This is a genomic window from Azospirillum sp. UENF 312511 (assembly GCF_058780635.1).
Window position 1 is genome coordinate 734,648 of record NZ_JBSNCG010000001.1, and the last position, 110,874, is coordinate 845,521.

Consider the following 110,874-nt stretch of genomic DNA (forward strand, 5'->3'; position numbering starts at 1 on the left):
CGTCCTTGGACGGCGAGGCGATGTCCACCGCCACCTGATCCAGCACCGCGCTTTCCATCTGGCTGGCCAGCGTGCGCTTCCAGATCAGCTCGTACAGACGCAGCTCGTCGCCTTCCAGGTAGGTCGCGACCTCCTCCGGGCGGCGGAACAGGTCGGTCGGGCGGATGGCCTCGTGCGCTTCCTGGGCGTTCTTGGCGGCGGTCTTGTAGACGCGCGGCTGGGCCGGGACGTAGCGCTCGCCCCAATGGGAGCCGATCAGGTTGCGGGCGCCCTCGATGGCCTCCTGCGACAGGCTGACGCCGTCGGTTCGCATGTAGGTGATCAGGCCGACCGTCTCGCCGCCGATGTCCACGCCCTCGTACAGCCGCTGCGCGGTCCGCATGGTGCGGGTGGCGCCGAAGCCCAGCTTGCGCGAGGCTTCCTGCTGCAGGGTCGAGGTGGTGAAGGGCGGGGAAGGGTTGCGGCGGCTCTGCTTGCGCTCCACCGTCGCGACCGAGAAGGCCTGCGGGCTGATGCGCGCCACCGCGGCTTCCGCCGCCTCGCGGGCGGGCAGGGCGAACTTGTCGAGCCGCTTGCCGTCGAGTTGGGTGAGCTGGGCCGTGAAGGAGGCGCCGCCCGGCGTGGCGAAGCCCACCTCGATGGTCCAGTATTCCTGAGGCTTGAAGACCTCGATCTCCGACTCGCGCTCGCAGATCAGGCGCAGCGCCACCGACTGCACGCGGCCCGCCGAGCGGGAGCCCGGCAGCTTGCGCCACAGCACCGGCGACAGGGTGAAGCCGACCAGATAATCGAGGGCGCGGCGGGCCAGATAGGCGTCCACCAGCTCCCGCGAGACGTCGCGCGGAGCCTCCAGCGCGGCCTGGACGGCGCTCTTGGTGATTTCGTTGAAGGTGATGCGCTGGACCTTGGAGTCGTCGATCAGCCGCTTTTCGCGCAGCAGCTCCGACAAATGCCAAGCGATGGCTTCCCCTTCGCGATCCGGGTCGGTTGCGAGATAGACGCGCTCGGCCCCTTTGACCGCCTTGGCGATCTCGTCGATGTGGCGCTTGGAGCGGTCGCCCAGCTCCCAGTCCATGGCGAAGTCCTCGTCCGGACGCACCGATCCGTCGCGCGCCGGAAGGTCGCGCACATGGCCGAAGCTGGCGACCACGGTGTAGTCCGAGCCAAGGTATTTGTTGATGGTTTTCGCCTTGGCCGGCGATTCGACGATGACGACGTTGCTGCCCGGCAAGAGTCCGCGCCCCTGAAAGTGCCTATCCCATACACCGGCGGTGCGGATCGGGATCAGATCAGGTTCACCTGATTCCCAGGCTGGCGCTGGACACGGCCCGCAAGCTCAAGTTCCAGCACCACGGTCAACACCACCGGAGCGGACAATTGGCACCCGCGGACGAGTTCGTCAATGGCAACCGGCGTATGGCCGAGGTTTTCCAGGATGACGGCGCGCGCCGATTCAAGGTCCGCCTCGGACGGAACGGCGGGGCGGGATTGGGCGAACAGGTCGCCCTGGCGCTCCCGCAGGGTCGGCGGCGACAGGTTGTCCAGCGCCCGCAGCACGTCGTCCACCCCCTCCACCAAGGCCGCCCCCTGACGCAGAAGATTGTTGGTGCCCTGGCAACGCGGGTCGAGCGGGGAGCCGGGCACCGCCATCACCTCCCGCCCCTGTTCCAGCGCCATGCGCGCGGTGATGAGGGAGCCGGAGCGCAGCGCCGCCTCCACCACCAGCACCCCCAGCGACAGACCGGAGATCAGCCGGTTGCGGCGCGGGAAATGGCGGGCCTGCGGCGTGGTGCCGACCGGGCTTTCCGCCACGATCACACCCTGCTGCACTATGTCGCGGTAGAGTTTCTCGTTCTCCGGCGGATAGACGACGTCGGCGCCGCCCGCCACCACCGCCGCGGTTCCGCTGCCGAGCGCCCCGGCGTGGGCCGCCGTGTCGATCCCGCGCGCCAGCCCGGAGACGACCAGCAGCCCGGCCTCGCCCAGCTCCCGCGCCAGCCGCTCGGCGAATTTCTTGCCGTTCATCGAGGCGTTGCGCGCTCCGACCAGGGCCACCGCGCGCCGTTGCAGCAGATGCGGATGGCCGAGGACCGACACCGCCGGGGGCGCGTCGTCCAGCGCCGCCATTGGTTCCGGATAGTCGGGCTCGCAGGAGCAGATCAGGCGGGCGCCGATGCGGTCGTTGGCGGCCAGTTCGCGGTCTATGTCCGCCTTCGGCGCGATGCGCAGCGGTTTGGTCCGCCCGCCGCGTTTGGCGAGGTCGGGCAGCGCTTCCAGCGCGGCGCCGGCGCTGCCGAACCGCTCCAGCAGGCGGTGGAAGGTGATCGGCCCGACATTCTCGGTTCGAATGAGTCGGAGCCAGTCGAACCGCTCGGCGGCGGACAGGGTGCGGCGCGGTTGAGTCATGCGCCTATTCATACAACCGCCATTGGGGCGCTATCAACACGCAAACGTGTGCGCCGGCGCTCTTCTCAGGGACTCGGCAGGGCGGTCATTTGCGCCAGAAGCCGAAGAGCCCCTTCTTCTTCGGCGGAGCCTCCGGTTCGGGCTCCGGCTCTGGCTCGTCGTCGAAGGAGAAAGGATCGTCCTCGGCGTCGGCCTTTGCGGTTCCGGCCGGCTCGGCTTCGGCTTTGGGCTCGTCCGGATTATCGTCGGTATCGAAGGAGAACGGGTCCTCGTCCGGTTCCGCATCCGTCTTGGCGGAGGCGTCCTCGGGCGTTTCCTCCGTTTCGTCATCGTCGAAGCTGAAGGGGTCGTCGCCGTCGTCGGCGCTGTCGGCCGAGTTCGGTCGCTTCGTCTTCGGTCTTCTCCTCGGCGTCGTCGGTATCGAAGCTGAAGGGATTGCCGCCGTCCTCGTCCTCGTCATCATCGAAGTTGAAGGCGTTGGCGTCACCGCCGCCCGCATCGTCGTCCTTGGCTTCGTCCTCATCGTCGTCGAAGCTGAAGGCGGAGAAATCCGAGGATTCTTCCTCATTCTCCTCGCCACCGCCGAGGGCCGTGGCGGCAACGGCGACCGCGCTCGCCGCGCCCTGGCCGCGGCGCATCTCCGCCTTGAAGCGTTCAAGCTCCTCGCGGAAGCGATCCTCGGCCTCGCTCCAGCGCTGGCGCTCCTGGTCGAGGGTGGCGAGCAGTTCCTCCTCCCGCACGCGGGCGGCGGCGCGTTCCGTGTCGAGCGCCTGGATCAACTCCTCCTGGCGCTGGAGAAGCAACTCGTGCCGCGTCTCCATCGCATCGATGACCTCGCGCACATACTGCTCGAAGGCGCGGAACTGGAGCGCCAGAACGTCCTCGTCGGCGCTGGCAGCCGCCGCGCTGGCGGCCGCCTTCTCGGCTTTGGTCGTCTTGGCCGTCCGCGTCCCGCCGGGTGCCGGTGGCAGCGGGGAGGGCGCGGCGGCAGCGGGCGGCGGGCGCGGACCGCCGGGGGTGGCGCCGTCACCCCCCAGCCAGCGCGACACCAGGATGTAGGAGACTTGCAGCTCCTCCGCGATGCGGCGGTAGCTCCAGCCCTGGGCGCGCAGCCGCTCGGCCATGCGCTGGCGGTCCGGCTCCTCGCTGGGCGTCGCCGGGCGCGTGGGCAGGGAGGATGTCGGGCCGATCCCCTCGGTGGGGGTCGCGACGACGATCACATCCTTCAGTTTCTGGTCGGCCATCGGGTCTCCGCCGTCCTGCGCGCAGGGCGTTCCTTACCGCGATGTTGGCCGCGTTCGGGGTGCGCTGTCGATCCGGGACGGGTCCCGGTTGAAGCAGTCTGGGCGGGAAACCCGCCGGACCGGGCCAATTCGCGCCGGTCCGGCCCGGTCAGGTCAGTTCCTGGATGTGCTCGACATAGCCGGACAGGGCGGCGATCCCCTGCTCGGTCAGTTCGATGAAGACGCGGCGGCCGTCCTTCTCGTCGGCGATCCGGCGCACCAGCCCGCGGTCGTGCAGTTCGGTGATCCGCCGCAGCGCCGTGGTCTGGGCAACGCCCGAGGCCATGCACAGCGACGACACGGAAATCCGCCGCCCGCGCAGATGGTTGGCCATCAGGTCCAGCAGCATGTCCCAGCAGGGGTCCTCGAACAGCCCCTTCGGAAAATACTTGTCGCGGGCGACGCGGGATTGCTGGAGCGTCCTCAACACCGCCAGCCGACGGTTCTCCCCCGCCGCGGCGGGGATCGGCGACGGGACGGCCTGTGCGGTGACCGGAGCCGGAGCGGCAGCCTCCGGCTGGTTTTGCCGCAGGGCCTTCACCGCTTCGATGAGGGCGAGGCCGTGGCGGTAGGCGTTCTCCAGCGCGCCCTGCAACTCGCCGTTGCCGGCGTGCGGGGGCGGGGCGGGCGGGGGCGGGGCGGGCGGGGCGGGCAGCGGGGCCGCCGCCTGATGGGCGGCCAACGCGCGGGCGAGGGCGCCGTGGAGCTGGCTGCCGTCCTGCGGGTCGCTGACGAAATCCGCCGCGCGCAGATGCATGGCGCGGACGACGTCCGCCGCCGTGGCGTCGGGTGCCACGACGATGACCTGGAGATGCCGCTGCACGCTTTTGCGCATCCGCTCGACCAGGGCCAGCCCGTCGAAATGGGGCAGGGCCAACTCCACCGCCACGATGCCGATGCTGCCGTCCGCCTCCAGCGTGTCGAGCGCCGCGATGGGGTCGTGGGTGACGTGGATGCGGTGGCCGTTGCGTTCGAAGGCGTCGTGCATGCCGATGCCCAGCGCGCGATCCGCGCAGGCGATCAGGATGGACGTCGCCGAAACATGAAGGCCGGCGCTGGTCTGGACCGGACGCACCGGCCACGCCAAGGGTCGCTCCAACTCGATCCGCATCGAAGCCCTTCCCCCGTTGGGTGCATGGAATGCTGTGCTTAAGGATTACCACGCAAAGCAAACCATCATGGATGCAATCATGGTCCAAAATAGAGCGATCGATAAATGTCTCAAAATTCCGCAAAAATTCGATGGATTAGGCGGAACGGCATAAAACCGCAGAAGCGCGCCGTCGACTATTCTTGATTTGATAAGTCAAATTCAACGGATTGCCCTTTCCGGTTGCGGTGCGGTGGGCAAAGGTGCGCGTCGGGAGGGGTCGGGCCGGAGCGGAGCCATGTCGCCGGGGTCCTCTCCAGACTGGACCCGTCTCGGAAACGGCGGTGCGGGCGATGCGCGTAAGGTGGCCGCACCCCTTGCCGGCACCGGACCCATGCGCCTCACCCTGACGACCAAGATCATTTTGCTGCTGCAGGTGGCGCTCTGCTTCGCGCTGCTCTCCACCGCGGCGCTCTCCTATCTGAAGATGGAGCGCATGGTGGAGGACACCGTGGCGTCCCGCTTCACCGTCGCCCTGCGCGGGCTGGCGGGGGAGGTCGAAGGCGCGGTCAGCCTCGGCGTGTCCATCACCGCCCTGCGCAATCTCGACGCGCTGATCCAGCGCGCAATGGCGCGGGACGACCGCATCACCGGCTTGGTCCTGTTCACCGACACCGGCGAGGTGCTGGCCGCGGCGGGCCGCGGCGGGCCGGTGGGCGCGATCCCCGCCGGCTGGAAGGCGGCCTTCGCCCGCGACGGCAAGTCCGACCGGGTGGCGGCCGTCGCCGATGGCGACAGCCAAGCGCTTCTGCTTGGCATCCGCAACGCCTTCGGCGGCGTGGCCGGCGGTGTCGCCCTGACCTATTCGCTGGGCGAGGTGCAGGCGGGCATCCGCGGCACCATTCCGGACCTGCTGCTGTCCGGCGGCATCAATCTGGTGACCGGGCTTCTCGTCACCATGGTCGCGGTCTGGCTGCTGCTGCGCCCGATCCAGCGCCGGCTGCGCGAGATGACCGCCAGCATCAACCAACTGGGCATGGGCGAGCCGCCCAACCTGACCCCGGAGCTGGTGGCCTTCGCCCCCGGCCTGAAGGATTTCGCCGACCGCATCCTGGAACAGCAGCAGCACGGCGCGGAGGAGGGGCATCCCCAGCCCGCCGGTCCGGCGGCGGAAGCCGCGCGTCCGGCGGGAGTCACGCCATGAAGCTGTCCTTCATCCGCCGCCTGAACTGGATGCTGACGGGCGTCGTGTCCGTCCTGATGCTGGTCAGCCTCGCCGTCCAGACCAACCACGTCAACACGCTGTTCCGCCCGCTGATCGAGCCGGAGCTGGCCCGCAAGGCCGAGGTCGTCGGGTCCTACGTGGTGGCGCAGATCGACCGCGCGGTGGCGCTCGGCTTCGAGCTGGACAAGCTGGTGGGGGTGGACGAGCTGCTGTCCGACGCGCTGGCCGCCAACCCGGACGTCAAGTATCTGGCGCTGGAGATCGGCGGGCGCCTCCACGCCTTCTCCGGGACCGAGGAAGCGCGGTCCGGCAACCGCCTGACCGTGGCCGACGCCCCGCCGGAGGGCGAGTCTCCGCAATTCCTCGACACCGTCCTGCCGCTGGAAGGCAACGAGGAGGCGCGGCTGCATGTCGGCGTCGACTCCGGCTATGTCCGCTCAGCCATGAACGAGGTGGTGTTCGACCTCGGCTCCGTGCTGATCGTCGCCATCCTGCTCAACATCGAGATTCTGCTGCTGGTTGTCGGCTCCTCCGTCGCGGCGCCGCTGCGCCGGGTGACGGCGGTGATGAAGCAGGCCGCCGACGGGCATCTCGGCGTGCGCGTCGCCCTGCGCAACCGCGACGAGGTGGGCGAGCTGTCGCGCGCCGTCGACTGGGCGCTGGACAGCGTGCAGCACAAGGCCGACATGACCGCCTCCGAGCAGGCCATGACCAAGATCGGCATGATGCAGCGGGTAGTGGAACTGCGCTTCGCCATCTTCATCTTCTCCCTGGCGGAGGAGCTGACCCGCACCTTCCTGTCCGTCTACATCAAGCAACTGTTCGAACCGGTGCCCGGCCTGTCGATGGAGATGGTCATCGGCGCTCCCATCGCGCTGTTCATGCTGCTCTGGGCGGTCAGCCAGCCGATCGCCGGCAGCGTGTCGGAACGGCGCGGGCGGCGGGCCGTGTTCCTCGGCGGAGCGCTGCTCTCCTTCGTCGGTCTGGTCGGCTCCGGCCTCGCCACCGACCTCATCCAGCTCATCGTCGCGCGCTGCCTGACCGCCGTCGGCTACGCCAGCGTCTTCATCGCCGCTCAGGGCTTCGTCATCGACGCCACCGACCCCAAGCAGCGCGCCCAGGCCATCGCCATGTACGCCGGCGGCATCCTCAGCGCCGGTGTCTGCGGCCCGGCCATCGGCGGCGTGATCGCCGGGCAGGTGGGCTTCCGCACGACCTTCCTGATCTCCGCCGGGCTGGCGCTGCTGGCCGCCTTCATGGCGTGGCAGGTGCTGCCGCGGGTGCGCGCGGCACAGGCGAAATCCAGCCGCGGCCTGCGTCTGGCCGACGCCGTGCTGTGCCTGCGCAACCCGCGCTTCGTCGGGCTGGCCGTCTTCAGCGCGGTCCCGGCCAAGCTGGGGCTGACGGCCCTTCTGTTCTTCCTGCTGCCGCTGGCGCTGGACGACCAGGGGGTCAGCCAATCCTGGATCGGGCGCGTGCTGCTGCTTTACTGGCTGCTGATGATCGTGGTGTCGCCGATGGCCGCGAAGCTGTCGGACCGCTCGGGCCAGCGCATCGGCTTCCTGGTGGCGGGCGGGCTGGTCGCCGCCGGGGCGGCCTGGGTGCTGTCGATGCCGGGGTCGCTCGGCACGGCGCTGGCCGGGGTCGCCCTGCTGGGGGTGGCGCACGCCATGCTCGGTGCGCCGCAGCTCGCCATGCTCGCCGACGTCTGCGTCAAGGAGCGGGCGGCGCTGGGCGAGACCACGGTGATCGGCATGTTCCGCCTGATCGAGCGGCTGGGCTCCGTCGTCGCCCCCTTCCTGGCCGGGTTGTTCCTGGCCCATTACGGCTACGCCGGGGCGCTGAAGGGCATCGGCGCGGTGCTGGCGGCCTGCGTCGCCGTGCAGCTTCTGCTGAGCGCCCTGTTCCGCCCGCGCCCGCCCGCCGACTTCCCGCAGAGGACCCCCGCATGAGCCTGTCCCGCCGCACCGTCCTGACGGGAGCCCTGAGCGCCGGAACTCTGCTGGCCGGGGCCGCACCATCCTTCGCGCAGCCATCCTTCGGTCCGGCGGCCAGGACCTTCACCGCCGCCAAGCCGGCGCACATCGTCGTGCTGACCCCGCGCAAGGATGTCGGCGACGTGCTGGGCCTGCGCGACTTCATCGCGTCGAGCGGCCTGTCCGCCACGGTGGAGGTGCGCGAGGTGCCGCAGGCTTCCGCCATGCCGGCGCTGCTGCCGGAGATCCGGGCGTCCAAGCCCGATCTGGTGGTGACGGTCTTCACGCCGCTGACGCTGGGAGCGGTCGGACGCTACGACGATCCGGACCCGTCGCGCTTCCTGACCGATGTGCCGGTGGTCTTCACCTCGGTTACCGACCCGGTGGCGTCGCGCGTCGTGCGCGCGCTCGACCGTCCGGGGCGCGCGGTCACCGGCACGCGGCACATCGCGCCAGCCGCGGTGCAGATGAAGACGATGCTGTCCTACCGGCGCTGGAAGAAGATCGCCGCGGTCTATAACCCGGCGGAGGACAACATGGTCGTCGCCGTGCGCGATCTGAAGGAGGAGGCCGCCCGCCAGGGAGTGGAGATCCACGACGCCGCGCTGCCGCGCGACGCCTCCGGCGCGCCGGTCGCCGCCGCCATCCCCGACCTGATCGCCGACGCGGCGCGCGCCGGGGCGGAGCTGGTCTACATCGGGCCCGACACGCTGGTTGCCTCCAACAACAACGCGGTCGTGGCGGAGCAGGCGCTGGCCCACCGGCTGGCCACCTTCTGCTCCACCGAGCTGCCGATCCGCCGGGCCAACCTGCTGATGGGGCTGGTCAGCCCGGCGGTCAACGTCGGGCGCTTCGCCGGGCTGAAGGCGGTGGAGATCCTGACCGGGGCCAAGCCCGCCGACGGCATTCCGGTGGAGACGCTGAACCGCTTCTCCCTGCTGCTGCGCATCGGGGCGGCCAAGCAACTGGACCTCTACCCGCCGATGCGCCTGCTCAACATCGCCGAAATCGTGCAGGACGCCTGACATGACGGTCCTCTTATCCCCCGAACAGACGGTCCACACGGGCATGCTGCGCGTCCGGCGCGGCGAGCCGGTCTGCGTTCCCTACCGCATCCGTTTCCTCGGCCCCGCCGACCTGCCGGCGCTGGAGGCGTTCCGCGGCTACATCTTCGGGCAGCTGCCGGACATCGACGCCTATTTCCCGGAGACGCCGGAGTTCGCCGGACTGCATCTGGGCGAGCGCGGCGTGACGCTGGGGCTGGAGGCCGAGGGGCGGCTGATCGGCTGCGCCATCCTGGGCCTGCCGCAGCCGGGCATGCCGGCCTTCGTGGACGATCTGCCGGGCACGCGCCCCGCCGTCACCGCCACCGCCCACATGGCGAGTTGCATGGTCCATCCGGACTTCCGCGGCAACGGGCTGCAACGGCTGCTGGTGACTCTGCGCACCCTCCACGCGCTGGGGGCCGGGCGCCCGCATCTGTTCTCGCGCGTCGCCCTGTCCAACCCGCGCAGCCTGTCGAATCTGCTGGCCGGCGGCTTCCTGGTGCGGCGGGTGCTGGTCATGCACGCCAGCGGCCGGCTGCGCTATCTGCTGCACCGCGACCTGGGCGCGGCGCCGCCCGCCTGGGTGCCGGGCAGCGAGCGCGTCTTCGCCGTGCCGGAGTTGGAGGAGCAGAGGGCGGTGATCGAGGCCGGCTGGATCGGGCGTTCGGTGGAACTGGACGGCCCCGTGCCGCTGGTCACCTACGCACGCCCGGTGGAGGCGGTGCCGGCTCCGTTTCAGGGCGTCGTGCCGCAGGATGCCGCGCTGGAGGTCACGCCGTGAGCGCTTCCCGCAAGACGGCGGTCGTCGTCGATCCCTATTCCACCGGCATCCTTCTGGCGCCACGCCTGCGCGCGCGGGGCTACGAGGTGATCGCGGTGCAGAGCCGCCCGGACCTCGCCCCGTCGTTGCTGCGCAGTTACCAGCCCGACGACTTCGCGGCGCACATCTTCCATGACGGCGATCTCGACGCTCTGGCCGAGCGGTTGCGCCCGCTGGCCCCGGCCTTCATCCTGCCGGGCAACGAGTCCGCGGTGGAGCTGACCGACGCGCTGGGCGCCGTCCTGGGCACGCCGGGCAACAGCCCGAAGCTGACCGCCGCGCGCCGCAACAAGTTCATGATGATCGAGCGGCTGGCCGCCGCCGGCCTGCTGACCGCCCGCCAGACCATGGCGACCGGCGCCGCGGAGGCGGTGGAGTGGGCGGCGCAGGCGGGCTGGCCGGTGGTGGCGAAGCCGATGGCCAGCGCCTCCACCGACCATGTCTATTTCTGCGACACCCCCGCGCAGCTGCGCGCCGCCGTGGACGCCATCCTGGGCAGCCGCGACTTCTGCGGGTCGGCCAACGAGCGGGTGCTGGTGCAGACCTACCTGGACGGTCTCGAATACGTCGTCAACACGGTCAGCCGCGGCGGGCGCCACTATGTCTGCGACGTGCTGCTGTCGGCCAAGCGGGCGTTGAACGGGTCGCCCTTCGTCTACGACTACTACCGGCTTCTGCCGCCGGAGGAGCCGGTGGCGCAGGCGCTGATGGCCTACATCCGCCGGGTCCTCGACGCGCTGGAGATCACCGACGGCGCCGGCCATGCCGAGGTGCGGATGACCGCGCGCGGACCGGCGCTGGTGGAGATCGCGGCGCGCGCCATGGGGCCGGCCGGCTCCACCACCGGCATCGCGGCGGGCACCGGGCACGATCAGGTGGATCTGCTGGTCGACGCCTTCGACGGGGCGGCGACGGTCGGGCCGCTGCTCGACGGCCATTACCGGTTCCAGGCCGACGCGATGGTCCTCTATCTGCCGGTGCTGGTGTCGGGCCGGGTGGAGGCGCTGCCGGATTTCTCCATTCTGGATGGGATGGCGAGTGTGCGCGGCTACGGCCTCGTGCCGCGGGTCGGGGACGAGGTGGTGCCGACGCTCGATCTGACGCAGGTGCTGGCGAAAATCTATCTTGCGCATCCGGACCGCGCCGTCTTCGAGCGCGATTGGGCCGCCATCCGCTCCCTGGAGGACCGCCTCCAGCCGACCGTCGCGTAGCGTCGGAGCGGGCGGGCGGCGATGGCGCATGTCCCTTACGAGCAGCGCTGGGCCGCGGCCCGCAAGCGCTTCGAGGCCGCAACGGCGAAGCATCGGCCGAAGGACGCCAAGGCGGTCGCCGCCGCGTTGAACGGCGATGCCGCGCTGGTCAAGGCGCTGAAGGCCGGCGACGCCGTCCACCGCGCCGGCACGGTCGGTGACGAGGCCGCGAAGGATCTTGCCGCCGCGGGGAAGGACGCCGTGAAGGCGCGCAAGGCCTATCTGGCCGCGCTCGACAAGGCCCTGGACGAAGATGCGGCAAGCCGTGGCGACAAGGCCGCGGCGGCGGCCTGCGAGCGGGCGATGAAGGCGCTCGCCAAGGACCTCGCCGAGTTGGAGGCGGACATCGGCGCGGACGCCGACCGCTTCAAGGCGCAAGCCGGCCAAGCCGAGAAGGACGCCGCCTCGTCGGAGCGCGCGCAGAAGCGGTGGGAGGCGAACATCAACGGCGCGCTGGCCCGCGCCGCCGCCGGGGTCGCCAAGGTGCGCGCCAAGCCGACGCCGGACACCTACAACGAGCTGTTCCCGGCGCTGGCCCGCGATCTCGCCACCCAGCTCGCCGCGGCGAAGGCGCTGGACGGGCTGCGCGCCGATCCGGACTTCTACCGCCGGAAGCTCGCCCCCTGGGCCGGGCAGGGCGGCGACGGGCCGCCGATGCGCGTGCCGCCCGACTACACCGCCCGTCAGATCACCGACCTCATCAAGGAGTTCGCCACCGTCTGCAAGGGCGTGGTGCAGCTGGTGGGCGGCCGCTGAAACGAGGCGGAGAGCGAAGCCGCCGTTTTGGACCCATTCGGTTCCGGTAGTGGTGGGAGAGGAGCAATCGCCGATTCCGAGGGGCGCGCCCGCCTCCTACCATGCAGACCGATAGGGTGAATGTTTGGTTAAGCGGAGGAGCTGAGACATGGGTGGTCCCCTGAAGCGCATCGACATCCCGGACATCCTGACCCAGAAGGACTGGGACAAGAAGAAGGGCGCCATCGCCAAGATCGCCGGCAAGACCGGCGTCGGCGATGCGATGAAGGCGGTGGACAAGGCGCACGGCGCCATCAATTGGAAGACGCTGAGCGTGTCGGTGAACGCCCCCAGCAACGCCACGCTGGACGACCTCGACTCGCTGCTGGACGAGGCGCGGGCGGAGTACAAGCGTTCGGTCGAGCCGCTGCGCACCCAGCTCCAGAAGCTCCGCGATCTGGCCGAGGCGACGGCGAAGAGGTTCAAGTCGAACAAGCTGATCCCGAAGGACTCCGCCGCCCACGCGGAGAAGGTGGCCAAGACCGCCGATCAGCTCTTCGTCGCCTTCAACCAGTCCTCGCTCGGCGACAAGATCGTCGATGACTACGAGGGCATGAAGGACGCCATCGAGAAGGCTGACAAGGTGCGCGCCAAGGGTCGGGAGATCCTGGAGAAGTACATGCTGTCGCTGGCGAAGAAGCTGAAGACGGCGAAGACGGTGAGCGATTACCAGGACCTGTGGAAGGAGGACATCCGCGGCGTCGGCACCCAGCTGCCGAAGATGCCGGAACTCAAGGCTTTCCTGAAGGATTGGCGCAACATCTCCTCCCAGGATGGCATCCCGGAGACCGACGAGGACGTGAAGAGCCGCTGCAAGGAGGTGATGGCCGTGCTCGCCCGCATGGACAAGCAGATGAAGGCGATGGCCTGACCGCGTTCAGCGCCACGGCCCATCGGGTGCCATCGGCTGCAAGGGTTGGAAGCGTCCGGAAATTCGCCTGTGATCGGGCGGTTCCGGGCGCTCTGCCTATTAGCGATCTCTGTTGAAATCGCCACGTTCGGTGGTCTGCGCCAAGTATGGGCTATATCCTTGATTGAGAGGTTAAAGCCACATTTTCTATAGGATTTACGATTGATGAAGCTTGTTGCGAATTTCTGAGTCGTTGTTGCGCCGATGGCCGATTATACTTCGCAGCGTGGCCGGTTTCGGTTTCATGGGGTTTCGGCTTTAAATGCCTGGGTGCATCGGTATTTCAGCAACGGCCGTTTTGCGATACCTCTCATGATGGGATTGGCTGGGCGCCATTCGACCTGCGGGTCGGGCCGCGGCCTGTACCATGCGCCTGTCGAAGGAACTGTGCCCCGGTGCCACTGCCGCCTGCCGTCATGCCGTCCGTAACCGCCATTTTTGCTTGTGCCGCCCGACGGCTGGGCGCGGTTTTGCTCCTCGCTTTTCTTTGCACCGCTCCGGGCAGCGTTCCGGCCCTGGCCACCGCCCTGCCGCAGGCGGAGCGCGGCGTGCTCGACCTGCGCGGCTGGTACGCCGACCTCGACGGGCCGGTGTCGCTGGACGGCGAATGGCTGGTGTCCTGGGACCGTCTGGCCGGCGAGGAAACCCTGAATCCCTTGCCGGAGCCGGATGGGGCGCTCTGGACCCCCTTCGCCCTGCCGGCGATCTGGAACGGCGCCGAGCGCCCGGACGGTCGGAAGATGGACGGGTTTGGCGCCGCCACCTTCCGCCTGAAGATCCTGTTGCCGCCGGGCATGCCGCCGCTGACGCTGAAGGTTCCGCCGGTCAACTCGGCCATGCGGGTGTGGGTGGACGGCCGCTCGGTCGCCGCCGCGGGGGTTCCGGCCCTGGCCGCGGCGCAGGAGCAGTCGTCCTCCGTTTCCCGTTTCGTCACGCTGCATGGCGGCGAGCGGGTGATCGAACTGGCGGTGGAGGTCTCCAACCACTTCCATTTCGAGGGCGGAATCGGGCGCACGATTTATCTCGACGCCAACGGCGGGCTGTCGCGGCTGTGGCAGCGGCAATTGATGACCAACGCCGGGGCGTTGATGTCCTTGTCCCTGATGGCGCTGTTCATCGGCGCCTTCCTGCGCCGGCGCCTGTCGGCGGCCCCGCTGTTCCTGGTCATGCTGCTGGCCGCCTGCGCCATGCGGCTGATCTGCACCAGCGAACTGCTGCGCGTCTTCTTCCCCGGCGTGTCGGAGGTGTGGGCCTACCGGCTGGAATATCTGCCGATCTACCTGTTCTACCCGATCTACTTCCACTTGCTGCGCGAGCTGTTTCCCGGATGCCTGCACCGTGGGGTGGGGCGCGCCATGATGGCGGTCGCCGTGCCCGGCATGTTCCTGGTGCTGGTGACCGAGCCGGCGCAATTCACCCGGTTGCGCGACGTGGCGAGCCTGCTGCTCGTGCTGTCGGCCCTGTATTTCGCGTGGCGCCTCGCCGTGGCCGCCCTGCGCCGCCATTCCGGCGCGCTCCTGCTGGGGGCGGGGGCGCTGGCCTTCCTGGGGTCGGTGGTGCACGACGCGCTGATGTACGCGCATCTCTTCGAGAGCATCGACCTCGTCCCCTACGGCGCGCTGCTGTTCCTGTTCAGCCACGCGCTGGTGCTGGGGCGGCGGGTGGAGACGGCCTTCCTCAACGAGCGCCGGCTGTCGCAGGAACTGGTCGCCCTCAACGAGGGGCTGGAGCGCCAGATCGCCGAGCGCACCCGCGCCCTGTCGGACAAGTCGGCGACGCTGGAACGCTTCCTCGCCAACCTCAGCCACGAGGTCCGGACCCCGCTGAACGCCATTCTCGGCATGGTGCGGGTGATCCGCCGCGAGGGACCGACCGTCCAGATGGACGAGCGGCTGCGCGTCGCGGACGGGGCGGGACGGCATCTCGTCTCGATGCTCGACACCATCCTCGATCTGTCGCGGCTGGAGGCGGGCCGGATGGAGCTTCATCCTCAGCCCACCGACGTGGTGGCGCTGGTCGAGGACGCCGTGGCGCTGATGCGGGCGGGCGCCGAGGAGAAGGGGCTCGCCCTGTCCCTGACGGTCAGCGGGCTGGGGGCGGCACGCTTTTGGATCGATCCATTGCGCCTGCGCCAGATCGTTCTGAACCTGCTGAGCAACGCCGTGAAATTCACCGAACGCGGCGGGGTGGAGGTGACGCTGACCGCCAGGCCGGCGCCGCCGGATGCGGCCAGCGGGACGGTCGTCCTGTGCCTGACCGTGGCGGACAGCGGCCCCGGCGTGCCGCGGGCGGCGCAGGCCATCATTTTCGAGCCCTTCCATCGTTTGGAGGGGAGCCGGCTGGAGGGCAACCGACGGGAGGGCGCCGGGCTGGGCCTCGCCATCGTCGACGGGCTCGTCCGGCTGATGGGCGGCACCGTCTGTCTGGAGGGGCGGCCGGGTGGCGGCTCCCTTTTCACGGTCTCGCTGCCGACCCGCCCGCTTCCAGTCGCCGATCCGTCACCGGACCGCGCCGCTCCCATGCCCATGCCGGGAAGCCTGGACATCCTGGTGGTGGAGGACGCGCCGGAGAACCAGGCCATCCTGCGCGAGTATCTGGCGCCGGGCGGCCATCGCGCCGTCTATGTGGAGAGCGGCGAGGCGGCCCTGGCGGTTCTGGCGACCAGGACCGTGGACGTCGTCCTGCTCGACATGCGGCTGCCGGGCATCGATGGCGTGGAGGTGACACGGCGCATCCGCGCGTTGCCGGATGCGGAGCGCGCGCTGGTGCCGGTGATCGCGGTGACCGCCAACAGCTCTCCGGAGGATCGGGCGGACTATCTGGAGGCCGGCGTGGACGAGGTGGTGGCGAAGCCGGTGGACCCCGACGCGCTTCAGGACGCGCTCGCCCGGCACGCGCCGTCCGGCTCCTGCGCGCCCGCTCCGTCCTCGGCGGTCCAGAGTGCGCCGCTCACGGTGGGGCCGGTCGCCGGCGGGCTGTCCAGCGCCGATCGGGCCCGGCTGATGGACCGCTTCGCCCAGGCCTGCCGGGAGGTTCTGGCGGTCCTCGACGACGCGGATTCGCCGGCCCGGCGCGTGGTCGATGCGGCCCACCGCATGAAGGGCAGCGGCGGCACCTATGGCTTTCCGGAGGTGAGCGCCGCGGCGCGGGCACTGGAGCGGACGGCGCAGGCCGTCGAAAGCGGGGGCGGGGGGACCGCTTCCATGCAAGGGGACGCGGCGGCGCTGCGGGACCGGCTTCACGCCGCCCTGCGCGCCATCGAAAAGGGGGAGGCGGGTCTGACATGATGGCGATAGGGGTTTTTGCAACGGAGGTTGTTGCGGCGGGAACGGCGGCGGGCAGGGCATCATGAGCGTCGGATCGGAACTGGTCGGGCGGACCGTGCTGGTGGTCGAGGACTCCCCGGAAACGCAGGATCTGATCGCGACCTATCTGGAGCATCAGGGGCTGCGGGTGCTGCGGGCCGCGAACGGTGCGGAACTGACCGCGCGCATTGCGCAGGACCGGCCCGATCTGGTGTTGCTGGACATCAATCTGCCGGATTGCGACGGGCTGGCCCTGGCCGAGCGGTTGCGGCTGGGGGAAACCGTTCCCCTGATCTTCGTGACCGGCCGCGACAGCCCGACCGACCGCATCGCCGGCCTGTCCCACGGCGGCGACTATGTGACCAAGCCGGTCGATTTGCTGGAATTGCTGATCCGCATCCGCAACCTGCTGCGCCGCTCCGGAGCGTCCGCTGCTCCTCCCGCATCGGCGGAGGGAGCGGCGGCGCCCGACGCGCCGCTGACCTTCCGGGGATGGCGTCTCGATCTGGTGCGCCGGGCGCTGTTCCGTCCCGATGGTTCCTACCTCGCTTTGACGACGGGGGAATTCAACATCCTGGCGGCGCTGGCGGCGATGCGGCCCAACCCGGTCAGCCGCGAGTATCTGCTGGACGTCATCAGCAACCGCGACCCGCGTTCCATCAGCGAGCACACGGTGGACACGCTGATCACCCGGCTGCGCCGCAAGATGCGGCTGGACGACGGCGCACCCTCGCCGATCATTACCGTCCGTGGGATCGGCTATGCATTGGAATCTGACAAATCTTGACGATAATGATTAATATGCAATAATAAACCGCATGTTACTCCGATCGAAAAGTATCAACGGCCGTTGATACGCGTTCGAACGAGGTAATGCTATACATCACCCAACGAATGATTGACGGTTCCAAGCGGGTACCTGGGGGTGGCGGAGCGTTCCGCCGCAACGGGTTGCCGCGCCGGGCCTGACACAGCCGCCGGTCAACCGGCGCGCGATCTGATGCGGGTGAGAGCGGCATGCAACGGTCCCTGGCTCCGCGTTCGGCGGAGCGTCTCACGCTGACTGGTCACATGGCGGCCGGTCAAACGGCGGCCAGCCAAACGGCGGTGGCGTACGCAGCGGCGGCGCCTTCCATTCTGATCATCGGCAACGACAGCGCGGCCATCGCCGGCATTCGCGATTGCGCCCTGCGGCTCGGCCACCGGGTGCAGGACACGCGCGACGTGATCTCGGCGCTGGGCCTGCTCGACGTGGACCGCAGCGTCGGTGTCGTGTTCGTGGATGGCGGGTCGCCCTGGTTCGACGGTCTGGCGCTGATGGAGCGGCTGCACCGCACCCACCGCGGCCTCGCCTGCATCCTCTTCGCCCGCAATCCGGAGGCGGACGACGTGGTGCGCGCCCTGCGCCTGGAGGCCGCCGACGTGGTGACCGATCCGGAGGACGAAGCCCAGGTCGAACGCGCGCTGGCCCGTGTCCTCAACGGCGGGCAGGGGATCGCGTCACCGGCCCCAAATGGTTCGCCGGCGTTGAAGGACGGCCACGGCGACGCGCTGGAGCAGGCCTATCTCCACGGTCTGGCGCTCGTCGAGACGGTGCGCGCCTTGCGCGGCGTGGCCGAGGCGGCCCGCGTGATGCCTTTCGTCGCGGCCAATCGCATGGCAACCGGGGGTATGGCGGCGGTGCCCGTGGCCTCCCCGGCGGCCATCGCCACTGCGCCTCAGTCCGCTTGCGAGGCGGTGGCCGAGGGCGGTGCGTCGGACAGCCTGGGAATCCTGACGGCGATCCGGCGCAAGCGCGCCGCGCGTGAGAAGTTCTTTCCCAAGGGCCTGTTCGAGGACCCCTGCTGGGACATGCTGCTCGACCTGATGATCAATCATCTCCAGGGGCGGCGGATCTCCGTGTCGTCGCTGTGCATCGCGTCGGGCGTGGCGCAGACCACGGCGTTGCGCCGCATCACCGACCTGCACGACCGCGGGCTGGTCCGGCGCATCGCCGACGACAAGGATGGCCGCCGCGTCTTCATCGAACTGACCGAAGAGGGCGTCGCCGCCATGGAGCGTTACGTGGAGACGGTCGGTCCGCTGGGCTGATCGCCTTCCGCTCCCGCCTCCGCTTGGCGGGAACAGTCCGGCCAGGGGCAGGCGCAGGAGGGAAAGCGGCACTCGTCGCCGTTCACGTCGCTGGCCTGCACGGCGATCTTGTAGCGCAGGCCGTGGGCCGACGGCGTGTCGATCAGGCCGCAGGCCTCGTAGACCTCGACATTGACGCGCGCCGATTGCAGGGCAACCCGCGCGATCTGTTTGGGATCCTTCATCATCGGCGTCTCGGCCTCGCTTCCGCTGCGTCGTCGGTCCTTTCAACGCATGTTCGGCGCCGTTGTGCCAGGGCGTATCGGAAGGACTTCCTTTGGCTCGCCCGCGGCCCCCTTACGGTTCGCGCCACATCGACCAATAGGCTTCCTCCAGCGACCGGGCGAAGGCCGGCGCGTCGCACAAAGATGATTGGCGCACGCGCTCCCGCAGCCCGGCGCGCAGGGCGGCCAGCGCCCCAAGGTCGCCGACCAGCGTGGCGGTCTTGGCGATGTAATCCTCCGGGCTGTCCGCCACCAACCGGTCGGCGAGGCCCAGCGTTTCCAGGAAGCTGACCCCGATCCGCCCTGCCCAGCGGTCGCCGCGCAGGGTCACCACCGGCACGCCCATCCACAGGCTCTCGGCCGTCGTCGTGCCGCCGCCGAAAGGGGTGGGAGACAGCGCGAGGTCGATGCGGTTGTGGCTGTTGAGATAGTCCGCCCGCGGCGTCCTCCCTTCCATGCGCAGGCGGTTCGGCGCGATGCCGTGCGCGGCGAACTGGTCGCGCAACGCCTGCCGCACGCCGTAATCGCCGAACTCCCGCGATTTCAGGAGCAGGCGGGCCTGCGGCAGCGCGGTCAGGACCTGCGCCCACAGCGCGACGGTCGGCCGGGTGATCTTGGCCCGGTTGTGGAAGGCGCCGAGCGTGACCGGCCCGCCGCCGAGCATGGGAAGCGGCCCGACCGGCACTTCCTCCGCCGGCGGGGTGAAGCACAGATAGCTGTCGGGCAGGCGCCAGACCTTCTCGGTGAAGAAGCGCTCCTCGCCCGGCGGCAGGACATGGCGGTCGGCGATGATCCAGTCCATGGCCGGCAGGCCGGTCGTCCCGAAGTAACCGAGCCAGCTCGCCTGGACGGGCGCGGGCCGCCGGGCGAACAGGGGCAGACGGTTGTTTCCCGTATGGCCGGAGAGATCGACGAGGATGTCGATGCCGTCCCGGCGGATCAGCTCGGCCACCGCTGCGTCGTCCATGCCGACGATCGGACGCCATCCGTCGGCGGCGGCGCGAAGGCTCTCCGTCACGTCGTCGGTCCGGCCGTTGTTGGCGTAGCCGAAGGCGGTGACCGCCTTGCGGTCGTGCGCCCTCAACACGCTTTCCAGGAAATAGCCGACCGGATGGCTGTTGAAATCGCTGGAGACGTAGCCGATGCGCAGCGGGCGGGGACCGTCGTCCCGCACCACCGGAGCGGCCACCGGGAGCCCGCCGTCGTTTCGTCCGGCCCAGTCGCGGGCGGCGGCGAGGAAGTCGGCGTTTCCGCACTCCGGCAGGTAATGCTGGGCCATCAGGATGTTGCTGTGCGCCATCGGGAAACCCGGGCGGTGCGTCAGCGCCGAGCGGTAGGCGGCCATGGCCTGGTCCAGATGCCCCTGTCCTTTCAGGACGTTGCCGAGGTTGGACCAGCCCAGGGCGAATTCGGGCCGGAAGGTCAGGGCGACGCGGTGGGCCGCCGCCGCCTCGCCCAGCCGGTCCTGCAGGTCCAGCGCGTAACCGAGGTTGCCGTGGGACTCGGCGTTGGCCGGCGCCGCCTGGATGGCGTCGGTGAAGGCGGCAATGGCGGCGTCGGTCTGCCCGACCTCCAGGAACAGGGAGCCGAGGTTGTTCAACGCCTCCACGAAGCCGGGCTGGAGCGCGATGGCCTGGCGGTAGGCGGCGACGCTCTCGTTGGGCCGCCGCTGAACGCGAAACAGGTTGCCCAGCCGGAAATGGATGTCCGCCCGGTCCGGGCCGAGGCGCAGCGCCGCCATCAGGGCGTCCAGGGCCTCGTCCACGCGGCCCGCATCGAGCAGGACGGAGCCGAGATTCAGGTGGTACTCCAGCGCCTCCCGGATGGACAGGGCGGTGCGGATGCTGGCGATTCCGCCGTCGTGATCGCCCCGCTCGGACTGCAGCACGCCCAGCAGGTGCCAAGCGTCGGGGTTCCGCGGCTCGCGCTTCAGGATCTGGCGGTACGCCCGCTCCGCCTCGTCGCCACGGCCATCGTTGTGCAGGGTCAGGGCATCGGTGAGCGAGGACCGGGTGCGGCGGCTGTCCGTCATGAAGCGTCCATCGTGAGGAGCGGGCATCGCGGGGGAGGGCGGTGCAACTCCGGGGAGAGTAGACCGCCCGGCCATGTCACGTCCATGAGGGAAGGCGATGGTCTCAGCGGAACAGGCCGGGGACGATCCGGACCATGACTCCCGAGCGGGACGCCACCAGAACGGCGTCCGACCCGGCGCGGACCCAGTGATGGCCGCGCGGCGGCCGGTGCAGGTGATAAGCGGCGGGCGTGGCGATGACGTAGCGCCGCGACGCGTAGGCGGTGGGCAGGCGGTCGCCGGGTTTCCAGTATCGTGCCGTGCGGTGGACCGGCGGAGGCGGGCGATGGGCTTCCGGGCGGTGCGCATTGGGGCCGCGGTGGTCCCGCTCCATCCGCGGCGGTTCGCGATGATCCGGTCCCCAGCCGGCGGCGGAGGCGTCCTGGGTGCCCAGGCCGACCAGCAGGGTGGCGGCGGTCAAGGCGGTGGTCATGGCGGCGATCAGGGTGCGCGACATGGGGGTGTCCCTCTTCTCGTCAGGCCGGGATCGTGATCCCGATGCCCCGATGCTGCGCGCGCCTTGTTGCCGGCGTGTGTCCGGCGGCCCCCTGTTTGGTAACGGACTGTTACGGTAACGCTTGCCCGTCTTCAGCCCAGTTCGAAGGTCGTCACGCCAAACAGGCGCGCCGTGTCGATGGTTGGGGCGGGGCCCAGATACATGCGGGCGGTTTCGAACTGCGGGGTCAGGCCCAGCTCCTCCGCCAGCAGCACGGCGTCGCGGTTGACCTCTGGAACGTCGAGGAAAATCGGGCCGTCCCCCGCCGTGGCGGCGAGCGCCAGCGCCAGATCGCGCGCCGTGCCGCGGTCGGCGGCGTAGAGCGGGCCGATCTTGCTGCCGCTGTGGCAGGGACGGATCACCCCGAAGCCGCGCAACGCCCCGTCGACCACGGCGGCCAGCGCGGAGGCGCCGGGCAGCGTGATCCAGTTGGACAGGAAGCCGGCGCGCGGCGCCGGGAACAGCGCGCGGTCCCACGCCAGCAGCCGGTCGAAGGGCACCGTCCGGGCGTCCACCAGCGCCGCGGCGGAGGAGGTTCCGGCGGGCGGCGCGCCGCCGTAGCGGATGTTGCGGTAGGCCAGCGCGAAGCCGGACTTGCGGTAATTGTCCTGCTGCGCCACCACCCCGTCCAGCCCGACGGTGCAGCCCTCCAGATGCCTCAGCCCGGCTTGCCAGAGGTCCCAGCCGAGGCCGCGCCCGCGCATTTCGGGCCGCACAATGTAGAAGCCGAGGAAGCCGAAGTTGTCGGGATAGCGGACGACGGAGAGGCAGGCCGCCGGCTCGCCGTCCAGTTCCCCGATCAGAAAGCCTTCGGGGTCCACGGCGTGGAAGGCCCCGGCGTCGTGCAGGCCGGGGTTCCAGCCCTCCGCCCGCGCCCAATCCACGGCCAGATCCAGCTCGGCCCGGCTCATCACGCGCACGCGGTAGCCTTCCATGGCGTCCCTCCGGGTCAGGGCTGCGGGGCGGGGGCGAAGCGTGCCATGTCCCCGGCGTAGGGTTTGGGCAGGGGGAAAGCGTAACCGCCGGTCTTGCCGGTGCGCAAGCCCAGCACGGCCAGCCCCTCCACCAGCTTCACCGCCGCCGTCACGCCGTCCACCACCGGCACGCCCATCTCCGCGGTCAGGGCGCGCGCCAGATCGGCCATGCCGGCGCAGCCCAGAACGACGCTCTCCGCCCCGTCCTCCGCGATGGCGTGGCGGATGGTGTCGCGCACCCGCTCCACGGCGCCCGACGTCGGGTCCTCCAGCGCCAGCACCGGCACGTCGGCGGCGCGCACCCGGCAGCGCCCGGCCACGCCGTAACGCTCCGCCAGATGCTCCAGCGCCGGGACGGAGCGCGGCATGGTGGTGACCACGCTGAACCGCCCGCCGAGCAGGGTGGCGGTCTTCATCGCCGCCTCGCAGATGCCAATTACCGGGACGGTGGACAGGCAGCGCGCGGCGTCCAGCCCGACGTCGTCGAAGCAGGCGATCACCACGCCGTCGATGCCCGGTGCGGCGCGCCCGTGGGCGGCGATCACCTCCAGCAGGCCGGGAACGGCGAGCGCCTCGTCGTAATAACCCTCGATGCTGGCGGGGCCCATCGCCGGGTTGGCGGCGACGATCTCCGTTCCCGGCGCCGCGACGGCGCGGGCAGCGGTCCCGGCCTTCTCGGTCATCGAGGCGGTGGTGTTCGGGTTGACGACCAGGATGCGCATGGTTGGTCCTTGTTTCCTCAAGCGGCGCCGGTCCGCCGCAGCCGGCGGCGGCGCAGGATCATCACCCCGGCGAGGAACAGGCCGATGACTGTGAAGGAGAACAGCGTCGTCAGCGTGCCCAGCGCGTAGAGCACCGGCGTCGTGACGTTGGTGGTCATGCCGTAGATCTCCAGCGGCAGGGTGTTGAAGGACCCCGCGGTCATCAGCGTGCGCGCGAACTCGTCATAGGACAGGGTGAAGCCGAACAGCCCGACGCCGATCAGGCTGGGCAGCAGGATGGGCAGCACCACATGCCGCACCGTCTGCCAGGGCGTGGCGCCGAGGTCGCGCGCCGCCTCCTCGTAAGCCGGGTTGAAGCGGTTGAAGATGGCGAAGACGATCAGCAGGCCGAAGGGCAGCGTCCAGGTCAGGTGCGCACCGAGCGCCGAGCCGTACCAGGTCGGCTCGATCCCCAGGATGTTGAACAGCAGGCCGATGCCCAGGCTGACCAGGATCGACGGCACGATCAGGCTCGCCACCGCCAGATAGAACAGCGCCCCGCTGCCCAGGAAACGGCGGCGGAAGGCGAAGCCGGCGAGCAGCGAGAACAGCACCGTCAGCACCATCACCGTCAGCCCCAGCGCGATGGAGCGGCGGAAGGAGCCGCCGAAATCGCCGACCGCCTGCTGCTCGAACAGGTTCTTGAACCAGTGGATGGAGACGCCGTTCATCGGGAAGGTCAACCCGCCCTCCGGTCCCTGGAAGGACAGGATGGTGATGGTGGCGATCGGCCCGTAGAGGAACAGGACGAACAGCCCGAAGAAGGCGGCGAGCAGGTAGAAGGACAGGCCGCGCCCCTTGTTCCGCATGACACTGCCGGTCATCGCTTACAGCTCCTTGCGGATGTCGACGATGCGCAGCATCGCCACGACCATGATGAGGACGACGGCCAGCAGCACGACCGCGTTTGCGGCGGCGGCGGGGTACTGGAGCAGCGAAATCTCGTTGGCGATCATCAGCCCGATGGAGGCGCTCTGCCCGCCGCTCATCAGGCGCACGGTGATGAAGTCGCCCATCACCAGCGTGACCACGAAGATGGAGCCGATGGCGATGCCCGGCTTGGCCAGCGGCAGGATGACGTTCCAGACCACCTGCGCCGCGCTGGCGCCGCCGTCGCGCGCCGCCTCGACCAGGGCGCGGTCGATGCGCATCATCGAATTGAAGATCGGCACCACCATGAACAGCGCGTAGAGGTGCACGAAGGCCAGCACCACCGCGAAATCCGAGAACAGCAGGAACTCCAGCGGCTGTTCGATCAGCCCGGCGGAGATCAGCCCGGAATTCAGCAGCCCGTTGCGCCCGAGGAAGGGAATCCACGAGATCATGCGGATGATGTTGGAGGTCCAGAAGGGGATCGTGCAGACCAGGAACAGCACCATCTGCCAAGTCGTGGACTGGACGTGGAAGGCCAGGAAATAGGCCACCGTGAAGCCGATCAGCAGCGTGATGACCCAGGTCAGCGCCGCGAACTTCACGGTGTTCAGGTAGGTCTTCCAGGTTACCGGCGAGGTCAGCAGCTCCTCGTAATTGGTCAGCACGAAGTCCGGGTAGATGCGGATGCTGTCGTAGTCCCAGAAGCTGACCGTGACGATGGTCAGGATGGGGATCAGCAGGAAGACCAGCAGCGTCAGCGCCAGCGGCCCAGCCTGGAGGTAGGGGGCGACCCGGCGCAGCACGGAACGGCGCACCCCGCCGCCCCGCGGTGCCGCGGACGCGCTGGACGCTTCGGATGGGGCGGCGGAGACGGTCATGGCGGAGGGGTCCGGTGCCGTGGGGGAGTGTTGGTGTGGGAGAGTCTTGCCCCCACCCTGCCCCTCCCCCGCTGGGCGGGGGAGGGAATTTGATGCTCCCTCCCCTGCGGGAGCGGGGGAGGGAAGGGGCCCATGCGCAGCATGGGAAGGGTGGGGGCAATTGCGCCTTACGCCGCGACGAACTCGTTCCACTTGCGGACCATGTAGCGGTCCTCGTCCATCACCGCGTTCCAGCAGGCGACACGTCCCATGCGGTCCTGGAACGACCCGCCGTCGCGCACCGCGCCGGCCTTCTCCATCACCTTGCCATCGGGGTTGAGGATGTCGGTCTTGGCCGGCTGGCCCTCCATCCAGAAGGCCCACTCGTCCGGCGACATGTGCTCCTTCGCGGTGTCGAGCACGGCGGAGTAATAGCCCTGGCGGTTCAGATAGGCGCCGACCCAGCCCGACAGGTACCAGTTGATGTACTCGTAGGCCGCCTCAAGCTCCAGCCCGCTCAGATGCTTGGCAATGCCGAGGCCGCCGCCCCAGGCGCGGTAGCCTTCCTTCAGCGGCTGGTAGACGCACTGGATGCCCTTGGCGCGCACGGCGGCCACGGCCGGCGACCACATCGACTGGATGATGACCTCGCCCGAGGACATCAGGTTGACGCTCTCGTCGAAGGTCTTCCAGAAGGCGCGGAACTGCCCGGCCTTCTTGGCGTCGGTCATGATCTTGAGGGTCTTGTCGATCTCCTCCTTGGTCATGTTGCCCTTGTCGCCGTACTTCACCTCGCCCATGGCCTCGCAGACCATGGCGGCGTCCATGATGCCGATGGAGGGGATGTTCAGGATCGACGCCTTGCCCTTGAAGGCCGGGTCCAGCAAGTCCTTCCAGCTGCTGATCGGGCGGCCGACCAGATCGGGGCGGATGCCCAGCGTGTCGGCGTTGTAGATGGTCGGGATCAGCGTCATCCACTGGGTGGCCGATTTGGCGAACTTGATGCTGTCCTTGCCTTCGACGAAGCCGACGGTGTGCGGCGCGGTGCCCTGGGCGACGGCGCTCTCCGGCGTCAGCTTGCCGTTGACGAAGATCGGGACGATCTTGTCGAAGTTCTTGATCTTGGAGACGTCCATCGGCTGCATCACGCCGGCCGGGAAGACCTTCTTGCAGATCCAGTATTCGATGTCGGCGATGTCGTAGGACTTCGGCTGGGTCACCGCGCGCTGGGCCACCGCGTCACTGTCGAGCGCGGTCATCTGCAGTGTGAAGCCCAGGTCCTCCTTCACCTTGTCGGCGACGGCGTTCAGGTTCGACACGCCGGTGCCGAACTGGCGCAGCGTGACGTTCTTGATGTTCTGCGCCCAGATGGTGGGGAAGCCGGTGATCGCCCCCGACCCGATGGCGACGCCCGCGGCGGCGGCGGTGCCCTTCAGCAGCGTGCGGCGGCTGACGCCCGTGGTGGTCCCGGCGGAAAGGGGCGAGCCGGTGCGCGTCTCGGTCATGCTCTGTGCCTCCAGTATGGTCGGTCGGTTCTTGGGGGTTGGATCGGAAAGTCAGGCAACCAGGGGGTGGACGTCGCGCGCCTTCCAGCCCGCGGTCACGCGGTCGCCGATGGCAAGCGGGGCGTCGTAGAAACGGGATTCGTCCAGCACCACGGCGAAGTCCTCGGCACCCGGCACGTCGAGCGTCAGGTGGACCGAGGCGCCGTGATACTCCAGCGCGCGGACGGTGCCTTCGAGCTGGTGGTCGGTGCCGTGATCGGCACTGGCCGGCTGGCCGAGCAGGATGCGGTCGGCCCGCACGGCCCGGCGGCCGGCGGCGTCCTCCACCACGTTGTGGCCGCCGATGAAGCGGGCGACGAAGGCGGTGCGCGGCTGGTTGAAGACCTCGCGCGGCGGGCCGGCCTGCTCGATCCGGCCCTGGTTCATCACCACCACGAGGTCGGCCAGCGCCATCGCCTCGGTCTGGCTGTGGGTGACATGGACGAAAGTGATGCCAAGCTCGGTGTGCAGACGCTTCAGCTCCTCCCGCATGCGGATGCGCAGGAAGGGGTCGAGCGCCGACAGCGGCTCGTCGAGCAGGAGCACGCCCGGCCGGGTGATCAGTGCGCGGGCCAGCGCGACGCGCTGCTGCTGCCCGCCGGAGAGCTGGGCGGGCAGCCGGTCCGCGTATTGGGACATGTGGACGAGGTCCAGCATCTCCCGCGCGCGGCGGCGGCGCTCCTCCTTCGCGACACCCTTCATCTTCAGGCTGAAGGCGACGTTGTCGGTGCAGTCGAGGTGCGGGAACAGGGCGTAGCTCTGGAACATCATGGCGGTGCCGCGGCGGGCCGGCGGCTCTCCGTTGACCACCGTGTCGCCGATCAGCAGGTCGCCGTCGGAGATGTCCTCATGCCCGGCGATCATGCGCAGCGTGGAGGTCTTGCCGCAGCCGCTGGGGCCGAGCAGGCAGCAATAGGCGCCGGCGGCGATGCGCAGGTCGATGCCGTCCACCGCGACGGTGGAGCCGTAGAACTTGCGCAGCTTCACCAGCTCGACGGTTGATCCGGTGGCGGGCGAACCGGCTGCGGTCGTTCTGTCGGTCATGGCCCTCTCCGATTTTGTGCACAATCCGCAGGTCCCGCTGCGGCTGTCGAATATGTCTGCAAGTTCCATGCCAGCGTGTGAATGGCGGATTTCCGCGGCTTTCCGGCGGCAAAAATCAGCGATTGGTCAGGATTTCAGCGCTGTGGCGCGAAATTGTGCATGGGTGGGCTGTGCCCGATGCATGGGCAGGGCGCGGGAGCTGCGTTTGCCCGCTGGTCCGGTTTGTGCACAATCTGCGGCAACACATTGAACAGCGCCCGTGCCATCATGAAAACTGTCCTGAGCGCCCCCCGCCGCGCCGTCCGCGGGCGGGGGGAGGGGGCGGAGGCCCGCATCGTCCGCAGCATCGGCGAGGCCATCGCCGACCGCCGGCTGCCGCCCGGCACCAAGCTGGCCGAGGAGAGCTTGGCCGAGGTGTTCGGCGTCAGCCGCGAGCGGGTGCGCAAGGTGCTGCTGCTGCTGGCGCAACGGCGCGTGGTGACGCTGATCCCCAACCGCGGCGCCTTCGTCGCCAAGCCCACCGCGCGGGAGGCGCGCGAGGTGTTCGAGGCCCGGCGGGTGATCGAGCGTGCCGTGGTCGAGGCGCTGGAGCGCACCCCCCGCCCCCTGCCGGACGAGACGTCGGCGAAGCTGCGCGCCCATCTGGCGCGGGAGGAGGAGGCCGACCGGGCCGGCGACCGCATGGCGCTGATCCGCCTGTCGGGTCAGTTCCACCAACTGCTGGCCGACTTCGCCGGGAACGCCACGCTGGCCGGCATCCTGGCGGACCTGATCGACCGCTCCAGCCTCGCCATCGCGGCGTTCGAGCGGCGGTCCTCCCATTCCTGCTCCGCCACTGAGCACCGGCGCTTCGTCGAGGCGCTGGAGTCCGGCCCGCCGGGCGCGGCGCTGCGGCTGATGATGGAGCATCTCGACGAGGTGGAGCGGCAGCTCGACCTCGATGCGCGGTCGGACGGCGCGGTCGATCTGAAATCCGTTTTCGCCGAACGCACGTAAGAGCCTGTCCGAACGGCCGGAGGATAGCCCGGCCCTATCGACCGCATAGGGACAAAGGGCTGCTTCCGATGGGTTCGGCTCGCTATTATGCTGCCCGCCGCGACATCGAGGTGACCGACATTATGCAGCCCATTTCCAAGCCCGCCGACCATCCGCCGGTTCCCGCGCGCCGCGTCGGTGTGCTTCTGATGAATCTCGGAACGCCGGAGGCGACCGACTACTGGTCGATGCGCCGCTATCTGAAGGAGTTCCTGTCGGACCCCCGCGTGATCGAGGTGCCGAAGGCGGTGTGGTGGCCGGTGCTGAACGGCATCATCCTGACCGTGCGTCCGGGCAAGAGCGGCCATGCCTACAAAAGCATCTGGAACGAGGAGCGCAACGAAAGCCCGCTGAAGACCGTCACCCGCGCCCAGGCGGAGGGCGTCGCGGCGGCGCTGGCGGCGCGGCACGGCGACAGCGTGGTGGTGGACTGGGCCATGCGCTACGGCCAGCCGGCGGTCGGCCCGGCGATCCAGCGGCTGAAGGACCAGGGCTGCGACCGCATCCTGCTGTTCCCGCTCTACCCGCAATATTCGGCGACCACGACGGCCACGGCCAACGATCAGGCCTTCCGCCAGCTGATGACCATGCGCTGGCAGCCGGCGGTGCGCACCGTCCCCGCCTATCATGACGAGCCGGGCTACATCGAGGCGCTGGCCCGCTCGGTGGTGCGGCACATCGCGGCGCTGGACCACACGCCGGACGTCCTGCTGGCGAGCTTCCACGGCCTGCCGAAGGTCTATCTCGACCGCGGCGATCCCTACCACTGCTTCTGCGTGAAGACCGCGCGCCTGCTGGCCGAGCGGCTGGGCTGGGAGCCGGGACGCGTGCAGTACAGCTTCCAGTCGCGCTTCGGAAAGGCGGAATGGCTGAAGCCCTACACCGACAAGACCGTCGAGGAGCTGGCCCGCGCCGGCAAGACCAAGATCGCGGTGATCGCACCGGGCTTCTCCGCCGACTGCGTGGAGACGCTGGAAGAGATCCAGTTCCAGGTGAAGGACGCCTTCATGGCGGCGGGCGGGGAGCGCTTCACCTACATTCCTTGCCTGAACGACCATCCCGACCATGTCATCTTCCTGTCCGACCTCGTCGAGCGCGAGTTGGGGGGCTGGGTGGAGGGCCCCGGGGTGCGGACGGCGCGCGATGCGGAGGACCACGTCACGGCGTGACCCCCTTCTCCAAAATGGAGGGCCGTACAGGCGGAAAGGGTGGGTTGCCGCGGCGGCCCGGCTTCCCCATGCTGGCGGACGGACAGATTGGACGATGGTTGGGAGGATGCGGGGGATGCGGCGTGTGGTTCGGGCGGTGGCCGCCCTGGCGCTGGGAGCGCTGCTGACGGCCGGAAGCGCCGCGGCGGCGGACAAGGTCCGTGTCGGATCGAAGCTGGACGCCGAGAGCGGCCTGCTCGGCACCATGATCCTGCAGGTGCTGGAGGCCAACGGGATTCCGGTGGAGAACAAGATCCAGCTCGGCCCCACCCGGATCGTGCGCGGCGCCCTGCTGGCTGGCGAGATCGACGTCTATCCGGAATACACCGGCAACGGCGCCTTCTTCTTCAACATCGACAGCGATCCAGCCTGGAAGAACGCCGCCGCCGGCTACGAGACGGTGAAGCAGCTCGACCGGGACAAGAACAACATCGTCTGGCTGACCCCGGCGCCGGCGAACAACACCTGGGCCATCGCGTTGCGCCGTGACGTGGCGGCGCCCAACAACCTCGCCACCATGGAGGATTTCGCACGCTGGGTCGGTGCCGGCGGCACGGCGAAGCTCGCCGCCTCGGCGGAGTTCGTGGAAAGCCCGGCGGCGCTGCCCTCCTTCCAGAAATCCTACGGCTTCACACTGAAACCGGAACAGGTTCTCGTGCTGGCCGGCGGCGACACGGCGGCGACCATCCGCGCGGCGGCGGAGGGCACGTCCGGCGTGAACACCGCCATGGTCTACGGCACGGACGGCGCCATCGCTGCGCTGGACCTCGTGGTGATGAAGGACACCAAGAGCGCGCAGATGGTCTACGCCCCGGCCCCGACCATCCGAGACGGCGTGCTGGACGCCCATCCCAAGATCCGCGACCTGCTGGACCCGGTCTTCAAGTCCTTGGACACCGAAACCCTGCGCGGGCTGAACGCCAAGATTTCCGTGGAGGGACAGGACCCGCGGACGGTCGCCACGACCTACCTGAAATCCAAGGGATTTCTGAACTGACGGGATGACCGGCGTCCGTCCGATCCACAACCGTGTCGCCCTGCTGCTTGCCGCCATGACCGTGGCGGCGGCTCTGGCTCTGCCGTTCCTTGGCTTCGCGCCCAACCGGCTGCTGTCGGGAAAGGCCATCGCGCTGAGCGCGGTGGCGGGCGCCGGGTGGAGCGGGGCGGCACTGCTGCCGGTCGCCCTGCTGCTGGCCGTGCCGTTCCTGCGGCAGGGCCGGGCGGTGAATGCCCTCTATGTCGGAGCGGGCGTGCTGACGGCGGCGGGGCTGGTCTGGCTGGCCGGGCAGCACGCCGCCTTGCTCGCCGCGACGGCCAGTCCGGCGGCGCGGACCTCCCTCGGGGCGGGCTTCTGGGTGATGGAGGCGGCGGCGCTTCTCGCCGTGCTCGACGGGGTGCGGCGGCTGGGGCTGGGTGTCGCCGGACGGGTCGCCGTGGGCGCTCTGGCGGCGGCGCTGATCGGCGGGCAGTTCGCCGCCGGGCACCTCGACCAGCTGTCGATCATGAAGGAATACGCCAACCAGCGGGACGTCTTCGCCGGGGCCGTGCTGCGCCACGCCGCGCTGGTCGCGGCGGCCCTGGTGCCGACCCTGCTGATCGGCGTGCCGCTGGGCATCGCGGCGCAGCGTTCCGCCGCCGTGGGGCGGCTGGTCTTCCCGGTGCTGAACGTCGTGCAGACGATCCCGTCCATCGCCCTGTTCGGGCTGCTGCTGGCCCCGCTGTCGGCGCTGGCCGCCGCCTTTCCGGGGCTGGGAATCGGCGGGGTGGGGCCGGTGCCGGCGGTGATCGCCCTGACGCTCTATTCGCTGCTGCCTATCGCGCGGAACACCGCCGCCGGGCTGGCCGGCGTGCCGGAGCCGGTGCGGGAGTCGGCGCGCGGCATCGGCATGACACCGCGCCAGATCTTCTGGCGGGTCGAGGCGCCGCTGGCCCTGCCGGTGTTCCTGGCCGGGCTGCGGATCACCCTGGTCCAGGCGGTCGGACTGGCCGCGGTGGCGGCGTTGATCGGCGCCGGCGGGCTGGGGGCGATCATGTTCCAGGGGCTGTTCGCCAACGCGCTGGACCTCGTGCTGCTGGGGGCGGTGCCGGTGATCCTGCTGGCCGTCGCCGCCGACGCGGCGCTGAAGCTGGCCTCGGCGCTGGCGCTGTCGAGACTCGGGAGGACGGCGGCGTGATCGCCTTTGAAGGAGTGACCAAGCGGTTCGGCGCCTGGAACGCTGTGGACGACCTGTCCCTGACCGTGGCGGCCGGGGAGTTCCGCGTGCTGATCGGGCCGTCCGGCTCCGGCAAATCCACGGTGCTGCGGATGATGAACCGGCTGATCGCGCCGGACTCCGGAACGATCCGGGTGGAGGGCGAGGACATCGCCTGCCTGAAGCCGGAAACGCTGCGCCGCCGCATGGGTTACGTGATCCAGAGCATCGGGCTGTTCCCGCACTGGACGGTGGAGCGCAACATCGCCGCCGTGCCGGACCTGCTCGGCTGGCCCAGGGCGCGGGTGCGCGACCGGGTGACGGAACTGCTCGCCCTGCTGAATCTCGACCCGGAGCGCTACCGCGGCGCCTATCCGCACGAGCTGTCCGGCGGACAGCAGCAGCGCGTCGGCGTCGCCCGCGCGCTGGCGGCGGAGCCGCACATCCTGCTGATGGACGAGCCGTTCAGCGCGCTCGACCCGATCACCCGCGGCGCCTTGCAGGTGGAGATGGCGGCGATCCACAAGGCGACCGGGACCACCATCGTCTTCGTCACCCACGACATGGACGAGGCGCTGGCGCTGGCCAGCCGGATCGCCGTGCTGGACCGCGGGCGGCTGGTGCAGACCGGCACGCCGCTCGACATCCTGACCGATCCCGCCGACGACCGCGTGCGCGATCTGGTGGGGCGCGAGGATTGGGGGCTGAAGCGGCTGGCCGTGGAGACGGTGGCGGAGCGGATGCGCCCCGGCGAAACGGCGCCGGGCGATCCCCTGGCGGCGGGGGCGTCGCTGCGTCAGGCGCTGGCCGCGATGGTGGCGCGCGGGACCGACCGGCTTCCCGTGGCGGACGGGCAGGGACGCTTGGCGGGCACGCTCCATCTCGCCGACCTGCTGCGCGGGCCGGACCGGCCGTGAGCCGCCTGCGGAGTCTGCTGACCGACCGGCTGGCGCTCGGGCTGCTTGTCCTGGCGGCGCTGGTTTTGGGGATGCCGGCGCTGAAGCCGCTGTTCGCCGCGGCCTTCCCGGCGCTCGACCGGCCCTTGTACGAGGCGGACGGCTTCCTGGCCCTGACGCTGGACCATCTCGCCCTGGCCGGCGGGGCGAGCCTGCTCGCGGTTCTGCTGGGCGGGGCGGCGGGCATCGCGGTGACCCGGCCCTTCGGCCGGGAGTTCCGCGGCATCCTCGACGCGGTGGCGGCGATGGGCCAGACCTTCCCGCCGGTGGCGGTGCTGGCCGTCTCCGTCCCCGTCCTCGGCTTCGGTCCGGCCCCGGCGCTGATCGCCCTGACGCTCTACGGGCTGCTGCCCATCGTGGAGAACACCGTGGCCGGCCTGGAATCGGTGCCGGAACCGGTGCGCGAGGCGGCGCGCGGCATGGGCATGGGGCCGGGCGCGCTGCTGTGGCGGGTGGAGCTGCCGCTGGCCGCCCCGGTGATCCTGGCCGGGGTGCGGACGGCGGCGGTCGTCAATCTCGGCACGGCGGCCATCGCCTCCACGGTCGGGGCGAAGACGCTGGGCCTGCCGATCATCGTCGGGCTGAACGGCTCCAACCCCGCCTACGTCATCCAGGGCGCGGTGATCGTGGCCGCCCTGGCGGTGGTGCTGGACGCCGGCTTCGACCGGCTGGCGACGCACCTGACCCGCTGGCGGCCCAATGCTGTTTGAGGGTCACTTGTAACCGAGCTTGCGCAGGGCGGGTTCGCCGAGTTCCTGGGCGCGCTTCAGGGTGTCCCGGCTGACGACCAGCTCGACATGCTCCCGAATGTCCTTCAGGGCCGCCACATAGGTGCCCGTGCCGATCCCGTTGGAGAAATCGTTGCGTTGCTGGGCCGTGATGTTCAGGCTCTTCGCGCCGTTCGGGTCGATGAACAGGTTGTAGAGCTTTAGCGCCCCCCGCTGGTCGACGCCCTTGCGCGTGATCGACAGAAATTCGATGTTCTCGCCGTTGTGTTCCTTCTCGGCGCAGGCATGCAGCAGCAGCGTCAGTTTGCTGCTCTTCAGGATGTCCGCGAGGCTCTTGCCCTGGAAGGGGTTCACGAACTGGCCGCCGTTGTTTTGCTGCGCCGCCTTTTCGGCCGCCTTGCGCTGCTTTTCATGGGCCGCCTCATCCTTCGCCAAGCGGGCCTTGATGTCCTTGCGGTCCTTGTCGATGGCATCCTCAAGGACCTTCACCAGCTTGGCTGTGACGCCCGGCACCGCCTTGGTGGCGGCAAGGGCCTTCTTCGCCACCGCGTCCTTCGGATTCGCCTTCGCCAGGGCGCCGAGATCCTTGGAGGCTGCGGCGGCCAGCGTGTTGAGCATCTTCATCTTGCGGAACACGCGGGCGATGGCGTTGTCCACCTCGCTCTCGTAGACGTGGATGGTGTCCTCGTCCAACGGCTCCGGCTTGGTGAGGGCGAGCAGCATCACCTTGTGCCACGTGATCGAGCCGAACGCCTTCTCCGCGTCGGCCATCCCAGCCAGCAGATCCGCGCATTCCTGCCGGGTCCGGTACGTCCCCAGGCTGGCCGATGCCACCCGCGGAATGAGGTCGTCCGGGTATCCGATGATCTTCATGGCCTGCTCCTCCCTGCCGGTTCGTGGCGGGGAGCCTGCCGGAGCGGCTTGGGCGGAGCAATTCGAGATCGGTCGGAATGACGGGAGAGTCCGGCGCGATCTGCACCTTTGCGGACCGATTCCGCGGCGGGAGCCTCTCGCCGCGGAATGGCGTGCCCTTACTGCGGCGGGATGCGCAGAACCTGACCGGGATAGATCTTGTTCGGGTCCTTCAGCATCGGCTTGTTCGCCTCGAAGATGGCGTTGTAGCGGTTGGGGTCGCCATAGACCTTCTTGGCGATGGCGGACAGGGTGTCGCCCTTCTCCACCGTGTGGAACTGCGTCTGGCTGGCCGGCTGCTCGGTCGGCGGCACGGTCGGCTGGTCCGGGCCGCCGGCGCTCTGGTCCTTGGCGATGACGGCGGTCTGGTCGTCCACCCGCGACACGCCCTTCACGTTGCCGAGCGCCACCGCGATCTTCTCCTTCTCCTCCTGCGAGGCGGCGCTGCCGCGCACGGTCACCGTGTCGTCGGCGACCTGGATGTCCAGCCCGTTGGTCGGCAGGCCGACCTGCGTCAGGTGGGATTTCAGTTCGTCGGCGGTCGGGTTGTCCGCGGCACCGACCTTTTCGCCGTGATCGCGGCGGAAGAAATCGAACAGGCCCATCATGTCCTCCCTCGGTTGGTCGCCATGGTGAAGCGATCCCGAACAACATCGCTGCGGCTCGCTGGTTTCACGCGCGGAGGAGGGGGGTAGGAACGCCGGGCTTAGCAGGCGCGTTCGACTTCCCAAATAAGGCCACGGAGCCCAAATAACGTCATAGAGAATCACGCCGAAAGGGGAGAGGATCACACCGTCCCCTGCGCAAAGGAGCCGCCGATGAACCCGTCCGACGACTGGCGGATTCCGCCGCAATACCAGCCCGACCCGGATGATCTGGCCTATGATCTGGACCGGGCGCTGTCCGCCGTGGTCGGGCTGCGGGCCAGCGTTCCTGAAGACGCCTACACCGCCGGCGTTCTGGGCACGGAGCGCGCCGGGCAGGGCGCCGTCATCCGCGAGGACGGGCTGGTCCTGACCATCGGCTATCTGATCGCGGAGGCCGAGGAAGTCTGGCTGACCACCAACGACGGGCGGGCGGTGCAGGCCCATGTCGTCGCCTACGACCACACCAGCGGATTCGGGCTGGTGCAGGCGCTGTCGCCGCTGGGCGTGCCGGCGCTGATGCTCGGCTCGTCGCGCCATGTGCAGTTGGGCGACCCGGTGGTGGTGGCCGGGGCCGGGGGGCGCGAGCGGTCCATCACCGCGCGGGTGGTCGCCCGCCAGGAGTTCGCCGGCTACTGGGAGTACATGATCGACGACGCCCTGTTCACCCTGCCGGCCCATCCCAACTGGGGCGGCACGGCGATGCTGGGGGCGGGGGGCGAGTTGCTGGGCATCGGCTCGCTCCAGCTCCAGTACCGGGCGCCGGAGGAGCGTGTCCTGCCGCTGAACATGAACGTGCCGATCGACCTGCTGAAGCCGATCCTCGACGATCTGATGACCCGCGGGAAGGTCAGCGACCCGCCGCGCCCCTGGCTCGGCCTCTACGCCACGCAGGACGAGCGGGAGCGGGTGGTGCTGGTCGGTCTGGCCGGCGACGGGCCGGCGCAGCGGGCGGAACTGCGGGCCGGCGACGTGGTGCGCGCGGTGGCCGGGCAGCCGGTGGGCTCGCTGGCCGACTTCTACCGCGCCCTGTGGAATCTCGGCCCGGCTGGGGTCGACGTGCCGCTGACCATGGAGCGGGAGGGCGACGTCTTCGACATGCGCGTCGGCTCCAGCGACCGCGAGCGCTTTTTGAAGGCGGCGCGGCGGCACTGACACGCCCATCTGTGCGACGATTCTGTGCGACACTGGCGCCTCAGAACCAAGAAGACGGGTTGGAGAGCGCTTTTATGGACGACTTGATGAAGGGGGAACCGGCCTCCGGCTTTCAGACCCTGCTCGGCTACACGCTGGTGCGCTGGGAGGAAGGCGTGGCGGAGGTGGAACTGACCATCACTCCGCAGCACCGCAACCGGGGTGGTGTCCTGCACGGCGGCGCGCTGATGACCCTGCTCGACACCGTCATGGGATTCGCGGCGACCCATTGCACGGTGCCCGGCCATTCCCGCCGGGTGGTCACGCTGTCGCTGTCCTCCAGCTTCCTGGGCGCGGTGGCGGAGGGCACGGTGGTGGCGCGCGGCACGCTGCTGGGCGGCGGGCGCAAGATCGTCGGCTGCCGGGGCGAGGTGCGGCGCAAGGACGACGGCGCGCTGCTGGCGTCCGCCGAGGGAATGTTCAAATATTCTCCGGGAAGTGAAAATCCGGAGGGAACGCCCCGATGACCGATACGAACGATAAGAAGACCGGCTTGGACATCGCGCAGGACGGCCGTGTCCTGCGCCTGACCATCAACGATCCGGCCACCCGCAACTCGATCGGCCCGGCGCTGATGGAGGCGGCCCGCGCCGCCTTCGACGCGGCGGCGGCGGATGCGAGCGTCGGAGCGGTGGTGCTGACCGGCGCCGAGGGGGCCTTCTGCTCCGGCGGCAATCTGAAATGGCTGAAGGAGGCGCGCGGCGGCGACCGCGAGTCGGTGCGGGCGGGGGTGGAGAGCTTCCACGCCATGATCCGCAGCCTGCGCGCCTGCCCCAAGCCGGTGATCGCCGCGGTCGAGGGGCCAGCGGGCGGGGCGGGCTTCCCGCTGGCGCTGGCCTGCGACCTGATCGTCGCGGCGGAGGACGCGGTCTTCACCCTGTCCTACATCAAGGTCGCGCTGACCTCCGACGGCGGCGGCACGGCGTCACTGGCCCGCGCGCTGCCGCCGCAGCTCGCCGCGGAGATCCTGTTCGAGGGCGGGCGCGTCGGGGCGCCGCGTCTGGCGCAGCTTGGCATGATCAACCGGCTGACCGCCCCGGGCGGTGCGCTGGCCGAGGCGACCGCCTGGGCGGAGCGGCTGGCCGCCGGCCCGACCGCCGCGCTGGGCCGCGCCAAGGGGCTGCTGGAAGTCGCCTATGGCGGGCTGGCCGACCAACTCGACCGCGAGCGCGACGCCTTCGTGGAATCGCTGTTCAACGACGAGGCCGGGGAGGGCGTGACCGCCTTCTTCGAGAAGCGGGCGCCGGTGTTTCCGAAGGGGTGAGTGGGCGAGTCGGGCCCCCACCCCAGCCCTCCCCCGCTATCGCAGGGGAGGGAGCTTAATTCCCTCCCCCGCTCAGCGGGGGAGGGTTAGGGTGGGGGCCCGTGCGGGGTGTCACCCCACCTTCCACTCCGTGTGCACCATGCCCGGACGGTCGGTGCGCTCATAGCCGTGGGCGCCGAAATAGTCGCGCTGGGCCTGGATCATGTTGGCCCACAGCCGGCCGCTGCGGTAGCCGTCCCAGTAGGACAGGGCCGAAGCCATCGCCGGCACCGGCACCGCGGCCAGCGTCGCGGCGGCCACCACACGGCGGAAGCCGGCGTCGCCGCGGGTCATCAGGCCGGCGATGTCGGGGTCCAGCATCAGGTTCGGCAGTTCCGGCGCGCGGTTCAGCGCGGTCAGGATGCGGTCGAGCAGGCGGGCGCGGATGATGCAGCCGCCGCGCCAGATGCGCGCCACCGCCGCCAGATCGACGTCCCAGCCGAATTGCCGGCTGCCCGCCGCGATCACCGCGAAGCCCTGGGCATAGACCGCGATCCGCCCGCTGAGCAGCGCGTCGCCGACGGACGCGACCAGATCCTCCGTGGAGGGGGCGTGCGGGATGGCCAGCGCCTCGGCGGCGCGCACGCGCTCGTCCTTCAGGGCGGACAGGCAGCGGGCGTGCACGGCCTCGGCGATGGTCGGGGCGGGCATGCCCAGTTCCAGCGCCGTGGTCGCCGCCCAATGGCCGGTGCCCTTCTGGCCGGCGGCGTCGCGGATGACCTCAAGGATCGGAGCACCGGTCTCGCCGTCCTTGGTGCGCAGGATGTCGGTGGTGATCTCCATCAGGTAGGAGGCCAGCTCGCCACCGTTCCACTCCGCGAAGATGTCCGCCAGACGCTCGTAGGAGCAGCCGCCGATCTCGCGCAGAAGATGATACGCCTCGGCGATCAGCTGCATGTCGGCGTATTCGATGCCGTTGTGGATCATCTTCACGAAATGGCCAGCCCCTTCCGGCCCGACGCGGGCGAAGCAGGACTCGCCGTCCGGGGCACGGGCGGCGATGGCGGCCAGCAGCGGGGCGACGGGGGCCAGCGCCTCGGCGTCGCCGCCGGCCATCAGGGCGGGACCGCGCCGTGCCCCCTCCTCGCCGCCCGACACGCCCAGCCCGACGAAGCGCACGCCCGCCACGGCGGCGAGCGCCGCGCGGCAGTTGGTGTCGCGGAAGTGGGAGTTGCCGCCATCGATCAGCACGTCGCCCGGCGACAGGCGGGGCAGCAGGGCGGCCGTCAGCTCGTCCACCGGGGCGCCGGCGGGCACCATCATCAGGATCGTGCGCGGCGCCTTGAGCGCGCCCAGCAGTTCCTCCACCGACGCGCAGGGGACGGCGTTGCCCACCTGGGCGGCGAAGGCGCCGCGGCGCCCCTCGTCCAGGTCGTAGCCCGCCACCACGGCCCCGTGGTCGGCCAGATTGGCGGCGAGGTTGCGCCCCATCACACCCAGGCCGAGGACGGCGATGTCGGCCGAGCCGACGGCGGTGGTTTCCGCCCCGGTCCTGGTCGAGTTGCCCTGCACCATCACAACGAACTCCCGTACATTCTCTTTAATGACAACCCCGCGGCGCGGGGGTCGGTTGCGGTCTCTCAAGTGGTCTCGCGGACCATCAGGCGAAAGCCCAGATCCACGCGGCGCGGATTTTCCCGGCTTTTCGGCGTCCGGTCCGCCATGCCCGCGATCAGCAGGCGGGCCGCCTCCACGCCGATGGCGCGGCGGGGGGTGGCGACGGTGGTCAGCGGCGGGACGGTCCAGGCCGCCCCGGCCAGATCGTTGAAGCCGGCGACGGCCAGCCGCTCTGGCACCGGAATGCCGAGCCGCGCGCATTGGAACAGCGCGCCCTGCGCCAGATCGTCGTTGCACAGGAACAGCGCGTCGGTGTCCGGGTGGGTGGCCAGCGTGCGTTCCAGCAGCTCCGCGCCCAGCGCGACGGAGGTGGCGTCCGGCACCATCAGTTCCAAGGCGGGGTCGTGCCGCCCGGCGTCGCGCACCGCTTGCCGCCAGCCGTCGCAGCGCTGGCGCGTCCGCGGGTCGAGCTGCCCTGCGATCAACCCGATCCGCCGCCGCCCCCGCGCTGCCAGATGCGCGCCGACGGCGTAGCCGGCGTCGAACTGCGAGAAGCCGACCGTCTGCACCGGACAATCGTCGTGCTCGCCTTCGGCGATCAGATCCATGGTGTGGACGACCGGGATCGTGAGGCTGCGCAGCAGGTCCCAGGTGCCCGGCGTGTGGTCGAGCCCGCTCAGGATCACCCCGTCCGGATCGTGGGCGAGCTGCGTGCGCAGGACGCGCTCCTCCGCCTCCGCGCCGTAGCCGGTGATGCCGACCAGCGGCTGGTATCCTTGCGGGCTCAGCGTTTCCTGCACGCCGGCCAGCAGGTCGATGAAGACGGCGTTGGTCAGGGAGGGGATCAGCACCGCCACCGTCATCGTTCGCGCCGAGGCCAGCGCCGAGGCCACGCGACTGGGCACGAAGCCCAGGCGGCGGCTCGCCTCCTCGACGCGGGCGCGCACCTCCTCGCTGACCGTGTCGGGCCGGCGCAGGGCGCGGGACACGGTCATGGCGCTGACCCCGGCGGCGGCGGCGACGTCGGCCATGGTAGCGCGTCCGCTGCGCGAGGATCGGGGTTTGCGGGGCGTGGCGGCCATCAGCGTTCCAATTGTGCGGCGGCCATTATCCCGCGCCGGATTGGGCTTTACAAGCCTCATTTGTTAGCGGTAACATGCGCATCTCTCCCCAGCCATTTTGATTCGAGGACCGACCAGCATGAGCGCTCTTCCGTCTCCTGATGTTACCGCTAACATAAGCGGGGCCGTGGACGCGATCGTGGTCATGGGCGTGGCGGGCTGCGGCAAGACCTCGGTGGGGGAGGAGCTGGCCCGGCGGCTCGGCTGGCAGTTCCTGGAGGGCGACGGCTTCCACCCGCCGGAAAACATCGCGAAGATGTCCGCGGGCATCCCGCTCCAGGACGAGGACCGCTGGGGCTGGCTGGACACCATCGCCGCCCACATCGTCCTGGCGAAGGAGGCGAAGGCGCCGGTCGTCGTGTCCTGCTCCGCGCTTAAGCGGCGCTACCGCGAGCGGCTGAGCGCTGGCGGGACGCGCGTCCTGTTCGTCCATCTCGACGGCAGCCGGGACACCATCCACGCCCGCATGGCCCTGCGCGCCGGCCATTTCATGCCGACCACCCTGCTCGACAGCCAGTTCGCCGCTCTGGAGCCGCTGGAGGCCGGAGAATTCGGCATCGTCTGCGACATCGACGCCAGCCCGGCGGAGATCGCCGCCCGCGTGTCCTCCCGGATCGCTTCCGCCGCCTGAACAATCCGCCGTCTGGAAGGACCGCGCCATGATGAGTCTTCATCCCGTCCTCGACGCCGTCACCCGCCGCATCCGCGAGCGCAGCCGCGCCACCCGCGCGTCCTATCTGGAGCGTCTGCGGGCCGCGGCGGCGCAGGGGCCGCGCCGTCTGGCGCTGGGCTGCGCCAACCGGGCGCACGGCTTCGCCGGCTGCACCGCGGCGGAGGACAAGGCGGCGCTGCGCGGCGGCTCGACCCCGGCCATCGGCATCGTCACCTCCTACAACGACATGCTGTCCGCCCATCAGCCTTACGGCGATTACCCGGAGCGGCTCAAGGCAGCGGTGCGCGCGGCGGGCGGCGTGGCGCAGGTGGCGGGCGGCGTGCCGGCCATGTGCGACGGCGTCACCCAGGGCGAGCCGGGGATGGAACTGTCGCTGTTCTCCCGCGAGGTGATCGCCATGGGGACGGCGGTCGCCCTGTCGCACGGCACCTTCGACGGGGTGCTGTGCCTCGGCGTCTGCGACAAGATCGTTCCGGGGCTGCTGATCGGCGCGCTGTCTTTCGGCCATCTGCCCACCGTTTTCGTGCCCGCCGGCCCGATGCCTTCCGGCCTGCCCAACAAGGAGAAGGGGCGCATCCGCCAGCTCTACGCGGAGGGCAAGCTGGACAAGGACGCCCTGCTGGAGGCCGAGGCGGCGTCCTACCACGCGCCGGGCACCTGCACCTTCTACGGCACCGCCAACTCGAACCAGATGCTGGTCGAGATGATGGGGCTGCATCTGCCGGGGGCGAGCTTCGCGAACCCCGGCACGGCGCTGCGCGACGCGCTGACCGACGCGGCGGCGCGGCGGGTGGTCGCTCTGCGCACGCCCATCGGCGAGATCGTCGACGAGCGCGCCATCGTCAACGCGGTGGTCGGGCTGCTGGCGACGGGCGGCTCGACCAACCACACGCTGCATCTGCCGGCCATCGCGGCGGCGGCGGGGATCGCCTTGACCTGGGAGGATTTCGCCGAGCTGTCGGCGGTGGTGCCGCTGCTCGCCCGCGTTTACCCGAACGGCAGCGCCGACGTGAACCATTTCGAGGCGGCGGGCGGCATGGCCTTCCTGATCGGGGAACTGGCCGACGCTGGGCTTCTGCACGGCGACGCCGCCACCGTTTGGGAGAATGACACCATCGCCGCCTATTGCCGTCCGCTGCGGCTGGAGGGGGGCGAACTGGTGCGCGGCGCGGCGGTTCGGGAGAGCGCCGACCCCGCCGTGCTGGCGGCGGTCGCGTCGCCCATGGCGGCGGAGGGCGGGCTGCGCGTGCTGAGTGGGCTGCTGGGCCGCGCGGTGGTGAAGGTCTCCGCCGTGAAGCCGGACCATCGCGTGATCGAGGCGCCGGCCCGTGTCTTCACCGACCAGGAGTCGGTGCAGGCGGCGTTCCGCCGCGGCGAACTGCACCGCGACGTGGTGGTGGTGGTGCGCTTCCAGGGCCCGAAGGCCAACGGCATGCCGGAACTGCACAAGCTGACGCCGCCGCTGGGCGTGCTTCAGGATCTCGGCTACCGCGTGGCGCTGGTCACGGACGGGCGGATGTCGGGGGCGTCGGGCAAGGTGCCGGCGGCGATCCATGTCACGCCGGAGGCCGCGGCGGGCGGTCCGCTGGGCCGGGTGCGGGATGGCGACATGCTGCGGTTGGACACCGAGCGCGGCACGCTTGAGGTTCTGGTCGACGACGCGGAATGGACCGCCCGCCCGCTGGCGGACGCGCCGGCCGATGCCGGTGTCGGCTTCGGGCGGGAGCTGTTCGGCGTGTTCCGCCGGGCGGTCGGCAGCGCCGAGGCCGGGGCGTCGGTGTTCGGGTGAGGGGCGATCCTATTGCAGGTTCCTCTCCCCTCCGGGGAGAGGGTCAGGGTGAGGGGGTTGTGCGTGTGCCGGACGTACCGCCATGCGTAACCCCCTCACCGGCCCTCCGGGCCACCCTCTCCCCAGGGGGAGAGGGCTATAAAGGCCAGAGGCGACTACCCTTGTGTGGCCAAGGGGAACTCGATCACTTCACCGTCAGTTCGTAGGTGCCCATCGTCCCGTACACGGCGACCGACGTGCTGCCCGCCGGGACCATGACGGTGCCGACGTGCGAGCCGGTGGTCACCACGTCGCCGGCCTTGAGGCCGCCCAGGCTGACCGCGCCGGTGTTGGCCATCCACACCAGAAGCCGCACCGGCTCGCCCGCGGAATTGCCAGCGACCGTGTCGGCCTTCGTCTCGCCATCGACGACCAGGGCGACCCGCTCCTTCAGCGGCTCCAGCGAGCGCCAGTCGGCGATGGCCGGGCCGACGACCAGGGCGCCGTGGTTGAACTGGTCGGCCATGTGGCTGAACCACTCCTGCGAACCGAAACCGGCGAAGCGCGTGTCGACGATCTCGAAGGCGGGATGGACCAACTCGACGGCGTCGAGGACCTCCTCGCGGCTGTAGGGCTCGGCGCGGGGCGGCAGGTCCTTGGCGAATTTGTAGGCGATCTCTGCCTCCATGCCGATGACCTGATAGTCCGCCGCGGGAAGCACCGTGGTGTCGAAGAACAGCGTGTCGGCGTGGATGGGCGCGCGGAACGGCTCGGACTCCGGCGTGCGGGCGCCGACCTTCCAGGCGACGACCGGACCGAGGCGGCGGGCCACGGCGTCCTGAATGGCGTAGGCTTCGGCCTCGCTGGTCGGGCGGGTGGGCAGGGCGGACAGCCAGTCGCGGCTTTTCCGCGCCTGGATCAGGGCGTCGACGGAATCGCTGAATGCGGCGTTGTTCATCTCATCGGGCATCGTCTTCGGGCCTTCGCTTTTCTTCGGTTATTGGTGCTTGTCGGGTTGGACTCTCATGGCGCCGCAGGACTCGCGGACGACCAGCCGGGCGGGCAGGATCACGCGCTCCGGTGCGCCCTGCGGGTCGGCGATGCGGCGCAGCAGCAGGCGGGCGGCCTCCTGCCCGATCTGGCGGGCGGAGGTTGCGACGGTGGTGAGGGCGGGACGGCTCATCGCCGCTTCGGCCATATCGTCGAACCCCGTCACGGCGACGTCGCGCCCGGCCCTGAGACCGCGGGCCTCCAGCCCCAGCATCACGCCGAACGCGACCAGATCGTTGTAACAAAGCATCGCGGTGGGCGGGTCGGCAAGGTCCATCAGCGGCCCCACCGCGTCCAGCCCGCCGCGGCGGGTGGCCGGGCAGCGCACGACGAGGTCCGGGGTCAGGCCGTGGCGGCGCAGCGCCGCGGTGAAGCCGACGCGGCGTCCGGCGAAGGCGGAGTGGGACAGGTTGCCGCCGACGAAGGCGATGCGGCGATGGCCGATCCGCAGCAGATGCTCGGTCACCATCTCCATGCCGAACTCGTAATCCACCCCGGCGTAATCGCCTTCGCGGGCGGAGAGGAAGCGCAGCGCCTGGACGACGGGAAGCTGCCACTGGCGCAGCCGGTCGAGCAGCGCTGGCGACGTGCCGGCGGCGGGGCAGATGATCACCCCGTCCACATTCTGCTCGCGCATGCGCTGGAGGTAGCGGTCCTGCCGCTCCCCCAACTCCGCGGTGTTGGCGAGGAAGGCGACGACCCCCTGTTCACCCAGGACGTCATCCACCCCGGCGGTCAGCTCGCCATAGAAGGAGTTGTTGATCTCGCAGACGAGCAGCCCGACCGTGTCGGTGCGGGCGGCGCGCAGGGTCGCGGCGCCGCGGTTGTAGACATAGCCCAAGGCTTCGATGGCGGCCTGCACGCGCTCCCGCGTCTCGGCGGCGACCAGCGGGCTGCCGCGCAGGACGAGCGAGACGGTGGACCGCGACACCCCGGCGTGGTGCGCCACCTCCGTCAGGGTGATGCGGGCCGGTCCGCCGCGCTCGTCGAGGATGGTCATTCACGCCGCCATTCAGACAACGGCGGTCGGCAGCGGCTGGCCGGCGAAGAAGGCGGACAGGTTCGCCAGCACCAGATTGCCCATGGCCATGCGCGTCTCCACCGTGGCGCTCGCCTGATGCGGCTGAAGCACGACATTGTCCAGGCCGAACAGGGCCTCCGGCGCGTGCGGCTCGTTGGCGAAGACGTCCAGCGCGGCCCCGCCGAGACGCCCCTCGGCCAGGGCGGCGACCAGTTCCGGCTCGTCCACCACGGCGCCGCGGGCGACGTTGACCAGCAGCCCGTCCGGCCCCAGCGCTTCGATCACCGCGCGGTTGACCATGTTGCGGGCGTCCGGCCCGGCCGAGGCGGCGACGATCAGGATGTCGCTCTCCCGCGCCAGATCGACCGGTGAGGCGACGAAGCGGTAGGACACGTCGGCGCGCGGCTTGCGGTTGGTGTAGGCGATGTCCATGCCGAAGCCGGCGGCGCGCTGGGCGATGGCCATCCCGATGCGGCCCAGCCCCAGGATGCCCAGCCGCTTGCCGGTCACCTTGCGGGCCAGCGGCAGGCCGCCGCCCGGCCAGCGCCCGGCGCGCACGAAGCGGTCGCCGACCATCATGCGGCGCGACCCGGCGATCATCAGCCCGATGGCGAGATCGGCCACGTCGTCGGTCAGCACGTCGGGCGTGTTGGTGACGCGGACGCCGCGGCTGGCCGCGTGCTTCAGGTCTACCGCGTCGGTGCCGACGCCGTTGATCGCGACGATCCCCAGGTTGGCGCAGGCGTCCATGACCGCGTTGCTGACGCCCGTGCCGCCGCCGGTGACGACGGCGCGGACTCGCGGCCCCACCTCGGCGACCAGCCGGTCGCGGTCGGGCGCCCCGGCGAGGCGGTGGACGGTGTAGCCCGCGTCCAGCGCCGCCTCGATGTCCGGCATCATGGATTCGACGAGGAGGATCTCCGGCTTCATCAAAAGCGTCCTTCGTGGGGTGGGCTCAGTGGGTGAGGATCTGGCCGAGGAAGTTGCGGGTCCGCTCGGACTTCGGGTTCGTGAAGAACTCGGCGGGGGTGGCCTGCTCGACGATCTCGCCGCGGTCCATGAAGATGACGCGGTCGGCGACCGACTTGGCGAAGCCCATCTCGTGGGTGACGCACAGCATGGTCATGCCGTCCTCGGCCAGCCCGATCATGGTGTCGAGAACCTCCTTGACCATCTCAGGGTCGAGCGCGGAGGTCGGCTCGTCGAACAGCATGACCTTGGGGTTCATGCACAGCGACCGCGCGATGGCGACGCGCTGCTGCTGCCCGCCGGAGAGCTGGCCGGGATACTTGTCCGCCTGCTCCGGGATGCGTACGCGGGCCAGATACTTCATGGCGATGTCGCGCGCCTCCTGCTTGGAAGTGCCGCGCACCCGCATAGGCGCCAGCATGCAGTTCTCGACCACGGTCAGGTGCGGGAACAGGTTGAACTGCTGGAACACCATCCCGACGTCGCGCCGCACCTGATCGAGGTGGCGGTGGTGGGCGTCGATCGTGACGCCGTTGACGGTGATCGTGCCCTTCTGATGCTTCTCAAGCTGGTTGATGCAGCGGATCAGCGTGGACTTGCCGGAGCCCGAGGGGCCGCAGATGACGATCCGCTCGCCCTTGTGGACCTCCAGCTCGATGTCCTTCAGCACATGGAAGCTGTCGTACCATTTCTGGACGCCGGCCATCCGGATGACGACCTCGCCGCTGACCGGCCGCGGCGCGGGAACGTCCGTGCTATCGTAAGCCGAGGCCATGGGGGACTCCTCCTGCTCTGTGTAAACCCTCTCCCCTCTGGGGAGAGGGAAGGGTGAGGGGGATGTGCGTGTCGGAGCGTCCGGCAAAAGCTCATCTCCCTCACCCGCCCGCTTTGCGGGCACCCTCTCCCCAGAGGGGAGAGGGGATGTGGGACGTTACGACTTGGTCAGCGGGGGCAGGTCGGTGCCGAGCCACTTCTTGTGGACCTCGTTCAGCTCACCGTTCGCCTTCGCGGTCTCGATGAACTCGTTGACCCACTTCAGCAGGGCGTCCTGGCCCTTGCGCATGGCGATGCCCTGGACCTGACGGTTCAGCACGAATTTCATCTCGTAGTTGGCCTGCGGGGCCAGCTTCTTGATCTCCTTGGTGACCACGTTGCTGAGGCCCAGCGCGTCCACCTGACCGGACAGCATGGCCTGCACGGCGCTGGCGTCGTCGTCGAAGCGCATGATGCGCGCGTCCTTCGGGGCGACAGCGGTCAGGGCGTTGTCCTGGGTGCTGGCGCGGGCGACGCCGATGCGCTTGCCCGACAGCTCCGCGGCCTCCTTGATCTTGGTGTTGGCCGGGGCGACCAGACCGATCTCGATGGCGGCGTAGGGCTCGGAGAACTGCACCTGCTCGGCGCGGGCCGGGGTGATGCCCAGCGAGGCGACCAGCAGGTCGACCTTGTTGGTCAGCAGGTAGGGGATGCGGTTCGGGCCGGTGACCGGAACGATCTCCACCGGGACGCCCATGTGCTTGCCCAGCAGATTGGCGACGTCGGCGTCGTAGCCGTCCGGCTTGCCGTCGGCGGTGGTGATGCCGAAGGGCGGGAAGTCCACCAGCATGCCGATGGTCAGCTTGCCCTTCGACTTGATCTCGTCGACGGTCTGGGCGGCCGCCGGAGTGGCCAGGGCGACGGCAGCCGCCATCATGGCGCCGGCGACGGCGAGGCGGCGGGTGATCGACAGGGTCATTGGGGTTTCCTCACGGTTCTTATGAAAACAGGATCAGCGGGTGGCTAGGGCGTAGCGCCGCTCCAGACGGGCGCTGAGCAGCGACAGCGGCCAGCACATCAGGAAGTAGAGCACCGCCACGATCCCGAACACCAGGAAGGGCTGGAAGGTGGCGTTGTTGACGATCTGCCCGGCGCGGGTCAGTTCGGTGAAGCCGATGATGGCAGCCAGCGACGTGCTCTTGATGAGTTGCACCAGGAAGCCCACGGTCGGCGGCACGGCGACCTTCACCGCCTGCGGCAGGATCACGTAGCGCATCAGCCCCGGATAGCGCAGGCCGAGCGCCGAGGCGGCCTCCCACTGGCCGCGCGGCACCGCCTGGATGCAGCCCCGCCAGATCTCGCCGAGGAAGGCGCTGGCGTTCAGCGTCAGGCCCAGAGCGGCGGCGGTCCAAGGGTTGAGGTCGAGCCCCATCACCGTGGCGCCGAAGAACACCAGGAAGAGCTGCATCAGCAACGGCGTGCCCTGAAAGAGCTGGATGTAGCCGGTGGCGGCCAGCCGCACCGCCTTGATGTCCGAGGTGCGGGCCAGCGCGATGACCAGCCCGACCGTGGCCCCGCCGATGAAGGCGATGGCCGAGAGTGCCAACGTCCATTGCACGGCGCTGAGGAGGAAGAGGAATTCGTTGTAACTGAAGGCGCGGATCATGGCTTGGCCCTCCCTCAGCGCCGGTCGGTGTCGTAGGCGAAGGCCAGCTTGTAGATGCCGGCGAACAGCGCGGAGAACATCATCGCCAGCGCCAGATAGATGCCGGTGACCACGATGTAGATTTCGAAGCTGCGGAAGGTCTGCGACTGGATGTTGTTGGCGACCGAGGTCAGTTCGTCCGCCGAGATCGCCGAGACCACGCTGGAACTGAGCATCAGCAGGATGAACTGGCTGGTCAGCGCGGGGTAGACGGTGCGCAGCGCCGGCTTGATGACGATGTAGCGGAAGACCTGCAACGGCTTCAGCCCCAGCGCCAGCCCGGCTTCGATCTGGCCCTTTTGGATCGATTCGATACCGGCCCGGATGATCTCCGTCGCGTAGGCGCCGACATTGACCACCATGGCGATCAGCGCGGCGAGATCGGGCGACAGGCGGATGCCCATGGTCGGCAGGCCGAAGAAGATCAGGAAGATCTGCACCAGGAAGGGCGTGTTGCGCACGACCTCGATGTAGGCGTTGATGATCCAGCGGACCGGCTTCGGCCCGGACGTCTTGCCGAGCGCGCAGAGGATGGCGACGATCAGGCCGAGAACCATGGCGCCGATCGACAATTGCACGGTCAACCAAGCGCCCTGGAGCAGATAGTCCCAGGAGTCGGTGACCGCCTTGAAATCGAAGGTGTAGTTCACGGGCTTTCCCTCCGCATCCGGGCCGGCCGCATCCGAACCGCTGTGCGCGTTCGGTGAACGGTCCCTTGTGCGGGATTCTCGTTGTCGGCCTCTCATCGTCCGGCGGACCGTGGCGATGCCTCCGGCGCCGGATGTTTGGAGAGCCTATTTGGATCGATCCAAATGCGCAAGACGGAAAACGCAGCGCTGCGAAAATTAATACGTGCGGCCAACAATCATCCCGCGAATTCCCCGTGGTGATGTTAAACCGCAATGGAGCGTAGACGAACGGACGCTTGCGCCGCGCCGCGTCTTGACGATGATCAAGGCCGAACACGGCCGCCCACCGGACTATCCGGGGTGATACGACGTGGTGCCGCCCCCCTTGAGGGTGGCCCAATGGAGAAGGATTGTCGCATGGACTGCTTCGCCGCTCCCGCCCCCTCCGCCCCCTTGCCGCTGGACGAGGCGCTGGACCGCGTGCAGCGTGCCTACGGCGCGGTGACGGAGCCGGAGGAGGTGCCGCTGCGCGCCGCGCTCGGCCGCATCCTGGCGGAACCGGTGACGGCGACGGTCAACGTGCCGCCGGTCGCTGTCTCGGCGATGGACGGCTGGGGATACGGCAAGGCGGACTCCGCGGGTGCGGATGGCGATGTCCTGCGGCTGGCCGTGGTGGGGCGCGTGCCCGCCGGGTCCGTCTTCCCCGGAACGGTCGGGCCGGGTGAGGCGGTGCGCATCTTCACCGGCGCGCCGATCCCGGCGGGTGTGGACACCGTCGCCATGCAGGAGGACTGCCGAGCCGAAGGTGGTGCGGTGCTGGTGCCCGCCGGCCTGAAGCGCGGCGCCAACATCCGAGACGCCGGGGAGGACATGACGGCCGGGTCGGTCGTGCTGACTCCCGGCCTGCGGCTGCGCGCCCAGGAGGTCGGTCTGGCCGCCGCGGTCGGGCGGTCGAGCCTGTCGGTGCGCAAGCGCCTGCGCGTCGTCCTGTTCTCCACCGGCGACGAACTGCGCGAGCCGGGGACGGAGAAGCCGGAGGGCGCGATCTACGACGCCAACCGCTACACGCTGGCCGCCCAGCTCGACGCGCTGGGGGCGGATGTGCGCGACCTCGGCATCCTGCCGGACAAGCCGGACGTGACCCGCGCCGCCCTGGCCGACGCCGCGGCGACCGCCGACCTCGTCGTCACCTCCGGCGGCGCCTCGGTGGGGGAGGAGGACCATGTCAAGCGGGTGGTCGGGGAACTGGGCTCCGTCAACCTTTGGAAGCTCGCTCTGAAGCCGGGCAAGCCGCTGGCGCTCGGGCGCATCGGCACCACGCCGTTCCTCGGCCTGCCGGGCAACCCGGTCTCGGCCATGGTGACCTTCATGCTGGTGGGCCGCCCGCTGGTGCTGCGCCTGTCGGGGGCGGAGAGCGCGCCGGCCCCGCGCTGCCTCGTCGTTGCCGGTTTCGAGTTCAAGAAGAAGCCGGGGCGCCGCGAGTTCCTGCGCGCCCGTCTGGCGCTCGGACCGGATGGCCGCCCGGTCGCCCACAAGTTTCCCAGCGACAGTTCCGGCGTCCTGACCTCGATGGTCGAGGCCGACGGGCTGGTGGACATGCCGGCAGACGCCACGACGATCCGCGACGGGGACATGGTGGAGTTCCTGCCCTTCACCGGCCTGTTCGCCTGAGCGCCGGACGATCCCTCTCCCGGGGACGGGAGAGGGGAGAGGGCCCTTACTTCTTCGGCATGTGGCCGCTGATCTCGGCGTGCAGAGGCTTGGTGTCCTCGAAGGTCTTCTGCTGCTCCGGGGTGGCTTCCTTCTGGTGCTTCGCCTTCCATTCCGAATAGGGCATGCCGTAGACGGCGATGCGGGCCTCCTCGTCGGTCAGCGGCACGTTCCGCTCCTTGGCGGCGGCGGCGTACCATTTGGACAGGCAGTTGCGGCAGAAGCCGGCCAGATTCATCAGGTCGATGTTCTGCACGTCGGTGCGCTTCTGGAGATGCGCGACCAGACCGCGGAACGCGGCGGCTTCCAGCTCGGTGCGGGTCTTCTCGTCCATTCCAATCCCTCTCAATTCTGTTCGTTGTGCAGCGTGACGAAGCGGCCATGGCGGTGGAAGCTCTGGGACGAGCCCCCGGCCAGGATCGCCTCGGCCACGGCGTCGCGGTCCTCCACCACGAAGCCGGCCAGCGCGGCGATGCCGTAGCGGAACAGCCGCGGGGTCAGCGGCGTCCCCGGCCCGACCAGGGCGACGCGGGTTCCCTCCGCCACCGACAGCAGGCGGGGCAGGGTGCGGTTGGTCAGGGTGGAGGAAGTGATCGCCGCCCCCTCCGCCCCCGGCAGCAGCCATTCCCCGGCGACCTCCGGATACTCCCCGTCGCTGGGGTTCATTTCGACCACATGGGCGTTGGGCAGGCGCCGGGCAATCTGCGGGAAGGCCCCGAAGACGACCACGCGCCCCTCCATCCCGGTGAACAGGTCGAGCCCGTTGGCCGTGGAGCCGGTCAGGTCGGGACGGTTGTAGTGGGCGTTCAGCGCGGCCATGCCGACCGCGGTCTCCTGCGGGTCCCAGGAGCGCGCGGCGTGGGCGGCCAGCCCGGCGAGGCCGACGCCGGCCCAGCGCGCCGGATCGGGCGGCGGCGCCGACTGCGGGCGGGCGGCCAGACCGATGCCGGGTCCCCCGGCGCCGTCCGCCTCCACCATGATCCATTTGGCGCCGATGGTGATGGCGCGGACATCGGCGTCCTCCACGCCGTGCAGCAGGTCGTCGTAAAGCCGGTGCGCCCCCCACCAGCGCCACAGCGCGTCCTCGTGCGGCGAGATCAGGGAGGTGAAGCCGCCGGTGAAGCTCTGCCATTCGTTGAGGAAGCGGCTGCCGACGCTGGTCAGCACCGGAATGCCCTCGGCGATGCCGGCCAGCAGCTCGTCCGCCAGCCCCTCGCCATGCGCCTCCAGCCCGGCGAACTTGTTGACCACCAGCAGGTCGGCGCGCTCCGCGATGGCGCGGCGCAGCGCCTGGCTGGCCTCGGCCACCCCCTGGGGATCGACGCGGCAGGACTGCGATTCGCGGCCGAGATGCTGGGAGATGTCGTAGGCCTGGCCGGTGGCGACGTCCACCAGCTCCATCAGGTCGGTGCAGTCGCCGGGCGCGCCGGTGTTGCGCTGGATCACGCCGCCGACGCGGAAGCCGCGCCGCCTCAGCTCCATCACGAAGCGGTCGATCATCGCGTCGACGGCGATGGAGCCGGGGCCATGGACCACCGCACCAGGACGCAGCGGGGGCGGGACCGCGGGGCGCAGGGTCGGCATGGGGCGGACTCCTTCAGGAATGGAGAGGAACGTCAGGCGGCAGCGGCGCCGCGGCGGATGTGGTACACGAACACCTCCCCGCGCGTCTCGTGCGCCAGCAGCACGTTGTCGGTCGTGTTGCAGAAATGCTTGAAGTCGATGATCGACGCCGGGTCGGTGGCATAGACGATCACCTCCTCCCCCTCGGCCATTTTGTCCAGCAGGGCGCGCGTCCGCAGGATGGGCAGCGGGCAGTGCAGACCCTTCACGTCGAGTTCCTTGGCCGCCACGGACGTAACCTCTTCTTCTGCATCGTCACCGGACGCCGCGACTGTAGCGGGTTCCCGCCGCCGTCTCCACCGTTCCCATAGATTTGGCGTTCCGGACAGTTTGGCGGTCCGGAGGCCCAGGGCACCTTTGCCGGGCTGGGATGTTAGCCAGGGAAACGGATTCGAACGAACAATGCGGGAGCAACGCTTATGGCCGGTCGGCATTTCGACAAGGTGGTGGTCATCACCGGGGCGTCCAGCGGGATCGGCCGGGCGACCGCCCTGGAATTCGCACGCCACGGCGCCGCGGTGGTCCTGGCGGCGCGGCGCCACGCCGCCCTGCACGAGGTCGCGGAGGACTGCATCGAGGCCGGGGGGCGGGCGATGGTCGTGCCCACCGACGTGCGCGACCAGGAGCAAATGAACCGGCTGGCCGAGCGCGCCATCGAGGTGTTCGGCGGGATCGACGTCTGGGTGAACAACGCGGGCGTCATCGCCTTCGGGCGCTTCGAGGAGACTCCGCAGGATGTGTTCGAGGAGGTGATGCGCACCAATTTCTTCGGCACCGCCAACGGCTGCCGGGCCGTTCTGCCGCACTTCCTGGAGCGGGGGGAGGGCACCGTCATCAACGTCGCCTCGCTGGCCTCCCTCGTCGGGCAGCGCTACGCTGCCGCCTACGCCGCCAGCAAGTTCGCGGTGCGCGGCTTCTCCGAGACGCTGCGGCAGGAGCTGGTGGAGGACCCCGGCATCCAGGTCTGCACCGTGCTGCCCGGTCCCATCGACACGCCGCTGTGGCAGCATGGGGCGAACTACACCGGCCGCGCCGTCAAGGCGATGAACCCACTGCGCCCGCCGGAGGAGGTCGCCGAGGCCATCCTGCGTCTGGCCGAAAGCCCCAAGCCGGAGTTGTTCGTCGGCGCCGCGGGTCGCTCCGCCGCCCTGCCGCATGTGGTGGCACCGGCGCTGGCCGACCGTATGCTGGCCCACCGGATGGACCGCGACATGTTCGACAACCGCCCGGCCCACGACACCTCCGGCGGCGTTCTGGAGGCTATGCCGGACTATCGCGAGGCGAGCGGCGGCTGGATGGAGCGCGCGGCTGCGCAGGCACCCCAAAGCCGGGTGGAAGGACGCCGCGCCTTGTGCTGGACCAACGTCGCTCTGTTTTTGCTGCCCATCGGCCTGATGAGTCGTCTGCCCGCCCATGTCTGGGAGCGGCGGGCGTGGGAGGGGTCGAGGGTCAGGCCGTGAGCATCTTGAGGCCGGACAAAGCGAGGATCGCCGCCAAAAGATAGCGCAGCGCCGCGGTCGGCAGATGGCGGCTGCCCAGCCAGGCGCCGACCGCCCCGCCGACCCCGGCGGCGGCCAGCCACCAGGACAGGGCCGCCGGCAGGGTCGTCGCGGTCGTCCAGGTGCCGGCCAGCGCCGCCGCCGAGTTCAGCAGGTTGTAGGCGGCCGAGACGGCGGCGGCGCGTCGCGTCGCGACCCAGCCCATGAGCAGGATCAGCGGCGCGAGGAAGATGCCGCCGCCGGTGCCGGTCATCCCGGACAGGAAGCCCACGGCGGCCCCGGCGGCGAGCGCCGGCAGGAAGGGCGGGGTGGTTGCGTCCGCCCGTTCGGGCGTTCCGCGGGTCGCCCAGGTGGAACGCGCCAGTTCCAGCGCCGCCAGCAGGAGGATCGCTCCGACCAGCGGGTAGTAGAGACGGGGCGGCAGGTGCATCGTGCCGCCGAGGAACGAGAAGGGCATCCCCAGCACGCCGAACGGGTAGAAAGCCCGCCACGTGAACAGCCCGGCGCGGGCGAAGCGCACGGTGCCGATGGCCGCCACCAGGAGGTTGAGGGCGAGCGCCGTCGGCTTCATCGTCGCCGGGTCGAGCCCGACGATGCCCATGACGGCGAGGTAGCCGGAGGCTCCTGCCTGTCCGACCGCGGCGTACAGCGTGGCGACGGCCAGGATCAGCGCCGTCAGACCGACCGTCTCGTTGAACACCCGCGTTTCCCTTCAAGCCGTGCCGGTCGCTTGTAAACCGGCGCGCGCGGGCGGGGCCAGGGAAAGGGCGGAGATTTTCCGAACCATGGCGGCGTGGCGCTGTTGGCGGAAGGAGGGCGCCGACGCCCATACCCCCACCTCTGTCCCTCGGAGTTTGCCCATGCACGCCCGCGCGATGATCAGCACGCACCCCCAGGTCCGCGGCAACACCAACGACGCGCTCATCCGCTGCATCGAGGCCTGCTACGATTGTGCCCAGACCTGCACCACCTGCGCCGACGCCTGCCTGGGCGAGGATCAGGTGGCCGAGCTGGTCCAGTGCATCCGCCTGAACATGGATTGCGCCGACGTCTGCACGGCGACCGGCTCCGTCGCCACCCGGCGCAGCGGCTCCAACGAGGCGGTGATCCGCGCCATGCTCGACGCCTGCGCCACCGCCTGCCGCCTGTGCGCCGAGGAGTGCGAGCGCCACGCTGGCATGCACCAGCATTGCCGCATCTGCGCCGAAGCCTGCCGGACCTGCGAGGACGCCTGCCGCAAGGCCCGGCAGTCCCTGAGCCATTGACGGAGGCGGCGGTTTATCCAGCGTTGCCGAGGATCACCCGGTCCAGATAATCGGCGAGCAGGGGGGCATCGCCCAGCCCGAGCAGCAGCTTGGACGAGACATTGCCGTTCTCCGTCCGCAGGCCCGGAACCGCGGCGTGGCGGGCCAGGAAGCCGTCCAGCCCGGCGTTCCAGGTGGGATCGGCGTTGCGGCAGAAGATCTTCGACAGCGAGAAATGCGGCACCTTGCGGAAGGGACTGGCGAGGCGCTTCCCCTGGAAGATGGCCGGCGGGTTGCCGAGCGCGCGATAGCGGGTTTCCAGCGTCTTGCGGAAACTCTGGAAGGTCGTTCCGCCGCTCTCCATGCCGATGGTGACGACCGGAACGCCGAGCAGGGCCACCGAGTCGGCGATCAGGAGGGCGTTCTCCTCCTGGTCGCGCCGGATGGCCTCGGCGAGCGCCGGATCGCCGCGCATCGCCTCGGTCAGCCCCACCGTGCGCGGCGTGTGGAAGGAGCTTTTGTTCAGCACCATCACCTTGCTGCGGAAGGACGCGGCGCCGAAGATGCCGTCGAAGAAGCTGTGCGCCATGGCCCCGGCGCGCCCCTGGACACAGAGATAGACGGACTGCTCGAACTCTCGCCGCCCTGGATTGTCGCCGACCAGGATGAGTTCCGGCAGCGGTCCACCGTCGGCGCTGTAAGCGGTCAGATCGCCGTTCACGACGAACAGCGGCGATACGGAGTCTCGAAGAGCGCGGACCCGTTCGCCATGCTCGGCGACGCGGGTCCGAAATAGCGAAACCGCATCGGGCCGGGCGTCCACGGGCGGGACATCGCCCAGGATGACGGACAGGTGGCGCAATTCGGCATCATTGTCGGTTGCCGACGCGTCGATCGAGGATACCGCCATTCCCACACCCCTTTTGCAAAGCGGCCCCATCGAAGGGACTGGTGCCATCTAAGGGACTGGTGATTGTGTTGTCGAGAGGCGTCGATCCGGCTATAGAGTGCGCCAGGGACGCGACCGGAGCCGCGCCGATTGCGGGTTCGCCAGGAGGTTCGGAAGGAATGAAGCTGTCAGACGTCGATATTCGCCGATACCTCGCCGAAGGACGCATCGAGATCGACCCGTTGCCGGCCGAGAGCCAGATCGGCGCCATGTCGGTCGACCTCCAGCTCGGGAGCGCCTTCCAGGTCTTCCCGCCGGGCAAGGCGGCCTTCGTCGACCTCGCCCCGCCGGAGGGTCATCCCAGCCAGGTTCCCGACAAGCTGATGGACCGCGTCGAGGTTCCCGTCGGCGAGCCGTTCTTCCTGCATCCGGGGGAGCTGGTGCTCGGCATCACCGTGCAGCGCATCGGCCTGCCCAACGACATCGCCGGCCGCCTGGACGGCCGCAGCAGCCTCGCCCGTCTCGGGCTAATGGTGCACGCCACCGCGCACACCATCGATCCGGGCTGGAACGGCCGCATCACGCTGGAATTCTTCAACTGCGGACGGCTGCCGCTGGCGCTGCGCCCGGGCATGCGAATCTGCGCCCTCAGTTTCGAGACGCTGATGTCGCCGACTTCCAAGCCCTACGCCGCGCGCCCCGATGCCAAGTACCGCGACCAGCTCGACCCGCTGCCGAGCCGGATCAACCTGGAACAGCCCTGAGGGCTGATTTCCGAAGGCCGATGTTGGAAAGGCACCCCGTTTTCGGGGCGCCTTTTTTCTGTGCCGCTGTGTGGCTGGTCATCCGCCCGGATGTCTCATCCGGGTTCCCACCCGTCCGGCGCCATCTCGAAACCGGCGAATTCGAAGGCGGGGGACACGGTGCAGCCCACCAGAACCCAGCCCGCCAGCGGCCGTGCCGCCTGCCACGCGTGCGCCGGAACGACCCCCTGCGGGCGCTGGCCGCCCGCAAGATCCATCCCCAGCACCGCCCGCTCCACCGACCGTCCATCGGTGGAGATGGCCAGCTCCAGCGGTCCGCCGGCGTGCCAGTGCCACATCTCGACCGCGTCCACCCGGTGCCAATGGGAACGCTCGCCCGCCTGAAGCAGGTAGTGGATGCCGGTCTTGACCCCACGCCCGCCGCCCGGCGGGGCGTCCCGGTAGGTCTCCACATAGTGGCCGCCTTCCGGATGGGGCTGCATGCCCAGCGTCGCGATGATGCGCTCGGGCGTCAGGGCCTCCATGGCGTCGTCCTTTCCCATCCCCGCCCTCACGCCGGCGGCGGCGCGGTGCGGCGGAAACTGTCGAGGTCGGAGGCGGAGGCGAACCACGCCGCCAGTTCCGGACGGCCCATCCGCCAGTCCTCGTGCCCGAAGCGGAAGTCGAGGTAGCCGAGCGCCACCAGGATGGACAGCGTGCCGATGGTCAGCGTGCCGTCGAGGGCCGGCGCCTCCGCCTCCAGCACGTCGAGCGCGCGGGCAACGGCGCGGCGCTGGCGGTCCGACCAGGAGTTGGAGCGCTCGCCGTCCGGACGCTGAAGCTCCAGGCGGCGCAGGATGGCGGCGTCGCAGATGCCGTCGGCCAGCGCCTGCTGGCGCAGCGCCGTCCAGCGCGCCGGGCCGGCGGCCGGGAACAGGCGCGGGCCGTCGTGCAGCGAGTCCAGATACTCGGCGATCACCGGACTGTCGTAGAGCGCCGAGCCGTCGTCCAGGATCAGGGCCGGCACCTTGCCCAGCGGGTTGTCCGTCGGCAGGTCGGTGTCCGGTGCCCAGGCGTTGGTCACCTGCTTCTCGACCGCCGAGTCCAGCCCGCATTCGATGAGGACCATCGCGACCTTGCGGACGTAGGGCGAGGTCGGGCTCCAGCGCAGCTTCATCAAAATCTCTCCTCCCGGTCTGTGGGCGTCAGCGTAGCGCGAGGACGCGCCGTCTTAAAAGCGGTCCTTGCGGCCGCGGATTTCGGCGAAGACCGCCACCGGGTCGGCCCCGGCCATGCCGAGGGCGGACTGGACCTCCGGCACATCGGCGCGCAGGAAGGGGTTGGTGGCCTTCTCGACGCCCAGCGTGGAGGGGATGGTCGGCTCCCCGCGCTCGCGTTGCGCGGCTATGTCCGCCACGCGGGCCTTCAGGGCGGCGTTGTCCGGCTCCACCGTCACGGCGAAGCGGGCGTTGGACAGGGTGTATTCATGGCCGCAATAGACGCGGGTGTCGTCCGGCAGGCCGCGCAGCTTGACCAGAGAGGCCCACATCTGGGCGGGCGTGCCCTCGAACAGCCGTCCGCAGCCGAGCGCGAACAGCGTGTCGCCGCTGAACAGCACTTTGGCCTCCGGAAACCAGAAGGCGATGTGACCGGAGGTGTGGCCGGGGACAAAAAACACGTGTGCGGTGAGCGATCCGAACGAAATGGTCTCGCCTTCGCCCAGGCACGTCTCCATATCGGGAATGCGGGCGACGTCGGCGCGCGGGCCGATCACGTCGGCGCCATAGCGCGCCTTCAGCGCGTGGTTGCCGCCGATGTGGTCGTTGTGATGGTGGGTGTTGAAGATGTGCGTCAGCGTCCAGTTGCGCCGCTCCAGTTCCGCCAGCACAGGCTGCGCGTCGCCGGGGTCGACGACACCCACGGCGCCGCTGGCCGGGTCGCGCAGGAGGTAGATGTAGTTGTCGGCGAACGCCGGAATCAGGTGGATGTCCATGGCCTTGGGCCCCTCCCGCATGAATGGACGTTTGATCGAAACGTGATAGCCTGGGATGACCATGTACACCGATATCGTTGATCTTCGTGAATTCTACGAGTCCGGGCTTGGTCAGGCGGCGCGGCGGATGATCCGTCGGCGCATCCGCACCATCTGGCCCGACCTGCGCGGGCAGATCGTGCTGGGGGTCGGCTACACGACGCCGTACCTGCAACCCTTCCGCGACGAGGCGGAGCGGGTGTTCTCCATCATGCCGGCGACCCAGGGCGTGACCTTCTGGCCGCCGGGCGGGCCGGGTCTGGTCGCGCTGGGCGACGAGGCGGACCTGCCGCTCGCCGACATGTCGGTGGACCGCGTGCTGCTCGTCCACGGGCTGGAGGGGACGGAGCAGCTCCGCCCGATGATGAGGGAGATTTGGCGCGTGCTGGCCGGCGGCGGGCGCGTGCTGGTGGTGGTGCCGAACCGCCGCGGCCTGTGGGCGCGGGCCGACTGGACGCCCTTCGGCCATGGCTTTCCCTATTCGGCCTCGCAACTGAAGCAGGTGCTGCGCGACACCATGTTCGTGCCGGAGCGCACCGGCCACGCCCTGTTCCTGCCGCCGCTGCGCTCCCGCTTCCTGATGAAGACCGCCCCGGCCTGGGAGGAGGTCGGCGGACGCTGGTTCAAGGCCTTCGCCGGGGTCACGATGATCGAGGCGTCCAAGCAGATCTTCGCCGGGGTGTCGCGCAAGACCCAGCAGCCGGCCAAGCGCCGTTTGATCGTTCCGCTTCCCGGCGGGGCGGCTCCGGCCCGCCGCCCGGCGGGGTCCGGCGCGTGGCGGGTGTCGGAGGAACCGTAAGCCTTGCTCCGGGGCCGTTGCGGTTTGTAACCTTCCTGGTCACCGCAGCGGATCGGACCCCATGACGAAGGCGAGCGTTCTCATCGTCCCCGGACTCGGCAATTCCGGCCCGGACCACTGGCAGAGCTGGTTGCAGCAGCGCCACCCGTCCTTCACGCGGGTCGAGCAGGCCGACTGGGACGCGCCGGCCCTGGAGGACTGGGTGTGGTCGCTGGAACAGGCCGTGGCCGCCGCGGCCGCCCCGGTGGTGCTGGTCGCCCACAGCCTGGGCTGCATGACGGTCGCCCATTGGGCCCTGCGGAGCGGATCGTCGGTCAGCAAAGTCGCCGCCGCCCTGCTGGTCGCTCCGCCCGACGTCGAATCGGCGGAGCACACGCCGCCGGAGGTCCACGGCTTCGCCCCGGTGCCCACCGATCCGCTGCCCTTCCGCGCGCTGGTGCTGGCCAGCCGCAACGACCCTTACGCCGCGATCGAGCGTTCCTGCGCCTTCGCGGTGGGGTGGGGTGCCGACTTCATCGATGCGGGCGATCTCGGCCACATCAACACCGCCGCCGGCTACGGTCCCTGGCCGGACGGCGAGCGGCTTGTTCTCGATCTGCTGCGTGCGGTGGACAGCGGCGTTTGAGCCGTCACTGCGGCTGGCCGCTCACCGTCTTCACGCCCTCGCCGTAGGTGAATTCCGGCGCCCGCGCGAGTTCGGCCGCCGGCAGGTCCAAAGTCGGCGGCGTGGAGCCGTCGCTGCTGGCGGCCGCACCCGCGATGTCGGTGCGCAGCATGCTGACCGGCAGGGACCGCAGCTTCCCGTCCGCCCCGCTGCCCTCGGCGGGGGCCAGCACGATCCGCTCGATCGCGGCGGCGCTGCCGTCCAGCGTGAAATCCTTGATGGAGCCGCCGGGCTGACCGTCGCGGGTCCGCACCTCCTTGCCGATCAGGGTCCGCGCCTCCTCCGGGGTCAGCAGATGGGGGATCGCGGCGACGGAGGGGGCCGCGCGCTGCATCTCGTCGGAGGGCGCGTCGCCGCCGAGTCCCTCCGGCGAGGCGGCGGGCGGGGTGGCCGGCGTGTCATCCGGGCGCGGCGCCGTCATCAGCGGGGGCCGCGCGGCGTCCGGTGACGTCTGCGGTGTCTGGGCCGATGCGGCGCCGGACAGCAGCAGGGCGGCGGCCGAGGCGGCCAGGACGGAGGAGGGGACGAGGCGCATGGTGCGAAGCTCCCGCTGACGGTTGTTGAACGGACTTTGCCTGTTCAACAGCGCCAGCGGGGCAGGGGTTGCATCGCCGCCGTCTGGCGGGGGCCGCTCAATCCCGGCGCAGCAGGAAGACGCCCTGCTCGCCCAGCAGGTTGGCGAGCCCGGAATGGGCGTGGCCGGTGACCCGGCCGGCACGGTCCACGATCATGCAGCGTTCGATGCGGATGCCCATCTCGTCCGCCAGGACGACGAAGTCCTTGATCGTGCAGAAATGGATGTTGGGCGTTTCCCACCACTGGTAGCCCAGCTTCTCCGTCACCGGCATGCGCCCGGTCAGCAGGAGCTGCACGCGGATGCGCCAGTAGCCGAAGTTGGGCACCGACACGATGGCCCGCCGCCCGATGCGGGTCATCGTCTCCAGCACCGTCCGCGGCTCCCGCATCGCCTGGAGGGTCTGGCTGAGGATCACGTAATCGAAGGCGCCCGGCGGGTAGTCCTTCAGGTCGGTCTCGGCGTCGCCCTGGATGACCGACAGGCCCTGGGCCACGCACTGGTGCACGCCGTCCATCGACAGCTCGATCCCGCGCGCGTCCACCCCCTTCTGGCGGGACAGGAAGGCGAGCAGGGCGCCGTCGCCGCAGCCGACGTCGAGCACGCGGCTGCCCGGCTCCACCATCTCCGCGATCAGCTTCAGGTCGGTGCGGATGCCGTTGCCGGAAGCGTTGCGGGCGGAGGCTTGCTTGTCGTCGAGGGGGCTCATGGCCGGGACGCCCGAGTCAGACCCCGGTGTTCGGCGCAGCCGTCCAGGAAGCCGCGGATCACCTGATGGAATTCCGGCTCGTCGAGCAGGAAGGAGTCGTGGCCCTTGTCGGTGCGGATCTCCACGAAGCTGACGTTGGCCGCCACCGCGTTCAGCGCGTGCACGATGGCCCGCGATTCGGAGGTCGGGAACAGCCAGTCGCTGGAGAAGCTGGCGAGGCAGAAGCGCACCGGCGTGCCCTTGCCGTCCTTGCGGAAGGCGTTGGACAGGGTGCCGCCCCCGTAATCCGCGGCGAGGTCGAAATAGTCCATCGCCCGTGTGATGTAGAGGTAGGAGTTGGCGTCGAACCGCTCCACGAAGGTGATGCCCTGGTGGCGCAGATAGCTCTCCACCTGGAAATCGGCGTCGAAGCCGTAGGTGACGGTCTGGCGGTTTTGCAGGTTGCGCCCGAACTTGCGGTGCAGCGCCGGTTCCGACAGGTAGGTGATGTGCGCGGCCATGCGCGCCACCGCCAGCCCGCGGTGGGGGCGGGTGCCCTCCAGAAGGTAGTTGCCGCCGGCCCAGTCCGGGTCCGCCATGATCGCCTGCCGGCCGACCTCGTGGAAGGCGATGTTCTGCGCCGAGTGGCGGGCCGCCGTGGCGATCGGCACCGCGGCGAACACCGACTCCGGATAGGCGACGGCCCATTGCAGAACCTGCATGCCGCCCATGGAGCCGCCGATCACGCAGAACAACTGGTCGATCCCGAGATGCTCCACCAGCAGCTTCTGCGCGCGGACCATGTCGCCGATGGTGATGACGGGGAAGCCGAGGCCGTAGGGCTTGCCGGTCGCCGGGTCGGTCTCCTTCGGGCCGGTGGAGCCCATGCAGCCGCCGATGACGTTGGAGCAGATGACGAAGTAGCGGTCGGTGTCGACCGGCTTGCCCGGACCGACCAGCATCTCCCACCAGCCGGGCTTGCCGGTCACCGGATGCTGGTCGAGCACGTAATGGTCGCCGGTCAGGGCGTGGCAGATCAGGATGGCGTTCGACCGGTCCGCGTTCAGCGTGCCGTAGGTCTGGTAGGCGACCTCGAAGGGACCCAGCTCCGCACCGCTGTCCAGCCGCATGGGCCGGTCCACCCCGAGCGTGACCCGGTGGCCGGGCATCGTCGCGGGCTCGGCAGGCACGGCGGCAGGCACGGCGGCGGCGGGGTTCGGCGCGGACATGACGGGTCGGTGGCCTCCGGAAAACGGGACGGTATAGCTACGGATCGTCGGTTGGGAGTGTCAACGTTTTCTTTGATTTCGCGTCGCTTGCGGACTACTACTATCCGGCTTTGGATTCGCCCTGGATTTGACGGTTTCCCGCCCCATGCCTCCGCCCAAGTCCCCGCTCGACGATCTGCGCCGCGAGATCGATCACATCGACGATACGATCCACGACCTGCTGATGCGCCGCGCCGCGGTGGTGGAGCGCGTCGGTGTCGTGAAAAGCCAGATCGAGGCCGCGGAAGGTCAGGTCAGCGGGAATCCCCAGACCCCGATCTACCTCCGCCCGGCGCGCGAGGCGGTCATCCTGCGCCGCCTGATGGCGCGCCACGCCGGCTCCTTCCCGGCGATGGCCGTCACCCGCATGTGGCGGGAGATGATCACCGCCTTCACCCGGCTCCAGGGCCCCTTCGCCGTCGCGGTCTACGCGCCGGAGGACCGTCGTGGATTTTGGGACGTGGCCCGCGACCATTTCGGCAGCGTCGTTCCGATGACCGCCGTCAACTCTCCCGCCGCGGCGATCCGCGCGGTGTCGGAGGGCACGGCCACCGTCGGCGTCGTTCCCTACCCGGCGGAGGACGACGCGGACCCCTGGTGGCGCTTCCTGGTGTCGTCCGACGCGCGCACGCCGCGGGTGGTGGCGCGGCTGCCCTTCGCCGGGCGCGGCAACGCCCGCGGCGAGGACCGCGACGCGCTGGCCATCGCGCTGGTCCCGCACGAGCCGACCGGTGACGACCGCACCCTCCTGGGGATCGAGCTGGGGCATGACCTCAGCCGTGGCCGGCTCAAGGACCATCTGGAGACGAGCGGCCTCGCCCCGACCTATTTCTGCACCTGGCACGCCCGCGACCCGTCCGGCCCGTCGATCCATCTGGTCGAGGTCGCCGACTTCGTCGACCACACCGACCCGCGCCTGGCTGCCTTCGCCGGCCGGCTGGGCGAGATCCCGGTGCGGATCAACATCGTGGGCGGCTACGCCGTCCCGCTTCATTTCTCCCACGACGCCCGCAAGGTCTGAGACCTGACATGACCCAGCCGAACAACGGCCCGGCGCCCCGCCCGGGGATTCTCGACATCGCCCCCTACGTCGGTGGCGAGCATGCGGGGCACATCCGCCTCGCCTCCAACGAAGGCGCGCTCGGCCCGAGCCCGCGCGCCGTGGAGGCCTACAAGGCCGCCGCGGGCGAGCTGCACCGCTACCCGGACGGCGGCTCCGCCAAGCTGCGCAAGGCCATCGCGGAGCGCTTCGGCCTGGACGCCGACCGCGTGGTCTGCGGCGCCGGCTCCGACGAGCTGATCGCCCTGCTGATCCGGGCCTATGCCGGGCCGGGGGATGAGGTGCTGTACTCGCAGCATGGCTTCCTGATGTACCCGATCGGCGCCAAGTCGGTCGGCGCCACGCCGGTCCAGGCGCCGGAGACGAACCTGACCACCGATGTGGATTCGCTGCTGGCCCACGTCACGCCGCGCACCCGGCTGGTCTTCGTCGCCAACCCGAACAACCCGACCGGCACCTACATCACCGCCGATGAGATGGCCCGCCTGCACGCCGGCCTGCCGGAGAACGCCATCCTGGTCATCGACGCGGCCTATGCCGAGTACATGAACCACAACGACTATTCGGCGGGGCAGGAGCTGGTTGACCGCTTCCCCAACGTGGTGATGACCCGCACCTTCTCGAAGATCTTCGCGCTGGGCTCGGTCCGGCTCGGCTGGGCCTACTGCCCGGCGGGGATCGCCGACGTGCTGAACCGCGTGCGCGGCCCCTTCAACGTCTCCTCCGCGGCGCAGATCGCCGGGGTGGCGGCGCTGGAGGACACCGCGTTCCTGGAGCGCTCGCGCAGCCACAACATCGAATGGCGGGAGTGGTTCGTCCAGCAGGTCCATGGCCTTGGCCTGAAGACCCATCCCAGCGTGACGAACTTCGTTCTGGTCGATTTCGCCGGCCAGACCGCTGGCAAGGACGACGCCGAGGCGGCGCGCCTGTTCCTGAAGGGCCGCGGCATCCTGGTCCGCCAGATGCCCGCCTACGGCCTGCCGAGCTGCCTGCGCGTCACCATCGGCACGGAGGCCGAAATGCGCGAGGTGGTGCAGGCGCTGAAGGACTTCCTGGCGGCGTAAGGCCGGAGTGGTTTTCCCTCTCCCGCCCCGGGAGAGGGAGGGGCCCGCCGCGAAGCGGTGGGAGGGCGAGGGTATAGACAAGAATCAGCGCCTTGATCCTTGCGCGACCCTCACCCGGCCCTTCGGGCCACCCTCTCCCGGGACGGGAGAGGGGAACGCGCCGTTGCGCGCGTTTCCTCAGGAGGCGGCCGGGCAAACTTTCCCTTGGTCACAGGGCGCCTTGGTGCTTTATAGCGGGGCGTTCTGCAACCCATCCGCAGCCGGTGCCTTGAGATCATGAGCGAGACCGCAGCCCCCTTGGCCGCCCCCCTGTTCGACCGCGTCGCCATCGTCGGCGTGGGTCTGATCGGTTCGTCCCTGGCGCGGGCGCTCACGCATTACGGGGTGGCTCGTCAGGTCGTCTGCGCGGACCGCAGCCCGGAGCATTGCGCCAAGGCGATGGAACTGGGCATCGTCGAGCGCGCCACCACCGATTTGGCGGAAGCGCTGGAGGGTGCCGACGTGGTGGTCCTGGCGACTCCCGTCGGCGCCTTCGCCGAGGTGGGGGAGCAGCTCGGGCCGCTGCTGCGCCCCGGCATGATCGTAACGGACGTCGGCTCGGTGAAGCAGGCGGTGCTGCGCGACGTCGGACCACACATTCCGGACGGCGTGCATCTGATCCCCGGCCACCCGGTGGCGGGCACCGAGCATTCGGGGCCGGAGGCCGGCTTCGCCACCCTGTTCCAGGGCCGCTGGTGCATCGTCACCCCGCCGCCCGGCGCCAACGAGGGCGCGGTGGACAAGGTGGTGACGATGTGGCGCCGCATCGGTTCCACAGTGGAACTGATGGACGCCAACCATCATGACCGCGTGCTGGCCATCACCTCGCACCTGCCGCACCTGATCGCCTACACCATCGTCGGCACGGCGTCCGACCTGGAGGACGACACCAAGTCCGAGGTCATCAAGTTCTCGGCCGGCGGTTTCCGCGACTTCACCCGCATCGCCGCCAGCGATCCGGTGATGTGGCGCGACGTGTTCCTGAACAACCGGGAAGCGGTCCTGGAAATCCTCCAGCGCTTCACCGAGGACCTGACCGCCCTCCAGCGCGCCATCCGCTGGGGCGAGGGGGAGCAGTTGCAGGACCATTTCACCAAGACCCGCGCCATCCGCCGCGGCATCATCGACGCCAAGCAGGCCTGACCGGTCCGGTTGCGCCGTTCGGCTGGCAGCGCCTTTCGATCCCCTATTTTCACATATAAATTTTGATAAATGTGAATTGAGCATATGTGAATTACACACAAGTCCGCAAAAGACGACTTGCCTGATAGGGATCGTCCGTGTTCAATAATCCCCGGCACCGCGCCATCGACCGTCAGCCTGGGGAACACCGTTCATGCCGTCGCGCTTCAGCCAGAGCCTCATCGCCGTCGGGCTGGTGACCTTGGCCGCCCTGGCGACCGCCAGCGCCGCGAGCCGCAGTACGATCTTGAACGTCTCTTACGACCCGACGCGGGAGCTGTATGAGGAGTTCAATCCGGCCTTTGCCCGCACCTGGGCGGACGCGTCGGGGGAGACGGTGGTCATCCACCAGTCGCACGGCGGATCGGGCGCGCAGGCGCGCTCGGTCATTGATGGGCTGGACGCCGACGTGGTGACGCTGGCTCTGGGCTACGACGTGGATGCGATTGCCGACGCCGGGCTGATCGCGAAGGATTGGCGGACGCGCCTGCCGAACAACAGCTCCCCCTACACCTCGACGATCGTCTTCCTGGTCCGCAAGGGCAACCCGAAGCAGATCAAGGACTGGGACGATCTGGTGAAGCCGGACGTTGAGGTGGTCACGCCGAACCCGAAGACCTCGGGCGGGGCGCGCTGGAACTACCTTGCCGCCTGGGCCTATGCGCTGAAGACCAACGGCAACGACGAGGCGAAAGCCAGGCAATTCGTCGCCGACCTTTACAAACACGTCCCGGTGCTGGACAGCGGCGCCCGCGGGGCCGCCCTCACCTTCACCCGCAAGGGCGTCGGCGACGTGCTGCTGGCCTGGGAGAACGAGGCATTCCTGTCGCTCCAGGAGTTCGGGGCCGACCAGTTCGAGATCGTCGTGCCGTCCCTGTCCATCCTGACCGAGCCGCCGGTGTCCGTGGTGGACAGCGTGGTCGACCGCAAGGGCACCCGCAAGGTGGCCGAAGCTTATGTGCAGTATCTCTACACCCGCGAGGGGCAGGAGATCGCCGCGCGGAATTTCTACCGGCCCCGCCATCCCGAGCTGGCGCGGCAATATGCCGGGCGCTTCTCCCCGGTGGCGCTGGTGACCGTGGACGACGTCTTCGGCGGCTGGCGCAAGGCCCAGGCGACCCATTTCGCGGAGGGTGCCCTGTTCGACCAGATCCAGTCGGCGCCCCGCTGAATCCCAGGATATGAGCACGCAGTGACGGAGCGGGAGGGCCAAACACCATGAGCACGACATCGACCCCCCGGAGCACGGACCCCCGGAGCACGGATGGCGACGCCAACCCGCTGACCGGCGTGATCGCCGAGAACATCCGCAGCTTCCGGCTCCGCCAGGGGCTGTCCGTCGACGCGCTCGCCAAGCTGTCGGGCAACAGCCGGGCCGAGCTGACGGCGATCGAAGCCGGGCGGGGACCGTCCAGCATTGACTTCCTATGGACCATCGCCCGCGCGCTCGACGTGCCCTTTTCCAGCCTGCTCAGCAGTGGAGGCAGCGGCGGGACCACGGTGATCCGGCGGGCGGACAGCCGGCCGTTGGCCTCGCGCGACGGACGCTTCAGCTCGCGGGCGCTGTTCCCCTTCCACGGCGAGCGGCAGGTGGAGTTCTACGAGCTGCGCCTCGCTCCCGGCACCGATGAGCGGGCCGACGCCCACACCATCGGCACCGTGGAGAACATCCTGGTCGGGCGCGGCGTGGTCGAGATCGAGACCGGCGACGGCACCCACCGGCTGGAGGAGGGCGACACGATCCAGTTCGACGCCGACGCCCCCCACGCCTACCGCAACGCGGGTGACGGCGAGGCGCTGCTGTATCTCGTGATGACCTACGTCTTCTGATTCCGGCGTTCTCTGGCCCTGGATCAGGCGGCGGTCCGCACGCTGGCGTCGCCGTTGGCGGGGGCCTGCGGCCCGCTGTCGCGGGACATCTCCGTCTTCAGGGCGGCGGCGAGCTGCCGGAAGGTCTCCTTGCGGCCGGAGGTGCGGCGCCAGACCAGCCCGATCCGGCGGAACGGCCGCTCCCCGCCCAGCGGGCGGACCACCACATCCAAACCGCGCAGAATCCCCGAGTTCGAGCGCCATCTGGGGCAGCAGCGTCACCCCCAGCCCGTTGGCGACCATCTGGACCAGGGTGTGCAGGCTGGTGCCCTGGAACGTGGCGCTTTGCCGCGCCCCCTCCATCGAGCAGGCGGCCAGCGCGTGGTCGCGCAGGCAGTGCCCGTCCTCCAGCAACAGCAGATCGTCCAGCGCGACGTCGGACGGGCGGGGCGTCGTGACGTCGCTCAGCCGGTGCTCGGGCGTGCAGACCACGGAAAAGCGGTCTTCGGCGATGTCGATCGATTCCACGTCGCCGGAGGGGTAGGGCAGGGCGAGGATGGCCGCGTCCAACTCCCCCGATTCCAGCCGGTCGAGCAGCCGGGCGGTCTGGTCCTCGCGCAGGAACAGCTTCAGCTTGGGGAAGCTGTCGCGCAGCGCCGGCATCACGCGAGGGATCAGGAAGGGGCCGATGGTCGGGATCACGCCGAGATGGAGCGGTCCGGACATCGGGTCCTCCACCGAGCGGGCCATGTCCACCAGCTCCTCCGCCCCCTTCAGGACGGTGCGGGCGCGGTCGGCGATCTCGCGGCCCAACGGGGTCGGCAGGACGGTGCGCCGCGTGCGCTCGAGCAGCGGGGCGCCCAGCAGATTCTCCAATTCCTGGATGCCGGCGCTGAGCGTCGACTGGCTGACGAGGCACGCCTCCGCCGCCTTGCCGAAATGGCAGCGATCGACGACGGCGACGAGGTAGTGGAGCTGACGCAAGGTGGGGAGGGGCTTCATGCACTGCACAATAATCGGTTTTATCGATCAAAGCGATTGGTATTTTTCGCTTCCATCGCTGACCCATTGCCCCTAACTTCCCTGGTGTCAAGCGACCAACGAGGGGGGAGCAGACTTCCGGCAGGGATGCCGCGGCACCGGTAGCCCATTTGGGAAACGGCGCCAGGCTGGCAGGACACCGGAGTGACGCTTGCTCCAATCATTCAGACTGATGGAGAAATCATGTCCTTGATCAACACCGAGATTAAGCCGTTCAAGGCGACCGCTTTCAAGGGCGGCAAGTTCATCGACGTCAGCGACGCCGACCTGAAGGGCAAGTGGTCGGTCGTCTTCTTCTACCCGGCGGACTTCACCTTCGTGTGCCCGACCGAGCTGGAAGACCTGGCCGATAACTACAGCGAGTTCCAGAAGCTCGGCGTTGAGATCTACAGCGTTTCGACCGACACCCACTTCTGCCACAAGGCTTGGCACGACACCTCGCCGGCCATCGGCAAGATCGGCTACACCATGGTCGGCGACCCGACCGCCACGATCTGCCGCAACTTCGAGATCCTGATCGAGGAGAAGGGCCTCGCCGACCGCGGCACCTTTGTCGTCGACCCGGACGGCAAGATTCAGATCGTCGAGATCACCGCCGGCGGCATCGGCCGCGACGCCCGCGAGCTGCTCCGCAAGGTGAAGGCCGCCCAGTACGTCGCCTCGCACCCGGGCGAGGTCTGCCCGGCCAAGTGGGAAGAGGGTGAGAAGACGCTCGCCCCGTCGCTCGACCTCGTCGGCAAGATCTAAGCCTCTCCGGCTTGATCCTCTGGGAACCGCCGGCCGCAACCGTGGCCGGATGGTTCGGCCGCAGCCACGCCGGCCGCGGCGCCACGGCTTCGGGCCCGGATCGATTCCGGGCCCGGATCACGAGTGGCCTTCATCCGTTCACCAAGATCTGCCGTTCACCAAGATCTGCCGTTCGACAAGAAACGCTTCAACGAACTTCTGCTGCCCGGACCCGCCCTGGCGCCACCGGGCTCGCTTCGAAAAACCACTTTCGGGAGCCCTCGCCGTGTTGGATAGCAACGTCAAAGGCCAGCTCAAGGCCTATTTCGACAAGATCACGCAGCCCATCGAACTGGCCGCCTCCCTGGACGACGGTGCCAAGTCGCAGGACATGCAGGCTCTGCTGCAGGACATCGCGTCCCTGTCGGACAAGATCACCTTCGTCCGCACCGACGACGACGCGCGCAAGCCCTCCTTCGCGATCAAGCGCACCGGCACCGATGTCGGCGTCCGTTTCGCCGGCCTGCCGATGGGCCACGAATTCAATTCCCTCATCCTCGCCCTGCTGCAGGTCGGCGGCCACCCCTCCAAGGAGTCGGCGGAGGTTATCGAGCAGGTGAAGGCGCTGGAGGGTGAGTACAGCTTCGAGACCTACTTCTCGCTGTCCTGCCAGAACTGCCCTGACGTGGTGCAGGCCCTGAACCTGATGAGCGTTCTGAACCCGCGGATCAAGCATGTCGCCATCGACGGCGCGCTGTTCCAGCAGGAGGTCGAATCGCGCAAGATCATGGCCGTCCCGTCCATCTTCCTGAATGGCGAGCCGTTCGGCCAGGGCCGCATGGGGCTGGAGCAGATCCTCGCCAAGATCGACACCGGCGCCTCGCAGCGCGACGCGGAGAAGATCAAGGCCAAGGACGCCTTCGACGTGCTGGTGATCGGCGGCGGCCCGGCCGGCGCCGCGGCGGCGATCTACGCGGCGCGCAAGGGCATCCGTACCGGCGTCGCGGCGGAGCGCTTCGGCGGTCAGGTGCTCGACACCATGGCCATCGAGAACTTCATCTCCGTCTCCCACACCGAGGGGCCGAAGCTGGCCACCGCGCTGGAGCAGCACGTCAAGGAGTATGAGGTCGACGTGATGAACCTGCAGCGGGCGGAGAAGCTGATCCCCGCTTCGGGTCCGGGCGGCCTGATCGAGGTCCAGCTCGCCAACGGCGCCTCGCTGAAGTCGAAGACGGTGATCCTGTCCACCGGCGCCCGCTGGCGCCAGATGGGCGTCCCCGGCGAGGACGAGTACCGCAACAAGGGCGTGGCCTATTGCCCGCACTGCGACGGCCCGCTGTTCAAGGGCAAGCGCGTGTCGGTCATCGGCGGCGGCAACTCCGGTGTGGAAGCGGCCATCGATCTGGCCGGCATCGTCGCCGAGGTGACGCTGATCGAGTTCGACAGCCAGCTCCGCGCCGACGAGGTGCTCCAGCGCAAGCTGCGCAGCCTGCCGAACGTGCGCGTCATCACCTCGGGCCTGACGACCGAGGTGCATGGCGACGGCACCAAGGTGACCGGCCTCAGCTACAAAAACCGCAACACCGGCGAGGTGCATCGGATCGATCTGGAAGGCATCTTCGTGCAGATCGGCCTCGTGCCCAACACCGAGTGGCTGAAGGGCTCTGTGGCGCTGAGCCCGCGCGGCGAGATCGAGGTGGACGCCCGCGGCCAGACCTCCATCCCCGGCGTCTTCGCAGCGGGCGACGCGACGACGGTGCCCTACAAGCAGATCATCATCGCCATGGGCGAGGGCTCGAAGGCCGCCCTGTCGGCCTTCGACTACCTGATCCGCATGGCGCCGGTCGAGGCCGTCGCGGCGGCGTAAGGGGGACGTGGTCGCGTAGGGCCCCCCTCCCGACCTCCCCCCGCTTTCGCAGGGGGAGGAGAAAAGCCCTCCCCTGCGTCAGCGGGGGAGGGTTGGGTGGGGGCTGGTCGCGTACCCCCGCCCACGTCAGCGCAGCCCTGCCAGCACCTTGTCCAGCGTGATCGGGAACTCGCGCACGCGCACGCCGGTCGCGTGATGGATGGCGTTGGCGATGGCGGCGGGAACGCCGACGATGCCGATCTCGCCGACCCCCTTGGCGCCCAGCGCGTTGACCATGTCGTCATGCTCCTCGACGAACAGCACGTCGATCTCCGGCACGTCGGCGTTCACCGGGACATGGTACTCCGCGTAGTCGTGGTTCATCACGCGGCCCAGCCGGTGGTCGGTGAAGGCCTCCTCCTCCAGACCCATGCCGATGCCCCAGACCACGGCGCCCTGAATCTGGCTGCGCGCCGTTTTGGGGTTGATGATGCGGCCGGCGGCGATGGCGCTGACCACGCGGGCCACCCGGATGGTGCCGAGATCCTCATCCACCCGCACCTCCACGAAGACGGCGGAATGGGTGGCGAAGGTGTGCCGTGCCCGCGCCAGCAGATAGGGCAGGGCGCGCGCCTCCTCCTCGATGCTGAGGGTGCCGGAGCCGCGCATCACGTCGGTGATTGACAGCCGCCGCGACCGGTCGTCCCGGACGATCAGATGGCCATCGGCAAAGAGCACATCCGCCTCCGCCACGCCCTTCAGCGGGTTGTCCTCAAGCTTGCCGGCCAACGTGACCAGCTGTGAGCGCACCCGGTCGCACACCGCCTTCACCGCCGACCCGACGGTGGAGACGGTCCAGGACCCGCCCTCGATGGGGGCGGTGGGAAGCGAGGAATCGCCCAGGCAGAAGGTCACCTCCTCGATCGGCAGGCCCAGCACGTCGGCGGCGATCTGCGTCATGACGGTGTAGGTGCCGGTGCCAATGTCGGCGGTGGCGCTGGACACCACCAGCTTTCCGTCGACGCCCAGCACCGCCTTGGCGGCGGCCTGCCCCTGCATGGCGTCCCACACACCCGCCGCCATCCCCCAGCCGATCAGTTCCCGCCCGTCGCGCATGGAGCGCGGCGCGGGGCTGCGCTTGGCCCAGCCGAACCGTTCCGCCCCGTGCTGGAAGCAGGCGCGCAGTTCCTTGCTGGAGAAGGGGTTGCCGGTGTTGGGGTCGGTCTCCGCGTAGTTCTTCAGGCGAAGCTCCACCGGGTCCATGCCGAGCTTGCAGGCCAGCTCGTCCATGGCGATCTCCAGCGCCGGGACGCCGGTCGCGGCACCGGGCGCACGCTGGTCCAGCGGCGTGTGCACGTCCAGCCGCGTCAGCTTATAGTCCAGCCGGACGTTGTCGCAGGCGTACTGCTGGCCCGACCAGTTGACGACGACCTCCACATAGTTCTCGTTTTGGGAGCTTTCCTGAACCGCCTCATGGATCAGCGCCCGCAGCGTGCCGTCGCGGTCGGCGCCCAGCGCCACCCGCTGGATGGTTTCGGGCCGGTGGCCGAAGCTGAACATCTGCGGGCGCGACAGCTCCACCCGGACGGAGCGTTTCAACTGCGTCGCCGCCAGCATGGCCATGAAGAGCTGATGCTGCGGCCGCAAGCCGGAGCCGAAGGCGCCGCCGACGAAGGGCGACATCACCCGCACGGCGGATTTGGACAGGCCGAAGACGTTGCAGACGTAGGTGTGGCAGTTCTGCGCGCCCTGGGTCTTGTCGTGGACGGTCAGCGTGCCGTCGTCGTGGTGCAGGACGGTGGTGGCGTGCATCTCCATCGGGTTGTGGTATTCCGCCGCCTGGGTGAACTCCGCGTCCACTTGGACGGGCGAGTCCAGGAAGGCTTGCTCCGGGTTGCCGCGGGGCTTCGGCGGGGGCTCGAAACCGCCCTTGTCCTTGCCGGGGGTGAAGCTGTTCGCGCGGTTGGCGCGCAGGTCGGTCTGGTGGGCCGCCGCCTCATACTCGATGTGGACGAGGCGGGCGGCGTAGCGGGCCAGCTCGAAGCTCTCGGCGATCACCAGAGCCACCGGCTGGAGCGCGTGGTGGATTTCCGCGTCGTAGAGCGGGCGGAAGGGCGCTCCCTTGGGCGCGTCGTCGTCCTTCCATTTGCGGTCGAACCAGGCGAGGCTCGGCCGGTTCTCGTGGGTGAAGATGTGGATGACGCCGGGCAGGGCCAGCGCCGCCGCCGTGTCGATGCAGGCGATCCGCCCGCGCGCGATGGCGCTGGAGACGATGTAGCCGTGAGCGAGGTCCGGCAAGGTGAACTCGGCGGCGTAATGGGCGTTGCCGGTCACCTTCTTGCGCCCGTCCACCCGGTTGACGGGCTTGCCGATGGGGCCGTTGGGCTCCGTCAGGAAGCCGGGAATGCTGGGAATGGCGATCATGGACGGGGCGCTCCCTTGCGCTCGGCGGCTTCGGTCAGGGCACGGACGATGGCGCGCTCGGCGAGTTCAATCTTGAAGCTGTTGTGCTCGTGCCCCTTGGCGTCGCGCAGCAGCACGCGCGCTGCGGCGCGGAACTGGTCGGGCGTGGCGGGCTTCCCGACGAGGGCCGCTTCCGCCTCCGGATCGCGCCAAGGCTTATGCGCAACCCCGCCCAGCGCCAGACGGGCCTCGCGGATGGTGCCCCCATCCATCTCCAGCCCCGCAGCCACCGACACCAGCGCGAAGGCGTAGGAGGCGCGGTCGCGGATTTTCAGATAGGTGGAATGCTCGGCGAAGCCCCTGGCCGGCAGGTCGATGGCCGTGACGAGGTCGCCCGGCTGCAAGGTGGTGTCGATCTCCGGACGGTCGCCGGGCAGGCGGTGGAACTCGGCGAAGGGGATGCTGCGCTCACCCTCCGGCCCGGTCACCTGGACCACCGCGTCGAGCGCCGCCAGAGCGACGCAGAGGTCGGAGGGGTGGACGGCGATGCACTGATCGCTGGCGCCCAGGATGGCGTGGATGCGGTTGACCCCGCCGATCGCGCCGCAGCCCGACCCCGGCTCCCGTTTGTTGCAGGGGGTGGCCGTGTCGTAGAAGTAGTAGCAGCGGGTCCGCTGCAGCAGGTTGCCGCCGTTGGTCGCCATGTTGCGGAGCTGCGCCGAAGCCCCCGCGAGAATCGCCTTGGACAGCATGGGGTAGCGGGTCTGCACACGCTCGTCGTAGGCGGTGTCGGCGTTGCGGGCCAGCGCGCCCAGCCGCAGGCCGCCCTCCGCCGTCTCCTCGATCCGGTCCAGCGGCAGACGGGAGATATCGACCAGCTCGTCCGGACGAAGCACGTCGGCCTTCATCAGGTCCAGCAGATTGGTCCCCCCGGCGACGAAGGCCGTCCCGGAGGCGCCGGCCCGCCCGATCGCGTCCGCCGCGCTGTCGGCGCGGGCGTAGGTGAAGGATCTCATGGCGCGCCCTCCGCCTTCGGGCCGGTGATGGTCATGGCCTGCCGGATCGCCGCGACGATGTTGGGATAGGCCCCGCAGCGGCACAGGTTGCCGCTCATCAGCTCGCGGATCTCGTCGTCGGTGGTGGCCTTGCCCTCGGCGATCAGCCCGGCGGCCGAACAGATCTGGCCCGGCGTGCAGTAGCCGCACTGGAAGGCGTCATGCTCGATGAAGGCGTCCTGGAGCGGGTGGAGCGCGTCGCCGGTGGTCAGTCCCTCGATGGTGGTGACCTTGCGGCCGTCCTGCATCGCCGCCAGCGTCAGGCAGGAGTTGATGCGCCGCCCGTCCACAAGCACGGTGCAGGCCCCGCACTGGCCGTGGTCGCAGCCTTTCTTGGTGCCGGTCAGGTCGAGGTGCAGGCGCAGCGCGTCCAGCAGCGTCGTCCATGGCGCGAGATGAAGCGCCCGCTCCACCCCGTTGACGTTCAGCGTGACGGGAATCGGTTCGGGCGGCGGGGCGGGGGCCGGGCGCAGGCTGGCGTTGAGCTGTGCCATGGAGACTCCGGATCTGCGGGGGAGCGCCGGACGCCGCCACGATCAAGGGCTGCGCCGACTTCACATGTCCGGACAACAGGAGGTTGGCACCGCCGTTCCGCTGTCGAAATGAACGAGCCGGGAAGGCGGAATGCGCATCCCGGCCACAGGCTGGAAAGTTGGGGTTCTTGCGGCTCGCCGTTACTTTTTTGCGGTGCCGGCGATGCCGGACTTCTCCGCGGCGTCCAGCAGGGTGACGACTTCCGGGGCGACCCACCAGCGACAGCGCTTGCGCTCATCGCTGGACACGGCGATGACGCGGTCGATCAGGCGGGTTTCGGCAGCGCCGAACGTCTTCTGCTGACGCAACGCCGCCTCGATCACCCCGGCCAGCGCGATGTCGAGCGCGGTGATCTCGATGGGGTAGCTCAGCATGTCCGCCAGATCGGCAAGCTGGCCGAGCGTCCGCAGCCCTTCCGCGGCGCCAGTGGAGGACAGGCGGCGGAAGACCGTGGCGACGTGGTTGCCGTCCTCGGCACGCCACGGCTTGCCCGACGACACGATGCCGCGCCGCGCCAGCTGTGCCTGGAACTCGTTGACGAAGCGCACGCGCTCCATCAGCGGGTCGAGCACGCTGTGCATGGTCAGCGCCTCGATCCGCCGGGCGAGGACGGGGGCGAGGTCCTCGTGCACGGCGTTGCTCAGCTCGCGGAACGCCTGATGGACCATGTTGCGTTCGCGGTCGGTGGTGTCCAGCTCCAGCGCGTGGACGGCGTCGTACCAAGCCAGGAAATGCTGGAGCTGGGCGGAGGGATGGTCGCGGTCGTCCACCGCGTCCGCCACCAGCAGGCCCGGCTTGCTGAGGAAGCTGCCGGTCAGCGTGGCCTTCAGCGCTTCCGCGGCGACCAGAAGGCGGCCGATGATGGCGTCCTTCGCCACGGCGACGGGGAAGGCTTCGAACAGGCGGGTCGCCAGGGCGGCGTCGTCGCGCCGGTGCAGGCCGGCCACCGCGAACATGGCCGCCCCCTCGCGCGTGCAGTCGCCGCGGCGCACCATCTCCCGCGCCAGACGCACCGGGTCGCCGTGCAGCATCGACGGCAGGGGCTGGTCCGCCCAGGCGGGGGCCGCCAGAAGGATGGTTTCCATCCGCTCCAGCTCCGCACGGGCGACGCCTTCGCGCTGGCGCACGCCGTGGCGTTTCAACATCTGCGCGCGGAAGCCCGACACCTCGGCCAGGAAGGCGGTCGCCTCCGCCGGCGTGGCGCGCAGGCGGGCCAGAACGGCGAGGCTGCGCTGGCGCAGCTCGTCGGCCCAAGTCTGCGCCTCGGCGGAGGCGAAGATTTCGTTCAGCGGCTGGTCCTTGGCGAGCCGGGCCACCGTCTCCTGGACGCGGCCGACCAGCGGTTCCATGCGCGGGACCAGGGCGAACCACCAGGCGCTGACGTCCGCCAGATGCAGGGCGCCGGCCAGCCGGACCCCGCTGGTCAGCAGGGAATCGTCGCGCAGGATCAGCGCGTCGAACAGGCCGGTCCAGACGCGGCGCGCGTGCTCCGACCGGCGGCCGTTCAGCATGGTGACCAGCATCTGGGCGACCGGTTCGGCCATGTCCTCCAGATACCCGTCGCGGATCATCTTGTAGAGCTGGAGCTTCTGACCATGGTCCAGCGGGGCCAGCACGTCGGACACACGCTTCAGGCTCTTGTCCTGTCCACCGGGCAGATCGGGCAGGGCGAGGTGGAGCGGAATCGCCGTCGCCGCATCGGGCGGCACACCGTTGTCCGCCTGCGTCTCTTTCGACATCCGGAGCTTTGCCATGGTCGGATCCGTCCGCATCGAAGCGTGTGGAAATTCAATCTAAGATCGATTGGATATGGTCGTTAGAATGTGCCTAAAAAGCCTAACGAATCGCTAAGCGGTGACAAAGACAGATTTTCACGGTCTCTATGACGAAATGCAACAAGGTTGGCGAAACAGAAAGCCAAGATGAGTCGTTGACCGTTACATTTAAAACACAATCCAGGCGCTCATGACTCAGCCTTTCAACGGGCGGGTCTTCGCCGGCTCGGCGGGCTTGCGCGCGGGGATGGGTGGCGCACTGCGTTCCCGCCCTTCCTCCCCAAGGAATCCTTGCGCCGCGACGACGGCGGAGCGCCACGGGCGGTCCATCGCCATCCAGTTCTCGAAGGGCAGGCGGTCGAGGGGCAGGCCCGGCCAGGACGCGGAAAACAGGCCGGAGATCATCCAGCCGGCCAGCAGCGTGACCGCCAGCTGCTCCGAGAATCCGCCGGTCTTCAGGATGGGCAGCGCGAAGTTGCGCCGCCGTTTGATCGGCCACAGCAGCGGCAGTCCCGCCGGGGTCAGCAGGTCGCCCGCCAGATGGGTCAGATAGCCGATCAGGAAAGGCAGGATCAGGTGCGAGTAGTCCGCGTACTCGTGCAGAACCCACAGGCACCCCACGATGGCCAGCGTGGAATGGGTGACGCCGCGATGCCCGAAGACGGCCGAGATCATGTTCGACAGCGGCCGCATCAACTGGCCGAGCGTCGATTTGGGATGGTCGATGTCCGGCGCCAGCGACCCGATCACCGCCGCCCCGAACGCCACCACGTCGAAGGGCAGGCCGAAGCGTGCCGAGGCGTAGAACCACGCCGCCCCGCCGACGATCATGTGGGAAGAGGCCATCATGACCGGTCACCGCAGGGCGAGCGATGAGGCACAGGGCGTCAGAACGCGCGAAGGCTGTGCCTGGGTGACGGCCACTCTGTCGGATGCTCCCGGATTCCTGGTTCCTAACACTAGGACAGAAGTCGCGCCCACACAATAACGGCCTGATCAAGAGGGATTCCGAAATGACATGGCGCCTATGCGTTCACGCCCGCTTCGGCGGGGCAGGGGTGCCGTCAGCCCGCCGGGCCGCGGCTGCAGGTGGCGCCGATGGCACGCAGGGCGTTGCGCACCCGCCCGACGCTCTCGCGGTCCGGCAGGCTGTACCACGTGATGGTCAGGGCGACCGGCGCGGCGCGGCGCAGGCCGTGGACGTCGCCGGGCGCGGCCTCGACGACGCGGCCCTGGCTGCCGACGAACCAGCGCCAGCGCTGGCCTTCCCCGTCGGCGAGCGACTGCCAGACCTCGCGGGAGTCCCGGTAATAGGCGCCGCCCCCGGCGTCCGCCGCGTCGGCGTAGAGGTAGAGCGGATTCTCGGGCGATAGCGAGAGCAGCAAATGCTGGACGGACCGCGGTCCGCCGGAACGGATGACGGCGTCGGGGAGCGGCTCGTCGCCGTCCTGGCCATAGTCGAACATGGTGGAGCCGCGGTGCATCGGTCAGTCGGATCGGGCCTGGGGGATCAGATTTGGGGGGTCAGCCGGGCTGGAGGAATTCGACCTCGACGAAAACGATGTCGCTGGCGCCGTCGTTGATGACGTTGTGGCTGACGCCGGCCTTGCGGAAATAGGAGCGGCCCGGCTCCAGCGGGAATTGGCGGGCGTTGCCGTCCGGATCGACGATGGTGAAGGCGCCGGTCGTCACCGGAACGATCACATAGTCGTAGCCGTGCACATGGGCGCCGGTCTCCGCCCCCGGCACCAGACGCCATTCGGTGACGCGGGTGCGCTCGTTCTCGACATGCTGGGTGGAAACCGCCTGCGGACGGGTGCTCATCTCCTGGTGCCCTCCTTGCTCTTCTCGTTGGGGACTTTTCAAAAGAACAATTCGTGTACCACGAAGCCCGAGCCGCGCCCAGACCGAAGCGCATCCGGCGCCTTTCCTTGGGACTCCTTTGGCGAGCGCCCCCCTCCTTTGGGGGATGTCTACCTACGATTGAATCCGTGACCCGATGACTCCCCGCAGCTTAGCCTTGCCGGTCCGTACCGCGGAAACCGTCAGGGAGGGGCGTCAGGCCGGCATGCCAGCGTTGAGGAGCCACCAGACCATGGTCGCCGGCATCGCCGCGGCCATCGCGCAGCGGCAGACGGACGTGCGGGACGTGCTGGCCGCGGTGACGCCGGGTGGAGGCAAGTCGCTGCTGCCGGTGATCATGGGGGCGGCGCTGATGCGCGCCGGGCTGATCGACCGCATCTGCTGGATCGTGCCGCGCGACAGCCTGCGCCGGCAGGCGGAAGAGGCCTTCGCCGATCCGCGCTGGCGCGAGGCGTTGGGGCACGGGATCGCGCTGCGGGCGGCGGAGAACGGGCGCGATCCCTGCCGCGGCCTCCAGGGCTACGTCACCACCTATCAGGCGGTCGCTGCGGCGCCGGACCTGCACCTTCAGGAGTTCCGCCGCCACCGGTATCTGCTGGCCGTGGACGAACTGCACCACCTGCCCGCCGTCGCCGACACCGGAACGGCGACCACGGCGGAGGACGAGACCGCCTGGAGCCGCTCCATCCTGCCGCTTCTGGAAAGCGCCGCCGCCCGGCTGCTGATGAGCGGCACGCTGGAACGGGCGGACGGGCGCCCCATCCTCTGGCTGCCCTACCGCACGCCCCAGGGGGTGCGGCGGGTGCGTGAGATCGACTTCAAGGCGCCGGGCTGGGCCATCGTCGGCTATTCGCGACGGCAGGCGCTGGCTGAGAAGGCCATCCTGCCGGTGACCTTCGGCGCGATGGACGGCACCGCGACGTGGCTGGACGCGGAGCGGACGACGCGCAGCGTCGATGCGCTGTCCCGCGCCGGGGAGAACACCCGCGACGCCCTCTTCACCGCGCTGCGCACCGGCTTCGCCCAGGCCATGCTGCGCGAAGCCTACCGCTCCTGCCGCGAGCACCGGGCGAAGCGGCGCGCGGCGGCGACCGGTCCAAATGGGGCGGAGCATGAGGGCGCGGGGCTGGGCAAGCTGCTGGTGATCGCGCCGGACCAGGAGACCGCCCGCAACTACCTCGACACGCTGCGCGGCTGGATGCCCGGCGCTCAAGCGGCGCGGATGGCGCAGATCGCCATTTCCGAACGGCGCGACGCGCAGGAGGTGGTGGCCGCCTTCCGCCTGCGCCCCGAACCCGCCGTTCTGGTCTCCGTCGCCATGGCCTATGAGGGGCTGGACGCGCCGGCCATCTCGCACGTCGCCTGCCTGACCCACATCCGTTCCCGCCCCTGGCTGGAGCAGGCCATCGCGCGGGCCACCCGCGTCGACCCGCACGCCGGCGCCTACGAGCAGCAGCGGGCGGTGATCTACCACCCCTCCGACATGATGTTCGAGCGGTTCCGCCAGATGGTGGAAACCCAGCAGGGCACGCGGGCCATGGTCAAGACCCGGCGCCAGCACGAACTGCCCTTCGAGCGCACGGTGGAGGCGGAGCCGGAGATCATTCCGCTGGAATCCAACGCGACGGCCCTGCGCTTCGCCGTGGTGGCGCCCGGCCCCGATTTCGGCAACCCGCCGCCGGGGCGCGATTCCGCCGACCGCCCCTCGGCCGAGCGCCCGTCCAAGGACGGGGTGCAGGTGCCCAGCGCCGTGGAGCATCATCTGCGCCAGCGCATCGGCCAGATCGTGGCGGCCCAGGTGATCGAGGACCAGGACAACAACCTCGTCGCCGAGGGGCCGGTCAGCTACCACACCTACAACGCCGTGCTGAAGCGCTGCATGAACAAGGCGCGGTCGGAGATGACGCTGTCGGAGCTGGAGGCCGCCCTCGGCTGGCTGGAGCGCAACCGCATCTCCGATCACCTGCACCTGATCGCCGATGACCCGCAATACCGCTGGTCGAGCCGCCGCAAGGGCCGAGGGGCGGGGGCGGTCACGGCCTTCTCGAAACCATCCCGCCGGACGCCACACCATGGTACGGTGAAGCCGGCGTCCTAAATAACGCCCCCGGCCACACTTTTTTGCAGCGGCGAAGCCATCGGCCTTCGTGGAGAGTGTCGGCCCGTTCGCCACCCGTGGAGGTTACCGGTGCGTTTCGCGAGGCCGCTCAAGATTCTTCTCGTTGAGGATGACTCGCTCACCGCCATGGCAATGGCCCGCATGCTGGAGATGGCCCATTGCACGGTCACCACCGTGACGGATGGGGAAGCCGGTTTGAACGCGCTGGCCGTTGGCTCCTTCGATGCGCTGATCACCGATCTGGTGATGCCCCGGCTGGGCGGCGAGGCGATGATCCGCCGGCTGCGCCTCGACTGGCCCGACCTGCCCATCGTCGTCCTGTCGGCCTCTCCGCCCGAGGACGGAATCCCCGGCCTGCAGGACGGGGAGGGCGGACCGCTGGTGATCCTGAGGAAGCCCGTCCTGGCGGGGGAGCTGCTGACGGCGATGGAACGGGTGTTCCTGAAGACCTGACCGGGGGGCGATCAGGCCTTCTTCTTGCCGAAGCTGATCTTCGGTTCCTCGCCCTTCAGCAGGCGCGTGATGTTCGCGGAATGGCGGATGGCGACCAGCACGGCGATGAACAGGCAGAGCCCCGCCACCAGCGGCCCGCCGAAGATCCAGCCGAAGATCGGGCTGAGGCCGAGGGCGGTCAGGGCCGACAGCGACGAGATTTTGAACAGGAAGGCCATCGCCAGCCACGTCGCGCAGGCGATGACGCCGACCGGCCAGGACACCGCCAGCAGCACGCCGAGCGCGGTCGCCACGCCCTTGCCGCCCTGGAAGCCGAGCCAGACCGGGAAGCTGTGGCCCAGCATGGCGCCGCCCGCCGCGAAGACCGCCGCCTCCGGCCCCGCCCAGGCGAGGGCGATCAGGGCGGCGATGGCGCCCTTGCCGCTGTCCAGGAGCAGGGTGGCGGCGGCGAGCGGCTTGTTGCCGGTGCGCAGCACGTTGGTGGCGCCGATGTTGCCGGACCCGATCTGGCGGATGTCGCCCAGGCCGGCCAGCCGCGTCAGCACCAGACCGAAGGGGATCGAGCCCAGCAGATAGCCCAGCAGGGCCGAGACAAGCAGGGTCACCGCGTCAGCCCTCGAACTGCCAGACGGTGCGCCCGTCCACCACGGTGCGCAGCGGACGGCCCTGGACGGGGCGGTCCTCGAAGGGGCTGTTCTTCGACTTCGACTTGAAGGCCGCCACGTCCACCTTCCACGGCACCTCCAGGTCGAAGGCGATCAGGTCGGCTGGCGCCCCCTTGGCGATGCGGCCGAGCGGCAGGCCGAGGAGTTCGGCCGGCTTCACGGTCACGCAGGCCAGCGCCTTCAGCAGCGGCATGGCGCCCTTGTGCACCAGCTCCAGCGTCAGCGGGAACAGCGTCTCCAGCCCGATCACGCCGCAGGCGGCCTGGGCGAAGGGCAGGCGCTTCTGGTCCTGGTCCTGCGGCGTGTGGTCGGAGGCGATGGCGTCGATGGTGCCGTCGGCCAGACCTTCCACGATGGCCCGCCGGTCCATCTCGCCGCGCAGCGGCGGGGACACCTTGGCGAAGGTGCGGTAGTCGCCGACGTCCGTCTCGGTCAGGGCGAAGTAATGCGGGGCGGTGTCGCAGGTGACCTTCAGCCCACGCGCCTTGGCGCGGCGGATCAGGTCCACCGACTCGCCCGTCGTGACATGGGCGAAGTGCAGCCGGCCGCCGGAGAGTTCGAGCAGGCGCAGGTCGCGCTCGATCATGATGATCTCGGCCTCCCGCGGGATGCCGACGAGGCCGAGGCGGGTGGCGCGCTCGCCCGAATTCATCATGCCGCCGCTGGCGAGGCTCGGCTCCTCCGGATGCTGGACGATCAGCTTGTCGAAGGTACGGGCGTAGCTGAGCGCGCGGCGCATCGCCTTGGCGCTGGCGATCGCCTTGGTGCCGTCGGTGAAGGCCACGGCCCCGGCGCGGGACAGCAGGCCCATCTCGGTGATCTCGTTGCCGTCCGTCCCGCGGGTGGCGGCGGCGTAGGCGAAGACCTTGACCAGACGGACCTCGCGGGCGCGCCGGGCGATGAACTCCAGGCTCGCCACCTCGTCGGTCACCGGGTCGGTGTTGGGCAGCAGGACCACGGCGGTGATGCCGCCGGCCACCGCGGCGCGCGACGCGCTCTTGATGGTGTCCTTTTCCTCCTCGCCGGGCTCGCCGATCAGGACGCGCATGTCGACGAGGCCGGGGGCGAGGCACTGGCCCTGGAGGTCCACGACCTCGATCCCCTCCGGCACGCCGTCGGCGAACAGGGACGGGCCGAAGTCGGCGATCTTCGCGCCTTCGGTCAGCAGGTCGCCCCGCTGGTCCAGGCCGCTGGCGGGGTCGAGCAGGCGGGCGTTGCGGTAGGCGACGCGGGCGTTGGCGTTAGACATCGGTGCCCCGGCCTTCGTTACTGTTAGGGTCTCGGGTGAGAAGGTCGAGCACGGCCATGCGGACGGCCACGCCCAGCTCCACCTGATCGAGGATCATGGAGCGCTTGAGGTCGTCGGCGACCTCCGAATCGATCTCGACGCCGCGGTTCATCGGGCCGGGGTGCATCACCACCGCGTGCGGCTTCGCCACCGCCAGCTTCTCGTAGTCGAGGCCATAGAAGTAGAAGTATTCGCGGGTCGAGGGGACGTACTGGCCGCTCATCCGCTCGGTCTGGAGGCGCAGCATCATCACCACGTCGGCGTCCTTCAGGCCGGTTGCCATGGAGTGGTGGATCTCGACGCCCAGCCGGTCGATCTGCGAGGGGATCAGCGTCGGCGGCGCCACGACGCGGACGCGGGCGCCCATGGCGTTCAGCAGATGGATGTTGGAGCGCGCGACGCGGCTGTGCAGGATGTCGCCGCAGATCGCCACGATCAGCCCGTCGAGGCGGCCCAGGCGGCGGCGGATCGCCAGCGCGTCCAGGAGCCCTTGCGTCGGGTGTTCATGGTGGCCGTCGCCGGCGTTGATGACCGAGCAGTTGACCTTGTCGGCCAGCAGCTTCACCGCCCCCGAATCGGCGTGGCGAACAACCAGCGCGTCGAGGTGCATGGCGTTCAGCGTCATCGCCGTGTCGATCAGCGTCTCGCCCTTCTTCACCGAGCTGCCGTCCGACGACATGTTGATGACGTCGGCGCCGAGCCGCTTGCCGGCCAGCTCGAAGCTGGTGCGGGTGCGGGTCGAGTTCTCGAAGAACAGGTTGACGATCGTCCGCCCGTCGAGGAGCGACGACTTCTTCGAAGGCTGGCGGTTCTGCTCGACGTAGCCGTCGGCGAGGTCGAGGATGGTGGTGATCTCGCCTGCCGTCAGCCCCTCGATGCCAAGGAGGTGGCGGTGCGGGAAAACCGTCGTGAAATGGGGCGATCCGGTCATGGGCCGCGACTATAGGAGCGGTCCCGGACGCCCGCAAGCGCGCCCTATGACCTTTTTAAAGGTAGGCGATGAGGCGCCCGCAGGCCAGGACGCCGACCCACAGCGCGAGCGAGGCTGCGCCGGCGAACCGGGCGCCCGGCGGTGGCCGGTCCGCAAGGCTCCACTCCGCCATCCGACGGCCGGCGAGCCCATGGAAGGCCAGGATGTTCAGCAAGGCCAGCCCGATCAGCGCCAGCTTCGCCAGGAAGGCCGGATTGCCGGCCAGCGCCGTCGCCTCCGTGGTGAAGAGGAGGAGACCGGTCGGCACCGCCAGCGTGAAGCCGGTCACCGCCACCGGCAGGAGCAGCCGCGCCAGCGCATCCGCCGGCAGCAGCGGCGCCCGGACCCCGATCAGCCGCAGGTCGAAGGCCAGGATCGCCCCGACCAGCAGGGCGAATCCGAGGATGTGCGTGATCTCGACCAGCGGGTAGAGCCAGACCGACTGGCGCAGCGACTCGCCGAGCCCGGATGTCTCCAGCGCGACGAGCCAGCCAGGGCCGGTGGGGCCGAGATCGTGGTCCATGGTGCGACCGGGCGCGGGGGCCGCCGTCAGCGCAGCTCAATGGTCTTGTCGGCGGCGGTGATGCGTTCCGCCCGCAGCTCCGCCGGATCGGACTTGGCGGGGTAGCCGACCACCGTCACGGTCTGGCCGGGCTTGATCGAATCGGCGGGCAGGCCGCGCGTGCTCATGCGGCTGGGCGGGGCGAGCACGACGTGCCAGACCTTGCCGTCGGCCTGGAGGTTCAGCATGGCGTGCGGGTTGTTGAAGGCGATCTGCTGCACGGTGCCGGTCAGCGTCATCTCCTGGCCCGCCTCATAGCCGCCCCAGCCATGGTGGGCGGCGGCGGGCCAAGCCAGCGAAGCGGACAGGAGGGCGGCGAGGGCGAGTGGGCGTGCGGGCGTCATGGCGCAACCTTTCCCCGGTCAGGCGTCTGTTCAGGCGTCTGGGGAAGAGGTTGTGGCGGACTCCGCCGCGGACAAGGTCCGGCTGTGAGCGTCCGCAGGATCGGTGGCGGCTTCCTCGAACAGCCAGTCGCGGAACGCCTTCACCTTTGGGCGCGAGAAGTAATGGGGCGGGGCGGCCACGTAATAGGCGTAGTTGCCCGGCAGGTGGACGTTGAACAGCCGGACCAGCCGCCCGGCGGCCACATCGTCCGCCACCAGGACGCCGCGGGCCAGCGCGACGCCGCCGCCCTCCGCCGCGACCTGGAGCAGCAGCGCCGAATCGTCGAAGCGCGGGCCGCGGGCGTGGTCCAGCCCGGCGATCCCGGCGGCCTCGCCCCAGGTGCCCCAGGTGATGAAGTAATCGTCGTGGAGCAGCGTGTGGTGGCGCAGGTCCTCCGGACAGCACAGCGGGCGGGGGCCGTCGAGAAGCGATGGGCTGCACACCGGGTAGATGTCCTCGGTCATCAGCCGCTCGCACCGCAGGCCGGGCCAGTTGCCGGCGCCGAAGCGGATGCCGATGTCCACGTCCTGTTGGGCGAAATCCACGAGCTGCGGGGTGGTGTGCAGCCGCACCTCCAACTCCGGATGGCGGGCCTGGAAGCGGCCCAGCCGCATGACCAGCCACTTCGCGGCGAAGCTGGGCATGGTCGAAATGGTCAGCGCGCCGGACCCGTCCATGCGGAACAGCCGCTCCGTCGCGTGCGACAGCGTGTCGAGCGCGTCGCGCACCGGCGGCAGGTAGGATTGCCCGGTCTCGGTCAGGATCAGCGCGCGGTTCATCCGGCGGAACAGCGGCATGCCCAGCCATTCCTCCAGCCCCTTGATCTGGTGGCTGACGGCAGCCTGGGTGACGTGAAGCTCCTCCGCCGCCTTGGTGAAGGACAGGTGCCGGGCGGCGGATTCGAAGGCGCGCAGGGCGTTCAGCGGCGGCAGGCGACGGGCCATGGAGCGACTCCGGGAGGCGGGATTCGGATTAGTTTTCCTAATCCAAACTATGAGAAAGCGTCGTTTGTGCGCAAGGACCGGGTGGCCCATCCTCCAGTCACGGAACACAGTTCGGAACGTCGGGCGACAGGCACCGACGACGACCGGACACAAGAGGAGACGCGGTCATGGCCCAGAGCATGAATGACGGCATGAACACCCGCACCGACGCGCGGGAGCGGCCCGGCCAGGGCATTGCCAATCATGGGATCGGAGGTGCGGTGGTCGCCCTGTTCGACACGGTGGCGACCTGGAACGAGCGGCGGCGCCAGCGGCGCGCGCTGGAGGCTTTGCCCGATCATCTGTTGCAGGATATCGGCCTGTCCCGCGCCGACGCGGTGACCGAGGCCGACAAGCCCTTCTGGCAGGGCTGACTTATTCCGATCGAGGAAATGGACGGGAGCGAACCGATGAGCGACGGCGGAGTTCTGGCGGGCGGGTGTCTGTGCGGCGCCGTTCGGTACGAAGTGGTCGAGCGGCCCATGGGGGTGGTGAACTGCCATTGCGGCCAGTGCCGGCGCTTCCACGGCCATTTCGGCGCCTACATCACCATCCCGCGCGAGACGGTGGCGGTGTCCGATTCGGACGGCACCCTGTCCTGGTACCGCTCCTCGGCGAAGGCCCAGCGCGGATTCTGTTCGCGCTGCGGGTCGTCGCTGTTCTGGAACGGCGACGAGTCCGACCTGCTTGACGTCGCCGCCGGGAGCCTGGACCAACCGACCGGCCTCGCCACGCTGCGGCACATTCATGTTGCCGACAAGGCGGACTATTACACCATCGACGACGGACTGGAGCGTTTCCCCCGGGGCGCTCCCGAGCCGCCGTAAGCTGCTGGACAAGTCGTCGCACATTATTGTGCCAGCACGGAAACCCGGCTATTGAGAACGGAGTCATGATAGATTGATTCCGTTCGAATATTTTTGACAAGAATATTCGGATTGTGGGGGAAGTTGTTCTTATTGATTGAGGGGGAAGCCGGCAATGGACATTCCGCGGATATTCAACATCACGGAAAGCGCCCATCGCATCCACAACCCGATCACCCCTGAGAAGCTCGCCACACTCGGCGCGGCGCTGCGTCTGGAGGCCGGGACCCGCGTGCTCGACCTCGGCAGCGGGTCGGGGGAAATGCTCTGCACCTGGGCGCGCGATCACGGCATCGTCGGCACCGGTGTCGACATGAGCCGGCTGTTCACGGAGCAGGCGACGCTTCGTGCCGTGGAACTCGGCGTTGCCGACCGGGTCGCGTTCATCCATGGCGATGCCGCGGGCTATGTCTCGGCCGAGAAAGTCGGCGTGGCGGCCTGCGTCGGGGCCACCTGGATCGGCGGCGGGGTGGCCGGCACGGTGGAACTGCTGGAGCGCAGCCTGTGCCGCGGAGGGATCATCCTCATCGGGGAGCCCTACTGGCGGCGCCTGCCGCCGACGGACGACGTCGCCAGGGGATGCCTTGCCCGGGCGGTTTCCGACTTCCTCACGCTTCCGGGCCTGCTCGCGTCCTTTCGCCAGCTTGGCTGCGACGTCGTTGAAATGATGCTGGCCGATCAGGACGGCTGGGACCGCTACGAGGCGGCCAAATGGTTGACCATGCGCCGGTGGCTCGAAGCCAATCCCGACGACGAGCTTGCGCCGGAGGTCCGGGACAAGCTGACCTCGGAGCCCGAGCGCTACGCCACCCACACGCGTGACCATCTGGGGTGGGGCGTGTTCGCGCTGATGAGGCGTTGACGGGCTGTCGCGTGCTCTGGATTACGGGATGAGGCCCTGAAGAGTCCGCAGTATGTTTGCGGAGCGTTCTTTGGCGTCATCATCCACACCGTTGACGATGACCATGCCAACGACGCCGCCGTGTCCGTCCTTGCCGTTCGTGATGGCGTAGGCGTTGGCCGCATCGCCCGGAGTCCAACCGCCCACGCTGTCCAGCGACGCACCGAGCGCCGAGGCCCTGATGTTGGACAGGGCGGCTTGAGCGTTCGTGCCGCCCCTCTTCAAATCGACCAGGGACGTGTCGGCACTGGGTTTCCTGCCGCTGTCGAACAGGATGCGGAGGTTTCCGCCTTTCTCCGCGCCATTCGGCAGGAACGTGACGTCGAACATACCGGTGCTTCCGCCGCTTTTGCCGCTCCACATGCTTTCACCCGTCGTCTGCAGCATGTTGGCCACCGCCGGCGGCATCTCCGGTTCGATCAGCCCATTCTTTTCCGCCAAGTTCCTTATGGCGGTCAGCGCGGCTCCGCCCGCCGCCCAGCCGTTCCGTTCCGCGTCCAAACCGAAGGTCTGGTTGACGAGATCACGCACCTTGCCCGTATAGTCCGTGTGCTTCTCCCGCCATTCGGCATGGGCCGCCATCGCTTCGGGTGTGAAGCGTTCCGCGTCGGCGTCCAGTCCCGGCACCGTCTTCGCGGCGGCCGCGGCTTGAGCCAGCGATTCGGCGGTCACGGATAGCCTGGTCGGGCTGCTCATCATGAATTGTGCCTCGGCCGACAGGGTGACCGTGTCCACGGGTCCGGAAGCGGGTGCCTCCGCTGCCGTGGAGACTGCTGCAACCGAAGTGTTTCCTGCAGCTTTCCCCAGGGCCACCGATGACTGTGTTTGGCTGTGGGCCGTTGCGGGAGCGATGGTCATGGCTGTGCAAGTACCCATGAAGAACTATCCAGGGTAGTTTTCGTGGGGATTGCCTAACGAATTATGAATGACGACGGGCCGTCAGCCCGCCAAGGCGACGACCAGCGGCAGCGTGGCGGCGGAGGCGAGAGTCTGGACGGTGATGATGCCGGCCACGAGCGCGTGGTCGCCGCCCATCTGCCGGGCCAGGACATAGGAACTGGCCGAGCAGGGCAGGGCATTGAACAGCACTGCTATGGTCAGTGGCAGCCCGTCCACCCCCAGCCACAGCCCAGCGAGCGCCGTCGCGGCAGGCACCAGCAGCAGTTTCAGGACGCTGGACAGCGCCACGCCGAACCCGGCGCCGCGCGCCGCGGCGAGGTCCAGCCCGGCGCCGACCGACAGCAGCCCCATGGGCAGGGCGGCCCGCGCCAGGATGCCCACCACGTCGCCGATCACCGGAATCCGGCCGATCCCGCTCAGATTCAGGGCGGCGCCGATGGCGACGGCGATGATGATCGGGTTGCGCAGAATGCCGGAGACGACCGCGCCGACGCCGCTGCGCTGCGCTGCTCCGTCCGCCACCCGCCCATAGCGCACCATCGCCGTGACGCAGAGCAGGTTGACCAGCGGCACCACCACAGCAATGCCCACCGCCGTCAGCGTCAGCCCGGCGGACCCGTAGAGCGCGCCGGCCCCCGCCAGACCCACATAGGTGTTGGGCCGGATCGCCCCCTGGAAGACCGAGGTGAAGGCCGGACCGTCCAACCCGATCGGACGCCGGACGGCGAGCGCAAGGGCGGCGCCGGCGAAGACCCCCGCCGCCATCGTGGCGCCCATCGAACCCATGGACAGCGCGCGCAGGTCGGTGCGCGTCAACTCGTCCACGATCAGGCAGGGAAAGAACAGAAGATAGGTCAGCCGGTCGAGCGACGGCCAGGCGGACTCGGGGATCACGGCGCGGCGGCGCAGCCCCTGGCCGAACAGGATCAGCAGGAAGATCGGGGCCAGCGCCCCGGCGATGGGCAGCATGGCGCCGTCAGGCGTCCCCGTCGCCGCCGCTATCGTCGCCGCCGATGTCGTTGTCGTACTCGTCGCGCTCCCGCTGCTCCCGCTCCATGCGGCGGATGTGGGCAAGCGCGTCCAGCGCGCCCTGCAGGATGTAGGCGGCGGCCATCTTGTCCACCACCTCGTCGCGGCGCTTGCGGGTCATGTCGGCCTCGCCGATCATGAAACGCTCGACGGCGGAGGTCGACAGCCGCTCGTCCCAGAAGGCGATCTCGGCGTCCCAACCCAGCAGGTCGGACCGCTCCATCAGGTTCTTGGCGAAGGCGCGGGTGGACTCGGCGCGCGGCCCCTCCGACCCGTCCATGTTCAGCGGCAGCCCGATCACCAGCCCGCCGATCCCGTAATCGCGCAGCGTCCGCGACAGCTCGCGGGCGTCCTGGGTGAACTTCGTGCGCTTCAGCGTGCCGATCGGCGAGGCGACGACGAAGTTCGGGTCGGACACGGCCATGCCGACGGTCTTGGTGCCGACGTCGAGGCCGAGCAGGCGCTGGCCACGGCCCAGGCGGGCGGCCAGTTCGGGAAGCGTGTGGATCATGCCGCGAACCATAGAAGCCGCAAGCCCGGACGGCAAGCCCGGCGGCGCAGGGAGCCGGGCGCCTCAGGCGTTGCGGATGCGCTGAACGAACTCGTCAACAGAGCGGCGCATCGCCTGGGCGTGGTCGCCCAGGCTGTTGGCGGCCCCCAGCACATCCGCCGCCGCCTGCCCGGCCTCGCGAGAGGCGTCGTTCACCTGCAGGATGCTGCGCGAGGCGTCGGCGGTGCCCTCGGCGGCCTGCTGGACGTTGCGCGAGATCGCCCCGGTCGCCGCGGACTGGCGTTCCACGGACAGGGCGATGGCCCCGGCGATGTCGTTCACCCGCCGCACCGTGTCGGCGATGTCGCGGATCGCCGACACGGCGTCCTGGGTTTCCTCCTGGATCGCCTGGATCTGGGCCGCGATCTCCTCGGTGGCGTGGGCGGTCTGGTTGGCGAGGCCCTTCACCTCGTTGGCGACGACGGCGAAGCCCTTGCCGGCCTCCCCGGCGCGGGCGGCCTCGATGGTGGCGTTCAGCGCCAGCAGGTTGGTCTGCGAGGCAATCTGCTGGATGAGCTGAACCACGCTGCCGATGCGCTCCGCCGTGCCGGACAGGCTTTCCACCGTGGCGTTGGTGCGCTGCGCCTCCTCGAGTGCGGCCCGGCTGGTGCGGGCGGCGCTGTCCACCTGCTGGCCGATCTCGGCGATCGAGCTGCTCAGCTCCTCGGTGGCGGCGGCGACGGTCTGGACGTTGCCGGACGCCTGTTCGGTCACCGTGGCGACGGACGACGCCTGGGCCGTCGTCCGTTCGGCGATGGCCGTCATGCTGCGCGCGCTGCCCTGGAGTTGGCCCGCCGCCGCGGCAACGGCGCTGACCATGTCCTGGACGCCGGTCTGGAAGGAGTCGGCCAGCTCGTTCATCAGCCGCCGCTTCTCCGCCGCGGCCCGCTGGTCGGCCTGCCGGGCTTCCTCCTCCATGGCGCGGTTGCGCTGGAGGCTGTCCTTGAAGACCAGCATGGCGCCGGCCATCGCGCCGATCTCGTCGCGCCGGTTCTGCGCGGGAATGGCGATGGAGAGATCCCCATCGGCGAGCCGGCGCATGGCCTCGGTCATGGCGCGCACCGGTCCGGCCACCGAGCGGGTGGTGAGCAGCGCGGTCAGCAACAGGATCGCTGTCATCGCCAGCGAGATCGACACCCCGATCATGCCGTAGCGTTCGGCGGTGTCGTCATACTCCTTGTCCGCTTCCCTGGCCTCGCGGGCGGTGGAGTCCTTGATCTTCTCGTAAAGCTCGGACATGGCGGCCAGCTCGCGGTCGATCCGGTCGTCCATGGCGCGGGTCCGCGCGTCGGCGGGGCCGCTGCGCAGGATGGGCAGCATCTCCGTCTCGAAGATGCCCACGGCGGCCCGGAAATGCCGCTCGGCCTCATCCGCCCAACGGCGCTCCTCCGGCGTGTCCATCACCTCGGCGGTCTTGCGGATGTAGAGTTCGGCGTTCCCGCGGACGGCCTTCCACTGCTCGTCGTGTTGCGGGGCGTAGCCGTTGATCTGCGCGTCGGCCACGATCTTGTAGAGGCGCCCGTCATAGCCGGCGAGTTCGGTCAGCGTCGTGGCGTCGGCGACCCGCCGCATCCCCTCCTGCTGCAGGTCGCTCAGCCGCGTCATGGCGAGGTTGTTGAACAGGGCGACGGCGGCGAAACCCGCCACGCCGATGCCGAAGCCGAGGAAAAGGCGTTTCGCCAGCGTCAGTGATGCCGTCATTGGGGGCCTGCCGGGTTGGGGGCGATGAAATGGCTTCGGCACGAATTTGATTTGTATGTCGGTCAATCTAACAGGGAATCGGGCGCCGCACCATGCGGTGTCGATTGTGGAAACCTTTTGCCGCGCCTCCGTCTCCCGGAGCCATCCCGCCGCCGGTGCGGACGGGCGCGCCGGTGGAAGGGATATCCCTGAATCATTGCGGTAATAGAATTCGGGTGATAGCTTCCAAGCCGTTTTTCCAGACGTTTCGGAAGAGAGTGGAAGGCATGTCGCTCGACAAGGCCACCGTGGCCAAGATCGCGCATCTGGCCCGCATCAAGGTGCCGGACGATGAACTGGATCACCTGGCGGGTGAGCTGAGCCAAATCCTGACCTTCGTCGAACAGTTGGGCGAGGTCGACACGCAGGACGTGCCGCCGATGACCAGCGTCGCCGCGCAAACGCTGCGCCGCCGCAAGGACGAGGTGACCGATGGCGGTTACCGCGACGCCGTCCTCTCCAACGGCCCGGAGACGGCCGAAGGTTTCTACGTCGTTCCGAAGGTGGTCGAGTGATGACCGGTCTTACGCATCTGACCATGGCGGCGGCCCTCGACGGCCTCGCCAAGAAGGAGTTCACCGCGGTCGAGCTGACCGAGGCCCACGTCAAGGCGGTGGAGACGATCCGCCCCCTGAACGCCTTCATCACCGAGACGCCGGAGCAGGCGCTGGCGATGGCCAAGGCCTCCGACGCTCGTCGCGCCAAGGGCGAGGCCGGTCCGATGGAGGGCCTGCCCATCGCGGTGAAGGACCTGTTCTGCACCAAGGGCGTGCCGACCACCGCGGCCAGCCACATCCTCGACGGCTTCAAGCCGGAGTATGAGTCCACCGTCACCAGCAACCTGTGGCGCGACGGCGCCGTCATGCTGGGCAAGGTGAACCTGGACGAGTTCGCCATGGGCTCGGCCAACATCACCTCCCACCACGGCAACGTGATCAGCCCGTGGAGCCCGGGCGAGGTCGGCAACTGGTCGCGCCAGCTCGTTCCCGGCGGCTCGTCGGGTGGCTCGGCCGCGGCGGTCGCCGCGCGCGCCGCGCTGGGCGCCACCGGCACGGACACCGGCGGCTCGATCCGCCAGCCCGCCGCCTTCACCGGCATCGTCGGCATCAAGCCGACCTACGGCCGCTGCTCGCGTTGGGGCGTGGTCGCCTTCGCCTCCTCGCTGGATCAGGCCGGCCCGATGACCCGCACGGTCGAGGACGCGGCGATCATGCTGCGCTCGATGTGCGGCTTCGATCCGAAGGATTCGACCTCGGTCGACATGGCGGTGCCGGACTTCCGCGCCGCCCTGACCGGCGACATTCGCGGCCTGAAGGTCGGCATTCCGAAGGAATACCGGGTGGAGGGCATACCCGCCGAGATCGCCGCGATCTGGGACCAGGGCATCGAATGGCTGAAGCAGGCCGGCGCCGAGCCGGTGGAGATCAGCCTGCCGCACACCAAGTACGCGCTGGCCACCTACTACATCGTCGCTCCGGCCGAGGCGTCGTCGAACCTCGCGCGCTACGACGGCCTGCGCTACGGCCTGCGGGTCGAGGGCGCCAGCCTGAAGGACATGTACGAGAACACCCGCGGCGCCGGCTTCGGCAAGGAGGTCCGCCGCCGCATCCTGATCGGCACCTATGTGCTGTCGGCGGGCTATTACGACGCCTACTACAACAAGGCCCGTCAGGTGCGCACGCGCATCAAGTGGGACTTCGACGAGGCGTTCAAGCAGTGCGATGTCATCCTGACGCCGACCGCGCCGAGCACCGCCTTCGCCATCGGCGAGAAGATGGACGACCCGATCCAGATGTACCTGAACGACGTGTTCACGGTCCCGGCCTCGCTGGCCGGCCTGCCGGGCATGTCGGTTCCGGCGGGCGTCGGGTCGGACGGGCTGCCGCTGGGGCTCCAGCTCCTGGGCCGGCCCTTCGATGAGGAGACCGTCCTGCGCGTCGGTCAGGTCATCGAGAAGGCCGCCGCCGTCACCGCCACCCCGCCGTTCATGGCCTGAGCCGGACGAGAGAAGAGACCGATGTCGTACATTCAGGGCGAAACGGGCGATTGGGAAATCGTGATCGGGCTGGAGGTCCACGCCCAGGTCATCTCGAACGCCAAGCTGTTCTCCGGCGCCGCCACCGCCTTCGGCGCGGAGCCGAACAGCCAGGTCAGCTTCGTCGACGCCGCCTTTCCCGGCATGCTGCCCGTCATCAACGAGCATTGCATCGAGCAGGCGGTGCGCACCGGCCTGGGGCTGAAGGCGCAGATCAACCTGCACTCGGTGTTCGACCGCAAGAACTACTTCTACGCCGACCTGCCGCAGGGCTATCAGATCAGCCAGTATCTGCAGCCCATCGTCGGCAAGGGCGAGATCGTGCTGGATCTGCCGGACGGCTCCTCCCGCACGGTCGGCGTCACGCGCCTGCATCTGGAGCAGGACGCCGGCAAGTCGCTGCACGACCAGCATCCCGCCAAGACCTACATCGACCTGAACCGGTCGGGCGTGGCGCTGATGGAGATCGTGTCGGAGCCGGACATGCGCACCGCGGAGGAGGCCGGCGCCTATGTGCGCAAGCTGCGCTCCATCCTGCGCTACCTCGGCACCTGCGACGGCAACATGGAGGAAGGCTCCATGCGCTGCGACGTCAACGTGTCGGTGCGCAAGCCGGGCGCGCCCTTCGGCACGCGCTGCGAGATCAAGAACGTCAACTCGATCCGCTTCGTCATGCAGGCGATCGAGTACGAGGCGCGCCGCCAGATCGAGATCATCGAGGAAGGCGGCAAGATCGACCAGGAGACGCGTCTGTGGGACACGACCAAGTTCGTGACCCGTTCTATGCGCTCCAAGGAAGAGGCGCACGACTACCGCTACTTCCCCGATCCGGACCTGCTGCCGCTGGAGTTGGACGCCGAATGGGTCGAGGACATCAAGAAGACCCTGCCGGAACTGCCGGACGACAAGAAGGCCCGCTTCATCAGCGAGTACAAGCTGTCGCCCTATGACGCCAACGTGCTGGTGTCGGAGAAGGCCCGCGCCGACTTCTACGAGGCGGTCGCCAAGGGCCGCGACCCGAAGCTGGCCGCCAATTGGGTCACCGGCGAGCTGTTCGGCTATCTGAACAAGGCCGGCAAGGAGATCGAGGAGAGCCCCGTCTCGGCGGAGAACCTCGGTGGCCTGATCGACCTGATCGCCGACAACACCATCTCCGGCCGAATCGCCAAGGAAGTGTTCGAGGCGATGTTCGAGACCGGCGAGAAGCCCGCCGACATCGTCGAGAAGAAGGGCCTGCGTCAGGTCACCGACACCGGCGCCATCGAATCGTCCATCGACGCTGTGTTGGTCGCCAACGCCGACAAGGTGGCGGAGTTCCGGTCGGGCAAGGACAAGCTGTTCGGCTTCTTCGTCGGTCAGGTCATGAAGGCGACCCAAGGCAAGGCCAACCCGGCCCTGGTCAACGAAATCCTGATGGCCAAGCTGAAGGGCTGATCGGGAAACGGTTGTGACGCCATGCCATGGCATGGTGCGGCGTCATAACCGTTGATTTTGTTCTCTCGTCGGTTTCAAGTGGGGCCGGCGGGAGGCCCAATGATTGCAGATTCGCTGACGGTGGCGCTGTTTGCGCTGTTCGCCGGTCTCCTGGCCGGATTTCTCGCCGGTTTGCTGGCGGCGCGGCGCATGGGGGCAAGACTTCCGGCGCAAGATTCGGCCTCCCCCTCCGTCGCGACGGAAGACCGGCTGCGCGCCATTCTGGACACCGCTCCCATCGGCGTCCTCATCAACACGCGCGATGGTGACAACCTCTACCACAGCCCCAGCGCTGCGACCTGTTTCAAGGTCAGCGGGGAGCAGCTCCAGCGCGACGGCATGTGGCCGCTCTACCATGACCCGCGGGATCGCCGGGCCGCCATCGATCGGCTCTACGCCGACGGCCTCTTCCACGGCCAGGAGGTGCTGCTGCGCCGCGGCGACGGCGAAACCTGCATGGGCTCGCTGAGTTCGACGGTCATCGACTTCGAAGGGCAGCGCTGCCACATCAGCTGGTTCTACGATCTGACGGAGCAGAAGAGGGCCGACGCGGTGCGCCGCGATCTGGCCGACCGTCTGGAAATGGCGTTGGACGCCACCGGCGCGGCGGTGTGGGACACCGACATCCCGCGGGGGACCTGCTGGTGGTCCGACAGCTTTCCGCGCATGCTGGGTTACGCCGAACCGCCGGAGATGCCCGCCGATTTCTGGGAGGTGCGCCTGCATCCCGACGACCGGCGGCGCGTTCTGACCACCATTGATGCCCATCTGCGGGGCGAGACCGCGGCATACGCCTATGATTACCGGCTGCGCCGCGCCGATGGCGGCTGGATGTGGATCGCCGCGCAGGGGCGGGCGATCCGGGACGCCTCCGGGCAGGCGGTGCGCTACGTCGGCATCATGACCGACATCACCGAGCGCCGCCGTCAGGAGGAGGAGGTCCGCGCCGGCAAGGAGCGGCTGCTGCGCATCCTGGAGGCCAGCCCCATCGCCGTGAACATCACGCGCCGCGACGGCCTGCTGGTGTTCTGCAACACACAGTCCGAGATCATCCTGGGCAGGTCGCGCGACGACCTGCTGCCGATGCCCGCCGAACGGCTGTACGCCGATCCGGCGGACCGTCAGGCCCTGATCGACCGCTTCGAACGGGAAGGCCCCTTCCGCGACGCCGAGGTGCGCTTCCGCAAGCCCGACGGAACGATCGTCTGGGTGCTGTCGAGCTGGGGTGAGATCGAGATGGACGGGGAGCCGGCGCTGCTGACTTGGCTTTACGACATCAACGACCGCAAGGCGGCGGAGGCCGCCATGATGGCCGCCCGCGACGAGGCGGAGCGCGCTCTGGCCGACCTGCGCGCCGCCCAGGAGAGCCTGATCCAGGCGGAGGCCATGGCCTCGCTGGGCCAATTGGTCGCCGGGGTGGCGCACGAGATCAACACGCCCATCGGCATCGGCCTCACCGCCGCCAGCCACATCGCCGAACAGGCCCGCGACCTGCGCGTCCGTTTCGATTCGGGTGCGCTGAAGAAAACCAACCTGGCCGAGTATCTGGATGCGGTGACGGAGGCCGCCCGCCTGCTGGTGTCGAACATGAACCGGGCAGCGGCGCTGGTGCAGAGCTTCAAACAGGTGGCGGTGGACCAGACCTCCGGCGAGCGGCGCTCCTTCGATCTGCGGACCTACGTTGACGAGGTGCTCTTTTCCTTGCGACCGCGGTTGAAACGCACGCATGTGACGGTCGAGGTGGATTGTCCGGACGGGTTGGAGATGGACAGCTTTCCCGGCGCGCTGAGCCAGGTCCTGACCAACCTCGTGATTAACGCGCTGATCCACGCTTATGGTGAGAATCAGCAGGGAACCATCCGGATCGCGATCCAGTCCGATGGTGACGATCACGTCATTATCGACTTTTCCGACGACGGGTCCGGCATTTCCGAGGATCATCTGCCGAAGGTCTTCGACCCCTTCTTCACGACCAAGCGTGGCGAGGGCGGCTCGGGGCTCGGGCTGCACATCGTGCACAGCACGGTGACGGGCGTGCTGTGCGGCACGGTGGCGGTGCGGTCGGTGACCGGGCAGGGCACGGGCTTTACCCTGCGCTTGCCGCGCCGCATTGCGCGGGATGCCGCTCCGGCGGCCGTTCTGCCGCTCGAACCGGGGCCGGCGGTGCCGGTCTGACGGACCAACGGAGGCCGGTAGGCCGGTTCAGAGGTGCAAGTCCTGGAACTGCAGATGCTTGGGCCGGCGCCCGCGGCGCTTGGGCGTGGCGAAGGCGGTCGTGGCGCCGCTTTCGCCACGCACCTCGGCCTTCAGCTCCTGAACGCAACGCAACAGCAGCTCCTTTTCGCGCAGATCCTCGCGGTCGGTGATCTCCAGACAGCTCAGCTTGATCTCGACCAGATCGATCAGCGTTTCGGCGCAGCGGCGTGACAAGCTCATGGCGTCCCCCTGACCAAGGATTGCTATCGCGTTCTGGTGGTAAGCTACCTCTGATTTTCTAAAAAGTACATAAAATTTTATACAGATTTTGTCCTTTCTCGGTTTGATCACATTTTTGGTGAGTAAGCGTTGACAGGCCCCATCCGGATCGTTAGAACGCACCCACGCCAGCGGCGCCACAGAGCGCCGACCCGGTAGGAGGGGTGGCCGAGAGGCTGAAGGCGGCGGTTTGCTAAACCGTTATAGGGGCTCAAACCCCTATCGTGGGTTCGAATCCCATCCCCTCCGCCATCTTTCCTGGCAGCTCTCAATGCGTTGATTTTGCTTACTTTTTGGTCGCGCCCAACGGCCACGGTTATACACGTTGGTGTCACACGCTGGTGACACACGGTATCACACGTGGAAGGGCGTCTGATAGGTCCGTCGCAGAAGCGGTGGCTGTGAGGCTGTTGACGTTCTTTTCCGGCTGGTGGGAGCCTTGCCCTCAGCATAGCAGGGCAGGGACCATGCAAGATCAATCCATCACGATCCCCACTTGGACCCCTGAGGATTTGAAGGCTTGGCGCAAGCGCCTCAAGCTGAACCAGGAGGAGGCTGCTGGGCTTCTGGGAATTTCCCGCCGCGCCTACATCACTCGTGAGAAGCCAGAGTCCATCATCAGCACAGAGACCGTGCTGGCCTGCATGTACCTGGAGGAGAAGCGGCGTCAGGAGGCTGGGGAAGGGAGCCCCTGAGGTTACTCAAGTTCTGCGACACCCACACGGGCAGCCTCAGCGGCAACCCGCGCCTCTTCGCTGTCGGCTGCAAGGTGGAGAGCTTCAGCGAAGGTCTGCGGGAGGCGGAACTGAGGAGCCTGGATGAGCTGTCCACGGCGATAGGCCACGAACACCTGGATAAGCATGGCCCGGACTTCCTTGGCCCGCTCAGTGCGGGATGGGGAGGAGACGAGGAGGGCCTGTTCCTCGTTGAGGCAGTAAGCGGTTGCCGGGCACCTTCCGGTTTTTCCCGTGGCGGTAACAAGAAGTCCCAGTTCTTGCCAGGCTCCATCGTGGCTGGCAATCAGGCGGAGGACTTGAGCCGGAACCACATACCCCAGGGCTTCCGCAAGTTGGGTGTTCAGGATGCGGGGTTCATCGTCCCCCCCTTCAGGGGTGATGATGGTTGAGGTTGTTCCTTCCTCCTCAGGGGCTCCAGGAGAGGCATGGAGTCCTCCAGGCTACATGGGTAGCCGGCATCCTCACAGAACGCATCCGCGAGTCGCCCGCAGGCCACAGCGTTGATCATGGGTACCCTTTCAGCGCAGTCATTGAGACGGCTCTGGATTGGTCCGCCCACGTCCTCTCAGTGCATCCAGGGGGCGCCATCAGGAACGGCTTCACGCTGGCGAACGGGAGGAGCGAATTTCCTCAGTCAAATCAGTCCATTAACACCATAACCGCCCACAAACCCCCGACTTGAGAAGGAGTGCTGAACGCTCCTCCAAGGTCCATGGGGTGCGTCCGGTCCCATTGTCCTCCTTCAATCCGGACACACAGAAGGAGGGTGCCATGGAAGAAGTTTACGAAGTTGTTGGGGAGCTTGGCTGGCCTGTTCGGCTCGCCATCGCTGACGCCATTGCTGGAGGCAAAAAATTGTCATTCATTCAAGAGCGTCTATGGCGTCACAATCTTGAACAAGTCCGGGACGTTTACAGACAGCTTACCAAGCAGCGAAGCGATCTTCTTTTCGTGTCTGACGATAGACACTACAGCAAGGAGGACGAGGAGCAGCCAAAAGCGGCCCCCACTTCCCAGAGGATTGGGCTTCGTGTGCCAGAGTTTGCAGGTAAAGCAGGTATCCCCCAGGCCACCCTCACTGCTCTCCTGGAGCATCATGGGTTCCTTGAACTTGTTCCGTATGGTGGCCTACAGCGTAGGAGATTGGTTCCAGACAATGTTGTAGAGGCGGGATACGAACACAATGTAGTCCCAAGCAACCGGATTGGGCACCTGGAGGGATACAACACAGCCGCTACCTTCCCTGTCTTCTATGAGGAGAAGATTGTGGACATACTGTGGTGTCTGAATTATCAAGAGATTGTTGATAAGGCTCTTTCCATCCACAAGAAGCAGGACAAGCTGAAATGGTTGCTTAACGACCACCCCTACCTCCCACAGGCAGAGTTGGCTGCGCTGTCTGGGTATTCTGAACGAGGTGTCAGAAAGGCAATCGCACAGCCATTGGCAGCCTGAGGCTCTTATATGACTTACGCCGGAACTTTTGGCTTCGCTCATGCCCTCAGCCTTTGCCAACAGCCGTTGCAGAACACCTATAGCCGATCAGTCGTTGCTAAAATGCAACACAGGGTGAGAGGCTGCTCCTCAGGGCAGGAGGACCCCACCAGGGGCCTCGCTTTAGCAGGATGCGGAAAAAGGGCTGTGCAGGGGCGGTTGGTCGTGATTCTTTTCGGTTGAGGAGAACGCGGCCGACGAGGGGACGATGCGGGGTTCGGACGAACGCAGCGAGGGTCTGTTCAGCTACGTGAGCTGCGAGGCGCGGGTTCCAGCCAACCACCCGCTGCGAGCGATCCGGGCGATCGTGGACGAGGCGCTGGAAGTGATGTCGCCCGCCTTCGAGGGGCTGTATTCTAAGATCGGGCGCCCCTCGATCCCGCCGGAGAAGCTGCTGCGGGCGCTGCTGCTCCAGGCCTTCTACTCGGTGCGCTCGGAACGCCAGCTGATGGAACAGCTCGACTACAACCTGCTGTTCCGCTGGTTCGTCGGCTTGTTGATGGACGCCCCGGTGTGGGACGTTACCGTGTTCACCAAGAACCGTGAGCGCCTGCTGGCCGGCGATGTGGCGGCCAAGTTTCTGGCCACCGTGCTGGGTCAACCCCGGGTCAAGGCGCTGCTGTCAGACGAGCATTTCTCAGTGGACGGCACGCTGATCGAAGCCTGGGCCAGCGTGAAGAGCTTCCGGCCCAAGGATGGCAGCGGCGAGCCGCCGGGGCCGGGGCGCAACGGCGACCGCGACTTCCATGGTGACAAGCGGTCCAACGAGACCCATGCCTCGACCAGTGATCCCGAGGCGCGGCTGTACCGCAAGGGTAAGGGGCAGCCGGCGAAGCTGGCCTTCATGGGCCATGCGTTGATGGAGAACCGTCACGCCCTGGTGGTGAATGTCCGGCTGACGGCAGCCACCGGCTTGGCCGAACGCGAGGCGGCGGTGTCCATGGTCGAGGCGATCCCCGGCCGCCACCGCATCACGGTAGGCGCCGACAAGGCTTACGACACCAAGGATTTCGTGGCGAACATGCGCGAGTTGGGCGCCGCGGCGCACGTCGCGCAGAACACGAGCAATCGCCGCTCGGCGATCGACGGCCGGACCACACGCCACCCTGGCTATGCCGTGTCCTTGCGCATCCGCAAACGGATTGAGGAACTGTTCGGCTGGATCAAGGGAGCCGGCTTGCGCAAAACGCGTCATCGCGGCACGGCCCGCGTCGGTTGGATGTTCACCCTGACCGCCACCGCTTACAACCTGATCCGTCTGCCCAAGCTGCTGGCTGCGGCATAATCACGCCCGCAATCCGCCTGAACGGCGGTTCCGGGAGCCTCGGAGCGCGGAAAAACGCTCCGTTCCGACCAAAATAGCCCGCTGAAACCCGCATTCTCAGCCTCAGCGGAGGAAAAAGGCCGGAATATGTTCGTTTTTCCGCATCCTGTTAAGGCCGCAGGGTGCGAGAGGCTGTTCCAGGAACAGGTATCGTCTGTGGACGTGGCGAACCGGGAACAGCTCGTCCTTGCTCTGGAGTTCGTCCGTGAAGGCGATACGTTGGTAGTGACGAAGCTGGACCGCTTGGCCCGCTCTGTCGCCCATCTCATGTCCATCCTGGAGGCCCTGAAGGCGAAAGGTGCATCGCTTCGCATCCTCAACCTGGGCCTGGACACCTCCACCCCCACCGGCAAGCTCATGCTGACCATGCTGGGTGGCGTGGCAGAGTTTGAACGGGAAATCATGCTGGAGCGCCAGCGCGAAGGCATCGCCAAGGCCAAGGCTGAGGGGAAGTACAAGGGGCGGAAGCCTACGGCGCAAGCGAAGGCAGACGAGGTGAAGACCCTCCGCGCCCAAGGCATCGGGGCCTCTGAGATTGCCAAGCGCCTGGGCATCGGTCGTGCGTCCGTCTACCGCATCCTGGAGGACGCTGGGCAGGAAGAGGCAGCCTGAGGGCAGGACTGCCCCAAGGGGCGGTAGGAGTCCCAGGGAGTATCTATCGGACCCCCTGGGGGCTCTGGAAACTTGACTTCAAGGAAACCGGTAAAGGGTTGTTGTTCAGTTGTTGTTCAGACCCCTCATCCAGCGGGACCCCACTGGAAAACCATGGGTTCCATCTGCCGACCCCCTGGGGGGCTTCAACGCCCTCTCCCGGAAGACCGGGGGCGCCTTCCAGGAGGTGGGGGTTACCTGGGGTGGGGAGAGGCAGAGAAGGCGTTTAAAGGGCTTCCATGACCTCCTTGGGATACTGGACCTTCTCAAGGGCTGCCCTCAGGTTCACCATCTCGCCCTTGCTGTAACGGCCATACGTCATGTCCCCGCGCTCATGACCGACCAACAGCTTTGCCGTATGTAGCGGGACCTCAGCGACCTCCAGGACTTCAATGAGGTTCTTCCTGGTGGAGTGGAAGACGGCAACCCCGAGCACTCGGCCGCGAGCAGGGTGCCCAGCACGACGACGGATACGTTGCGCCAGGACATCGCCATATCAATCTCCTATCTTGGATCCGAGAAACAGGGCGACGGGCGCGGAGCGCGGGATCTCCGCTACAGGAGGGCCGCCCCGCCTAGTCACCCGCTCGCCCGGCATATCGAGCGTCGAGCATGGGCGAAGGCGGCGTCGATGCATTAACCCAGGTAAAGGCGGCGCATCGTAAAGACGCGGCGGTCGGGCGAAGCGTCCCTGTGGGCGCCGCCTTTTGCGGGTTAACTCCATCAACGAGCGCTGATCTTGATGCACGTTAATGTCCCGGGGCATCCCTCGGATAGGCTGCGGGAGTCCATGGTGCGGAGCGTGGACCCAGTCCTTCCGGAGCCAGCCGATGACGCTGCCGCTGACCGAGCACGGGCCGCTGACCGAGCACGGGCCGAGCCCTGGACGATCAAAGAGCCCGGCGGAATGCCGTGTCGCCCGACATGCCGGCTGGCTGTTGGGGCTCGCGCTCGCGCTGACGGCTGCCGCAATGCTGCTTTCTCACGCTATGGGCACCCGCAACGCCGCGCCCGCTTACCGCACCGGCCCGGCGGTCCGTGGGGCGGTTACCGCGTCGACCACCGTGTCGGGCACCGTCAACCCGGTCGTCACCGTGCAGGTAGGGTCGCAGGTGTCAGTTCAGCGGAGGGCGGCGATCGCCGCCGCCAACGCCGTCGACGAGGCCGGATTCTGGCCGGTCAGCAGATCGCCGTCTCTGTCTTGCTTGGCTTGGGGGAGGGAGTCAGATGTTCTGGCCGCCGGAAACCTCGATGCGCTGGGCGGTGACCCAGCGGTTGTCGGGACCGAGCAGGCTCGCCACCGCCGGGCCGATGTCGTCGGGCACCCCGACGCGGCCCAGCGCGGTCATTGTCGCGAAAGCCTCGTTGTAGGCCGGGGTGTCGCGCACCGCCCCGCCGAGGAAGTCGGTCTCGATGGCTCCGGGCGCCACCGTGTTGGCGGTGATGCCGCGGGCGCCGAGTTCCTTGGCCAGATAGAGCGTCAGGATCTCGACGGCGCCCTTGGCCGCCGAATAGGCCGAGAAGCCGGGATAGGACACTCTGGTCAGGCCGGAGGAGAAATTCACGATCCGGCCGCCATCGGCCAGCAGCGGCAGCAGGGCCTGGGTCAGGAAGAAGACGCCCTTCACATGGACGTTGAAGAGCATGTCGAACTGCGCCTCGCTGGTCTCGGCGAAGGCGGCCATCTCGCCGTGGCCAGCGTTGTTGACCAGATGGTCGAAGCGGTCGCGGCCCCAGCCTTCCAGGGTGGAACGGACACGCCCGGCAAAGTTGAGGAAGTCGGAGATGTCGGCGGTGTCGAGCTGCAACGCCGCCGCCCGCCGCCCGAGCGCCCGGATTCCCGCCAGGACGGCGTCGGCCTCGGCGGCCTTGCTGCGGTAGGTGAGGATTACATCACCGCCGCGCCGGGCAATGCTGAGGGCGGTGTTGCGGCCGAGGCCGCGGCTGCCGCCGGTCACGATCGAGATGGTGGACATTGCACGTCTCCCGTTGCTGAATGTGTGTGAGTGCGTAGGGGCAGCGCCGCTGCCGAACCGTCTCCGCCTCGGTGCAGACGGATCAGCGCCCAGCCGCAGGCACTCTCGAGGAAGAAGGACGCTGTGGCGCCGAGCAGGGCCACCGCGCTGTTGAGCAGCGCCATCCTGCGGAGCGGCGGCCGGACCCCGCCGACCGGCGAATACGACCGCCACCTCGGGGTCGGCATGTTGCAAAGCGATGCAGTCGCCTCCGGCGGCGACCGAAGCACGGACGTCGCGCCATTGGACGATCGCCAGATTGCAGCGGGTGGTGGCTCCGTTTGCAGGATGGCGCAGGCGTTGGTCAGGATCGCCGGGCCGGCGGCGAACGACAGCGAGGCGAAAGGATCTTCGAACATCGTGGAGTTCCGGGGCCGGACATCGGTTGCGCGGACGTCAGTTGCGGACGATGGACACGGAATGCCGTCGGCTGTGGGCGGAGCATCACCGGCCCGTCATGCCCGGGCGGCAGCGATTGCGTGTCTACGCCCCGTTGATATCCGGCCGCTTGCCTCCTGGGAACGACTTCGTTTATGTATCGCCCATACCTTTCAGGCATGACCCTGGCGGGATGACATTGGCAGGCGTTGCACAGGATGGAACTCCGTCACCTCCGCTACTTCGTCGCCGTGGCTGAGGAGGGGAGCCTCACGGTCGCCGCCGAACGGCGCCTGCACACAGCGCAACCGTCACTGAGCCGCCAACTGCGCGACCTGGAGCAGGAGGTCGGCGCCCAGCTCCTGGTGCGAAGCTCCCGCGGCGTCGAACTGACGCCGGCCGGACGTGTCTTCCTGGATCATGCGCGGCTGACCTTGCAGGCGGCGGCCGACGCGGTCGCCGCGGCACGGCGGGTCGTCCGGCCGCCCAAGCCCAGCTTCGCGGTGGGCTTCCTGACCGGCCAGGAAGTCGAATGGCTGTCGCACGTCACCAACGTGCTCCGCGGTCAGCTGAAGGACATTGACTTCCGGGTCTCCAGCGACTTCTCGCCCGACATCGGCGATGCCATCCAGCGGGGCGAGATCGATCTCGGCTTCTGCCGGCTCGAACCGCAGCCGGACGTCTCCTACAAGGTCATCGCGCATGAGCCGATCCTGGTCATCCTGCCGCGGGACCATCCCCTGGCCGCCTGCTCCGCCATCGACGTGCGCAACATCGATCCGGACTCCTTCATCGGCTACACCGACACACCACATGTGCTGCGCGGCATCGTGGACCGTTATCTGCGGGAGCGTGGCGTGGTCGTATCGCCGGTCCACACGCTGGACGGCATCGCCACCGGGATCTCGCTGGTGGCGTCCACCGGTGGGATCACGCTGCTGCCGGCCTATGTGGACCCCTTGCTGCCGCGTTCGCTGGTCAGCCGGCCGCTCACCGGCAACGCGCCTGTGATCGAGATCGCCGCGGGCTATCGAGCGGACAATCCCTCGCCCATCCTGCAGGTCTTCCTGAAGAACATCGACCAACTCATCGCGTCGAGAGCGAAACTTGCCGATCGCTTAGCCCGCGAAACGTTTCAGGCATGAACGTGACCATGCGGGTGGTGGGTGCGAGGCTAAGTATCTGAATTTGTGTATGATTCTGGTGCTGAAACAGTCTCACCACGGATCAACGGAGTTGACGCCCGCCATAACCGAGAGTACCGGGGGTCTGCCCGGTTTGTCACCGGTTGCCGGCAAGCCGGTTCACGCCGCCTTCGATGGCGGCCGTCTCACCTCCGACGCCGGCATCCTGCTGCTGGCCGAGATCGGTCGGCGGCTTGGCGTCTGCGAACGTCTGGCGCGCTGCATCGAGGAATGGTCGGCCCATCGGGCCGCTATGGGCGCGGCAACGCTGGACATGCGGGTTCTTGCTAAAGGCACTCCCAAGGAACTACGCGGGGCACTTTTCGCCAGCCCGACGGCGCAAAATATCGTGTCGCCGGGGTGGCGAAAAGTGCTCCGCCTGCTGTTGACGCTGGAAAGGGGGCGTAAATTCGGACGTTGAAACGATCGCTCGTGAGAAAAAGGGGCAGCCTCCGCCCGATGTTGTGGTGAGCAAGTTCCGGTTCGCCGGTTGGTTGACCAGGCTGAAAGCCATTGCCGCGGTCCGTCGGTCGGCGGTGCCGGTCACCGGCAACTCACCGCCGCACAATCCCTTTTCCCGGGGGGATCTGAAACTGCCCCAGGCCAAAGCCTCCACCACCTCCAGCAACCGGGGGGCGACATCGAAAGCGCCATTGAGCGCAGCCTGTAGGTCGACCGCAATCCCAATCTTGGAAGAGGAACGAAGCGACGACGGTTCACTTAAGCAAGGCAGACGCCATGAACGCACGACCGTCCCAGCATGGCGGAGATCGCGCGGAGAAGTCCGCAAGCCCACCAACCTACCCGCGACCATCCTCCGGCTTGAGCGCCGTGCTCGAGCGAAACATCCAGGCGCTGCACCAGCGCAGGGAACGGGAGGAGGTCGAGGCGACCGCGGAGGAGCGGATTGCCGACGCGATCACCCGCTTCACTGGCAGCATGACGTTCGTTTATCTGCATTTGGCATTCTTTGGTTTCTGGATCATCGCCAACCTGGGGTGGGTGCCCGGCGTTCCGCGTTGGGATCCCTCTTTCGTCGTCCTGGCGATGATCGCGTCCGTGGAGGCCATCTTTCTGTCCACCTTCGTGCTCATCAGCCAGAATCGGATGTCCGAGGTCGCCAGCAAGCGGGCCGATCTCGATCTGCAAATCAGCCTGTTGGCGGAGCACGAAATCACCAAGTTGACAGCCCTTGTGTCGTCCATCGCCGATCACATGGGGGTGAAGACGGACGTTGACTCCGATCTGGACATCATCAAGCAGGATGTCGCCCCCGAAGCGGTGCTCGACCAGATTGAGGCCAAGAAGTCTCCGAAGAAGCCCACGGACCGGGAGCGGTGATGGGCTGTTTGCGCCGCCTCATTGAAAGGGCAGTACCACACTGGTATTTTGGCTGGCCCTTCGCATCGCGCATTCCAGTTCCCGTTCCAACGTGTCCGCGCGATGCGCGGCGGTGTGGTGTTTCAGGATTCGCCGCCGCGCCCTTGCGCCCATCGCTTGGCGGGTGTTCTCGTCCAGTTGGTGAAGGGCGTGCAGAACGTCCTCGGACGTGTGGGCGAGGATGATCTCCCGGTTCGGCTCCAGCAGCGCGTCCAGGCCGTCCCAACAGTCGGAGATGATCGGAATGGCGCAGGCGGCGGCCTCGAACAGCCGGACGCTGGGGCTGTGGCCCGCGCGGATCATGTCCTCGCGCGTCACGTTCAAGGTGAAACGGCTGGCCGCATAGAAGGCAGGATGCTCGGCGGGAGGAACATGATGCCGACGTTCGACATTTCCGGGCCAGGCGATCCCGTCGGGGTATTGCGGACCGGCGACGACGAAGCGCAGCGACGGCGCACGCCGGGCCGGCTCCAGCAGCAAGCGCTCCAGCGTCGGTTGCCGGTCGGGGCTGTAGGTGCCGAGATAGCTCAGATCCCAGCGCTTGGGCATAGGCAGGGGCACGTAGGCGTCGGCATCCACGGAGCAATGAAGCGCGCGCGCCGCCGGAGAGCCGTAGCGGGACTCCAGCCGCTCCAGCGTCGGTCCGCCCGTGAAGGAGAAATACACGTCATAGCCGGGAATGAGGGCAGGGGAGAGATACTCCTCGTCGCCGCGTTCCAGCTTCGCCAGTGTCACGGGCGTGTCGATGTCGTAGAAGGCGACGATCCCTTGCGCGGTTTCCTGCGCCCAGCGGCCGACGGTGATGCCGTCGGGCACGTAGGAACCGACGAGCACCGCGTCGGCCCCCTCGACCATTCCGGTCCACTGCCGCAGGTCGGCAAGGTCCTCGTAGAAGGCCAGCCGGCAATAGCCGGGATCGGCGAGATCGCGATTCTGCGCGTACCAGGGAACGTCGCGCTCCAGGAACAGGATGTCGTGGCCGCGTGCGGCGAACGCCTTGAGAAGGGCACGGAAGGTCGTGGCATGGCCGTTGCCCCAGGAAGAGGACAGGCTCAGCCCCAATACGACGAGCTTCACACCGCGCTCCTTTCCCGCAGCGCCGCCAGGGCTTCGCGCAGCAACATGTCGACCTCCGCGCCGCGCCGTGCGTAGGTGTGTTCCGCAAGGGCGCGCCGCCGCGCGGCATCGCCGATGGCGCGGGCGCGGGCCGGAGTGAGGGCGCGCAGATGATCGGTCACGTCCTGGCCGTCGCGGGCGACGAGGATTTCCTCGTCCGGGGTGAGGAACAGTTCGACCCCCGTCCAAGCGTCGGTGATCAGGCAGGCCGCCGCTCCGGCAGCCTCGAACACCCGTGTGGCGGGCGAGAAGCCGACCTCGGCCATGCTGTCGCGGGCGATGTTCAGAACCGCCAGCGCCGAGCTGTTGAAGGCGTTGTGGTCGGCGGTGCCGACATGGCCGATGTGGGTGACATTGGCCGGCAACCCCTTCGTCTCCCAGCCGCTGCCGCCGATGATGTAACACCCCTGCGGGTTGCGCGCGGCGGGCTCCAGGAAGAAGCGCTCCACACGCTCCTCGCGGTCGGGCAGCCGGTTGCCGAGAAAGCTGAGATCGGCGGCGAACTGCGGTTGGGGAGGTGCCGGCTGGTGCGTCGCCGGGTCCAGCGCGTTGTAGATGGGGCGGCACAGGCGGGCGCCCATCGCCTCGTAGGCCGCGACCACCGGCGGGCCACCGCCGTAGGTCAGCACGGCGTCGATCCGCGGCAGCCGACGGCGCAGGGGATGGCCCGGCGCCTGCCGTAGTTCGGCCAGGGTGGCGGGGGCGTCGACATCCCAATAGACACGCAGAGCGTGGGGACCGGCGGCATCCATCACGCCGTCGAGCAACGCGTCGTCGAAGACGCCGACGCCGTTCGCCTTCACCACCACGTCGGCCTCGGCGGCGCGGGCGATCACGCTGCGGCAGGCCTCGGCGGTGGCCTCGTACACCACGACGCTGGCCCAGTCGGGTGGCTCGATGTCACGGTGCTTCTGGCGGTCGAAGGCGTCCGGTTCGTAGAAGGTGACGTCCCAGCCCCGCTTGGCGAGTTCGCTCAGCATGCCGCGATAGTAGGTGGCGGCGCCGTTCCAGTAGGAGGAAAGCAGGCTCGAACCGTAGAAGGCCATCTTCATCGGACAGGCTCCAGCATGGAAGAGGGGGTGGGCGTGCCAGCCAGAGCGGCGGCGATGGCGAGCAGCTCACCGGCGCGGTGGGCGCAGGTGTGGCGGGCGCGGATCGTTTCCAGGCCGTTGCGGACCAACGCCGCGCGGAGGTCGGCGTCGCCGTCCACGGCGCGCAGGTGACCGGTCATATGGGCCCCGTCGCGGGCGACCAGGAAATCCGTTCCCGGTCGGAACAGGCCTTCGCAATCGCTCCATGGCGCGCTGAGCAGTGGGATGCCGCAGGCCAGCGCCTCGAACACACGGATGGTCGGGATGCCCGGCAGGGATTCGACGTAGAAACGGCGCGGCACATGGACGGTGACCCGATGGCGGCCGAAGATCGCGGGCGCGCGGACGTTGGGCAGCCAGCCCTTGTAGGCGATGCCGTGCCGCTTCAGCGTCGCCAGGGCTTCGGCGGGGTAGCGCACGCCATAGACGTCCAGAGGCAGACCCGCGGCGCGGGCGGGAGCGAACAGAAAGCTCCCCAGCTCCTTCGTCCGCTCGTCATCACCCCAATTGCCGATCCACACCGCTCCGCTGCGCCGTTCCTCCCCGGGCAGCGGGTGGAACAGCCGGACGTCGGCGGCTTCGTGCCAGACGAAGACCCGATCCTCCCAGCCCCAGCGCCGGTACACGGCCGCCAGAGTTTCGCCGAAGGCCAGGACGCCGTCGTAGCCGGAGAGATCGAAGGCGGAGATGGCCTCCGGATCGCTGACCGCGCGATGGTGCGTGTCGTGGAACAGCAGAAAAAAGCGACCGCCCTGCACCCGCGCCCGCCCCACCGCCGCGACCAGAGCCGGGTCGTTCCATTCATGGACGATGACCAGATCGGCCCCATCGCACAGCGCTGCCGCGTCGGCGTCGGCCGTGAAGGTCAGCGAGGTCAACTCCGGATAGGCGGTCCGGTAGGGCGCCAGCCCCGCTTCGCCATGATCGGCCAGAAGGTTCCGCAGGCTCCACGCGCCTTCCGGCTCGAAGACGCGGACCTCATGGCCGAGGATGATCAGCTCCCTCAGGACGCCGCGCAGGAAATGGGCGTTGCCGTGATTCCAGCAGGACGCCAGCGAATGGGTGAAATAGACGATCTTCACGCAACGGCCTCCTTGCGGGAGGGGGTGGAGGTGTGATGCGCCAGGACGCTGCGGTAGAGACTGCGCATGCCGGAGGCCATCGATTCCATGCCGTATTGCCCGGCCTTGAGCCGCGCCGCCTCGCCGAGGCGCCCGGCCTCCCCCGGATCGTCCAGCAGGCGGCGGATCGTGGCGGCAAGGGCTGCGCTGTCCCTCGGTTCCACGAAGAGTGCGGCGCCGTCCCACAGCTCGCGGAAGGTCGCGATGTCCGACAGCACCAGCGCACAGCCAGCCTGCGCGGCTTCAAGCACCGTCAGGCCGAACGGCTCGTAGAGCGCGGCGGAAGCGAAGACCGGTGCCCGCGCCAGCCACGCCGCGACCGACACCGCGTCCAACCGCCCGAGCGCCGCGGCGTGACGCAA

The 110,874-nt window shown here is 68.8% G+C and carries 108 protein-coding genes, 1 tRNA gene and 2 pseudogenes (2 of these 111 only partly in view); 51 read left to right on the top strand and 60 right to left on the bottom strand.

Features of this window, described 5'->3' with window-relative positions; all coding sequences use genetic code 11:
• The 4 genes from topA to ACWPN7_RS03305 all read right to left on the bottom strand — a co-directional run.
• Positions 1–1,231, bottom strand: the start of a protein-coding gene (topA, locus tag ACWPN7_RS03290) for a type I DNA topoisomerase (RefSeq protein ID WP_459196662.1). 1,592 nt of this gene lie to the left of the window's left edge; only the first 1,231 of its 2,823 coding nucleotides appear in the window; the start codon lies at positions 1,229–1,231; the stop codon falls past the left edge of the window.
• A 53-nt stretch (positions 1,232–1,284) separates the two neighbouring features.
• Entirely contained in the window at positions 1,285–2,406 is a 1,122-nt protein-coding gene (gene dprA, locus ACWPN7_RS03295; protein WP_040134387.1) for a DNA-processing protein DprA, read from the bottom strand.
• A 326-nt stretch (positions 2,407–2,732) separates the two neighbouring features.
• Positions 2,733–3,650 (bottom strand): helix-turn-helix domain-containing protein, encoded by a 918-nt coding sequence (locus ACWPN7_RS03300; RefSeq protein ID WP_492273109.1) that lies wholly within the window; start codon positions 3,648–3,650, stop codon positions 2,733–2,735.
• 148 nt (positions 3,651–3,798) lie between these two features.
• The gene (locus tag ACWPN7_RS03305; RefSeq protein WP_459196664.1) at positions 3,799–4,800 is read right to left on the bottom strand and encodes a response regulator; all 1,002 of its coding nucleotides are present in this window, start codon (positions 4,798–4,800) and stop codon (positions 3,799–3,801) included.
• A gap of 373 nt (positions 4,801–5,173) precedes the next feature.
• Between ACWPN7_RS03305 and ACWPN7_RS03310 the strand changes: the two genes are divergently transcribed.
• The 10 genes from ACWPN7_RS03310 (at position 5,174) to ACWPN7_RS03355 (ending at position 18,197) form a co-directional block, all read left to right on the top strand.
• Entirely contained in the window at positions 5,174–5,983 is an 810-nt protein-coding gene (locus tag ACWPN7_RS03310) for a hypothetical protein (RefSeq protein WP_040134384.1), read from the top strand.
• Positions 5,980–7,956, top strand: coding sequence for an MFS transporter (locus ACWPN7_RS03315; RefSeq protein ID WP_459196665.1), 1,977 nt, complete (start codon positions 5,980–5,982; stop codon positions 7,954–7,956). Before ACWPN7_RS03310 ends, ACWPN7_RS03315 begins: the two co-directional genes overlap by 4 nt.
• Positions 7,953–9,005, top strand: coding sequence for an ABC transporter substrate binding protein (locus tag ACWPN7_RS03320; RefSeq protein ID WP_459196666.1), 1,053 nt, complete (start codon positions 7,953–7,955; stop codon positions 9,003–9,005). Before ACWPN7_RS03315 ends, ACWPN7_RS03320 begins: the two co-directional genes overlap by 4 nt.
• A 1-nt stretch (position 9,006) precedes the next feature.
• The gene (locus ACWPN7_RS03325) at positions 9,007–9,807 is read left to right on the top strand and encodes a GNAT family N-acetyltransferase (RefSeq protein ID WP_051658260.1); all 801 of its coding nucleotides are present in this window, start codon (positions 9,007–9,009) and stop codon (positions 9,805–9,807) included.
• Positions 9,804–11,057, top strand: coding sequence for an ATP-grasp domain-containing protein (locus ACWPN7_RS03330; RefSeq protein ID WP_459196667.1), 1,254 nt, complete (start codon positions 9,804–9,806; stop codon positions 11,055–11,057). The genes ACWPN7_RS03325 and ACWPN7_RS03330 overlap by 4 nt, the downstream gene beginning before the upstream one ends.
• 21 nt (positions 11,058–11,078) lie before the next feature.
• Positions 11,079–11,852: a hypothetical protein gene (locus ACWPN7_RS03335; RefSeq protein ID WP_040134381.1), complete on the top strand. Its 774-nt coding sequence runs from the start codon at positions 11,079–11,081 to the stop codon at positions 11,850–11,852.
• A 148-nt stretch (positions 11,853–12,000) separates the two neighbouring features.
• The gene (locus tag ACWPN7_RS03340; protein ID WP_040134380.1) at positions 12,001–12,762 is read left to right on the top strand and encodes a hypothetical protein; all 762 of its coding nucleotides are present in this window, start codon (positions 12,001–12,003) and stop codon (positions 12,760–12,762) included.
• 509 nt (positions 12,763–13,271) lie between these two features.
• Positions 13,272–16,088, top strand: a complete 2,817-nt coding sequence (locus ACWPN7_RS03345; RefSeq protein WP_459196668.1) for a response regulator — start codon at positions 13,272–13,274, stop codon at positions 16,086–16,088.
• 61 nt (positions 16,089–16,149) lie between these two features.
• A complete protein-coding gene (locus tag ACWPN7_RS03350) occupies positions 16,150–16,893 on the top strand; it encodes a response regulator transcription factor (protein ID WP_492273110.1) in 744 nt (247 codons plus the stop codon).
• A 230-nt stretch (positions 16,894–17,123) separates the two neighbouring features.
• Positions 17,124–18,197, top strand: coding sequence for a response regulator (locus ACWPN7_RS03355; protein WP_451994316.1), 1,074 nt, complete (start codon positions 17,124–17,126; stop codon positions 18,195–18,197).
• On the opposite strand, the gene ACWPN7_RS03360 is transcribed toward ACWPN7_RS03355, so the two are convergent.
• The 9 genes from ACWPN7_RS03360 to ACWPN7_RS03400 all read right to left on the bottom strand — a co-directional run bounded on the left by ACWPN7_RS03360 (position 18,167) and on the right by ACWPN7_RS03400 (position 27,080).
• Positions 18,167–18,424, bottom strand: a complete 258-nt coding sequence (locus ACWPN7_RS03360; RefSeq protein WP_035676379.1) for a hypothetical protein — start codon at positions 18,422–18,424, stop codon at positions 18,167–18,169. The two genes, ACWPN7_RS03355 and ACWPN7_RS03360, sit on opposite strands and share 31 nt — an antisense overlap.
• A gap of 109 nt (positions 18,425–18,533) precedes the next feature.
• A complete protein-coding gene (locus tag ACWPN7_RS03365; protein WP_459196669.1) occupies positions 18,534–20,492 on the bottom strand; it encodes an O-linked N-acetylglucosamine transferase, SPINDLY family protein in 1,959 nt (652 codons plus the stop codon).
• 103 nt (positions 20,493–20,595) lie between these two features.
• Complete coding sequence (locus ACWPN7_RS03370) at positions 20,596–20,988, bottom strand: RcnB family protein (protein ID WP_051658256.1); 393 nt, start codon at positions 20,986–20,988, stop codon at positions 20,596–20,598.
• A 131-nt stretch (positions 20,989–21,119) separates the two neighbouring features.
• The gene (locus tag ACWPN7_RS03375; RefSeq protein ID WP_459196670.1) at positions 21,120–21,962 is read right to left on the bottom strand and encodes a GNAT family N-acetyltransferase; all 843 of its coding nucleotides are present in this window, start codon (positions 21,960–21,962) and stop codon (positions 21,120–21,122) included.
• A gap of 14 nt (positions 21,963–21,976) precedes the next feature.
• Positions 21,977–22,723 carry an aspartate/glutamate racemase family protein gene (locus tag ACWPN7_RS03380; protein WP_459196671.1) on the bottom strand — a complete coding sequence of 249 codons (747 nt, stop codon included), beginning with the start codon at positions 22,721–22,723 and terminating at the stop codon, positions 21,977–21,979.
• 17 nt (positions 22,724–22,740) lie between these two features.
• Positions 22,741–23,586 carry an ABC transporter permease gene (locus ACWPN7_RS03385; protein ID WP_459196672.1) on the bottom strand — a complete coding sequence of 282 codons (846 nt, stop codon included), beginning with the start codon at positions 23,584–23,586 and terminating at the stop codon, positions 22,741–22,743.
• Between the two features lie 3 nt (positions 23,587–23,589).
• Entirely contained in the window at positions 23,590–24,513 is a 924-nt protein-coding gene (locus tag ACWPN7_RS03390; protein ID WP_459196673.1) for an ABC transporter permease, read from the bottom strand.
• 167 nt (positions 24,514–24,680) lie between these two features.
• Positions 24,681–25,997: an ABC transporter substrate-binding protein gene (locus tag ACWPN7_RS03395; protein WP_459196674.1), complete on the bottom strand. Its 1,317-nt coding sequence runs from the start codon at positions 25,995–25,997 to the stop codon at positions 24,681–24,683.
• Between the two features lie 51 nt (positions 25,998–26,048).
• Positions 26,049–27,080 (bottom strand): ABC transporter ATP-binding protein, encoded by a 1,032-nt coding sequence (locus tag ACWPN7_RS03400; protein WP_103039553.1) that lies wholly within the window; start codon positions 27,078–27,080, stop codon positions 26,049–26,051.
• A 267-nt stretch (positions 27,081–27,347) separates the two neighbouring features.
• Between ACWPN7_RS03400 and ACWPN7_RS03405 the strand changes: the two genes are divergently transcribed.
• The 6 genes from ACWPN7_RS03405 to ACWPN7_RS03430 all read left to right on the top strand — a co-directional run bounded on the left by ACWPN7_RS03405 (position 27,348) and on the right by ACWPN7_RS03430 (position 33,181).
• On the top strand, positions 27,348–28,076 hold the full coding sequence (locus ACWPN7_RS03405; protein WP_459196675.1) for a GntR family transcriptional regulator: 729 nt from the start codon (positions 27,348–27,350) through the stop codon (positions 28,074–28,076).
• 122 nt (positions 28,077–28,198) lie between these two features.
• Complete coding sequence (gene hemH, locus ACWPN7_RS03410; RefSeq protein WP_459196676.1) at positions 28,199–29,284, top strand: ferrochelatase; 1,086 nt, start codon at positions 28,199–28,201, stop codon at positions 29,282–29,284.
• 115 nt (positions 29,285–29,399) lie between these two features.
• Complete coding sequence (osmF, locus tag ACWPN7_RS03415; RefSeq protein ID WP_149650137.1) at positions 29,400–30,320, top strand: glycine betaine ABC transporter substrate-binding protein OsmF; 921 nt, start codon at positions 29,400–29,402, stop codon at positions 30,318–30,320.
• Positions 30,321–30,324: 4 nt separating this feature from the next.
• Positions 30,325–31,497: an ABC transporter permease gene (locus tag ACWPN7_RS03420; RefSeq protein WP_459196677.1), complete on the top strand. Its 1,173-nt coding sequence runs from the start codon at positions 30,325–30,327 to the stop codon at positions 31,495–31,497.
• Positions 31,494–32,432: an ABC transporter ATP-binding protein gene (locus tag ACWPN7_RS03425; RefSeq protein WP_492273111.1), complete on the top strand. Its 939-nt coding sequence runs from the start codon at positions 31,494–31,496 to the stop codon at positions 32,430–32,432. The genes ACWPN7_RS03420 and ACWPN7_RS03425 overlap by 4 nt, the downstream gene beginning before the upstream one ends.
• Positions 32,429–33,181, top strand: a complete 753-nt coding sequence (locus tag ACWPN7_RS03430; RefSeq protein WP_459196679.1) for an ABC transporter permease — start codon at positions 32,429–32,431, stop codon at positions 33,179–33,181. Before ACWPN7_RS03425 ends, ACWPN7_RS03430 begins: the two co-directional genes overlap by 4 nt.
• Positions 33,182–33,184: 3 nt before the next feature.
• Here the strand turns inward: ACWPN7_RS03430 and ACWPN7_RS03435 are convergent, their stop codons facing one another.
• Positions 33,185–34,072 (bottom strand): regulator of G-protein signaling domain-containing protein, encoded by an 888-nt coding sequence (locus tag ACWPN7_RS03435; RefSeq protein WP_014197352.1) that lies wholly within the window; start codon positions 34,070–34,072, stop codon positions 33,185–33,187.
• Positions 34,073–34,230: 158 nt separating this feature from the next.
• Positions 34,231–34,719 (bottom strand): peptidoglycan-binding protein LysM, encoded by a 489-nt coding sequence (lysM, locus tag ACWPN7_RS03440; RefSeq protein WP_247887488.1) that lies wholly within the window; start codon positions 34,717–34,719, stop codon positions 34,231–34,233.
• A gap of 210 nt (positions 34,720–34,929) precedes the next feature.
• Here lysM and ACWPN7_RS03445 point away from each other — a divergent pair, with 210 nt between their 5' ends.
• From ACWPN7_RS03445 to ACWPN7_RS03455, 3 genes are all read left to right on the top strand, one after another.
• Positions 34,930–35,910, top strand: coding sequence for a S1C family serine protease (locus tag ACWPN7_RS03445; protein WP_014197350.1), 981 nt, complete (start codon positions 34,930–34,932; stop codon positions 35,908–35,910).
• A gap of 74 nt (positions 35,911–35,984) precedes the next feature.
• Positions 35,985–36,416 carry a PaaI family thioesterase gene (locus ACWPN7_RS03450; RefSeq protein ID WP_103039546.1) on the top strand — a complete coding sequence of 144 codons (432 nt, stop codon included), beginning with the start codon at positions 35,985–35,987 and terminating at the stop codon, positions 36,414–36,416.
• Positions 36,413–37,213: an oxepin-CoA hydrolase, alternative type gene (locus tag ACWPN7_RS03455; protein ID WP_201044071.1), complete on the top strand. Its 801-nt coding sequence runs from the start codon at positions 36,413–36,415 to the stop codon at positions 37,211–37,213. The genes ACWPN7_RS03450 and ACWPN7_RS03455 overlap by 4 nt, the downstream gene beginning before the upstream one ends.
• A 111-nt stretch (positions 37,214–37,324) precedes the next feature.
• On the opposite strand, the gene gnd is transcribed toward ACWPN7_RS03455, so the two are convergent.
• Together gnd and gntR are read right to left on the bottom strand one after the other, a co-directional pair.
• Positions 37,325–38,767 (bottom strand): NADP-dependent phosphogluconate dehydrogenase, encoded by a 1,443-nt coding sequence (gene gnd, locus ACWPN7_RS03460; RefSeq protein WP_492273112.1) that lies wholly within the window; start codon positions 38,765–38,767, stop codon positions 37,325–37,327.
• A 65-nt stretch (positions 38,768–38,832) separates the two neighbouring features.
• Positions 38,833–39,891 (bottom strand): HTH-type transcriptional regulator GntR, encoded by a 1,059-nt coding sequence (gntR, locus tag ACWPN7_RS03465; RefSeq protein ID WP_451994295.1) that lies wholly within the window; start codon positions 39,889–39,891, stop codon positions 38,833–38,835.
• 166 nt (positions 39,892–40,057) lie between these two features.
• On the opposite strand from gntR, the gene ACWPN7_RS03470 reads away from it, so the two are divergent.
• Both ACWPN7_RS03470 and edd read left to right on the top strand, forming a co-directional pair.
• Complete coding sequence (locus tag ACWPN7_RS03470) at positions 40,058–40,561, top strand: gluconokinase (RefSeq protein ID WP_459196681.1); 504 nt, start codon at positions 40,058–40,060, stop codon at positions 40,559–40,561.
• A gap of 28 nt (positions 40,562–40,589) precedes the next feature.
• Entirely contained in the window at positions 40,590–42,392 is a 1,803-nt protein-coding gene (gene edd, locus ACWPN7_RS03475) for a phosphogluconate dehydratase (RefSeq protein WP_459196682.1), read from the top strand.
• 184 nt (positions 42,393–42,576) lie between these two features.
• Here edd and ACWPN7_RS03480 read toward each other — a convergent pair whose 3' ends face one another.
• The 7 genes from ACWPN7_RS03480 to ACWPN7_RS03510 all read right to left on the bottom strand — a co-directional run bounded on the left by ACWPN7_RS03480 (position 42,577) and on the right by ACWPN7_RS03510 (position 48,519).
• A complete protein-coding gene (locus ACWPN7_RS03480; protein WP_492273113.1) occupies positions 42,577–43,329 on the bottom strand; it encodes a 2-keto-4-pentenoate hydratase in 753 nt (250 codons plus the stop codon).
• 39 nt (positions 43,330–43,368) lie between these two features.
• On the bottom strand, positions 43,369–44,421 hold the full coding sequence (locus tag ACWPN7_RS03485; protein ID WP_492273114.1) for a LacI family DNA-binding transcriptional regulator: 1,053 nt from the start codon (positions 44,419–44,421) through the stop codon (positions 43,369–43,371).
• Between the two features lie 12 nt (positions 44,422–44,433).
• Entirely contained in the window at positions 44,434–45,372 is a 939-nt protein-coding gene (locus ACWPN7_RS03490; RefSeq protein WP_040134360.1) for a 2-hydroxyacid dehydrogenase, read from the bottom strand.
• A gap of 25 nt (positions 45,373–45,397) precedes the next feature.
• A complete protein-coding gene (locus ACWPN7_RS03495; protein WP_282189502.1) occupies positions 45,398–46,186 on the bottom strand; it encodes an amino acid ABC transporter ATP-binding protein in 789 nt (262 codons plus the stop codon).
• 156 nt (positions 46,187–46,342) lie between these two features.
• Positions 46,343–47,143, bottom strand: coding sequence for a transporter substrate-binding domain-containing protein (locus tag ACWPN7_RS03500; protein WP_459196684.1), 801 nt, complete (start codon positions 47,141–47,143; stop codon positions 46,343–46,345).
• Between the two features lie 33 nt (positions 47,144–47,176).
• Entirely contained in the window at positions 47,177–47,830 is a 654-nt protein-coding gene (locus ACWPN7_RS03505) for an amino acid ABC transporter permease (protein ID WP_103039538.1), read from the bottom strand.
• Positions 47,831–47,844: 14 nt separating this feature from the next.
• Positions 47,845–48,519 (bottom strand): amino acid ABC transporter permease, encoded by a 675-nt coding sequence (locus ACWPN7_RS03510; protein ID WP_459196685.1) that lies wholly within the window; start codon positions 48,517–48,519, stop codon positions 47,845–47,847.
• A gap of 396 nt (positions 48,520–48,915) precedes the next feature.
• Here ACWPN7_RS03510 and ACWPN7_RS03515 point away from each other — a divergent pair, with 396 nt between their 5' ends.
• Positions 48,916–50,169 carry a molybdopterin molybdotransferase MoeA gene (locus ACWPN7_RS03515; protein ID WP_459196686.1) on the top strand — a complete coding sequence of 418 codons (1,254 nt, stop codon included), beginning with the start codon at positions 48,916–48,918 and terminating at the stop codon, positions 50,167–50,169.
• Positions 50,170–50,215: 46 nt separating this feature from the next.
• Here ACWPN7_RS03515 and ACWPN7_RS03520 read toward each other — a convergent pair whose 3' ends face one another.
• Genes ACWPN7_RS03520 through ACWPN7_RS03530 form a run of 3 tightly spaced genes read right to left on the bottom strand, consistent with a single transcriptional unit; the run spans position 50,216 to position 52,061 of the window.
• Entirely contained in the window at positions 50,216–50,542 is a 327-nt protein-coding gene (locus ACWPN7_RS03520; RefSeq protein ID WP_014197334.1) for a DUF1244 domain-containing protein, read from the bottom strand.
• Positions 50,543–50,553: 11 nt separating this feature from the next.
• On the bottom strand, positions 50,554–51,792 hold the full coding sequence (locus ACWPN7_RS03525) for a DUF2478 domain-containing protein (RefSeq protein WP_459196687.1): 1,239 nt from the start codon (positions 51,790–51,792) through the stop codon (positions 50,554–50,556).
• 32 nt (positions 51,793–51,824) lie between these two features.
• Entirely contained in the window at positions 51,825–52,061 is a 237-nt protein-coding gene (locus ACWPN7_RS03530) for a sulfurtransferase TusA family protein (RefSeq protein WP_040134353.1), read from the bottom strand.
• Positions 52,062–52,250: 189 nt separating this feature from the next.
• Here ACWPN7_RS03530 and ACWPN7_RS03535 point away from each other — a divergent pair, with 189 nt between their 5' ends.
• A complete protein-coding gene (locus tag ACWPN7_RS03535; RefSeq protein WP_200474687.1) occupies positions 52,251–53,291 on the top strand; it encodes an SDR family oxidoreductase in 1,041 nt (346 codons plus the stop codon).
• On the opposite strand, the gene ACWPN7_RS03540 is transcribed toward ACWPN7_RS03535, so the two are convergent.
• Positions 53,281–54,030 carry a sulfite exporter TauE/SafE family protein gene (locus ACWPN7_RS03540; RefSeq protein ID WP_492273115.1) on the bottom strand — a complete coding sequence of 250 codons (750 nt, stop codon included), beginning with the start codon at positions 54,028–54,030 and terminating at the stop codon, positions 53,281–53,283. The two genes, ACWPN7_RS03535 and ACWPN7_RS03540, sit on opposite strands and share 11 nt — an antisense overlap.
• 160 nt (positions 54,031–54,190) lie before the next feature.
• Here ACWPN7_RS03540 and ACWPN7_RS03545 point away from each other — a divergent pair, with 160 nt between their 5' ends.
• On the top strand, positions 54,191–54,595 hold the full coding sequence (locus ACWPN7_RS03545; RefSeq protein WP_103039533.1) for a four-helix bundle copper-binding protein: 405 nt from the start codon (positions 54,191–54,193) through the stop codon (positions 54,593–54,595).
• 13 nt (positions 54,596–54,608) lie between these two features.
• On the opposite strand, the gene ACWPN7_RS03550 is transcribed toward ACWPN7_RS03545, so the two are convergent.
• The gene (locus ACWPN7_RS03550) at positions 54,609–55,484 is read right to left on the bottom strand and encodes a hypothetical protein (RefSeq protein ID WP_459196688.1); all 876 of its coding nucleotides are present in this window, start codon (positions 55,482–55,484) and stop codon (positions 54,609–54,611) included.
• Positions 55,485–55,642: 158 nt separating this feature from the next.
• Here ACWPN7_RS03550 and dcd point away from each other — a divergent pair, with 158 nt between their 5' ends.
• The gene (gene dcd / locus ACWPN7_RS03555; RefSeq protein ID WP_040134349.1) at positions 55,643–56,227 is read left to right on the top strand and encodes a dCTP deaminase; all 585 of its coding nucleotides are present in this window, start codon (positions 55,643–55,645) and stop codon (positions 56,225–56,227) included.
• Between the two features lie 95 nt (positions 56,228–56,322).
• Here the strand turns inward: dcd and ACWPN7_RS03560 are convergent, their stop codons facing one another.
• The 3 genes from ACWPN7_RS03560 to gloB are packed head-to-tail and all read right to left on the bottom strand — an operon-like array spanning position 56,323 to position 58,199.
• The gene (locus ACWPN7_RS03560) at positions 56,323–56,769 is read right to left on the bottom strand and encodes a cupin domain-containing protein (protein ID WP_247887738.1); all 447 of its coding nucleotides are present in this window, start codon (positions 56,767–56,769) and stop codon (positions 56,323–56,325) included.
• 8 nt (positions 56,770–56,777) lie between these two features.
• On the bottom strand, positions 56,778–57,383 hold the full coding sequence (locus ACWPN7_RS03565; RefSeq protein ID WP_492273116.1) for a glutathione S-transferase N-terminal domain-containing protein: 606 nt from the start codon (positions 57,381–57,383) through the stop codon (positions 56,778–56,780).
• Between the two features lie 54 nt (positions 57,384–57,437).
• Positions 57,438–58,199, bottom strand: coding sequence for a hydroxyacylglutathione hydrolase (gene gloB / locus ACWPN7_RS03570; protein ID WP_459196690.1), 762 nt, complete (start codon positions 58,197–58,199; stop codon positions 57,438–57,440).
• Between the two features lie 61 nt (positions 58,200–58,260).
• Here gloB and ACWPN7_RS03575 point away from each other — a divergent pair, with 61 nt between their 5' ends.
• Positions 58,261–59,037 (top strand): class I SAM-dependent methyltransferase, encoded by a 777-nt coding sequence (locus ACWPN7_RS03575; RefSeq protein ID WP_040134347.1) that lies wholly within the window; start codon positions 58,261–58,263, stop codon positions 59,035–59,037.
• Positions 59,038–59,098: 61 nt separating this feature from the next.
• On the top strand, positions 59,099–59,662 hold the full coding sequence (locus ACWPN7_RS03580) for an RBBP9/YdeN family alpha/beta hydrolase (RefSeq protein WP_451994274.1): 564 nt from the start codon (positions 59,099–59,101) through the stop codon (positions 59,660–59,662).
• Positions 59,663–59,666: 4 nt separating this feature from the next.
• Here the strand turns inward: ACWPN7_RS03580 and ACWPN7_RS03585 are convergent, their stop codons facing one another.
• The 3 genes from ACWPN7_RS03585 to metX all read right to left on the bottom strand — a co-directional run bounded on the left by ACWPN7_RS03585 (position 59,667) and on the right by metX (position 62,192).
• Positions 59,667–60,236, bottom strand: coding sequence for a PRC-barrel domain-containing protein (locus ACWPN7_RS03585; RefSeq protein WP_349620645.1), 570 nt, complete (start codon positions 60,234–60,236; stop codon positions 59,667–59,669).
• Positions 60,237–60,333: 97 nt separating this feature from the next.
• Positions 60,334–60,984, bottom strand: coding sequence for a methionine biosynthesis protein MetW (gene metW, locus ACWPN7_RS03590; RefSeq protein ID WP_459196691.1), 651 nt, complete (start codon positions 60,982–60,984; stop codon positions 60,334–60,336).
• On the bottom strand, positions 60,981–62,192 hold the full coding sequence (metX, locus tag ACWPN7_RS03595) for a homoserine O-acetyltransferase MetX (RefSeq protein ID WP_456529105.1): 1,212 nt from the start codon (positions 62,190–62,192) through the stop codon (positions 60,981–60,983). Before metX ends, metW begins: the two co-directional genes overlap by 4 nt.
• Positions 62,193–62,337: 145 nt before the next feature.
• Here metX and ACWPN7_RS03600 point away from each other — a divergent pair, with 145 nt between their 5' ends.
• The 5 genes from ACWPN7_RS03600 (at position 62,338) to ACWPN7_RS03620 (ending at position 67,406) form a co-directional block, all read left to right on the top strand.
• On the top strand, positions 62,338–63,252 hold the full coding sequence (locus ACWPN7_RS03600; RefSeq protein ID WP_137104967.1) for a chorismate mutase: 915 nt from the start codon (positions 62,338–62,340) through the stop codon (positions 63,250–63,252).
• An 8-nt stretch (positions 63,253–63,260) separates the two neighbouring features.
• Positions 63,261–64,355, top strand: a complete 1,095-nt coding sequence (gene hisC, locus ACWPN7_RS03605; RefSeq protein ID WP_040134342.1) for a histidinol-phosphate transaminase — start codon at positions 63,261–63,263, stop codon at positions 64,353–64,355.
• A 276-nt stretch (positions 64,356–64,631) separates the two neighbouring features.
• Positions 64,632–65,537: a prephenate/arogenate dehydrogenase family protein gene (locus ACWPN7_RS03610; RefSeq protein WP_174440307.1), complete on the top strand. Its 906-nt coding sequence runs from the start codon at positions 64,632–64,634 to the stop codon at positions 65,535–65,537.
• A gap of 193 nt (positions 65,538–65,730) precedes the next feature.
• Positions 65,731–66,747, top strand: coding sequence for a sulfate ABC transporter substrate-binding protein (locus ACWPN7_RS03615; protein WP_040134340.1), 1,017 nt, complete (start codon positions 65,731–65,733; stop codon positions 66,745–66,747).
• Positions 66,748–66,794: 47 nt separating this feature from the next.
• Positions 66,795–67,406 carry a helix-turn-helix domain-containing protein gene (locus ACWPN7_RS03620; RefSeq protein ID WP_149650119.1) on the top strand — a complete coding sequence of 204 codons (612 nt, stop codon included), beginning with the start codon at positions 66,795–66,797 and terminating at the stop codon, positions 67,404–67,406.
• 23 nt (positions 67,407–67,429) lie between these two features.
• Here the strand turns inward: ACWPN7_RS03620 and ACWPN7_RS03625 are convergent, their stop codons facing one another.
• Both ACWPN7_RS03625 and ACWPN7_RS03630 read right to left on the bottom strand, forming a co-directional pair.
• Positions 67,430–67,618 carry a hypothetical protein gene (locus ACWPN7_RS03625; protein ID WP_492273247.1) on the bottom strand — a complete coding sequence of 63 codons (189 nt, stop codon included), beginning with the start codon at positions 67,616–67,618 and terminating at the stop codon, positions 67,430–67,432.
• 82 nt (positions 67,619–67,700) lie between these two features.
• A pseudogene (locus tag ACWPN7_RS03630) lies at positions 67,701–68,387 on the bottom strand (LysR substrate-binding domain-containing protein); the annotation flags it as partial.
• A gap of 222 nt (positions 68,388–68,609) precedes the next feature.
• Between ACWPN7_RS03630 and ahpC the strand changes: the two are divergent.
• Entirely contained in the window at positions 68,610–69,173 is a 564-nt protein-coding gene (ahpC, locus tag ACWPN7_RS03635; protein WP_137104973.1) for an alkyl hydroperoxide reductase subunit C, read from the top strand.
• A gap of 265 nt (positions 69,174–69,438) precedes the next feature.
• On the top strand, positions 69,439–71,019 hold the full coding sequence (gene ahpF, locus ACWPN7_RS03640) for an alkyl hydroperoxide reductase subunit F (protein ID WP_459196692.1): 1,581 nt from the start codon (positions 69,439–69,441) through the stop codon (positions 71,017–71,019).
• A 126-nt stretch (positions 71,020–71,145) separates the two neighbouring features.
• Here the strand turns inward: ahpF and ACWPN7_RS03645 are convergent, their stop codons facing one another.
• The 7 genes from ACWPN7_RS03645 to ACWPN7_RS03675 form a co-directional block, all read right to left on the bottom strand.
• The gene (locus tag ACWPN7_RS03645) at positions 71,146–73,422 is read right to left on the bottom strand and encodes a xanthine dehydrogenase family protein molybdopterin-binding subunit (protein WP_459196693.1); all 2,277 of its coding nucleotides are present in this window, start codon (positions 73,420–73,422) and stop codon (positions 71,146–71,148) included.
• Entirely contained in the window at positions 73,419–74,417 is a 999-nt protein-coding gene (locus ACWPN7_RS03650) for an FAD binding domain-containing protein (RefSeq protein WP_103039527.1), read from the bottom strand. The genes ACWPN7_RS03645 and ACWPN7_RS03650 overlap by 4 nt, the downstream gene beginning before the upstream one ends.
• Positions 74,414–74,950 (bottom strand): (2Fe-2S)-binding protein, encoded by a 537-nt coding sequence (locus ACWPN7_RS03655; RefSeq protein WP_103039526.1) that lies wholly within the window; start codon positions 74,948–74,950, stop codon positions 74,414–74,416. The genes ACWPN7_RS03650 and ACWPN7_RS03655 overlap by 4 nt, the downstream gene beginning before the upstream one ends.
• Positions 74,951–75,130: 180 nt before the next feature.
• Positions 75,131–76,744, bottom strand: a complete 1,614-nt coding sequence (locus ACWPN7_RS03660; protein ID WP_492273117.1) for a hypothetical protein — start codon at positions 76,742–76,744, stop codon at positions 75,131–75,133.
• A gap of 216 nt (positions 76,745–76,960) precedes the next feature.
• The gene (locus ACWPN7_RS03665; protein ID WP_201044044.1) at positions 76,961–77,614 is read right to left on the bottom strand and encodes a metal-dependent hydrolase; all 654 of its coding nucleotides are present in this window, start codon (positions 77,612–77,614) and stop codon (positions 76,961–76,963) included.
• Between the two features lie 215 nt (positions 77,615–77,829).
• Complete coding sequence (locus ACWPN7_RS03670; RefSeq protein WP_014198408.1) at positions 77,830–78,249, bottom strand: hypothetical protein; 420 nt, start codon at positions 78,247–78,249, stop codon at positions 77,830–77,832.
• A 40-nt stretch (positions 78,250–78,289) separates the two neighbouring features.
• The gene (locus ACWPN7_RS03675) at positions 78,290–78,589 is read right to left on the bottom strand and encodes a cupin domain-containing protein (protein WP_103039523.1); all 300 of its coding nucleotides are present in this window, start codon (positions 78,587–78,589) and stop codon (positions 78,290–78,292) included.
• A gap of 244 nt (positions 78,590–78,833) precedes the next feature.
• Here ACWPN7_RS03675 and ACWPN7_RS03680 point away from each other — a divergent pair, with 244 nt between their 5' ends.
• On the top strand, positions 78,834–80,726 hold the full coding sequence (locus tag ACWPN7_RS03680; RefSeq protein ID WP_081863154.1) for a DEAD/DEAH box helicase: 1,893 nt from the start codon (positions 78,834–78,836) through the stop codon (positions 80,724–80,726).
• Between the two features lie 90 nt (positions 80,727–80,816).
• The gene (locus tag ACWPN7_RS03685; protein ID WP_081863153.1) at positions 80,817–81,200 is read left to right on the top strand and encodes a response regulator; all 384 of its coding nucleotides are present in this window, start codon (positions 80,817–80,819) and stop codon (positions 81,198–81,200) included.
• 11 nt (positions 81,201–81,211) lie between these two features.
• Here the strand turns inward: ACWPN7_RS03685 and plsY are convergent, their stop codons facing one another.
• From plsY to ACWPN7_RS03715, 6 genes are read right to left on the bottom strand one after another with little or no spacing between them, the layout of a single operon-like run.
• Positions 81,212–81,805 (bottom strand): glycerol-3-phosphate 1-O-acyltransferase PlsY, encoded by a 594-nt coding sequence (gene plsY, locus ACWPN7_RS03690; RefSeq protein ID WP_451994255.1) that lies wholly within the window; start codon positions 81,803–81,805, stop codon positions 81,212–81,214.
• Between the two features lie 4 nt (positions 81,806–81,809).
• On the bottom strand, positions 81,810–83,114 hold the full coding sequence (locus ACWPN7_RS03695) for a dihydroorotase (protein ID WP_103039520.1): 1,305 nt from the start codon (positions 83,112–83,114) through the stop codon (positions 81,810–81,812).
• Entirely contained in the window at positions 83,107–84,084 is a 978-nt protein-coding gene (locus tag ACWPN7_RS03700; protein WP_200474704.1) for an aspartate carbamoyltransferase catalytic subunit, read from the bottom strand. The genes ACWPN7_RS03695 and ACWPN7_RS03700 overlap by 8 nt, the downstream gene beginning before the upstream one ends.
• Before the next feature lie 55 nt (positions 84,085–84,139).
• Positions 84,140–84,646 (bottom strand): hypothetical protein, encoded by a 507-nt coding sequence (locus ACWPN7_RS03705; RefSeq protein ID WP_145702256.1) that lies wholly within the window; start codon positions 84,644–84,646, stop codon positions 84,140–84,142.
• Between the two features lie 26 nt (positions 84,647–84,672).
• Positions 84,673–85,029, bottom strand: a complete 357-nt coding sequence (locus tag ACWPN7_RS03710; protein ID WP_014198415.1) for a DUF6152 family protein — start codon at positions 85,027–85,029, stop codon at positions 84,673–84,675.
• Positions 85,030–85,059: 30 nt separating this feature from the next.
• On the bottom strand, positions 85,060–86,013 hold the full coding sequence (locus ACWPN7_RS03715; RefSeq protein WP_459196695.1) for a transcriptional regulator GcvA: 954 nt from the start codon (positions 86,011–86,013) through the stop codon (positions 85,060–85,062).
• A 167-nt stretch (positions 86,014–86,180) separates the two neighbouring features.
• Between ACWPN7_RS03715 and ACWPN7_RS03720 the strand changes: the two genes are divergently transcribed.
• The 3 genes from ACWPN7_RS03720 to ACWPN7_RS03730 all read left to right on the top strand — a co-directional run bounded on the left by ACWPN7_RS03720 (position 86,181) and on the right by ACWPN7_RS03730 (position 87,780).
• The gene (locus ACWPN7_RS03720) at positions 86,181–86,426 is read left to right on the top strand and encodes a DUF1127 domain-containing protein (RefSeq protein ID WP_040134329.1); all 246 of its coding nucleotides are present in this window, start codon (positions 86,181–86,183) and stop codon (positions 86,424–86,426) included.
• 36 nt (positions 86,427–86,462) lie between these two features.
• Positions 86,463–86,879 (top strand): GFA family protein, encoded by a 417-nt coding sequence (locus ACWPN7_RS03725; RefSeq protein ID WP_040134328.1) that lies wholly within the window; start codon positions 86,463–86,465, stop codon positions 86,877–86,879.
• Between the two features lie 154 nt (positions 86,880–87,033).
• Positions 87,034–87,780: an SAM-dependent methyltransferase gene (locus ACWPN7_RS03730; protein WP_459196696.1), complete on the top strand. Its 747-nt coding sequence runs from the start codon at positions 87,034–87,036 to the stop codon at positions 87,778–87,780.
• Positions 87,781–87,801: 21 nt separating this feature from the next.
• On the opposite strand, the gene ACWPN7_RS03735 is transcribed toward ACWPN7_RS03730, so the two are convergent.
• From ACWPN7_RS03735 to ACWPN7_RS03750, 4 genes are all read right to left on the bottom strand, one after another.
• Complete coding sequence (locus ACWPN7_RS03735) at positions 87,802–88,554, bottom strand: hypothetical protein (protein WP_459196697.1); 753 nt, start codon at positions 88,552–88,554, stop codon at positions 87,802–87,804.
• A gap of 204 nt (positions 88,555–88,758) precedes the next feature.
• Positions 88,759–89,688: an AEC family transporter gene (locus ACWPN7_RS03740; protein WP_456529095.1), complete on the bottom strand. Its 930-nt coding sequence runs from the start codon at positions 89,686–89,688 to the stop codon at positions 88,759–88,761.
• Between the two features lie 7 nt (positions 89,689–89,695).
• Entirely contained in the window at positions 89,696–90,259 is a 564-nt protein-coding gene (ruvX, locus tag ACWPN7_RS03745) for a Holliday junction resolvase RuvX (RefSeq protein WP_149650106.1), read from the bottom strand.
• Positions 90,260–90,322: 63 nt separating this feature from the next.
• Positions 90,323–91,999: a methyl-accepting chemotaxis protein gene (locus ACWPN7_RS03750; RefSeq protein WP_200474711.1), complete on the bottom strand. Its 1,677-nt coding sequence runs from the start codon at positions 91,997–91,999 to the stop codon at positions 90,323–90,325.
• A 266-nt stretch (positions 92,000–92,265) separates the two neighbouring features.
• Here ACWPN7_RS03750 and gatC point away from each other — a divergent pair, with 266 nt between their 5' ends.
• The 4 genes from gatC to ACWPN7_RS03770 all read left to right on the top strand — a co-directional run bounded on the left by gatC (position 92,266) and on the right by ACWPN7_RS03770 (position 97,721).
• Positions 92,266–92,553 carry an Asp-tRNA(Asn)/Glu-tRNA(Gln) amidotransferase subunit GatC gene (gatC, locus tag ACWPN7_RS03755; RefSeq protein WP_014198426.1) on the top strand — a complete coding sequence of 96 codons (288 nt, stop codon included), beginning with the start codon at positions 92,266–92,268 and terminating at the stop codon, positions 92,551–92,553.
• Entirely contained in the window at positions 92,553–94,034 is a 1,482-nt protein-coding gene (gene gatA, locus ACWPN7_RS03760) for an Asp-tRNA(Asn)/Glu-tRNA(Gln) amidotransferase subunit GatA (protein ID WP_459196698.1), read from the top strand. Before gatC ends, gatA begins: the two co-directional genes overlap by 1 nt.
• 21 nt (positions 94,035–94,055) lie before the next feature.
• Positions 94,056–95,507 (top strand): Asp-tRNA(Asn)/Glu-tRNA(Gln) amidotransferase subunit GatB, encoded by a 1,452-nt coding sequence (gene gatB / locus ACWPN7_RS03765; protein WP_459196699.1) that lies wholly within the window; start codon positions 94,056–94,058, stop codon positions 95,505–95,507.
• Between the two features lie 99 nt (positions 95,508–95,606).
• The gene (locus ACWPN7_RS03770; RefSeq protein ID WP_040134321.1) at positions 95,607–97,721 is read left to right on the top strand and encodes a PAS domain S-box protein; all 2,115 of its coding nucleotides are present in this window, start codon (positions 95,607–95,609) and stop codon (positions 97,719–97,721) included.
• 27 nt (positions 97,722–97,748) lie between these two features.
• Here ACWPN7_RS03770 and ACWPN7_RS03775 read toward each other — a convergent pair whose 3' ends face one another.
• Positions 97,749–97,982 (bottom strand): hypothetical protein, encoded by a 234-nt coding sequence (locus ACWPN7_RS03775; protein ID WP_040134320.1) that lies wholly within the window; start codon positions 97,980–97,982, stop codon positions 97,749–97,751.
• A 197-nt stretch (positions 97,983–98,179) separates the two neighbouring features.
• Here ACWPN7_RS03775 and ACWPN7_RS03780 point away from each other — a divergent pair.
• The 5 genes from ACWPN7_RS03780 to ACWPN7_RS03800 all read left to right on the top strand — a co-directional run bounded on the left by ACWPN7_RS03780 (position 98,180) and on the right by ACWPN7_RS03800 (position 102,188).
• A tRNA-Ser gene (locus tag ACWPN7_RS03780) sits at positions 98,180–98,273 on the top strand.
• Positions 98,274–98,488: 215 nt separating this feature from the next.
• Positions 98,489–98,716, top strand: coding sequence for a helix-turn-helix domain-containing protein (locus ACWPN7_RS03785; protein ID WP_451994047.1), 228 nt, complete (start codon positions 98,489–98,491; stop codon positions 98,714–98,716).
• A gap of 813 nt (positions 98,717–99,529) precedes the next feature.
• On the top strand, positions 99,530–100,213 hold the full coding sequence (locus ACWPN7_RS03790; protein WP_459196701.1) for a hypothetical protein: 684 nt from the start codon (positions 99,530–99,532) through the stop codon (positions 100,211–100,213).
• Between the two features lie 247 nt (positions 100,214–100,460).
• Positions 100,461–101,537, top strand: coding sequence for an IS5 family transposase (locus tag ACWPN7_RS03795; RefSeq protein WP_459196702.1), 1,077 nt, complete (start codon positions 100,461–100,463; stop codon positions 101,535–101,537).
• A gap of 126 nt (positions 101,538–101,663) precedes the next feature.
• Positions 101,664–102,188 carry a recombinase family protein gene (locus tag ACWPN7_RS03800; RefSeq protein WP_459196703.1) on the top strand — a complete coding sequence of 175 codons (525 nt, stop codon included), beginning with the start codon at positions 101,664–101,666 and terminating at the stop codon, positions 102,186–102,188.
• Between the two features lie 1,262 nt (positions 102,189–103,450).
• Here ACWPN7_RS03800 and ACWPN7_RS03805 read toward each other — a convergent pair.
• Entirely contained in the window at positions 103,451–104,203 is a 753-nt protein-coding gene (locus tag ACWPN7_RS03805; RefSeq protein WP_456529072.1) for an SDR family oxidoreductase, read from the bottom strand.
• Between the two features lie 635 nt (positions 104,204–104,838).
• Here ACWPN7_RS03805 and ACWPN7_RS03810 point away from each other — a divergent pair.
• From ACWPN7_RS03810 to ACWPN7_RS03820, 3 genes and pseudogenes are all read left to right on the top strand, one after another.
• Complete coding sequence (locus tag ACWPN7_RS03810) at positions 104,839–105,765, top strand: LysR substrate-binding domain-containing protein (RefSeq protein WP_349621823.1); 927 nt, start codon at positions 104,839–104,841, stop codon at positions 105,763–105,765.
• Positions 105,766–105,868: 103 nt separating this feature from the next.
• Positions 105,869–106,036: pseudogene (locus ACWPN7_RS03815) on the top strand (transposase); the annotation flags it as partial.
• 599 nt (positions 106,037–106,635) lie between these two features.
• A complete protein-coding gene (locus tag ACWPN7_RS03820) occupies positions 106,636–107,145 on the top strand; it encodes a DUF1003 domain-containing protein (protein ID WP_459196822.1) in 510 nt (169 codons plus the stop codon).
• An 18-nt stretch (positions 107,146–107,163) separates the two neighbouring features.
• On the opposite strand, the gene ACWPN7_RS03825 is transcribed toward ACWPN7_RS03820, so the two are convergent.
• The 4 genes in view from ACWPN7_RS03825 to ACWPN7_RS03840 are tightly spaced (each overlapping or abutting the next) and all read right to left on the bottom strand, a layout consistent with a single transcriptional unit that may run on beyond the window.
• On the bottom strand, positions 107,164–108,261 hold the full coding sequence (locus tag ACWPN7_RS03825) for a CgeB family protein (RefSeq protein WP_459196704.1): 1,098 nt from the start codon (positions 108,259–108,261) through the stop codon (positions 107,164–107,166).
• Positions 108,258–109,352 (bottom strand): CgeB family protein, encoded by a 1,095-nt coding sequence (locus tag ACWPN7_RS03830; protein WP_459196705.1) that lies wholly within the window; start codon positions 109,350–109,352, stop codon positions 108,258–108,260. The genes ACWPN7_RS03825 and ACWPN7_RS03830 overlap by 4 nt, the downstream gene beginning before the upstream one ends.
• Entirely contained in the window at positions 109,349–110,473 is a 1,125-nt protein-coding gene (locus tag ACWPN7_RS03835; RefSeq protein ID WP_349621820.1) for a CgeB family protein, read from the bottom strand. Before ACWPN7_RS03835 ends, ACWPN7_RS03830 begins: the two co-directional genes overlap by 4 nt.
• A protein-coding gene (locus ACWPN7_RS03840) for a glycosyltransferase family 4 protein (protein WP_247881751.1) crosses the window boundary here: on the bottom strand, positions 110,470–110,874 show its 3' portion. It continues 690 nt past the right edge of the window; the window shows 405 of its 1,095 coding nt (coding positions 691–1,095); its start codon lies beyond the right edge, outside the window — the gene reads right to left on this strand; its stop codon occupies positions 110,470–110,472. The genes ACWPN7_RS03835 and ACWPN7_RS03840 overlap by 4 nt, the downstream gene beginning before the upstream one ends.

Coding starts and splice junctions, on each gene's coding strand:
- dprA (WP_040134387.1), bottom strand. CDS start 2,406: ATGACTCAACCGCGCCGCACCCTGTCCGCCGCCGAGCGGTTCGACTGG.
- ACWPN7_RS03300 (WP_492273109.1), bottom strand. CDS start 3,650: ATGGCCGACCAGAAACTGAAGGATGTGATCGTCGTCGCGACCCCCACC.
- ACWPN7_RS03305 (WP_459196664.1), bottom strand. CDS start 4,800: ATGCGGATCGAGTTGGAGCGACCCTTGGCGTGGCCGGTGCGTCCGGTC.
- ACWPN7_RS03310 (WP_040134384.1), top strand. CDS start 5,174: ATGCGCCTCACCCTGACGACCAAGATCATTTTGCTGCTGCAGGTGGCG.
- ACWPN7_RS03315 (WP_459196665.1), top strand. CDS start 5,980: ATGAAGCTGTCCTTCATCCGCCGCCTGAACTGGATGCTGACGGGCGTC.
- ACWPN7_RS03320 (WP_459196666.1), top strand. CDS start 7,953: ATGAGCCTGTCCCGCCGCACCGTCCTGACGGGAGCCCTGAGCGCCGGA.
- ACWPN7_RS03325 (WP_051658260.1), top strand. CDS start 9,007: ATGACGGTCCTCTTATCCCCCGAACAGACGGTCCACACGGGCATGCTG.
- ACWPN7_RS03335 (WP_040134381.1), top strand. CDS start 11,079: ATGGCGCATGTCCCTTACGAGCAGCGCTGGGCCGCGGCCCGCAAGCGC.
- ACWPN7_RS03340 (WP_040134380.1), top strand. CDS start 12,001: ATGGGTGGTCCCCTGAAGCGCATCGACATCCCGGACATCCTGACCCAG.
- ACWPN7_RS03350 (WP_492273110.1), top strand. CDS start 16,150: ATGAGCGTCGGATCGGAACTGGTCGGGCGGACCGTGCTGGTGGTCGAG.
- ACWPN7_RS03355 (WP_451994316.1), top strand. CDS start 17,124: ATGCAACGGTCCCTGGCTCCGCGTTCGGCGGAGCGTCTCACGCTGACT.
- ACWPN7_RS03360 (WP_035676379.1), bottom strand. CDS start 18,424: ATGATGAAGGATCCCAAACAGATCGCGCGGGTTGCCCTGCAATCGGCG.
- ACWPN7_RS03365 (WP_459196669.1), bottom strand. CDS start 20,492: ATGACGGACAGCCGCCGCACCCGGTCCTCGCTCACCGATGCCCTGACC.
- ACWPN7_RS03370 (WP_051658256.1), bottom strand. CDS start 20,988: ATGTCGCGCACCCTGATCGCCGCCATGACCACCGCCTTGACCGCCGCC.
- ACWPN7_RS03375 (WP_459196670.1), bottom strand. CDS start 21,962: ATGGAAGGCTACCGCGTGCGCGTGATGAGCCGGGCCGAGCTGGATCTG.
- ACWPN7_RS03380 (WP_459196671.1), bottom strand. CDS start 22,723: ATGCGCATCCTGGTCGTCAACCCGAACACCACCGCCTCGATGACCGAG.
- ACWPN7_RS03385 (WP_459196672.1), bottom strand. CDS start 23,586: ATGACCGGCAGTGTCATGCGGAACAAGGGGCGCGGCCTGTCCTTCTAC.
- ACWPN7_RS03390 (WP_459196673.1), bottom strand. CDS start 24,513: ATGACCGTCTCCGCCGCCCCATCCGAAGCGTCCAGCGCGTCCGCGGCA.
- ACWPN7_RS03395 (WP_459196674.1), bottom strand. CDS start 25,997: ATGACCGAGACGCGCACCGGCTCGCCCCTTTCCGCCGGGACCACCACG.
- ACWPN7_RS03400 (WP_103039553.1), bottom strand. CDS start 27,080: ATGACCGACAGAACGACCGCAGCCGGTTCGCCCGCCACCGGATCAACC.
- ACWPN7_RS03405 (WP_459196675.1), top strand. CDS start 27,348: ATGAAAACTGTCCTGAGCGCCCCCCGCCGCGCCGTCCGCGGGCGGGGG.
- hemH (WP_459196676.1), top strand. CDS start 28,199: ATGCAGCCCATTTCCAAGCCCGCCGACCATCCGCCGGTTCCCGCGCGC.
- osmF (WP_149650137.1), top strand. CDS start 29,400: ATGCGGCGTGTGGTTCGGGCGGTGGCCGCCCTGGCGCTGGGAGCGCTG.
- ACWPN7_RS03420 (WP_459196677.1), top strand. CDS start 30,325: ATGACCGGCGTCCGTCCGATCCACAACCGTGTCGCCCTGCTGCTTGCC.
- ACWPN7_RS03435 (WP_014197352.1), bottom strand. CDS start 34,072: ATGAAGATCATCGGATACCCGGACGACCTCATTCCGCGGGTGGCATCG.
- lysM (WP_247887488.1), bottom strand. CDS start 34,719: ATGATGGGCCTGTTCGATTTCTTCCGCCGCGATCACGGCGAAAAGGTC.
- ACWPN7_RS03445 (WP_014197350.1), top strand. CDS start 34,930: ATGAACCCGTCCGACGACTGGCGGATTCCGCCGCAATACCAGCCCGAC.
- ACWPN7_RS03450 (WP_103039546.1), top strand. CDS start 35,985: ATGGACGACTTGATGAAGGGGGAACCGGCCTCCGGCTTTCAGACCCTG.
- ACWPN7_RS03455 (WP_201044071.1), top strand. CDS start 36,413: ATGACCGATACGAACGATAAGAAGACCGGCTTGGACATCGCGCAGGAC.
- gnd (WP_492273112.1), bottom strand. CDS start 38,767: ATGGTGCAGGGCAACTCGACCAGGACCGGGGCGGAAACCACCGCCGTC.
- gntR (WP_451994295.1), bottom strand. CDS start 39,891: ATGGCCGCCACGCCCCGCAAACCCCGATCCTCGCGCAGCGGACGCGCT.
- edd (WP_459196682.1), top strand. CDS start 40,590: ATGATGAGTCTTCATCCCGTCCTCGACGCCGTCACCCGCCGCATCCGC.
- ACWPN7_RS03480 (WP_492273113.1), bottom strand. CDS start 43,329: ATGAACAACGCCGCATTCAGCGATTCCGTCGACGCCCTGATCCAGGCG.
- ACWPN7_RS03485 (WP_492273114.1), bottom strand. CDS start 44,421: ATGACCATCCTCGACGAGCGCGGCGGACCGGCCCGCATCACCCTGACG.
- ACWPN7_RS03490 (WP_040134360.1), bottom strand. CDS start 45,372: ATGAAGCCGGAGATCCTCCTCGTCGAATCCATGATGCCGGACATCGAG.
- ACWPN7_RS03495 (WP_282189502.1), bottom strand. CDS start 46,186: ATGGCCTCGGCTTACGATAGCACGGACGTTCCCGCGCCGCGGCCGGTC.
- ACWPN7_RS03500 (WP_459196684.1), bottom strand. CDS start 47,143: ATGACCCTGTCGATCACCCGCCGCCTCGCCGTCGCCGGCGCCATGATG.
- ACWPN7_RS03505 (WP_103039538.1), bottom strand. CDS start 47,830: ATGATCCGCGCCTTCAGTTACAACGAATTCCTCTTCCTCCTCAGCGCC.
- ACWPN7_RS03515 (WP_459196686.1), top strand. CDS start 48,916: ATGGACTGCTTCGCCGCTCCCGCCCCCTCCGCCCCCTTGCCGCTGGAC.
- ACWPN7_RS03520 (WP_014197334.1), bottom strand. CDS start 50,542: ATGGACGAGAAGACCCGCACCGAGCTGGAAGCCGCCGCGTTCCGCGGT.
- ACWPN7_RS03525 (WP_459196687.1), bottom strand. CDS start 51,792: ATGCCGACCCTGCGCCCCGCGGTCCCGCCCCCGCTGCGTCCTGGTGCG.
- ACWPN7_RS03535 (WP_200474687.1), top strand. CDS start 52,251: ATGGCCGGTCGGCATTTCGACAAGGTGGTGGTCATCACCGGGGCGTCC.
- ACWPN7_RS03545 (WP_103039533.1), top strand. CDS start 54,191: ATGCACGCCCGCGCGATGATCAGCACGCACCCCCAGGTCCGCGGCAAC.
- ACWPN7_RS03550 (WP_459196688.1), bottom strand. CDS start 55,484: ATGGCGGTATCCTCGATCGACGCGTCGGCAACCGACAATGATGCCGAA.
- dcd (WP_040134349.1), top strand. CDS start 55,643: ATGAAGCTGTCAGACGTCGATATTCGCCGATACCTCGCCGAAGGACGC.
- ACWPN7_RS03560 (WP_247887738.1), bottom strand. CDS start 56,769: ATGGGAAAGGACGACGCCATGGAGGCCCTGACGCCCGAGCGCATCATC.
- ACWPN7_RS03565 (WP_492273116.1), bottom strand. CDS start 57,383: ATGAAGCTGCGCTGGAGCCCGACCTCGCCCTACGTCCGCAAGGTCGCG.
- gloB (WP_459196690.1), bottom strand. CDS start 58,199: ATGGACATCCACCTGATTCCGGCGTTCGCCGACAACTACATCTACCTC.
- ACWPN7_RS03575 (WP_040134347.1), top strand. CDS start 58,261: ATGTACACCGATATCGTTGATCTTCGTGAATTCTACGAGTCCGGGCTT.
- ACWPN7_RS03580 (WP_451994274.1), top strand. CDS start 59,099: ATGACGAAGGCGAGCGTTCTCATCGTCCCCGGACTCGGCAATTCCGGC.
- ACWPN7_RS03585 (WP_349620645.1), bottom strand. CDS start 60,236: ATGCGCCTCGTCCCCTCCTCCGTCCTGGCCGCCTCGGCCGCCGCCCTG.
- metW (WP_459196691.1), bottom strand. CDS start 60,984: ATGAGCCCCCTCGACGACAAGCAAGCCTCCGCCCGCAACGCTTCCGGC.
- metX (WP_456529105.1), bottom strand. CDS start 62,192: ATGTCCGCGCCGAACCCCGCCGCCGCCGTGCCTGCCGCCGTGCCTGCC.
- ACWPN7_RS03600 (WP_137104967.1), top strand. CDS start 62,338: ATGCCTCCGCCCAAGTCCCCGCTCGACGATCTGCGCCGCGAGATCGAT.
- hisC (WP_040134342.1), top strand. CDS start 63,261: ATGACCCAGCCGAACAACGGCCCGGCGCCCCGCCCGGGGATTCTCGAC.
- ACWPN7_RS03610 (WP_174440307.1), top strand. CDS start 64,632: ATGAGCGAGACCGCAGCCCCCTTGGCCGCCCCCCTGTTCGACCGCGTC.
- ACWPN7_RS03615 (WP_040134340.1), top strand. CDS start 65,731: ATGCCGTCGCGCTTCAGCCAGAGCCTCATCGCCGTCGGGCTGGTGACC.
- ACWPN7_RS03620 (WP_149650119.1), top strand. CDS start 66,795: ATGAGCACGACATCGACCCCCCGGAGCACGGACCCCCGGAGCACGGAT.
- ahpC (WP_137104973.1), top strand. CDS start 68,610: ATGTCCTTGATCAACACCGAGATTAAGCCGTTCAAGGCGACCGCTTTC.
- ACWPN7_RS03645 (WP_459196693.1), bottom strand. CDS start 73,422: ATGATCGCCATTCCCAGCATTCCCGGCTTCCTGACGGAGCCCAACGGC.
- ACWPN7_RS03650 (WP_103039527.1), bottom strand. CDS start 74,417: ATGAGATCCTTCACCTACGCCCGCGCCGACAGCGCGGCGGACGCGATC.
- ACWPN7_RS03655 (WP_103039526.1), bottom strand. CDS start 74,950: ATGGCACAGCTCAACGCCAGCCTGCGCCCGGCCCCCGCCCCGCCGCCC.
- ACWPN7_RS03660 (WP_492273117.1), bottom strand. CDS start 76,744: ATGGCAAAGCTCCGGATGTCGAAAGAGACGCAGGCGGACAACGGTGTG.
- ACWPN7_RS03665 (WP_201044044.1), bottom strand. CDS start 77,614: ATGATGGCCTCTTCCCACATGATCGTCGGCGGGGCGGCGTGGTTCTAC.
- ACWPN7_RS03670 (WP_014198408.1), bottom strand. CDS start 78,249: ATGCACCGCGGCTCCACCATGTTCGACTATGGCCAGGACGGCGACGAG.
- ACWPN7_RS03675 (WP_103039523.1), bottom strand. CDS start 78,589: ATGAGCACCCGTCCGCAGGCGGTTTCCACCCAGCATGTCGAGAACGAG.
- ACWPN7_RS03680 (WP_081863154.1), top strand. CDS start 78,834: ATGCCAGCGTTGAGGAGCCACCAGACCATGGTCGCCGGCATCGCCGCG.
- ACWPN7_RS03695 (WP_103039520.1), bottom strand. CDS start 83,114: ATGTCTAACGCCAACGCCCGCGTCGCCTACCGCAACGCCCGCCTGCTC.
- ACWPN7_RS03700 (WP_200474704.1), bottom strand. CDS start 84,084: ATGACCGGATCGCCCCATTTCACGACGGTTTTCCCGCACCGCCACCTC.
- ACWPN7_RS03705 (WP_145702256.1), bottom strand. CDS start 84,646: ATGGACCACGATCTCGGCCCCACCGGCCCTGGCTGGCTCGTCGCGCTG.
- ACWPN7_RS03710 (WP_014198415.1), bottom strand. CDS start 85,029: ATGACGCCCGCACGCCCACTCGCCCTCGCCGCCCTCCTGTCCGCTTCG.
- ACWPN7_RS03715 (WP_459196695.1), bottom strand. CDS start 86,013: ATGGCCCGTCGCCTGCCGCCGCTGAACGCCCTGCGCGCCTTCGAATCC.
- ACWPN7_RS03720 (WP_040134329.1), top strand. CDS start 86,181: ATGGCCCAGAGCATGAATGACGGCATGAACACCCGCACCGACGCGCGG.
- ACWPN7_RS03725 (WP_040134328.1), top strand. CDS start 86,463: ATGAGCGACGGCGGAGTTCTGGCGGGCGGGTGTCTGTGCGGCGCCGTT.
- ACWPN7_RS03730 (WP_459196696.1), top strand. CDS start 87,034: ATGGACATTCCGCGGATATTCAACATCACGGAAAGCGCCCATCGCATC.
- ACWPN7_RS03740 (WP_456529095.1), bottom strand. CDS start 89,688: ATGCTGCCCATCGCCGGGGCGCTGGCCCCGATCTTCCTGCTGATCCTG.
- ruvX (WP_149650106.1), bottom strand. CDS start 90,259: ATGATCCACACGCTTCCCGAACTGGCCGCCCGCCTGGGCCGTGGCCAG.
- ACWPN7_RS03750 (WP_200474711.1), bottom strand. CDS start 91,999: ATGACGGCATCACTGACGCTGGCGAAACGCCTTTTCCTCGGCTTCGGC.
- gatC (WP_014198426.1), top strand. CDS start 92,266: ATGTCGCTCGACAAGGCCACCGTGGCCAAGATCGCGCATCTGGCCCGC.
- gatA (WP_459196698.1), top strand. CDS start 92,553: ATGACCGGTCTTACGCATCTGACCATGGCGGCGGCCCTCGACGGCCTC.
- gatB (WP_459196699.1), top strand. CDS start 94,056: ATGTCGTACATTCAGGGCGAAACGGGCGATTGGGAAATCGTGATCGGG.
- ACWPN7_RS03770 (WP_040134321.1), top strand. CDS start 95,607: ATGATTGCAGATTCGCTGACGGTGGCGCTGTTTGCGCTGTTCGCCGGT.
- ACWPN7_RS03775 (WP_040134320.1), bottom strand. CDS start 97,982: ATGAGCTTGTCACGCCGCTGCGCCGAAACGCTGATCGATCTGGTCGAG.
- ACWPN7_RS03785 (WP_451994047.1), top strand. CDS start 98,489: ATGCAAGATCAATCCATCACGATCCCCACTTGGACCCCTGAGGATTTG.
- ACWPN7_RS03790 (WP_459196701.1), top strand. CDS start 99,530: ATGGAAGAAGTTTACGAAGTTGTTGGGGAGCTTGGCTGGCCTGTTCGG.
- ACWPN7_RS03795 (WP_459196702.1), top strand. CDS start 100,461: ATGCGGGGTTCGGACGAACGCAGCGAGGGTCTGTTCAGCTACGTGAGC.
- ACWPN7_RS03800 (WP_459196703.1), top strand. CDS start 101,664: ATGTTCGTTTTTCCGCATCCTGTTAAGGCCGCAGGGTGCGAGAGGCTG.
- ACWPN7_RS03805 (WP_456529072.1), bottom strand. CDS start 104,203: ATGTCCACCATCTCGATCGTGACCGGCGGCAGCCGCGGCCTCGGCCGC.
- ACWPN7_RS03810 (WP_349621823.1), top strand. CDS start 104,839: ATGGAACTCCGTCACCTCCGCTACTTCGTCGCCGTGGCTGAGGAGGGG.
- ACWPN7_RS03830 (WP_459196705.1), bottom strand. CDS start 109,352: ATGAAGATGGCCTTCTACGGTTCGAGCCTGCTTTCCTCCTACTGGAAC.